Source organism: Syntrophales bacterium (assembly GCA_026417625.1).
In the GTDB taxonomy this organism is placed as follows: Bacteria; Desulfobacterota; Syntrophia; order Syntrophales; family UBA8958; genus JAOACW01.
Genome location: JAOACW010000008.1, coordinates 1 through 86,036 on the forward strand (window position 1 = coordinate 1; position 86,036 = coordinate 86,036).

Annotated in this window: 76 protein-coding genes, 1 tRNA gene, 1 pseudogene and 1 CRISPR repeat array; of the genes and pseudogenes, 49 read left to right on the plus strand and 29 right to left on the minus strand. The window is 42.6% G+C overall.

All coding sequences use genetic code 11. The features are described from left to right. The first annotated feature begins 10 nt into the window (after nt 1–10). A CRISPR array of direct repeats spans nt 11–516; the repeat unit is 36 nt; unit sequence GATGAAATGAGACCTGATCATTGAAGGGATTGCGAC. A 622-nt stretch (nt 517–1,138) separates the two neighbouring features. Both N2317_06375 and N2317_06380 read left to right on the plus strand, forming a co-directional pair. Further along, a complete protein-coding gene (locus tag N2317_06375; protein ID MCX7817117.1) occupies nt 1,139–2,371 on the plus strand; it encodes an ammonium transporter in 1,233 nt (410 codons plus the stop codon). 23 nt (nt 2,372–2,394) lie between these two features. Continuing rightward, complete coding sequence (locus N2317_06380) at nt 2,395–2,736, plus strand: P-II family nitrogen regulator (protein MCX7817118.1); 342 nt, start codon at nt 2,395–2,397, stop codon at nt 2,734–2,736. Nucleotides 2,737–2,800: 64 nt separating this feature from the next. Here N2317_06380 and N2317_06385 read toward each other — a convergent pair whose 3' ends face one another. From N2317_06385 to N2317_06400, 4 genes are all read right to left on the minus strand, one after another. Then, nucleotides 2,801–3,262 carry a YbhB/YbcL family Raf kinase inhibitor-like protein gene (locus N2317_06385; protein MCX7817119.1) on the minus strand — a complete coding sequence of 154 codons (462 nt, stop codon included), beginning with the start codon at nt 3,260–3,262 and terminating at the stop codon, nt 2,801–2,803. Between the two features lie 105 nt (nt 3,263–3,367). After that, nucleotides 3,368–3,769 carry a type IV toxin-antitoxin system AbiEi family antitoxin domain-containing protein gene (locus N2317_06390; protein ID MCX7817120.1) on the minus strand — a complete coding sequence of 134 codons (402 nt, stop codon included), beginning with the start codon at nt 3,767–3,769 and terminating at the stop codon, nt 3,368–3,370. 130 nt (nt 3,770–3,899) lie between these two features. Next, nucleotides 3,900–5,516: a CTP synthase gene (locus N2317_06395; GenBank protein ID MCX7817121.1), complete on the minus strand. Its 1,617-nt coding sequence runs from the start codon at nt 5,514–5,516 to the stop codon at nt 3,900–3,902. Between the two features lie 11 nt (nt 5,517–5,527). Then, nucleotides 5,528–9,253 (minus strand): SIS domain-containing protein, encoded by a 3,726-nt coding sequence (locus N2317_06400; GenBank protein ID MCX7817122.1) that lies wholly within the window; start codon nt 9,251–9,253, stop codon nt 5,528–5,530. Nucleotides 9,254–9,325: 72 nt separating this feature from the next. Here N2317_06400 and N2317_06405 point away from each other — a divergent pair, with 72 nt between their 5' ends. Together N2317_06405 and glmM are read left to right on the plus strand one after the other, a co-directional pair. Next, nucleotides 9,326–10,621, plus strand: a complete 1,296-nt coding sequence (locus N2317_06405; protein MCX7817123.1) for a UDP-N-acetylglucosamine pyrophosphorylase — start codon at nt 9,326–9,328, stop codon at nt 10,619–10,621. An 18-nt stretch (nt 10,622–10,639) separates the two neighbouring features. Beyond that, nucleotides 10,640–11,998 (plus strand): phosphoglucosamine mutase, encoded by a 1,359-nt coding sequence (glmM, locus tag N2317_06410; GenBank protein MCX7817124.1) that lies wholly within the window; start codon nt 10,640–10,642, stop codon nt 11,996–11,998. Between the two features lie 12 nt (nt 11,999–12,010). On the opposite strand, the gene N2317_06415 is transcribed toward glmM, so the two are convergent. The 3 genes from N2317_06415 to moaC are packed head-to-tail and all read right to left on the minus strand — an operon-like array spanning nt 12,011 to nt 13,283. Next, a complete protein-coding gene (locus N2317_06415; GenBank protein MCX7817125.1) occupies nt 12,011–12,274 on the minus strand; it encodes a hypothetical protein in 264 nt (87 codons plus the stop codon). A gap of 28 nt (nt 12,275–12,302) precedes the next feature. Beyond that, nucleotides 12,303–12,824, minus strand: a complete 522-nt coding sequence (locus N2317_06420; GenBank protein MCX7817126.1) for a hypothetical protein — start codon at nt 12,822–12,824, stop codon at nt 12,303–12,305. A 6-nt stretch (nt 12,825–12,830) separates the two neighbouring features. Then, complete coding sequence (moaC, locus tag N2317_06425) at nt 12,831–13,283, minus strand: cyclic pyranopterin monophosphate synthase MoaC (protein MCX7817127.1); 453 nt, start codon at nt 13,281–13,283, stop codon at nt 12,831–12,833. A gap of 139 nt (nt 13,284–13,422) precedes the next feature. On the opposite strand from moaC, the gene N2317_06430 reads away from it, so the two are divergent. The 3 genes from N2317_06430 (at nt 13,423) to N2317_06440 (ending at nt 16,998) form a co-directional block, all read left to right on the plus strand. Then, entirely contained in the window at nt 13,423–14,952 is a 1,530-nt protein-coding gene (locus N2317_06430) for a YifB family Mg chelatase-like AAA ATPase (GenBank protein ID MCX7817128.1), read from the plus strand. A gap of 39 nt (nt 14,953–14,991) precedes the next feature. Continuing rightward, on the plus strand, nt 14,992–16,068 hold the full coding sequence (locus tag N2317_06435) for a branched-chain amino acid aminotransferase (GenBank protein MCX7817129.1): 1,077 nt from the start codon (nt 14,992–14,994) through the stop codon (nt 16,066–16,068). Between the two features lie 303 nt (nt 16,069–16,371). Continuing rightward, nucleotides 16,372–16,998, plus strand: coding sequence for an outer membrane lipoprotein carrier protein LolA (locus N2317_06440; GenBank protein MCX7817130.1), 627 nt, complete (start codon nt 16,372–16,374; stop codon nt 16,996–16,998). A 5-nt stretch (nt 16,999–17,003) separates the two neighbouring features. Here the strand turns inward: N2317_06440 and N2317_06445 are convergent, their stop codons facing one another. The 3 genes from N2317_06445 to N2317_06455 are packed head-to-tail and all read right to left on the minus strand — an operon-like array spanning nt 17,004 to nt 19,260. Further along, complete coding sequence (locus tag N2317_06445) at nt 17,004–17,228, minus strand: DUF2905 domain-containing protein (GenBank protein ID MCX7817131.1); 225 nt, start codon at nt 17,226–17,228, stop codon at nt 17,004–17,006. Further along, entirely contained in the window at nt 17,228–18,151 is a 924-nt protein-coding gene (locus tag N2317_06450) for a radical SAM protein (GenBank protein MCX7817132.1), read from the minus strand. Before N2317_06450 ends, N2317_06445 begins: the two co-directional genes overlap by 1 nt. Before the next feature lie 17 nt (nt 18,152–18,168). After that, nucleotides 18,169–19,260: a hypothetical protein gene (locus tag N2317_06455; GenBank protein MCX7817133.1), complete on the minus strand. Its 1,092-nt coding sequence runs from the start codon at nt 19,258–19,260 to the stop codon at nt 18,169–18,171. Between the two features lie 138 nt (nt 19,261–19,398). On the opposite strand from N2317_06455, the gene N2317_06460 reads away from it, so the two are divergent. The 3 genes from N2317_06460 to N2317_06470 are packed head-to-tail and all read left to right on the plus strand — an operon-like array spanning nt 19,399 to nt 21,678. Further along, nucleotides 19,399–20,655 (plus strand): glutamate-5-semialdehyde dehydrogenase, encoded by a 1,257-nt coding sequence (locus tag N2317_06460; protein MCX7817134.1) that lies wholly within the window; start codon nt 19,399–19,401, stop codon nt 20,653–20,655. After that, a complete protein-coding gene (gene nadD / locus N2317_06465; protein MCX7817135.1) occupies nt 20,652–21,302 on the plus strand; it encodes a nicotinate-nucleotide adenylyltransferase in 651 nt (216 codons plus the stop codon). Before N2317_06460 ends, nadD begins: the two co-directional genes overlap by 4 nt. 10 nt (nt 21,303–21,312) lie before the next feature. Beyond that, nucleotides 21,313–21,678 (plus strand): DUF2845 domain-containing protein, encoded by a 366-nt coding sequence (locus N2317_06470; protein ID MCX7817136.1) that lies wholly within the window; start codon nt 21,313–21,315, stop codon nt 21,676–21,678. Nucleotide 21,679: 1 nt separating this feature from the next. On the opposite strand, the gene N2317_06475 is transcribed toward N2317_06470, so the two are convergent. After that, the gene (locus tag N2317_06475) at nt 21,680–23,278 is read right to left on the minus strand and encodes a SurA N-terminal domain-containing protein (protein ID MCX7817137.1); all 1,599 of its coding nucleotides are present in this window, start codon (nt 23,276–23,278) and stop codon (nt 21,680–21,682) included. A gap of 169 nt (nt 23,279–23,447) precedes the next feature. Between N2317_06475 and N2317_06480 the strand changes: the two genes are divergently transcribed. The 12 genes from N2317_06480 to atpC all read left to right on the plus strand — a co-directional run bounded on the left by N2317_06480 (nt 23,448) and on the right by atpC (nt 34,929). Beyond that, nucleotides 23,448–24,482: a rod shape-determining protein gene (locus N2317_06480; GenBank protein ID MCX7817138.1), complete on the plus strand. Its 1,035-nt coding sequence runs from the start codon at nt 23,448–23,450 to the stop codon at nt 24,480–24,482. Between the two features lie 80 nt (nt 24,483–24,562). Beyond that, nucleotides 24,563–25,381: a rod shape-determining protein MreC gene (mreC, locus tag N2317_06485; protein MCX7817139.1), complete on the plus strand. Its 819-nt coding sequence runs from the start codon at nt 24,563–24,565 to the stop codon at nt 25,379–25,381. Next, nucleotides 25,381–25,863 (plus strand): rod shape-determining protein MreD, encoded by a 483-nt coding sequence (mreD, locus tag N2317_06490; GenBank protein ID MCX7817140.1) that lies wholly within the window; start codon nt 25,381–25,383, stop codon nt 25,861–25,863. The genes mreC and mreD overlap by 1 nt, the downstream gene beginning before the upstream one ends. Before the next feature lie 3 nt (nt 25,864–25,866). Beyond that, a complete protein-coding gene (mrdA, locus tag N2317_06495; protein ID MCX7817141.1) occupies nt 25,867–27,714 on the plus strand; it encodes a penicillin-binding protein 2 in 1,848 nt (615 codons plus the stop codon). Beyond that, nucleotides 27,711–28,820 carry a rod shape-determining protein RodA gene (gene rodA / locus N2317_06500; GenBank protein ID MCX7817142.1) on the plus strand — a complete coding sequence of 370 codons (1,110 nt, stop codon included), beginning with the start codon at nt 27,711–27,713 and terminating at the stop codon, nt 28,818–28,820. Before mrdA ends, rodA begins: the two co-directional genes overlap by 4 nt. 224 nt (nt 28,821–29,044) lie before the next feature. Continuing rightward, nucleotides 29,045–29,470: an ATP synthase F0 subunit B gene (locus N2317_06505; protein ID MCX7817143.1), complete on the plus strand. Its 426-nt coding sequence runs from the start codon at nt 29,045–29,047 to the stop codon at nt 29,468–29,470. Beyond that, on the plus strand, nt 29,470–30,066 hold the full coding sequence (locus N2317_06510) for an ATP synthase F0 subunit B (GenBank protein ID MCX7817144.1): 597 nt from the start codon (nt 29,470–29,472) through the stop codon (nt 30,064–30,066). Before N2317_06505 ends, N2317_06510 begins: the two co-directional genes overlap by 1 nt. Continuing rightward, nucleotides 30,063–30,611, plus strand: coding sequence for an ATP synthase F1 subunit delta (gene atpH, locus N2317_06515; GenBank protein MCX7817145.1), 549 nt, complete (start codon nt 30,063–30,065; stop codon nt 30,609–30,611). The genes N2317_06510 and atpH overlap by 4 nt, the downstream gene beginning before the upstream one ends. Nucleotides 30,612–30,614: 3 nt before the next feature. Continuing rightward, on the plus strand, nt 30,615–32,126 hold the full coding sequence (atpA, locus tag N2317_06520; protein ID MCX7817146.1) for a F0F1 ATP synthase subunit alpha: 1,512 nt from the start codon (nt 30,615–30,617) through the stop codon (nt 32,124–32,126). A 47-nt stretch (nt 32,127–32,173) separates the two neighbouring features. Continuing rightward, on the plus strand, nt 32,174–33,055 hold the full coding sequence (atpG, locus tag N2317_06525) for an ATP synthase F1 subunit gamma (GenBank protein MCX7817147.1): 882 nt from the start codon (nt 32,174–32,176) through the stop codon (nt 33,053–33,055). A 33-nt stretch (nt 33,056–33,088) separates the two neighbouring features. Next, a complete protein-coding gene (gene atpD / locus N2317_06530) occupies nt 33,089–34,501 on the plus strand; it encodes a F0F1 ATP synthase subunit beta (GenBank protein ID MCX7817148.1) in 1,413 nt (470 codons plus the stop codon). Between the two features lie 20 nt (nt 34,502–34,521). Next, complete coding sequence (atpC, locus tag N2317_06535; protein MCX7817149.1) at nt 34,522–34,929, plus strand: ATP synthase F1 subunit epsilon; 408 nt, start codon at nt 34,522–34,524, stop codon at nt 34,927–34,929. A gap of 51 nt (nt 34,930–34,980) precedes the next feature. On the opposite strand, the gene greA is transcribed toward atpC, so the two are convergent. Further along, on the minus strand, nt 34,981–35,451 hold the full coding sequence (greA, locus tag N2317_06540; GenBank protein MCX7817150.1) for a transcription elongation factor GreA: 471 nt from the start codon (nt 35,449–35,451) through the stop codon (nt 34,981–34,983). Nucleotides 35,452–35,574: 123 nt separating this feature from the next. Between greA and moaA the strand changes: the two genes are divergently transcribed. After that, nucleotides 35,575–36,570, plus strand: coding sequence for a GTP 3',8-cyclase MoaA (gene moaA, locus N2317_06545; protein MCX7817151.1), 996 nt, complete (start codon nt 35,575–35,577; stop codon nt 36,568–36,570). Nucleotides 36,571–36,595: 25 nt separating this feature from the next. Beyond that, nucleotides 36,596–37,603, plus strand: coding sequence for an AmmeMemoRadiSam system radical SAM enzyme (gene amrS / locus N2317_06550; GenBank protein MCX7817152.1), 1,008 nt, complete (start codon nt 36,596–36,598; stop codon nt 37,601–37,603). A 15-nt stretch (nt 37,604–37,618) separates the two neighbouring features. On the opposite strand, the gene N2317_06555 is transcribed toward amrS, so the two are convergent. Next, nucleotides 37,619–37,897, minus strand: a complete 279-nt coding sequence (locus N2317_06555; protein MCX7817153.1) for a DUF2007 domain-containing protein — start codon at nt 37,895–37,897, stop codon at nt 37,619–37,621. Between the two features lie 105 nt (nt 37,898–38,002). Between N2317_06555 and smc the strand changes: the two genes are divergently transcribed. From smc to N2317_06575, 4 genes are all read left to right on the plus strand, one after another. Beyond that, nucleotides 38,003–41,557: a chromosome segregation protein SMC gene (gene smc, locus N2317_06560; protein ID MCX7817154.1), complete on the plus strand. Its 3,555-nt coding sequence runs from the start codon at nt 38,003–38,005 to the stop codon at nt 41,555–41,557. A 32-nt stretch (nt 41,558–41,589) separates the two neighbouring features. Continuing rightward, nucleotides 41,590–42,534, plus strand: a complete 945-nt coding sequence (ftsY, locus tag N2317_06565) for a signal recognition particle-docking protein FtsY (GenBank protein ID MCX7817155.1) — start codon at nt 41,590–41,592, stop codon at nt 42,532–42,534. A gap of 938 nt (nt 42,535–43,472) precedes the next feature. Further along, nucleotides 43,473–43,546: transfer RNA gene (locus N2317_06570), tRNA-Arg, on the plus strand. Between the two features lie 76 nt (nt 43,547–43,622). Continuing rightward, nucleotides 43,623–44,177, plus strand: a complete 555-nt coding sequence (locus N2317_06575; protein ID MCX7817156.1) for an isoprenylcysteine carboxylmethyltransferase family protein — start codon at nt 43,623–43,625, stop codon at nt 44,175–44,177. Between the two features lie 32 nt (nt 44,178–44,209). On the opposite strand, the gene N2317_06580 is transcribed toward N2317_06575, so the two are convergent. From N2317_06580 to N2317_06625, 10 genes are all read right to left on the minus strand, one after another. After that, nucleotides 44,210–44,941 (minus strand): DUF72 domain-containing protein, encoded by a 732-nt coding sequence (locus N2317_06580; protein ID MCX7817157.1) that lies wholly within the window; start codon nt 44,939–44,941, stop codon nt 44,210–44,212. A gap of 95 nt (nt 44,942–45,036) precedes the next feature. Next, nucleotides 45,037–46,218: a cysteine desulfurase gene (locus N2317_06585; protein ID MCX7817158.1), complete on the minus strand. Its 1,182-nt coding sequence runs from the start codon at nt 46,216–46,218 to the stop codon at nt 45,037–45,039. Next, the gene (locus tag N2317_06590; protein ID MCX7817159.1) at nt 46,215–47,207 is read right to left on the minus strand and encodes a (Fe-S)-binding protein; all 993 of its coding nucleotides are present in this window, start codon (nt 47,205–47,207) and stop codon (nt 46,215–46,217) included. Before N2317_06590 ends, N2317_06585 begins: the two co-directional genes overlap by 4 nt. A gap of 14 nt (nt 47,208–47,221) precedes the next feature. Further along, nucleotides 47,222–48,385, minus strand: coding sequence for an acyl-CoA dehydrogenase family protein (locus N2317_06595; GenBank protein ID MCX7817160.1), 1,164 nt, complete (start codon nt 48,383–48,385; stop codon nt 47,222–47,224). Between the two features lie 69 nt (nt 48,386–48,454). Next, nucleotides 48,455–49,789 (minus strand): 4-hydroxybutyrate CoA-transferase, encoded by a 1,335-nt coding sequence (locus N2317_06600; protein MCX7817161.1) that lies wholly within the window; start codon nt 49,787–49,789, stop codon nt 48,455–48,457. 44 nt (nt 49,790–49,833) lie between these two features. Continuing rightward, nucleotides 49,834–50,295, minus strand: a complete 462-nt coding sequence (locus N2317_06605) for a Zn-ribbon domain-containing OB-fold protein (GenBank protein MCX7817162.1) — start codon at nt 50,293–50,295, stop codon at nt 49,834–49,836. 19 nt (nt 50,296–50,314) lie between these two features. After that, the gene (locus tag N2317_06610; GenBank protein MCX7817163.1) at nt 50,315–51,481 is read right to left on the minus strand and encodes a thiolase family protein; all 1,167 of its coding nucleotides are present in this window, start codon (nt 51,479–51,481) and stop codon (nt 50,315–50,317) included. A gap of 12 nt (nt 51,482–51,493) precedes the next feature. After that, on the minus strand, nt 51,494–52,636 hold the full coding sequence (locus N2317_06615) for a thiolase family protein (protein MCX7817164.1): 1,143 nt from the start codon (nt 52,634–52,636) through the stop codon (nt 51,494–51,496). A gap of 13 nt (nt 52,637–52,649) precedes the next feature. Then, entirely contained in the window at nt 52,650–53,108 is a 459-nt protein-coding gene (locus N2317_06620; GenBank protein ID MCX7817165.1) for a MaoC/PaaZ C-terminal domain-containing protein, read from the minus strand. A gap of 12 nt (nt 53,109–53,120) precedes the next feature. Further along, nucleotides 53,121–54,281: an acyl-CoA dehydrogenase family protein gene (locus N2317_06625; protein ID MCX7817166.1), complete on the minus strand. Its 1,161-nt coding sequence runs from the start codon at nt 54,279–54,281 to the stop codon at nt 53,121–53,123. A 217-nt stretch (nt 54,282–54,498) separates the two neighbouring features. On the opposite strand from N2317_06625, the gene N2317_06630 reads away from it, so the two are divergent. The 3 genes from N2317_06630 (at nt 54,499) to N2317_06640 (ending at nt 60,600) form a co-directional block, all read left to right on the plus strand. After that, the gene (locus tag N2317_06630) at nt 54,499–57,639 is read left to right on the plus strand and encodes a sigma 54-interacting transcriptional regulator (protein MCX7817167.1); all 3,141 of its coding nucleotides are present in this window, start codon (nt 54,499–54,501) and stop codon (nt 57,637–57,639) included. A 201-nt stretch (nt 57,640–57,840) separates the two neighbouring features. Continuing rightward, entirely contained in the window at nt 57,841–59,103 is a 1,263-nt protein-coding gene (locus N2317_06635) for an acyl-CoA/acyl-ACP dehydrogenase (GenBank protein MCX7817168.1), read from the plus strand. Nucleotides 59,104–59,127: 24 nt separating this feature from the next. Beyond that, complete coding sequence (locus N2317_06640; protein MCX7817169.1) at nt 59,128–60,600, plus strand: 4-hydroxybutyryl-CoA dehydratase; 1,473 nt, start codon at nt 59,128–59,130, stop codon at nt 60,598–60,600. A 50-nt stretch (nt 60,601–60,650) separates the two neighbouring features. On the opposite strand, the gene N2317_06645 is transcribed toward N2317_06640, so the two are convergent. Continuing rightward, nucleotides 60,651–61,622, minus strand: a complete 972-nt coding sequence (locus N2317_06645; GenBank protein MCX7817170.1) for a zinc dependent phospholipase C family protein — start codon at nt 61,620–61,622, stop codon at nt 60,651–60,653. A 101-nt stretch (nt 61,623–61,723) separates the two neighbouring features. On the opposite strand from N2317_06645, the gene N2317_06650 reads away from it, so the two are divergent. From N2317_06650 to N2317_06675, 6 genes are all read left to right on the plus strand, one after another. After that, a complete protein-coding gene (locus N2317_06650) occupies nt 61,724–62,947 on the plus strand; it encodes an MFS transporter (protein MCX7817171.1) in 1,224 nt (407 codons plus the stop codon). 49 nt (nt 62,948–62,996) lie between these two features. Further along, entirely contained in the window at nt 62,997–63,530 is a 534-nt protein-coding gene (locus N2317_06655) for a DUF2889 domain-containing protein (protein ID MCX7817172.1), read from the plus strand. Nucleotides 63,531–63,540: 10 nt separating this feature from the next. Then, nucleotides 63,541–64,227 carry a (d)CMP kinase gene (gene cmk, locus N2317_06660; protein MCX7817173.1) on the plus strand — a complete coding sequence of 229 codons (687 nt, stop codon included), beginning with the start codon at nt 63,541–63,543 and terminating at the stop codon, nt 64,225–64,227. Nucleotides 64,228–64,343: 116 nt separating this feature from the next. Next, nucleotides 64,344–66,122, plus strand: coding sequence for a 30S ribosomal protein S1 (locus N2317_06665; GenBank protein ID MCX7817174.1), 1,779 nt, complete (start codon nt 64,344–64,346; stop codon nt 66,120–66,122). Between the two features lie 46 nt (nt 66,123–66,168). After that, entirely contained in the window at nt 66,169–67,029 is an 861-nt protein-coding gene (sppA, locus tag N2317_06670) for a signal peptide peptidase SppA (GenBank protein ID MCX7817175.1), read from the plus strand. Nucleotides 67,030–67,047: 18 nt separating this feature from the next. Beyond that, the gene (locus tag N2317_06675; protein ID MCX7817176.1) at nt 67,048–67,884 is read left to right on the plus strand and encodes an enoyl-CoA hydratase/isomerase family protein; all 837 of its coding nucleotides are present in this window, start codon (nt 67,048–67,050) and stop codon (nt 67,882–67,884) included. Here N2317_06675 and N2317_06680 read toward each other — a convergent pair. The 4 genes and pseudogenes from N2317_06680 to N2317_06695 all read right to left on the minus strand — a co-directional run bounded on the left by N2317_06680 (nt 67,839) and on the right by N2317_06695 (nt 71,079). Beyond that, nucleotides 67,839–67,985: pseudogene (locus tag N2317_06680) on the minus strand (hypothetical protein). The gene N2317_06675 and the pseudogene N2317_06680 sit on opposite strands and share 46 nt — an antisense overlap. 402 nt (nt 67,986–68,387) lie before the next feature. Continuing rightward, nucleotides 68,388–69,257: a helical backbone metal receptor gene (locus N2317_06685; GenBank protein MCX7817177.1), complete on the minus strand. Its 870-nt coding sequence runs from the start codon at nt 69,255–69,257 to the stop codon at nt 68,388–68,390. Then, nucleotides 69,247–70,299, minus strand: coding sequence for a mechanosensitive ion channel family protein (locus N2317_06690; protein ID MCX7817178.1), 1,053 nt, complete (start codon nt 70,297–70,299; stop codon nt 69,247–69,249). The genes N2317_06685 and N2317_06690 overlap by 11 nt, the downstream gene beginning before the upstream one ends. 102 nt (nt 70,300–70,401) lie before the next feature. Beyond that, on the minus strand, nt 70,402–71,079 hold the full coding sequence (locus N2317_06695; protein ID MCX7817179.1) for an adenylate kinase: 678 nt from the start codon (nt 71,077–71,079) through the stop codon (nt 70,402–70,404). Between the two features lie 222 nt (nt 71,080–71,301). Between N2317_06695 and N2317_06700 the strand changes: the two genes are divergently transcribed. From N2317_06700 to N2317_06730, 7 genes are read left to right on the plus strand one after another with little or no spacing between them, the layout of a single operon-like run. Further along, complete coding sequence (locus N2317_06700) at nt 71,302–71,709, plus strand: PTS fructose transporter subunit IIA (GenBank protein ID MCX7817180.1); 408 nt, start codon at nt 71,302–71,304, stop codon at nt 71,707–71,709. Nucleotides 71,710–71,718: 9 nt separating this feature from the next. Next, on the plus strand, nt 71,719–72,201 hold the full coding sequence (locus N2317_06705; GenBank protein ID MCX7817181.1) for a PTS sugar transporter subunit IIB: 483 nt from the start codon (nt 71,719–71,721) through the stop codon (nt 72,199–72,201). A gap of 13 nt (nt 72,202–72,214) precedes the next feature. Then, complete coding sequence (locus tag N2317_06710) at nt 72,215–72,916, plus strand: PTS sugar transporter subunit IIC (protein ID MCX7817182.1); 702 nt, start codon at nt 72,215–72,217, stop codon at nt 72,914–72,916. Further along, nucleotides 72,900–73,343, plus strand: coding sequence for a ribosomal protein S18-alanine N-acetyltransferase (gene rimI, locus N2317_06715; GenBank protein ID MCX7817183.1), 444 nt, complete (start codon nt 72,900–72,902; stop codon nt 73,341–73,343). The genes N2317_06710 and rimI overlap by 17 nt, the downstream gene beginning before the upstream one ends. After that, a complete protein-coding gene (locus N2317_06720; GenBank protein MCX7817184.1) occupies nt 73,337–74,146 on the plus strand; it encodes a dihydroorotate dehydrogenase electron transfer subunit in 810 nt (269 codons plus the stop codon). Before rimI ends, N2317_06720 begins: the two co-directional genes overlap by 7 nt. Nucleotide 74,147: 1 nt before the next feature. Continuing rightward, complete coding sequence (locus N2317_06725; protein MCX7817185.1) at nt 74,148–75,065, plus strand: dihydroorotate dehydrogenase; 918 nt, start codon at nt 74,148–74,150, stop codon at nt 75,063–75,065. A gap of 16 nt (nt 75,066–75,081) precedes the next feature. Beyond that, nucleotides 75,082–75,765, plus strand: coding sequence for an MBL fold metallo-hydrolase (locus N2317_06730; GenBank protein MCX7817186.1), 684 nt, complete (start codon nt 75,082–75,084; stop codon nt 75,763–75,765). On the opposite strand, the gene hrpA is transcribed toward N2317_06730, so the two are convergent. After that, nucleotides 75,754–79,557, minus strand: a complete 3,804-nt coding sequence (hrpA, locus tag N2317_06735) for an ATP-dependent RNA helicase HrpA (protein ID MCX7817187.1) — start codon at nt 79,555–79,557, stop codon at nt 75,754–75,756. The two genes, N2317_06730 and hrpA, sit on opposite strands and share 12 nt — an antisense overlap. A gap of 299 nt (nt 79,558–79,856) precedes the next feature. Between hrpA and N2317_06740 the strand changes: the two genes are divergently transcribed. The 5 genes from N2317_06740 to N2317_06760 form a co-directional block, all read left to right on the plus strand. Next, nucleotides 79,857–80,777, plus strand: coding sequence for a DUF1566 domain-containing protein (locus N2317_06740; GenBank protein ID MCX7817188.1), 921 nt, complete (start codon nt 79,857–79,859; stop codon nt 80,775–80,777). Nucleotides 80,778–81,282: 505 nt separating this feature from the next. Next, nucleotides 81,283–81,414 carry a hypothetical protein gene (locus N2317_06745; GenBank protein MCX7817189.1) on the plus strand — a complete coding sequence of 44 codons (132 nt, stop codon included), beginning with the start codon at nt 81,283–81,285 and terminating at the stop codon, nt 81,412–81,414. 1,220 nt (nt 81,415–82,634) lie between these two features. Next, nucleotides 82,635–85,049 (plus strand): phosphoadenosine phosphosulfate reductase family protein, encoded by a 2,415-nt coding sequence (locus tag N2317_06750; protein ID MCX7817190.1) that lies wholly within the window; start codon nt 82,635–82,637, stop codon nt 85,047–85,049. Nucleotides 85,050–85,100: 51 nt separating this feature from the next. Next, the gene (locus N2317_06755; GenBank protein ID MCX7817191.1) at nt 85,101–85,799 is read left to right on the plus strand and encodes a hypothetical protein; all 699 of its coding nucleotides are present in this window, start codon (nt 85,101–85,103) and stop codon (nt 85,797–85,799) included. Then, nucleotides 85,796–86,036 (plus strand): hypothetical protein (locus N2317_06760; GenBank protein ID MCX7817192.1); only part of this gene is annotated, 241 nt, incomplete at its 3' end. The genes N2317_06755 and N2317_06760, both read left to right, overlap by 4 nt.

The following is an 86,036-nucleotide window of genomic DNA, read 5'->3' on the forward strand; positions in this document are numbered from 1 at the left end:
ATTTCTGAAGGATGAAATGAGACCTGATCATTGAAGGGATTGCGACCCATGTTCATCCTGGCATATTACATGGGGAACCATCGCGATGAAATGAGACCTGATCATTGAAGGGATTGCGACTTTATCTTTGTGAATGAGATAATTGTACAGTTCTTTAGCTAAGAGTGATGAAATGAGACCTGATCATTGAAGGGATTGCGACCTCCCGCAACCCCTACCCAACAAGATGGGTGGGGTCTTAACACAGATGAAATGAGACCTGATCATTGAAGGGATTGCGACCTTAAGGGGAGGGCCGCCGGTATTTTCTCCGCCCCGGCGGCGGATGAAATGAGACCTGATCATTGAAGGGATTGCGACGTGGGGTCTTAACACAAGAGACCCTTTCTCCGTGCGCTCAATGGATGAAATGAGACCTGATCATTGAAGGGATTGCGACATGACGCTCCTCCCCTACTCTGATATAGTAGTGCTTTTTCCGATGAAATGAGACCTGATCATTGAAGGGATTGCGACTTAAAGCTTTTTGTCCTTTGTTCCACGGTGTTCTGGAGATGAAATCGAAAATTTGTCGTCATCGGTACCTCCGACGACGACAAAACGACCCTCCATCTGGATTTGCTTCTACACAAGGTTACCAAAAGGCGTATGCCAGAATTCGTGGAAGCAATACTTTGGTCTATTTGCCGGTAAGTACAGTATGTTTGCAACGGTAAGGTTAAACTATGACGGAACAATACAGGAATTACAGGACGTTCTGTTTCCAAACGGTCGGCGAGTACCGCAGAGAATCTTCATCCGGTTACGTGCCTGCAATTATAGGGTTGCTAAAATTCAAGGGCAAAAAGTAGGACAATTTTATGTGCGGTATTTATCTCCACTCATGAACAGGTTGTTAAGATTATACGTGAATCTGTGCTTCGCAATTTTGAAGCGGGTAGAATACCGATGAAAAATAACACTTTTGTTACTTTGATTTTTTTTCCGAACGAAAATGTTTATTATGTCACTTTTTATTATTGCCCGCCTTGTTTCGTTGATCTTCCAGTATTCATTGCGAATTTAGCTCCTTTTGTTCCCCTGGCATAATATTTGTTCTGGCATTTGAGCGCATAGCTCAAATTATGGAGGTGATACAATGAATTCAGGGGATACTGCTTGGTTACTCATTTCTACCGTATTAGTTTTTTCGATGACCCTTCCTGGACTTGCGTTTTTCTATGGGGGACTGGTAAGGCGAAAAAATGTGCTTTCCATTTTAATGCAGTGTTTCTCAATCGCTGCGCTTATTGCCCTTCAGTGGGTTTTATTCGGTTACTCCTTATCTTTCGGACCAGATGTAGGTTACGGTGTTATAGGGGGCCTGGAGTGGGTAGGCTTAAGGGGAGTTGGAGCAAATCCTTTTTCTGAATATGCCGGAACTGTTCCGCATGCCCTTTTCATGGTTTTTCAATGCATGTTTGCTATCATAACACCAGCTCTTATGATAGGGGCTTGCGCTGAAAGGGTTAAGTTTTCTTCTCTCATGGTGTTTATCCTTCTCTGGGCTACATTTGTTTATGATCCTCTCGCGCACTGGGTATGGGGTAATGGCGGGTGGATGAAAGTACTTGGAGGTCTTGACTTTGCTGGTGGCATTGTTGTGCACGCAAGTTCGGGTGTATCTGCTCTGGTCATTTGTTTGCTGTTAGGTAAGCGGTCAGGTTATCTTAAAGAGCCCTTTAGACCACACAACCTACCACATACAATTCTTGGTGGATGCTTGCTCTGGATAGGTTGGTTCGGTTTTAACGCGGGTTCTGCCCTTGCTGCAAATGAGCTGGCCACTCATGCTTTAATTACGACACTTATTGCTCCTTCTGCTGCGGGTCTGACCTGGGCATGTATTGAGTGGTATGTTAACGAAAAACCTACAATACTTGGTGCCGTATCTGGAGCCTTAGCTGGATTAGTTGCTATAACCCCCGCTTGTGGTTACGTAAATGTGATGAACGCAGTTTTTATCGGAGTTATAGCTGGTGCTGTATGTTATCTTTTTGTCGTCAAGGTTAAGAACATTTTGGGATACGATGATTCTCTAGATGCATTTGGTATTCACGGCATAGGGGGTATATGGGGCACGATTGCCACAGGACTTTTCGCCGAAAAAGCTGTAAACAGTGCAGGTGCAGATGGTTTGTTTTTCGGCGGCTCTCAGCTTGTACCTCAACTAATTATGGTTCTTGTAGCCCCCATATTTGCTGCGGTCGTTACGTATATACTTTACAAAGCCGTTGATCTCACTCTGGGCTTAAGAGTGAATGATAAAGATGAGACAATTGGTTTAGATTTAACACAACACGGTGAAGCTGCATATACGGTAATCGAGTAGAATTGCAGGAAGGAGACATAAAAATGAAATACATAATCGCTATAATTCAACCACATAAACTTACGGATGTTATGAACGCACTTGAAAAGGCCAACATTCCCCTAATAACAGTTTCAAATGTTATTGGGAGAGGTCGCCAAAAAGGGATAACAGAAACATACCGCGGTACAAGAGAAGCGGGGAGTCTTTTGAAAAAAGTCAAAATTGAAATCGCAGTTAACGACGAATTTGTTTTTCCTGCTGTTGAGGCGATTACATCGGCTGCGAAGACAGGTGAAATCGGGGATGGAAAAATCTTTATTTTCGATCTTCTTGAAGCAATAAGAATAAGGACAGGAGAAAGGGGTGCTGAAGCTATCGGCTAAGCTTCAACGTTTGATTTGAAAGGTCAGTGGAGGGCAAAGTTTGAAAGTTTCTGTTAAAAGATGGCTATTTTTTCCGGCTGTACCTGCCCATGAGAATCGCTTCAGACAAAACTTTGCCCTTCATCGATTGGAGAACGTCGTTCTTTGTTGCACCTGGACCTAAATCGAGCACTGCATCTAAAGCATAAATCTTGAAGAAGTATCTGTGTGTTCCACTTGGAGGACAGGGACCTCCATAACCGATTTTTGCCCAGCTATTAAGCCCGTGCTTTGCACCAGTGACAGGGAGCACATTCCTTGCGGGTATATTCTCCTCAAGCTTTCTCACATTTGCAGGAATGTTGTATACAACCCAATGGACCCACGTTCCCTTGGGGGCGTCGGGATCGTCACAAATTAAAACAAATGATTTTGTGTTCGCTGGGATATTTCCCCATTCAAGAGGTGGCGAGATGTTTTCTCCATCGCAGGTGTATTTTGGAGGAATGAGATCCCCGTGTTTAAATGCGGTACTTCTAAGGTACATTTTGTCTTCTTTACTTTCTCCAAACGCAACCCCATAAAAAACAAGTGCGAAAAAAAACATTAATATCAGATGTGCTGCTCTATTCATGGCAGATAACCAAATTGCTCAGGCGCCTATGTAGACCCCTCTTTTGAGCTTTTTAATCAAGCCTTTTTTCTCTGCTCTGTAGACGATAGTTCTTATCTGTCTCTCAGGAATCCCCGTTTTCTGGGAAATCTCCTTTGTAGTAATTCCTTCGGGCTGTTCTTTAATTGCTGCTACTACTGCTTCAGAACCCGGTTCTCTTCTCCTTGCTCGCTTTGATGTTCTTACCGGTGTTTTAAGAACGGCTGTTTTCTTTGTTTTCGTTATTTCTTGTTTGGTATGAACTTTTTCTACTTCTGGTGCGGAAGTGGTAATAAGGGATTGGATCTTATCAAAGTAGGTACGCACGAATTTTTCTGAACCTTCAATTTCAATTTCACGTGTTATTGGATTAAACTTTATCCTCGAGGGTAAATTTTTCATGATTTACTCCTTTCAATGGTGAAATTCATTTTCTTATAAATTATAGTAAGTTGTGAGTCAATACAATTTTGCTAAAAAATTGAAAAATTTTTATTTGATAAATGATTGGAAAAGTATACTGGCTTTTGTATCAAAGTTTCTTTTTTTTTCGGTTGTAATTCAGTGCCGCTTCGATGAATTTACGGAAAAGGGGATGGGGGTTTACAGGTCTTGATTTAAATTCCGGGTGAAACTGACAGCCGAGAAACCAAGGGTGATCCGGAAGTTCCACGATTTCTGCAAGTTTGTTGTCGGGGGAAGTACCTGTTATTTTCAACCCTTTGGATGTCAGAAGGTCTTTAAAAGCATTGTTGAATTCATATCGGTGACGGTGTCGTTCTGAGATCCTGTCTGTTTTATACGCATCTATTGCAAGTGAGGGTTTTGCAAGAACGCACGTGTATGCACCGAGACGCATGGTTGCACCTTTGTCCTTTATATTTCGCTGTTCTGGTAAGAGATCAATAACTGGATAAGGTGTTTTTTCATTGAATTCAGAACTGTTTGCCTCTTTCAGACCACAAACATTTCTGGCAAATTCGACGACCGCCATCTGCATACCGAGGCATATGCCGAAAAAGGGGATTTTTTTCTCACGAGCATAGCGTATAGCCTGAATCATACCTTCTATTCCTCTCTCGCCGAAACCACCAGGAACGAGAATACCATCAGCCCCATTCAGTTGATGGTCTAAATTCTCCTTTTCGATTTTTTCCGAATCAACGTATTTTAAATTTACCCTGCAGTCGTTGGCTATGCCTCCGTGGACAAGGGCTTCGTTTAGGCTTTTGTATGAATCCACAAGGTTAACATATTTTCCAACAACAGCAATCGAAACCTCCCTTGAAGGATTCATTATCTTACGCACAACCCTTCGCCAAGCCTCAAGATGAGGCCGTCCTGTCCAGATGTTCAGAAGATCAACAATTTTTTCATCCACACCCTCTGCATGGAAATTAAGAGGAACTTCATAAACGCAGTTGACATCTTTGGCTGTGAAAACACAGTCAAAATCCACGTTGCAAAATAACGCAATCTTTGCCTTTATCTCTTCAGGGAGGAGATTTTCAGCACGGCATAGAAGTATATCTGGTTGGATACCGATTTCCCGTAGTGCCTTTACACTGTGCTGGGTGGGTTTGGTTTTTACTTCACCTGCTGTTTTTATGTATGGCACCCATGTTAAATGGATGAATATTGCATTTTGCCTGCCGACTTCATTGCGAAACTGTCTCACAGCTTCAAGAAAAGGTAGACTCTCAATATCACCTACAGTGCCTCCAATCTCCACTATGGCTACATCGAAACCTTCAGCATTCTTCTTGATGAAATCTTTTATTTCATCCGTGATATGAGGGATGACCTGAACGGTTTTACCCAAATATTCTCCCCGCCGTTCTTTAGTTATAACGGAGTAGTAAACCTGCCCTGCTGTGAGATTATTCATGCGTCCCATTCTGGTAGATGTGAATCGCTCATAATGGCCCAGGTCGAGGTCGGTTTCCGCTCCATCATCTGTAACGTAGACTTCGCCGTGTTGGAAAGGATTCATCGTTCCAGGATCAACGTTTATGTAAGGGTCAAGCTTTTGATTGGTTACCCTTAGTCCACGGCACTCAAGGAGCGCTCCAATTGATGCTGCCGCAAGGCCTTTACCAAGAGATGAGAGGACTCCCCCTGTAATAAAAATGAATTTGGTGCGTTTCACGATGTTTACTCCTAATTTGTCTGTTTATTGTCCATTGTTTCCTTTATTCTGGTTGCAATTAGCTCTGCAGGTTCGCATAACAAGTCCTCCACACTTATCTGAGAGATGTAATTATCGCGCCAGTTTAAATTGTACTCGTTAATCGTGTTCTTTATATCGTTGAATTTGTAGCCCAGTACGGCAATCTTCTCATGTAGCGGAAGTTCTTCGTTGAATGTGACATGGACGAGCAACAGATGACTAACCTTGTTTGTGTCGCCCAACAAGGGTATGATCACGATGGGAAACCCATCTTGTTTACCTTTGCCAATGTATATGTGTTTTGTACTAACGATAGTCCTCTTTGTTCCCATTAGGTGAGGTGATGTTTCTGTACGGGATCTCAATTGCAGGGAGATCCCATCCCTTTTGCTAATTTTTATAGTAGAGGTTTCAGTAGGATTGCCCTCAATATCTAGATTATCTATGCTGTAGAGCGTATATCCCCGTATAAGTCTAATTGCGGGTTGCACTCTCTTTATGTCAAGTACATTTCTGGTTGTAAGACTGCGGTGCGTGAAAGAAAGTTGCTTAATCAGGTCAAAGATTATTCCCGAAGGTAGGTATTCTTTTCTACTTGTTCCCACTGTTACCGTTTTTGCCTGGTGACGTATTGCGTCTATGGGTCTTGTAAGCTCATCAATTATTTGCCCTAAACTTAGATCAAGGCGCTCAATGGGTGAGGTTTCTTCTGTACCAAAATCACTCCAGAATTCTTCCAGTGGGATTTTTCCCATTGCATATTTCAGAAGCAGAACCACATCGGTAAGTGTTTGGGAAGTGGCAAGAGTAAAGGCCCCATCAAGACGCCGTCTGTTGATTTCTCTATTGTAGTCCATTATGAACTGACGGAATTTCCTATCCATTATTTTTTCAAAGAACGAGGTGGGCCTTTTACCCTTATTTAAAAGGGATATTTCCAATTTATTCCTAAACTCTTTAAGGAAGGATGCCTCCTCGTCTATGCTTGAGGCTGCATAATAACCCCATAAATGCCCTGCCATCGTGTTCAATATGATAGATGTAGGAACAGATGCCTTTGGGATGGGTATTACGTAATCGGCGAATTCGTCAAAACGATCGTCTCCTTCATCTGCAAATACAACCACGTGTGATTTGTGGGCTTTAAAAATTGCCACATCTTTTGCAATATCTGAGAGTACCGTTTCAGGGGTTCCAGCAGCGCACACTAGGACAAGTGGTTCGGCAGACAGATCAATGTGCTTTTTGTTTTCGATTATGTCTGAGGAGATGGTTTTGTAGCATAACTCGCTTAGTTTTATTCTTATTTCATCTGCTGCGATTTTGTTTGGGCCACTACCTACAACTGCCCAGTATCTTTTCCTTTTTGCAAGCTTTGTGGCGGATTCTCTTATTAGATCTTTACGTTCAAAGAGTATCTCCATCAACATTGGCGCTCGTTCTAAGTTATTGATTTCTGTTACAATTGCATCGTCTGTCATGGTTCCCAACAACTGAGCAAAGTATAAACCTAAAAGGTGTCCAGCTGCTATCTGTGAATAGTACGCTTTGGTGGAGGCGACGGACATCTCAATATCTCTGCCATCACTTGTGTAGAACACACCGTGCGATTTGTGGGTTATGTCAGATTGTCTTCTATTTACAATCGCCACAACGGCAGCACCTCTCTGGAGTGAAAGTGCCACAGCTCTGTTGGTATCGGTGGTTGTTCCCGACTGTGTTATGGGGATGATGAGAGATACTTTCATCTCTTCATAATCCATAAAGCCACTTAATTCAGAGGCTACTTTTGCCTCAATTTTTAATCCTGACCCCTTTAGATATCTGTTCATTCCCTCTGCTACAGCCATACCGGCTACAGCTGCTGTCCCGTGACCTATTATGAAAATGTTTCTTATGTGTTTTTTGAGAAGTTTCTCTTCAATCCACTGGGGGAGTATATCTTCGCCAAAGTTAAAGTGAATTTTATTCCTTGTAAATCGGTACCTGCCCTTGAGAGTTTTACTTACAGATTTAGATGATTCGTGTATCTCTTTGAGGAAGTAGTGGGGATAACCACGCCTATCAATGTCTCTTGTTGTAATTTCAGCTTTTTCGATGTGTTTCTCCTCAAGTACAAAAGGAGTGCCGTCGTAGAAAAATGACTTTATAGATTTGATACCCCCTTCACCATCCTGTTCAAGGACGAATATCTGTCCCATTGGCTCTTCTTTGCCCGGTGGTGTAAGCTCGCCATTCAGCTTTATGTATTTCTGCGTTAATTCAACGATACCGTACAGTTCGGAGGCAAAAATGTAACCGTCCGGTGTGAGACCAACGTAAATCGCCTGACCACTCCCTCTAAGGGCAAGAAACGCTTTTCCTGGCTCTATATTACTGATCATGGCAATTGCATGGGATCCTTCAAAAGCAGATACGGCAGATCTAAAGGACTCTTCGAGGTCCAGTCCCTCTTGGAGGTATTTTTCAATAAGCAGGGGTATTATCTTTGTGTCTGTAGTTACACTGGGGTTGATCAATTCTTCGTCTTTTTCGAGGTCGCGTCTAAGCGCAGGGTAATTGTCTATATCACCGTTTAGAATTACTTCGATACTCCAACGACCATACCCATAGTGGGGATAATACTTCCAGCCATTTAGTTTATCAAAAGTGTAGTTATTTACGGGATGGCAGTTTTCCTCGGTTATGGCTCCCACGGAGGCCCACCTGGTATGGGCAAAAGATACTTCGTTTTCTGACTCAAAATTGGCGAACTCTTTCAGTATGTCGTCTCGGGATATTAAGGTTCTTAGTTCCTGAACGTTTTTCCCCAGTGATCCAACAACCGACCAAGTTTTGTAGACGAAGGATACTGAGATGGGGTGGTTGTTTGTTCTACCGTCCTCAAAATCTATTGAGAGGGAAATACTGTAATTTAGAAGATCACCGGGCCTGCTTCTGTTTATAAATTCTTCCCAGAGGCCTTTATCCTTTAGCCGGTTTATTATGGTTTCGAATTGAACCTTGTCTTTAAAGGAAAAACTTATTTCAACTCCCGCAGAATCACGGCCTCTTACCTCCAGTCTATCAAGACTATTGAGCAGTAGGTTCAATCGGTGGTACCTGTGAAATGCAACCGAAGAAATCTCATTTATGCTGTGTGCGCCTGCCAGTGATATTATTTTGTTTTTGTTATCCAGTACATCGTACTCCAGACCCCACGCAATATCCCTGAGTATTGAGAGTCGACTGTTTATTAACTCCATCTCTGATGTGGAACGCCCGCTTGCATAGTTATCTATATTTTTTTCCTCTGATGTTATGAACGTGTTCAAATCCTGTAGGCTGGTTTTCAGTTGTTTCTCCATCTCTTCATTGCGGATAATTGATTCAAAAGAGACATCTGATTTAATTGCTTGGTATGACTCTTCCAGCTCCCTTAAGATGTCATCACCGCCGAGATATTGGTCAACGGAAGTTGTACCGTTTAGTAAAATGTGGAATCCTTTGCATAAGGCTTTTTTAAAGGTCTCGCTGAATTTTTCGAGATGAACTTTACTGTTAGAGGTGAGGGGTCTTTTCACGTGCAAAATACCCACAATTCCGCAGGACAGCACTCCTGGCAAAAGTGGGAACAGTATGACAGCAGGGGGAACTACCCTGCCCGGGTCACAGCCTATGTAAATGGACCAGGATTTGATGAAACGGAAGACCTTTTCGATTTTTTTGTATATCATGTGGTTGGTTTTTAACTTATAGACGTTCGCTTTGTCAATAAAAGTGTAGGACCTTCATAGTGATGTGCAAGGTTGACATGGTCAGCTTTTGATGATACTGCCTTGGGCCATCCATGGTCTAGACAACACATAGGTGCCATGTCGAAGGAAGCCATTGAAATTTTGAAGAGAAAGGGAGTTACTTTTCTGCACCCTGATAGTGTGTACATTGGAGCGGAAGTGGTTCTCGAAAACTTTGCGGGTGAAGGGGTGGTTATTTTCCCCCACTGCCGGATCATGGGAGATAGAACGGTGATTGGGCCATTTGTTGAGTTGGGGAGGGAAGGCCCTGTTACCATAGAGAACTGTCGAGTTGGGAGGGGTGTGAAGCTTAGAGGTGGTTATTTTAGAGAGTCAGTCTTTCTCCCAGGAGTGGAAATAGGGGGTTGTGCTCAGGTTCGAGAGGGTTGTATCCTGGAAGAGCAAGCTCGGTGTGCCCACTCTGTGGGGTTAAAACAGACGATTCTTTTTCCCTTTGTAACACTGGGAAGTCTTATTAACTTCTGTGATTGTCTCATGGCGGGAGGGACAGATAGAGAAAATCACAGTGAAGTGGGAAGTTCTTACATTCACTTCAACTTCACACCGAGGGGAGATAAAGCCACGCCATCACTGATAGGTGATGTTCCCCGAGGTGTAATGTTAAGGGAAAAGCCCATTTTTTTGGGGGGGCAAGGAGGGATAGTTGGTCCGTTGAGGATTGAATATGGGGTAGTTGTGGCGGCGGGAACTATTTTAAGGAGGGACGTACTGGAACAGAACGTTAAAATCCTACCCGTTCGACAACCAACTTCCCAATTTGGGAAGACCTCCAGAGGGACATACTCATTGGAGAGAATATTTGCAAAAAATGTTAATTACATCGCCAATCTTTTCGCTTTGAAGTTCTGGTATCGTTATGTACGGGAGCCTTTTTTCTTAAAAAGTTCGTATGATAGAATTTTATTTAACGGCGCTCTGGAGACATTGGAAGGTGCCATAGAGGAGCGAAAGAAGAGGTTGAGGGATTTTCTATTTCTTGTGAGTAAACGCGAGGTTGGGTATTCAGAAAGTGTAGTTTCCCCTCTTGATTCAACTGATTTTAGTGCGTATGCGGATAAGATTGACAAAGTTTTTTCCGATTTTCACGAAAGCGAAGAGATGATCGTCTTGAAAGAGGAATTCCTCCATGTTTTCTCGGATCATCTAAACAAAGATAAGATGGATTACGTAACAACGATCAAGAGTATACCGTTTTCTGTGGCACAGTTGGGAACGCAATGGTTAAAAACTGTTGTGGATGGTTTGTGGCATCTAGCAAGCAAAGCGGTACCTGTACTCAACCTATAGCAGTAGGGAAGGTGATCTATGGGGAAGTTGTTTGGCACGGATGGCATAAGAGGAAGGGCTAATCAGTACCCTATGAACGGCGAAACGGTTTTTTCCATAGGGCAGGCTGTTACGTACTACCTTCGGCAAAAAAATCAAAAACCTAGATTGGTTTTGGGAAGAGATACGAGAATATCGGGTTATATGATCGAAAGTGCCTTGCAAGCGGGTATAACGTCTATGGGAGGTACTGCACTGCTTGTGGGGGTTATGCCAACACCTGGTGTAGCATTCATCACTAGGGCCGTTAAGGCTGATTGTGGAATTGTTATTTCGGCCTCCCATAATTCCTATGAGGATAATGGGATAAAGATATTCTCCGATAGAGGTTTTAAACTTTCCGATGATGAAGAAACCAAGCTCGAAAAGTTGATCCTCTTCGATGAAATGTCGACACATCTTCCTGGTCCCAGTGGTCTGGGTTGTTCTTTACCTCTTGCGGACGGTTATAAGTGTTATGTGGATTACCTGAGAAGTACGTTTCCAAGAGATCTCTCTTTGAAAGATGTGAAGATAGTAGTTGATGCGGGAAACGGGGCAACGTATAGGGTGGTGGAAGATGTTTTTCCATTTACTGGTGCCGATGTAGATATCATTCATAATACCCCTAACGGATTCAATATCAATGATCACTGTGGCACTCAGGATACGGAGAATCTAAAGAGACGAGTGTTAGAGAAAAGGGCAATGTTGGGTTTGGCATTTGACGGGGACGGGGACCGGTTGGTAGCTGTTGATGAGAATGGTGAGGAGATTAATGGAGATAAGTTGTTGTTCATCTTCGCCAAAGCGCTTAAGGAGGAGGACCGTCTCAAGAACAATATCGTTGTTAGTACTGTTATGAGTAATCTGGGGTTCAGGATGGCGTGCCGAAAATGCGGGATAGCCACATACGAAGCTCCAGTTGGGGATAAGTATGTGCTAGAGGCGATGCATCGTTTGGGATCAGTCCTGGGAGGAGAACAGGCAGGTCACATAATTTTTCTCGATCATAGTACCACTGGTGATGGAATTGTTGCGGCACTTCAGCTACTTGCCGTTATGGTGAAAAAAGGAAAGACCCTTTCTGAATTGGCAGAAGAGGTTATCATGTTTCCCCAAAAACTCATTAATGTGCCTGTGAGGGAAAAGAGGAAACTGGACGAAATGCCGTATTTAAAGGATGCAATAGCTGAGGCGGAATCCCAACTTGGCGATGAGGGAAGAATAATTGTCAGGTATTCTGGGACGGAAAACGTGTGTCGTGTAATGGTAGAGGCTTCCTCGCCGGAAGTCGCTGAACGAATTTGTAAGGATATTGCCTCTATAGTTGAACGCGAGATAGGTTTGAATCCTTAAAAGGAGGGGTTCTTAAAGGCCGTATTTATTCATCTTTTTCTGCAGTGTATTTCGGTTTATACCCAGGTAGCTTGCAGCTTTGCTTTTAATGGAGTTATTTCTCTCCAGAGCTATTTTTAGAAGACTTCTTTCCACCATTTCCATTATTTCTTCATACAGGTGACTTTTTTCTCCTGGTGGCACAGCAAGAACCGTGGTTATATCTGCTATTCTTTCATCAATGATGGCTTGGACCAACTCTCGGGGCGAGGTTGGTTCATCTTTTTTTTTATTCACGTTCACCTCCGAAAATAGGAAAAGTTTTTTACGAATTAATTTTAACCCAAATAATAGCTGCCAGGATAACAGCGGCTATCCAGGCGGCAACTAAATCGGACGTATTTCGAACAGGATTCTCTATCTGATCCCGGGCTTCTTTTTCAACCTCTATTTCTGGACTGGGCAGATGGCTTATGATACTTTGGATGAGATTTGGAAAGCGTTCATATGCGTTGGATATGATCTGTAAACCTCTCTTCGTCGTAAGGAGTATGTAGACTTTACTCCTGATTACGAGACATCCCACGTGGGTAATATCATCCCAGCTTAGCTTTTTTACGCGAAAATATTTTTTGATGGTTAGAGCTTCATCGGTAATGGTAATCTTTCGGATGAAAATTTCCCATAATACGAAGAGAAGAGGTATGAAAAACAGGGTGAGAACCCCTCTTTCCACTGTGGATCCTTTCCAGAAATAGACGAGACTAACAAGTACCCCCATAAGAATAACATCAAGTGTGAAGGGAATAACGAATGATTTTCTGATTTTGTAAGTTTGTTCAGCCATAGACTGTCAGCGGTGTATATTTCCGCTTTTACCTCCTTCTTTCCAGAGCAGGTGTATATTTTTTATGGTTATGTTTTTGTCAACAGATTTGCACATATCGTAGACAGTGAGAGCAGCCACACTAACTGCTGTTAAAGCTTCCATTTCTACACCGGTTCTTCCGTTACTACTCACCTTCGCCTCGATAGTTATCTCGCCTGTGCCGGGTGTTGTTTGAAGGGAAACATCCACACCTGTTATTTCAATGTTATGACAGAGGGGAATAATTTCCCCTGTTTTTTTGGCTGCCATAATCGCTGCTATGCGGGCCACATTGAAAACGTCACCTTTAGGAATTTTACCTTCCTCGATGTACTCTATGGTTTTTTGATCTAAGCATACCGTTGCCCTTGCACAAGCCACCCTACGTGAGATGGGTTTATCCGTGACATCTACCATGTTTACACTATGGGGATCCATGTTCCTTTACTTCCACCTTTCAGACGACATTAACACACACATTTTTATACCGTCAAGCGGCCTGTTTTTCCGTTGGGGTCTATATGAAAAAACTTGCCGCTTTTCTTATTTTTGGATAAAGTTCCAAGTATACGGAATTATGATAGTTAAAGTTATCAGCTGTGCAACCATTGGCATAAATGCGTACAGAGTGGATGTGGAGGTAGATACATCTACAGGTCTTCCCCATTTTTCTACCGTAGGATTGCCCGATGTTGCTGTTAAGGAGAGTAAGGATCGGATTAAGGCCGCTGTTAAGAATTCTGGTTATCCCTTCCCTCGGCATCACGTGACGGTTAATCTGGCTCCCGCTGATGTGCGTAAAGAAGGGACGTCGTTTGATCTTCCCATAGCCGTAGCTATACTCGCTACTCAGTCACTGATCGATGTTGCTCGTCTTTCTGATTATCTCATTTTAGGTGAACTTTCCCTTGATGGAGGTGTGAAAGGGGTCCGAGGGGTTATGTCGGCGGCTTTTTTGGGCAGATCTTTAGGATTAAGGGGAATAATTCTTCCCTTTGATAACGCATATGAAACATCTTTCGTTCAAGGTATCGACGTTTTTCCAGTCAGACACCTTTCTGATGTTGTGGAGTTCCTTGGGGGTCGAAAAGAAATAGAACCATTCAAGGGGAATATCGACGAGATTTTGAAGAGAAGATCCACGTACAGTGTAGATTTTCGAGATGTAGCAGGACAGGATCATGTTAAGAGGGCACTAGAAGTAGCGGCTGCAGGAGGGCATAACGTCCTGATGATTGGGCCACCAGGCAGTGGAAAAACAATGCTGGCAATGCGATTGCCCACAATTCTTCCTGAACTTTCTTTTGAAGAAGCTATTGAGACCACAAAAATTTATTCTGTGGCAGGTCTTTTGAGTAGAGACGAATGCATAATTACGAACCGGCCCTTCAGAAACCCACATCATACTATCTCCGATGCTGGTCTTGTTGGAGGAGGTCAGACACCAAAACCAGGCGAAATAAGCCTTGCTCATAACGGTGTTCTTTTCCTGGATGAGTTGCCGGAATTCCGGAGGAATGTCTTAGAATCACTGAGACAACCTATGGAAGAAGGTACTGTAACTATCTCCCGTTCGACCATCTCAATTACATTTCCCGCTCGTTTTATGCTTGTCGCGGCTATGAATCCCTGTGTCTGCGGACATTATGGAGATGCTGTTAGAGTGTGCCGTTGTACTGCGCAACAGATACGTCAGTATCAGGGCAGGATTTCCGGCCCATTGCTAGACCGCATTGATATTCATGTAACAGTTCCTGCTGTCAGACACCGGGATATCAGAGGTAGATATTCAGCGGAATCATCTGCAGCCATCAGAGAGCGTGTTGTAAGAGCACGAGATGTGCAGCGCAGACGATTCACATCTCGAGAGGGGGTGCTAAACGCTCGCATGACAGAAGCAGATATAAAAGAGTTTTGTCGACTTGATGAGGAATCAATGAGAATTTTGGAGATGGCAATGGAGAAACTTGGCTTAAGTGCTAGGGCATATGCGAAAGTGCTGAAAGTAGCTAGAACTATTGCAGATTTGGATGGGAGCTTTGAAATAAAAACACCGCATGTGGCTGAAGCAATTCAGTATCGTAGTCTTGATATGCGCATAGTTTAGTGTTAAGTCGAAAATGATAATAACTAAGGAGGGTGTAAATTGAAGGAGAAAATTCAGAAAATGTTGGTAGAAAAGGGCAAACCAAAACCCCAGGATGAGAGTCAGCTCGGTTTTGGTAAGATTTTCACTGACCACATGTTTACTATGTACTACACCCAAGAAAAAGGTTGGCACAATCCCACCATAGGTCCGTACAGAGAAATTGCACTGGATCCTGCGGCTATATGCCTTCATTATGGACAGCTGATATTCGAAGGACTTAAAGCTTATCGGGGCGGGAAGGGTGAGATATATCTGTTTCGCCCCTGGGAGAATATCAGGCGAATGAATAACTCCGCAATACGTCTCTGTATGCCCACTATTGATGAGGAGTTCTTTTTAGAAGCAATGAAAGAACTTGTAGTTACTGAGAGAGATTGGATTCCACGGGGTAGGGGTACATCTCTATACATCCGTCCCACAATGATTGCCACAGAAAAGGCACTGGGTGTACATGCTGCGAATGAATATCTATTTTTCATCATAGTGTGTCCAGTAGGGGCATATTATCCTGAGGGTTTTAATCCGACGAAGATATACGTAACTGAGGAATACGTGAGGGCTGCTCCAGGTGGGGTAGGTTTTTGCAAGGCAGCAGGTAATTACGCTGCAAGTCTTCTGGCAAGCACATTAGCTCAGAAAAAAGGATACACCCAAGTCCTTTGGTTAGATGCCGTTCACAGGCGTTACGTCGAAGAAGTGGGAACGAGCAACATCTTCTTTTTGATTAACGGTGAGCTAGTAACCCCACCACTTACGGGAACTATTTTACCCGGTGTAACCCGTGATTCTGTAATTAAAATTGCCAGACACTGGGGTATAAAAGTGGTTGAAAGAGCCATTTCGATAGACGAAGTAATAGAGGGGGCAGAGAAGGGAACATTAAGCGAAGTTTTCGCCACAGGAACTGCAGCAATTATTTCACCTGTGGGCTGTTTAAATTACGGTGGCCGTGAATATATCATTAACCAAGGGAAAACGGGGGAATTGACGGAGAAATTGTATAATGAAATCCTGCAGATTCAGTACGGTGAAAAGGAAGACCCCTTTGGATGGAGATTGAGGATCTTTGGATGATTTTTTAGGATTTGTCAATGATAACGCTATGTTATTTAGATTTTAACATATTTGTGGACAGACCTGTGGATAAACCTGTGGACGAATACTTTAAGTGTGCGAAGAACAGATAAAACCATCGATTTGCCTAACGAGTGAGCACCGGGAAGTTCCAATAATATCAATAACTTGAGGTATTTTTTTGTCAGATACGATACTTACAGAAGAGAGGGGTTTGGGATTTCGAAGGTATTGGAAATGAGAAATGAATCATCTAATTGTTCGATTTTTTTAGTTTTTTATTTTTTCGTTGGGTGTCTCTTCGTGTTTTGTTTGTTCCCATTGAATGCATCTGGTCAGTTATCACTCGAGGAGGTCGTTGACAAAGTTCAACGTAATTATGAGAAGATTATTGATTTAAAGGCTAATTTCCATCAGGAAACGTATGTTCCATATTTGAAGAGATCGGTGATTGAGGACGGGACGGTGTTCTTTAAGAAACCGGGAAAGATGAGATGGGATTACAAGCATCCTACATCAAAGACTCTATACTTAACTTCTGCTAAAGCGTGGTTGTATGTACCGAAGGAAAGAGCGGTATATGTACAGGATGTGAAAAGGTTGTTCGATACGCAGCTACCTCTGCGTCTGTTAAGCGGCAAAGCAAACTTGAAGGAGGATTTTATAGCCAGATTTGATCCCGCGGGTCCTATGGATAAAAATGGGAATTATCTGCTCCAACTAGATGAGCGCAGATCGGAGTGGGGTGTGAGAGGTATCGGAATAAAGATTGATGGTCAGGAATTCTATATTTTATCGTTGAGTTTTTCGGATGTTCAGGGAAATTCGACTGTTATCAGTTTTAAAGATCTCCGTATTAATGAAGGGATTTCAGATAGTGTTTTCGTTTTCCAACCACCTCGGGGTATTCAGGTGTATGATCACCCCTAGATGGGTTATTTTCGGCCCATAAGCCAGAAAAAGATGGTGAGAAGCACACTAACAAGTATACAAGTGGTTATAGGAAAATAGAAGGTAAAACGTTCACCTTTAAAGTAAATATCTCCTGGTAGACGACCAATCCACGGTAACTTACTCCCCAGTGCTACAATGATTCCAATCCCCGTTATTACAAGACCAATGATTATTAGTAGTCTTCCTAATCCAAAAAACTCATTCATTAAATCCCATCCCAGTTAAAGGGTTTTTCTCTATCAAAGTCGGGCATTATATGCTTATCGTTCAATTCTTGTATATATATCACTTCGAATCCCATGTCCAGAGCAGCCTCGATAATGATATCGTATTCCTCCTTCAAAATACGTCTGTTTAAAGGTGGCTGGTTTTTCACCTTTGGTGTGGGTGTGTATTGGGACATGAGGCTCAGCGGTACTTCCGTTGATATCTCACGGCTGATTATTCTCAGCACTTCAAGACTGTTTTCAATCTCCCCGGGAAGCACAAGGTGGCGTATGAGAAGGCCACGACGAGCAATACCATCCTTCGTTTCCAGTGTATTACCTACTTGATCTGCCATTTCTTTTATGGCAAGCAACGTTTTAGCAACGTAGTCAGGAGCCTTTGCGTAACGTAGCGCTATCTCATCATTTCCAAACTTGAAGTCGGGCATATATATATCCACAAGACCTTTTAGTAATTTTAGCGTTGATAGTTCCTCGTATCCACTGCTGTTATTGATGAAAGGCACGGTGAGTCCGTTTAGTCGTGCCTTCACCAAACCTGCCACTACAAATGGTATATGTGGTGTAGGGGTAACTGCCTCTATGTTGTGACATCCCTGGGCTTCCAGCGACAACATCAATTGGGCAAGGTCTTCAACGGTCATTTTTTCGCCCCGGATGGCATGACTGATCTGATAATTCTGACAAAAAATGCAGCGGAGGTTACACCCGGAAAAGAAGATTGTACCTGCTCCTTTTGAACCTGAAATAGGTGGTTCTTCTCCGAAATGAGGTAGGGCAGATGCCACCTGGAGAACATCTTCCACACCGCAGAAACCTCGCTCTCCTTTTGTTCTGTCAACCCCGCATTTACGGGGACAGAACTTACAATTTTTCAGGAGTTCGAAAAGATAGTTATCCATTCTGAGGATGTTCAGGTTTAATTTTTTTTGTATTTTAATAGCTTAACATGTTTTTTTAATCGGGGGCTCAATGTAACTTCTAAAAACAGGTCCCCGAGGTGACTGCACATATCTGCAGCCTTTTCCCAGTATTCTATCCGTTTTTCTGGATTGTCTATAAAGGTTAGAAAGTCGTCCCTATCCGGCACTTTTTTCATGGGAAGTCTGGCGATAAGTTCTGGACTGGGGTATACAAGTAGCAAGTTCTCCAGAGCTTCACCAGAGGGGAAACGGTTTTTGAGTGTTTTGTCAAGCCACGTTGGGATAATCCTCCCTTGATGTAAGAAGAGTAGGGTTATCTCGTGGTCGCCCGTTGAGTACTGTCTGGCTAGGTGGTAATCCGTAAGCCCACCGTCGCGATACATCCCCCGAGGTGCACCGAATATATCCTTAACGCCTCTCACAACCATGGGAATAGCACCGCTCGCAACCAGGGCATCTTTAAAATTGATTTCTGTAAGCGGAACAACAGTTCCTTGAAATTCTTTCTTAAATGTGAATTTTGGTGGAATCACACCCGTATAAAAAACTACAGGTTCAAAGAAAAATTTCATAAGTCTTTGGTTAATTGCGTTCAAAAGATAGCAGAGCAGGAATCCAAACCGTAAAGCTATATTACTTTCTAGAGAGAGGATACTTTTTGTTCTCGCTGTAATCACTGCGAGTCTGTAAAATTGATTGTTAATCGCGAAGGACAGGGCGTCATCGTCTAAAACGGTATTAATCAGCGAGTACATATTTCTCTGTACACTAGTTGGGTTGTCTTCATGTTCGTATTTGAAACTGATGTATTCTTTGAGTAGTAGTTGATATTTTTTTTCACATTCAGGTTGTATCCACGCACTGAATCTCCATGCACCAGCTGAGGCGCCAGCCAAAAGGAGGGGGTTCTTCTTTCCAAGTAACTTTTCTCTAATCAGCGAAAGGTCAAAACCTGCAGCTATTAACCATCGTGGACCTACGGCTGGACCTACGTAAACCCGGATACTGTCAAAGGTAAATCCTCCGTCCATTATGATAGCATATGCTTTCTCACCAGCCCTGATTCTAAGATCGTCCAAATGACTCAAAAGGTTGCGCCCCCCTTTTTGTTTTTTATAACACCCTTTATTCTTGACAGTTTCAATTTCCTCCTGTTAAGGTTAAAAAAATTGAATGTGAAAAATATCAAATTAGTTTTTTTGTCAACCGCAATGTAGGAGGATGGGATGGGATTGGATGTTCTAATTCGGGAGATGGCAACTAAGGCCAAAGAATCAGCTCGGGTGCTGGCTCAAACTTCCTCTGCCGTGAAAAACGATGTTCTTCTCAGAATTGCCGAGACCCTAGTTGAAAGAAAACTTTTTATTCTTGCAGAGAACGAAAAAGATGTGCAAAACGCAAGAAATTCAGGATTGAGCCCCGCGTTTATCGACAGGTTAACCCTGAAGGAAAGTACAATCGAAAATATGGCTCAAAGCGTGAGGGAAGTGGCTGCACTGCCTGACCCTGTGGGAAAGATAACTTCGATGTGGAGACGTCCAAACGGTCTACTTGTGGGAAGGATGAGGATACCTCTGGGTGTTATTGGTATCATTTACGAATCTCGCCCTAATGTTACTGTAGATGCCGCTGTTCTCTGTTTAAAGTCGGGTAATGCAGTTATACTGAGAGGTGGATCTGAAGCAATAAACTCTAATATGGCCCTCGGCCGTATAATTGAGGAAGTTCTCAGCGATTATCCTATACCAAATGCGGTTGTTCAGGTGGTTCCTGTTAAGGACCGGGAGGCTGTTAATTTGCTGTTGCAACAGGAGGAATTCATAGATCTTATCATACCTCGAGGCGGTGAGGAGTTGATAAGAACGGTAGTTCAGAACTCAAGAATTCCAGTAATAAAACATTATAAAGGGGTGTGCCATATTTTTGTTGATAAGAGCGCTGATTTGGAAATGGCCGTGCGTATTTGTCTCAATGCTAAAGTGCAGCGTCCGGGCGTATGTAATGCCATGGAGACGCTTCTTGTTCATGAAGCAATTGCAGAAGAATTTCTGCCTGTTATGGCTGCTCGTTTCAAAGAAGCGGGTGTGAAACTTAAGGGATGTGTGAAAACAAGAAATATCGTTGAGGGGGTGGAGGAAGCAACGGAAGAAGATTGGTACGCAGAGTATTTAGATCTGATCCTGGCGGTTAAGGTTGTGAGTGGGATAGACGAAGCAATCGAACACATTTCCCGCTATGGCTCTCTCCATACCGAATCCATCATCACTAGGGACTACGATAACGCTCAGCGATTTTTAAACGAGGTTAATTCTTCCACTGTGCTCGTAAACGCATCAACACGTTTTAGCGACGGGTTTGAACTTGGTCTGGGCGCAGAGATAGGAATAAGTACCACTAAGCTCCACGCTTTTGGTCCTATGGGCCTCGAGGAGTTAACAACTACAAAATTCATAGTTTATGGCAATGGACAGGTGAGAACATGAAATGGGGGTTACTCGGGGGAACGTTTGATCCCATCCATTATGGACATTTACGTTGTGCCGAAGAGGTGTTGGAGTTGTTCGGGCTGAACAGGGTGGTCTTCATTCCTGCGGCTCGTCCACCCCACAAATTAAGTGGTGAGATATCACCTTTCTATCATCGGGAACATATGGTCAAGATGGCTATTGAAGACAATCCCAACTTTACATTCTCAGATGTGGAAAAGGTTCGTGGTGGAATTTCCTATTCTTTTGAAACTGTAGAATACATCCTGAATAAGTATTTACCAAATTTAGAGTTGTTCTTTATCATAGGCCAAGATGCATTTCATGCCATACAGACGTGGAAAGAATGGCGAAGACTGCTCCTCATGTGCCATTTTGTTGTTATGACAAGGCCCGGTTATGAGAAGAAAGGGCTAGATAGTATTCTACCTTCTGATTTTGCTATGAATTTCAAATATGATCCCGAACGTGATGGATACAGGGGATCTACGGGCAACTTCATTTACTTCAGAGAGGTTACTTTTCTTGATATTTCTTCAGGAAAGATCCGTCGTCTTGTAAAAGAGGGAAGATCCATAAAATACCTTACACCTGAATCGGTCAGGCATTACATAATGCAGAATAAACTTTACATGGACGTGTGAAGGTAGATCAATGAATGTTAGGAAGATAATCATCTGTGTTGTTTGTGGTTTAATTATGTGCATCGATCAGCCAGTTTTGGCTTTTCGGTGTGGTAGTGGATTGGTAAACATCGGCGATTCTAAGTCAAAGGTAATTATAGAATGTGGCCCTCCAACATATAAGGAAAAGGTAGGAGTTACGGATAAAACGTATTACAGTGGTGATCCTGCTAAAAGACATGGTAAAACACGGAAGAGCAAGACTGTTGAGCAGTGGACGTACAATTGTGGTGAATCTGATTTTATATACCTTCTCACATTTGAGGGAGGAAAACTCGTCAAGGAAGAAACCGTGGGGCGTGGTAAAGGTAAATCTCAGTGTCTGGGAAGAAGATGAATTACAATTCCTTTAGTTCAGGGTGATACTTTATACGACCCTCCTTCTCGAGACGCTCTTTTGTATGTTGCAACCAGCTGCTGATCATTTCGTTTGATTTCACCATTTTGAGTATACTCTTAAGAATTTGTTTTTGCTCTTGGAAAGTTCTTTCATCTGCCGGTTTTCTGTCTTTAAGTTCCAAAACGATGTAGTCCCCACGTGATAATAATGGTTCCTCCGCGTAGGGTTTTTTGGGGCTGAGTGAACTGGCAACCCTGCTTAACTCTAAAGAATTGCCGAAGCTGGCAGGAGGGGCAGCGAGTATTATGAAGAAACCTGTTTCTTCTATGGAAAACCCTCTTGCTTTCCCGATTTGCACAAGTGACTTACCATTTTTCATTTCATTAATGATCTTCTCAGCTTCTTTTTGTGCTAGTTGTCTTGCTTCGCTATGGACAAACTTCTCTCTCACCTTTCCTTTTATTTCACTTAATGATGGTATGTAACCCGGCTTTCTAGCGACCATCTTCACAATGCAAAAACCATCCTTTATAGAAAGGACACCACTTATGTCGTCTTTCTGAAGTTTAGCTAGTATGTTCGATACGTTGTTGATCTCTCGGAGGGGCTTGGGTACGTCCTGTAAGGTGAAGGATGAAGTAGTTTCAACTCTGATACCTCGAGAACTAGCGTATGATTCAAAGTTTTCCTGCTGGTAAATAGTGTCGTGGGCCTTTTTTGCCTCAGCATAAGCCATCTTCATACCTTTGCTTATACGGATCTCTCTCTCAATGGCAATTCTTTCTGAAGGTGTGGGTTTGTCTTTATCCCGAGAGGATTTACCCTTTGTTCGCTTGAACGTTTCTAAGATTTCGTCTTCACTTACTTTTATTTTTTCGCCGTAGTCCCGGGCCATAAAGAGTAAGTACTTGACCTGGAATTGGTCGGGCACTCTGAACTCTGAGGCGTGCTCTTTAAGGAACTTTTCTAAATTTTCGTCTGATACATTTACGTAGTTTTTGAACTTTTCTGGTGAAATTCTGATGTACGTAAGATTTATCAGATCGTTCCGTGATCTAAAGAAGTTATATGCCTCTTCGTCAGTAATGAGTGCTGCTTCCTGAATCAGGTCTTTCAGTCTAGCCGCAGTTATTGATTTTTTCTGCAGGAGTTCAAAATCTTCGGGCGTCAAACCTTGATGACGTAACATCTGCTGATAAAGCTGTTGGCTGAAAACGCCATCTCTCTGAAAGATAGGGTAAGAAGTAATTAATTTGATAATTTCTTCGTCAGATATTCCCAAACCGAGTTTCTTCCCTCTATTTGCAAGTATTTCTTGGAAGATGAGTTGTTCGATAACTTGCTGTTTTAGGTTTAGCGACTTTAGCATCTCGTCATTTAACTGTCCACCAGTCTGTTGGCGATAGAGTTCGATGAGATCTCTATAGGCTTTTTGGTATTCTGTAAGAGTGATTGTTTTTCCCTCAATAGTCACCAAGATGTTGGCCCGATGTCTCCACGTTGTGGAACCGAAGTAGAAAATAAATACCACAATTATAGTTCCCAGTAGGATCTTCATGATCCAGTTACGGGCGTGTTTACGCATAAGTTCTAACATTTTAGGTTTCTCCTTTTAGGTAAGAGGATCAAGCTGACTCGTTCTATTACAGAAGATCAAAAATCTCAACGGAATTTTGCCCAAAAAGGCGTTGCTTAGGTACAGCAAATGAGCTATACCTAGATCCGCTTTTTACGGAGTATAAAACTAAAAAGGAGGAAAAAGGGTGATTTTCGACTTTATACTGGGTAAATTTTCAAACGATCTAGCCATCGATTTGGGTACAGCTAACACACTCGTCTACGTGAAGGGAAAAGGTATCGTTTTATGTGAACCTTCCGTGGTGGCAGTCCATATGGATGCAAGGGGAACTAAAAAGGTCCTCGCAGTGGGGTCAGAAGCTAAGAAGATGGTGGGGCGCACACCAGGAAACATAGTTGCAATTAGACCTATGAAAGATGGTGTGATTGCGGATTTCGATATCACGGAAGCCATGCTTCGCCACTTCATTCTCAGTGTGCACAACCGACGGACACTTGTAAGACCGAGAATTATTGTATCTGTTCCGTCGGGGACGACGCAGGTTGAGAGAAGGGCGGTGAGAGAAACTGTAGAGTCAGCGGGTGCTAGGGAAATATACCTTATAGAGGAGCCCATGGCTGCTGCTATTGGGGCGGGTTTGCCCATTACAGAACCCACAAGCTCTATGATAGTGGACATTGGTGGAGGGACCACTGAAGTTGCCGTCATTTCGCTATCTGGAATAGTATATTCTAAATCGCTGCGTGTTGCCGGTGACAAAATCGATGAAGAAATAGTTCAGTACATGAAAAGAAGATACAGCTTGCTTATAGGTGAGCGAACTGCAGAGAATATAAAGACTACTATTGGTTGTGCCTATCCAGATAAGGAATTGAGAACTATGGAGGTCAAGGGTAGGGATCTGATTTCTGGTATCCCGAAGACGGTGGAGGTTAATTCAGAAGAAATAAGAGAGGCTATTGCGGAGCCTTTGAGCTTGATAGTGGATGTAATCAAGGATGCTCTGGAGAATGCACCGCCAGAACTGGCTGGAGATATTGTAGACAGGGGTATCATGCTTACAGGTGGAGGAGCGCTTTTAAGAAATTTGGATGTGCTCATCCGTGAGGAAACTACTCTGCCTGTGATGATAGCTGATGACCCGCTTTCTGCCGTTGCCAAAGGTGCTGGTATGGCTCTCGATCAGTTGGATATCCTTAAAGAGGTGACTATTCAGGTTTAGTCTATCAAGTTAAATTAATCTTAATCTCTTTAGTACCCTGGAATGTCAGGTGGCAATAGCTTATTTGGATAGAGGTTGAGGTGGTGTTTTCTCGAAAACATCTTTCGTTTCTTGTGATTATTTTTTGCCTCGCAGTATCCGCAACTTTTCTGTCGGCAAGTTTACGTGACCCTCATCCGAGTTTTCTACGTCAGTTAATAGTTGAATTTTCTGCTCCAGTTGGGCGCATTATTCGTTTTCCCGTGGATTACTTGAAGAAGCTATGGGAACGTTACATCTTTCTCGTAGGGCGGGAAGAGGAAAGCCGCAATCTCAAAAAGAAAAACACAGAACTCTTATTTCAGATTCAGATGTACAAGGAAGGTTACTATGAGAGCTTGAGGCTCCGGCATCTTCTTGCCCTCAAGCAACGAATTAAACATCGAAGTATCGCATCCCAGGTGATTTTCAATTATAGGGGATCACCTGTAAGAAGTATTCTGATTGATCGAGGTTCTTCAGATGGGGTCAAAAGAGGTTTTCCTGTAATGAACCATGATGGTGTGGTGGGACGTGTAGTCGAAACGTCGTGGCATACATCTCGTGTACTTTTAATAACGGACAGCAGCAGTAAGATTGATGCTTTAATTGCTTCCAGTAGGATTCAGGGTATACTTCAAGGTTCGGGGGGAGATGTATGTTATTTAAAGTATGTATCCAGGGCGGATAAGGTCAATCCGGGGGATGAGATAATTACGGCAGGGATGAGCGAATTTTTCCCGAAAGGTCTACTTTTGGGGAAAGTCACGAGGGTTGAGGATCGAGGAGGAATGTTTCATTACATTGAAGTAATGCCTGCTGCCAGGTTCTCAAATATCGAAGAGGTTTTAGTTCTGATACCCGAAAGAGAAGGGGAGTAATGTATTATTTTACTTTGTTTGCAGTTGCGTATTTGTTTGTGGTGTTTCAATACGGTATTTTGAGCTATTTTACAGATGGTCGACTAGTGCCAGAAATATCCCTTGTTATTATAGTATTTCTAGGGTTTCATCTTGATACGATAAGGGGTTGCATATTGAGTGTAATAATTGGCTTTCTTGTGGATTGCCTCTTAGGAACTTTAACAGGGTTTAACATGTTCATTTATACATTTGTCTTCTTCCTTTCCAGATTAATTGCCCCCCATGTCTACGTAGAGAAGAGGGAGGCAATCATAGTGGTTACTTTGCTTTGTGCCTTTGGGAAAATGGTCTTAGAGGTCTTTCTCGGAAAATGGGTTTACAACCTGGAAATATCGGGGGAGCTAATTGGTCTTTATTTGGTACAACTTATTATTGTTAGTTATCTGGCGCCCCTTGTATTTGAACTTCTGAGATATTCCCAACAAAAACACAGGGCATAGATTATGCCACTGTTACTCAATGATAGGGACACAACTCATCTGAAGAAACATTATCGTTACATCTCTTTGGTTGTAGTTTCGATTTTTTTTGTTCTTTTTATGCGACTCTTTTATCTCCAGATTTTACGTGGTGACGAGTTTAAATTGCGCTCGGAGTATAATAGTATACGGGTAAGATATCTGAACGCTCCAAGGGGGATAATTAAGGATGCCGAGGACATTTCCGTTGCTGAAAATCAGCCTTCATTTGATCTTATTTACGTTTCAAAGAGTAAAGAAGAAATAAAAGATGTGCTGGAGAGGATAAAGGCGTTGTATTCACGTTATGGACTAACTCTGGAAGCCGATCGTGATTTTTCTGGGAAAACGAGGCCTTTTTCCCCGGTAATAATAGAAAGAAATCTAGATTGGCGGAAGATAGCGATTCTCGAAGCCCACGCGCTTGATATGCCAGGGTTCATTGTAGAGGTGAGTTCGATTCGCAAATATCTGGAAGGAAAGGCGATGGCCCATGTTGTCGGTTACACAGGCGAGATAAACCAAGAGGAGTTAACTCTTGGATCGATTGACGGATTGTTGCCGGGTGATCTTGTGGGCAGATCAGGAGTAGAACAATATCTTGATGGTTACCTTAGGGGAAAACCTGGTGTTGAGCAGGTGGAGGTTGACGTGTATGGAAGAGTGGTACGCACGTTGGGGAAAATTGATCCGGTTGCGGGTTGCAATGTAAGGCTTTTCATTTACGCTCGGCTCCAGCGTGTGGCGTATGAGGCTCTGAATGGTAGAGCAGGAGCAGTTGTAGCTCTTGATCCCCGAAATGGAGCAGTTCTAGCTTTGGTTAGTTCTCCCTCATTTGATCCGAATGCTTTTGCGGGGGGAATTACTAAAGATGAACTTCAGAAGATTCTCAAAGATCCGTTAAAGCCTTTTGAAAATCGTGCTGTTGCAGGGCTTTATCCACCGGGGTCAACGTTCAAGGTTATAGTTGCAGCTGCTGCCCTTGAAGAGGGAATAGTTACACCGATTTCACGGTTTTTTTGCAATGGGACGTTTGATATTGGAAGTTGGCTATACCACTGTTGGCAAAAAGGGGGTCACGGTTGGGTAAGTCTACATCGTGCTATTGTGGAATCATGTGACGTGTATTTCTATAATCTGGGTAGACTTTTAGGGATAGATAAAATTGCATACTACGCGAGGAGTTTTGGGTTGGGTTCGGTTACAGATGTTGATTTGCCCAGAGAGAAGGCAGGGCTTGTTCCGTCAGATGAATGGAAGAAGAAGAGATTCAAGGAACAGTGGCGTTTAGGAGATACCATTGCTGTTTCCGTAGGACAGGGATACAATCTTATAACTCCCCTACAACTTGCAGTTACCTATGCGGCTTTCGCAAATGGAGGGACTTTATGGAAGCCGCGTATTATAAGTGCTATTGAGACCCCTGATGGGCAGATATTAAAAAATTTTCCTCCGGAAATAAAGGGAACAGTTCCCATCTCCAAAAAAAATATGGAACTTATTGCAACAGCCTTAAGGGGCGTGGTTAATGAGGATGGAGGAACGGGAAGAGCGGCAAAAATAGTCGGCATTGAAGTAGCGGGAAAAACTGGAACAGCCCAGGTGGTGTCCATTGGCCGGAATGGCAATCCAAAGACGCATGCAGGCAACTTACAGGATCATGCCCTTTTTGTTGCTTATGCACCTTATGATAATCCAGAAATAGTTGTGGCTGTCATTGTCGAACACGGAGGAAGTGGGGGAGCTGTAGCTGCGCCTATAGCTAGGAAGGTAATTGAGACATATATGCAGATAAAAAAAGATAAGATTTCCGAAGGGAGATTGGAGAATTGAACTTGGTTCGACGTTTTTTCTCCCATTTTGATTTTGTCCTCTTTCTCTTAGTTATGACTATATGTTTGGTTGGAGTGCTTAACATCTACAGTGCGGGATTTAATATCTCTGATGTAAAAGGGTCCAATAATTATGTACGACAGCTCCAGTGGGTTCTTTTAGGTGTATTTGGCATGATTCTTACTTATTCGATTGATTATAGAACAATTAATTCTTGGGCGTATGGAATATATGGCTTTGCTATTTTTCTACTTATACTAACTTCACTTTTTGGTTATACCACTCACGGTGCTAAGAGGTGGATTTATTTTTCGGGGTTTACCTTTCAGCCTTCAGAACTTGTAAAACTAGCACTCGTTTTAGCTCTAGTAAGGTACTTTCATGATCATCCGACGGAAAATGTTTATTCATGGAGGGAACTTGTAATTCCTTTTTTGATGACGGCGGTGCCCTCATATATCATTCTTAAGCAGCCGGATCTCGGCTCTGCTCTTATGCTTATTATAATTTTCTTCAGCTTGGTAATTTTTGTAGGTGTTCGCGTGAAAGATTTTGTCTTAATCATGTTTCTTTTAATTTCCATTAGTCCTCTTTTCTGGTTTTTTCTAAAAGAGTACCAGAGAGGACGCATATTGGCTTTTTTGAATCCGGAAAGAGACCCACTGGGTACGGGTTACCATTTGATACAGTCGATGATAGCTGTGGGTTCAGGTGGTTTTTTTGGCAAAGGCTTTCTTAAGGGAACCCAGACTCAGCTTAAGTTTCTGCCAGAGCAACAGACAGACTTTATCTTTTCAGTATTCGCAGAGGAGTGGGGATTTTTAGGGAGTGTTTTATTACTTTTTCTCTTTTTGATTCTGATTCTATGGGGATTGAGAATTTCCATGCATTCCAGGGATTATTCAGGTAGTGTACTGGCATTCGGTGTTACTGTTCTCATCTTTTGGGGAATAGTGATAAACGTGAGTATGGTACTGGGTTTGCTGCCAGTTGTGGGGGTGCCGTTACCTTTTCTGAGTTATGGAGGGTCAGCGATGCTTGTTAATATGCTTGGTGTAGGGATCTTACTTAACGTAAGTGGTCACAGGTTTCGATTGCAACCATAAACTTCAAGGCAAAATTTACTTGACATTAACGTTCACTTATGTTTAGTAGTGCGCGCTTTTTAGGAGGGTGGAGGTGAGTTGGAGTTTTTTTCCAGTTTCCGCTAGTGGGTTGAAGATTTGTGATAGAGAACGTTTAGTATGTGGATATGTGAGTAATGTTAAAACGGGTGGGGTGGAATCTCCACTCGTTTTTTTTGAATAAACGTTTTTAAGAGGTTTTAGCTGTGGTTGATATAAATGCAAGCCTTTGGGTACAAATGGTTAATTTTGTACTCCTCATTTTTATCTTGAATTACTTGTTGTATAAACCTCTTCTGGGCATAATAGAGAAGCGCAAGAAACAGTTAGAAGATGCAGATGAGGAAGTTCGCCGATTGCAAGAAGCGGTGGAACAGAAGATGGCAGAATACGAACAGAAGCTTGCCCAAGCGAAGGCAGAGGCGCTAAACAGAAGGGCGGAGCTACTGAAAGAGGCTACAGAAAAGGCTAAGCTCATCATGGATGAGCAGCGTGCTAAAGTTCCAGTTATGATGGCCGAGTTCCAGAGTAAGCTTGCCCGGGAGATCGAGGAGGCAAGGAGGTTACTTACCGATAAGGTACGGATGATTTCTCAGGAAATAGTGCAGAAGTTACTTGGAAGGAGTGTTTGATGATGGGCATAAGACCCCATAACAACGTATGGGTTTGTTGTTTATCCCTTCTATTTCTATTGCTTCTTGTGGTTAGTGTTTACGCCGCAGGAGGTGAACATGGTGGTGATAAAAAGGCGGAGTGGATAGATTTTGGTTGGCGCCTTTTGAACTTTGCGGTTCTCGTAGGTTTTCTCTATTGGCTCTCGGCTAAGAAAATTAAGGAGTTCTTTGTAACACGGAAGGATGATATAAAGATAGCGCTCGATAGGGCTGAGAGTGCTAGGAAGGAAGCTGAGGAGAAATATAAAGAATATACGGTACGGTTGGCAAAGGCAACCGACGAAATCGCTGGTCTTGTGAAAATGATCGAGGAACAGGGATTAGCAGAAAAGGAAAAAATTATTGAAGATGCTAAGGTGGCCGCTTTGAAAATTGAAGAGGATACTAAAGCGAGAATGGAGCAGGAATTTAAAACTGCCACAATTGAGCTTCGTAAGGAGGCGGTTAAGCTCTCGGTGCAGATGGCGGAAGAAATATTGAGAAGGGAGATTACACAGAAGGACCATGAGGCATTGGTCCGAGAATATTTGGATAAGGTGGTGGTGAAGAATTGAATGGTGGAAATACAGTAGCAAAACGTTATGCAAAGGCATTTTTCGAGGTAGCTGAGGAGCAAGGCAGGATAGAGAAATTCTACGAAGAGTTGAGTGTTTTTCTTTCATTAATTCAAGAGAACAAAGATTTCAGGGAATTTCTGGCTAATCCAATATTCGACCAGCATGAAAAAAGGGTAGTAGTTGATACAGTCCTAGGCATGATGAGTGTGTCGGATGTAACCGCTAATTTTCTGAGGCTTCTTACGGATAAACGCCGTATAGTTTTGCTAAAGGAGATAGTTGACAGTTACCGTGATATGATGGACGAAGCCCTTGGTATTGTCCGTATTGGTGTTATGACCGCTTTTCCCCTAACGGATGAGCTGAGGGGAGAGTTGCAGTCTAAGCTAGAGATGCTGACCGGAAAGAGAGTAGTTATGACTGTAGTCGAAGACAGATCATTGCTGGGAGGAATTGTGGTTCGTATTGGTGATACCGTGTATGATAACAGCGTCAGAACCCAGCTTAACAATATAAGGAATCTTTTGTGGGAGGAAAGATAGAGAATGAATGGCATTAGAGCAGAAGAGATCAGTCAGATAATAGCCAAACAGATAAAGGAGTATGAGAAAAAACTTGATATAAGTGAAACGGGTACCGTGCTCTCTGTGGGAGATGGTATCGCCCGCGTATACGGTGTTCAGAATGCGATGGCTATGGAACTTCTGGAGTTTCCCGGCGGTATTTTAGGTATGGTGCTCAACCTAGAGAGAGATAACGTCGGTGTAGCAGTTTTGGGCGAGGTTACCCATATTAAAGAGGGGGATATAGTAAAGAGGACGGGTAAAATCGCGCAGGTTCCAGTGGGTGAGGCAGTTCTTGGGAGGATAATAGATGCGACTGGCGCTCCACTTGATGGTAAAGGACCTATTGAGGCGACAGAATTTCGCAGGATAGAGATGATCGCGCCGGGCGTTGTTCATCGCCAGCCAGTGAAAGAACCGATGTATACAGGTATCAAAGCAATTGATGCCATGACTCCCATTGGGCGAGGTCAAAGAGAGTTGATTATCGGTGATCGCCAGACTGGTAAGACTGCTATATGTATTGATGCTATCCTGAGGCAAAAAGATACGGGTGTCAAGTGCATATACGTTGCCATTGGCCAGAAAAAATCCACAGTTGCTCAAGTGGTGGAGACGTTGCGCCGATATGACGCGCTGAAGTACACTTGTGTAGTTGCAGCCTGTGCCAGTGACCCTGCAACTTTGCAGTATATTGCAGCGTATTCAGGATGTGCAATTGGTGAGTATTTCCGCGACCGGGGTCAACACGCCTTGATTATATACGATGATCTTTCTAAACAGGCGGTTGCTTATCGTCAGATTTCCCTATTGCTTAGAAGACCTCCTGGACGTGAGGCGTATCCGGGTGACATCTTTTATAACCACTCTCGTCTGCTTGAAAGGGCTGCCAAGCTCAGTGATGAAAAAGGTGGTGGATCTCTTACGGCTCTTCCAATAATAGAAACGCAAGCAGGTGACGTGTCAGCGTATATTCCTACAAACGTTATTTCGATCACGGACGGTCAGGTTTACCTAGAGCCCGGATTGTTTTATTCTGGTATACGACCCGCAATTAACGTTGGATTATCGGTGTCACGAGTGGGTGGTGCCGCTCAGGTAAAAGCGATGAAACAAGTGGCAGCCACACTGAAGCTTGATCTAGCTCAGTATCGCGAACTGGCGGCTTTTGCTCAGTTCGGTAGCGAATTAGATAAGGCTACGCAAGCCCAGCTCGAGAGGGGTGTGCGGTTGGTTGAGATTCTAAAACAACCACAGTTCCAGCCGATGTCACTTTCGGAGGAGGTTGTTGTCCTCTTTGCTGGAACAAGGGGCTTTTTGGATAAATATCCGGTTCACCGGATCAGGGATTACGAAAATCAGCTTCTCTCTTTTGTTAAAGGTAGATATCCTGAAATAATGAGGGAGATTGAGGAGAAGCAAGAAATAAGTCCCGAACTAGAAAAAAAGATGAGAGAAGTACTTTCAGAGTTTGATTCGGTGTTTGGGGCGTAATTAGCATGTTCTATGTACGAACTTATATGTGAAATAGGGGTGATAAAGTGGCCGCACTCAAAGATTTAAGAAGGAAGATTCAGGCTGTACAAAAAACCAAGCAGATTACCAGAGCCATGAACATGGTGGCGGCCTCTAAGTTGAGGAATGCACAGCAGAGATTGGAGAGTTTTCGCCCCTACGCTGGCAAATTTATGGAAGTGTTGAATAGTTTGGCTCTTCGTGTAGATACCAGGTCACATCCTCTTCTTGCTGTGCGTCCACCCAGGAGGATCTGGGTTGTCTGCATAACTGCAGATCGTGGATTATGTGGTGGCTTTAATTCCAATATAATTAGGGCTACGGAGAGGTTTGTTCAGGTCAAGACTGCAGAGGGTGCTGATGTGACGGTGATCCCCGTTGGACGAAAGGGGAGAGATTATTTCCGCAAAAAACAGAAGATAATTTACCCCCGGGCAGATGTCATGGGAAGGTTTGATATGAGTCTTGCTGTTTCAATTGCCCGTGACATTATACCCCCGTTCGTTCAGGAGGAGTATGATGAGTTATATGTGGTGTACAGCGAGTTCAGAAATACAATGGTTCAGCGACCTGCAGTGGTGAGGTTGTTACCACTACCTGCCATTGGTTCAGAAGAGGCGGTTGACCCCGATAAGCGGATAGAGTATATTTACGAGCCCTCGGATGAGCTACTTCTGGATCAGTTGCTCCCGATGTATGTTCGGGTTTTGCTATTCCGAGCATTGCTTGAAACTTCGGCGGGGGAAAATGCTGCCCGGATGGTAGCGATGGATAATGCAACAAGGAACTGCGATGAGCTTATCAATTCCTTGACGCTTAAGATGAATAAGGCAAGGCAAGCAGCAATTACCGCGGAGCTGATGGACATAGTTGGCGGTACAGAGGCTCTAGCAAAAAGTAGAACCTAACCTAAAAAGTACCTAGGGGTAAGGAGAATTGGTATGAATAAGAATATAGGAAAGGTAGTACAGGTCATAGGACCCGTTGTAGACGTTGAGTTCCCGGAAGGCCATCTTCCGAGTATCATGAACGCTATATTGATTACAAACCCTGCAATAAATGATGAGGAAGGTAACCTCGTTGTGGAAGTTGCTCAGCATCTAGGTGACAATGTTGTTAGATGCATAGCTATGGACATCACTGATGGTCTTGTAAGGGGAATGCCGGCGAAGGACACAGGGGCCCCTATAATGGTACCCGTTGGCAGGGAAATTTTGGGGCGGATACTGAACGTAGTGGGAAGGCCAGTTGATGAGCTTGGTCCAGTAGATGCAAAGCACTGGGCACCTATCCATCGTGAAGCTCCCAGTTTCCTTGAACAGGATACGTCTGTTACAGTTCTTGAAACGGGCATCAAGGTTATAGACCTGCTTGTGCCTTTCCCTCGCGGCGGAAAAATGGGCATGTTTGGTGGTGCTGGGGTTGGCAAGACAGTTGTTATGATGGAGATGATCCACAATATCGCTATGCATCATGGAGGTATTTCAGTATTTGCCGGTGTGGGTGAAAGAACAAGGGAAGGAAATGACCTGTATCTGGAAATGAAACAATCGGGTGTTATAAAACAGGCAGCACTGATATATGGTCAAATGACAGAACCTCCGGGAGCGCGTGCACGCGTTGCTTTGACAGCATTGGCGGCGGCGGAGTATTTCCGGGATGTGGAAGGGCAGGATGTGCTTCTATTCATCGATAATATTTTCCGTTTTACTCAGGCGGGATCTGAAGTTTCGGCTCTCTTGGGGCGAATGCCCTCTGCCGTTGGTTACCAGCCTACCTTGGCGACGGACTTAGGTGAACTTCAGGAGCGTATTACCTCAACGACAAAAGGCTCTATTACAGCAGTGCAGTGTGTTTACGTCCCCGCAGATGACTTAACGGACCCAGCGCCTGCTACAACTTTTGCTCATCTCGATGGAACGGTTGTTCTTTCGCGCCCAATCGCAGAGCTGGGTATCTATCCTGCGGTTGATCCTTTAGATTCAACTTCCCGTATTTTGGATCCCCGTGTTGTCGGTGAAGAGCACTACCAGGTTGCACGTCAAGTGCAGATGACCCTGCAGAAGTACAAGGATCTTCAGGATATCATTGCCATTCTTGGAATGGATGAGCTTTCCGAGGAGGACAAGTTGACGGTTAGCAGGGCTAGAAAGATCCAGCGATTCTTATCACAGCCATTCTTCGTGGCGTCTCAGTTTACGGGTGTGGAAGGAAAGTATGTGCCGGTAAGTGAGACTGTTAGGGGATTTAAGGAGATACTCGAAGGTAAACACGATCATCTGCCGGAACAGGCCTTTTATATGGTTGGTACAATCGATGAAGCTGTAGAAAAGGCAAAGAGGTTGATGGAGTAGTTTGACACAGGGAGGAAAGGATGGCCGATGATTTGTTATTAGAGCTCGTTACACCGGAGAAGCTTGCCTTTAGTGGGAAGGTGGAAGAGGTAACAATACCTGGATCTGAAGGAGAGTTCGGCGTACTGCGAGGTCACGCAGCCCTTTTGAGTGCCGTTCAGGTTGGTGAATTGAGCTTCGTACATGAGAATAAAAGATACTATTATGCCGTTACAACGGGATATGCAGAGGTACTGTCAGGTAAAGTGACAGTTCTAGTGGAATCTGCAGAAAGGTCTGATACAATCGACAAAGATGAGGTTCGTAAACTCAAAGCGGAACTTGAGGCACAGCTCCAGAAGGTCTCAAAGGAGGATCCAAAGTTTTTGAAAATATCTGAGGAATTGAAGATCGCGGAAACACGTCTCAAAGTTGCAGAAAAAGCATGATTGCTTGAAGTTTCACAGAGATATGGCCGGGTAACACTTTACCCGGTTTTTTTATATACAAATATCGAGAATTTGAATCGTTTTTTTACCGCCGGGTGTTTGCACCACAACCGTATCACCAACAGTTTTGCCTATAAGAGCTTTACCAATGGGCGAAGTAACAGATATTTTGTTCTGGCTAATATCGGATTCAAAGGGGCCTACTAGTTTGTACGAAAGGATTTCTCCTGTATTTACATCTTCAATGGAAACTGTGGTTCCGAAGACGACTTTATCGGTGCTCAGGTTGCTCGTGTCTACTACCTCTACAGAAGATAGGTTTGATTCCAACTCTTTTATTCTACTGTGTATGAACGCTTGACGTTCTTTGGCGGCAGTGTACTCGGCATTTTCAGATAGGTCGCCGTGCGCTCGCGCCGCTTCGATATCACGAATGTTTTCCTGCATGACTACAGTTTTAAGATATTCCAATTCTTTTTTTAATTTCTCATAACCTTCTTTTGTGATCGGGACTTTTCTCATGTGTAATCCCATTTTAATTTTTCTGCGGAAAGCTAATGAAGTTAAGACGTATTGTCAAGGGTAAAGTAACTTATAGCTTGTAGGACTCATTAATCTGTGTTAGCAAAAGAGTCGAATATCCTTATGAAGGACAGATCCGGCAGAAAGATAAACTACCTCAGGATTTCTGTTACCGATAGATGTAATTTGCGCTGTCTTTACTGTATGCCCGAGGGGGAACTATCCGTCATTCCCCAAAAGGATATCCTAAGCTATGAGGAAATGTTACGTGTTGTAAAAGTGGCGGTTAAGCTTGGTATACGTAAGGTTCGCGTAACGGGAGGAGAACCTCTGGTGAGGAAGAGGATAGACTACTTTTTAAAACAACTCTCCACGCTGGAGGGGCTTTTTGAGATTACAATGACCACCAACGGGACTCTACTAGGAGAATTTCTTGACTGTCTAAAGTGGTCTGGTGTGAGTCGAGTAAATGTGAGTCTCGACTCCCTGGATGGAGATAAATACCGTTTCATTACCGGTGGTGGAAATCTAAAAGATGTGTTGTTTGGGTTATACACAGCTGTGACACGGGGTTTGTTTCCACTTAAGGTTAATGTAGTGATGATTAGGGGATTCAATGATGATGAGATTCTTGATTTTGTTCGTTTTTCAAACGAAGTGCCTTGTGAGATTCGTTTCATTGAGCTCATGCCTGTCTGCGAGATAATGAATGGTTATCACGAGAAATTCATTTCCATTCAGGAAGTTATGAGCGTTATAAAAGAGCATTATAATCTAGAGCTCCTTCCTCCTACCCATGATGAGAGTAGTGGTCCTGCTCGAAGGTATAGAATAAAAAATCAGGAGGGCATCGTCGGTTTTATAGGTCCTATGAGTGATAATTTCTGTGAGAACTGCAACCGCATTAGACTTACGGCGGATGGGTATTTACGCCCTTGTCTCTTTTCAGATAGGGAGGTTGATGTCAAAAGGATGCTGCGGAGTAGTTCGGAGGATAAAGAAATAGCGGTAGCGATTGAGGAGGCGGTGAGAAAAAAGCCCCAAAGAGGGACACAATGCCATGCACAACACCAATTTTCCCTTCCGGTAGGACGACCTATGTGTGTCATAGGTGGGTAGTGAGGTGTTTCAGGAGGAATGTGTTATGCACGAAGCAATGTTGTACGAGAGAGGGGAAAATAAAGAGATTAGGTGTAATTTATGTGCCCATAGGTGTAGGATAAGTTTAGGACGACGCGGTGTGTGTGGGGTAAGGGAGAATGTGGATGGGACACTTTACTCACTCGTATACGGTAAGCTGATTGCAGAGAACGTTGATCCAATCGAGAAGAAACCACTCTTTCACATTTATCCAGGCTCACGTTCTTATTCCATTGCGACCGTGGGGTGCAATTTTCGTTGCCTCTTTTGTCAGAATGCTGACATTTCCCAGATGCCACGGGAAACCGGTGAAATTATGGGGAGAAAGGCAACACCTGAAGAGGTTGTGGAAAGGGCCATCCGTTCAGGATCTCGTACAGTTGCCTATACTTATACCGAGCCCACAGTATTTTTTGAATTCGCCTTTGATGTGGCTACATACGCCGCCAAAAGAGGTTTGAAAAACGTTTTCGTCACCAACGGCTATATGACTCATGAGGCACTGGAAACAATCGCTCCTGTTCTTCATGGTGCAAATGTGGATCTTAAGTCTTTTCAGGAGGAATTTTACATCAAACAGTGCGGAGCTAAATTATCACCCGTACTGGATTCTCTCAAAAAGATGAAAGAACTTGGCATCTGGGTGGAAGTGACTACTCTGATCATACCAGGTTTGAACGACAGTAAAGAAGAACTCAGAAAAATTGCGGAGTTTGTTCTGAGTCTTGGAAGGGAAACACCCTGGCATGTAAGCCGTTTCTATCCCCGTTACAAGGTGTTGGATAAGCATCCCACCCCTATAGAAACCGTGTATAAAGCCCTTAAAATAGGCAGGGATGTGGGGCTTAAGTACGTGTACAGCGGAAACATCCCCGGTGGCGAGGGAGAGGATACTTTCTGTGCTAACTGTGGCAAAACCCTCGTATCACGATATGGATACTTAATAAAAGGGTACTATGTGAAGGATGGTCGTTGTTCGTACTGTGGAGAAACACTGGACGGTATTTTTTAACGCCACCCTGAAGATTCATTCGGACGGAGTATCCCACGGAATTTCTCCCTCCTCAAAAGATTTGAGCAGAATATCTTTAGCGCGGGCTTCATCTGTCTCTGAGACAAAGATTTTAACTTCACCGAGGCCATCTATTGTTATACCATAAATGGGACCTGCAGCGTCGTATTTTAACCTTGTAGGAATTCCCTCTGATTCTAGTCTGCCAGTGATGATACTGGCTTCTAACATACCAGATGCTGTGTATATGTATACCCAACGCTGTTCATCCATATCATGGATCCTTACACTCATTTGACACTTCTGTGAAGATACAACATATTGTGTTTTTTGTTTTTTTAGGCCATATATGTTGTATTTCTTGTTTACGTGCAGGTTTTTTTCTGTTAATTTAGGGACATGAGATTAACGCGGATAGAGATATTCGGTTTCAAATCATTTAGGGACCGCGTTATTTTTGATTTTCCGGGGGGTATTACCGCAATAGTTGGTCCCAATGGAGCCGGAAAAAGTAATTTCGTTGACGCGCTGCGGTGGGTAATGGGTGAACAGAGAATAAGGTCCTTGCGGGGTAAAAGTATGCAGGATGTGCTTTTTGCTGGGACTGATCAAATGCAACCCTCGAATTTGGCCGAGGTATCCATCATTCTCAATCGCCGTCCCGATTTTTCTTTTCCTTCTCCTTATGAGAGCTGTGATGAAGTAATGATAACGAGACGTCTTTACCGGGATGGAGAAAGTGAATACGAAATAAATCGTGTGTCTTGTCGTTTGTCGGATGTTCGGGAATTTTTCATGGGAACCGGTGTTGGTTCTCGATCGTATGCGGTCATTGAGCAAAATAACATATTTGACCTGGTGGAGGCGCGGCCAGAGGATAGGCGGTATTTCATTGAAGAAGCTGCGGGCATATCCAAGTACAAGAGCCGCAGAGAAGAAGCAATGCGAAAAATGGAAGCAGCGAAGCAGAATCTTCTACGGGTGAATGACGTTCTTAAAGAAGTAAAAACGAATCTAAATTCCCTGAAGCGTCAAGCCAGAAGAGCAGAGCAATTTAGGTCTCTGAAAAATGCAGTCAGGGAGAATGAGATCCTTTTAGCGCGGTATGTAAACGGCGAATTGCTTGCCTCAAAAATGGAGCTGCTGAAGGAGTTGGAGGTTCTGACAGAGAAGGTTGAGGGGCTGGAGATTCAATTGAACCAGATTGAACTTATTAGGGAGGAAGGAAAAATAAAGTTGATAGATCTTGAAGGGCGTCGGGAACTTTTTGAAAAGGATCTCTTCAATTTTAAACATCAAATCGAGTTGAAGGAGAAGGAGATAGAATACTCAGAGAGCAAAATAGAGGAATTGATCAGGGACAGGGAAAGATGGGTCTCTGTCAGTTTGAAGGGAAAGGAGAGACTTGAAATAATTGAAAAAAACATTTTGGAATGGAACGAACGTATCGCCAATATCGAGATGGAACTTTCTATGAAGAGAAAAAACATTGAAAAGTTGGAGTATGAAGTTAGAAAGTGGCGTGAAGAGGAATGGAAGATTAGGAAGATGATCGATGAGAAGAAGAAACAGTACGTTGATATAGTAGCGGAAAGAGCGAGATTGAAGAATATGATTTTAATGTTTAACCGTACACTTGATGAAATGGAAAAGAGGCTAAATAGGGAGAAAGAAGAATTATCCAAACACGATCTTCAGTTGCAAGAGTTGAAAAAGAAGGAAAGTGCAATTCTAAAAGAATTGCAGGATTGGGAGAAGCGTGTTCTTGAGTTACAGAGCATGAAAGATGAAACATCTGAAAAAGAGAAAGATTTAAAAACAGTCACCGAAAAGCTTGATTTAATACTGGCTGAACTGAAAGATGAATTCGGTCATAAATCCACGCGGCTTAATTCTTTGAGGGAGTTTCATGATAGTTACGCATGGTGCAACGAAGCTACGCGTAATCTTCTAAAGATTAATAATCAGGAGTCCTCGTTGTGCTTTTTAGGATTGGTTGCAGATTTTATATCTGTACCACCTCCATATGAAAGGGCTGTGGAGGCTGTGTTAGGTGAAAAACTTGGATATGTTATTGTTAAAAACCCCGAGGATGGGGTTTCTGCTATTGAGTTATTGAAAAGACAGGCCTTAGGGAGAACTACATTTGTTCCTCTGGAGTTGAGGATTAGAAAAAGTGTAGATCAATCTTCTGAATGTCTGGAAGGTGTTGTGAAACTAATTAACTTCGTGGATGTTAGGGAAGAGTTTAGGCCTGTAGTGGAGTTTTTACTCGGCGATGTTATTTTGATACCTGATCTGAGGTCAGGTCTTAACCTTTGGAGGCAGAACGGTTTTCGTGGAACTTTTGTAACACCAGATGGGGACTTAATCACATCCAGTGGGCTTCTGAGTGGAGGTAGTGCTGGAGCAAATGAGCGGTATCCGCTTAAGGACAGAAGGGAAATGCGCGAACTGGAGTTATCTGTCCAAGATTTGAGGGCAACAATTGATAGTCTTACAGAAAAACGCCGATTGATCAAAGAAGAACAGGATAACTGCCATGTTACTTTAGCCAGGATTTCAGAGGAATTGCATGGGATTGAGATTAAGTGCAGCGGTCTTCGAAAGGATCTGGAAAAGGTTCATGAGGACCTTAGGAGAGCAGAGAGGGCACAGCTTGTTGGTAGGCTTAATGTGGAGCAGTTACTTCAGGATAAGATGGGATACGTTGATCAAAAGAAAAATGCTGAAGGTCATCTTGCTAAGATTCAAGAAGAAGTGGAATTCTTCGATGGCGAGCTAACTTCCATGGAATCACACTTGGATGAGATTGTGAGAACTATCCATGATAATGAGAGGAATTTGACTGAGGAAAAGGTTCAGTTAGTAAAAATTGAAGGAAACTTGAAAACGGCTATCAGAGAGAGGGAGTTACAGCTTAGAGACAAGAAGAAGATCCTTGAAAGTGTTTCCGAGGGTGAAAAGCAGATGATTTATCTGGATGAGAGGATATCGGAAATAAAAAGGAAAATAGCCGAAGACAAAAAGTTTATTGTAGAAACTCATGCTAGTTATTTAAATGCTGAGAAGAATCTGCAGTTACTTTTGGAGGAACTCAATGAACTCCGGGGGAAGCAAAATGATCTCGAGCAGGAGATCAAATCTATAAGGGCAAAGAGGGATGAAAAAACTGAAGAGTTGAGAAATGTGAAGGTAGAATTGGACCGAATTAAGAGTCAGTCCGATGCCCTGAGGCGGATGATAGGGGATAAGTACGGCGTAGACATTTCAAAGGATGATCGAATTGTTTCTCTTGAGTCAGAAGAAGTAGAAAGGATAGAGGCTAAATTGAGGAAGGACAGAGAAGAATTGGATAATTTTGGAGAAGTAAATCTCCTTGCCATAGATGAATACGAGCAGGTTAAATCGAGGTACGACTTTCTCACATCTCAGGTTTCTGATTTAAATAATTCTATCGCTACCTTGCAGAGGACAATTGCTCGGATCAATAGAGACTCCAGGGAAAGGTTTGCGGAAACATATAACGGTATCAATGGGTGTTTCCAAGAGGTGTTTTCCCGAATGTTTCCGGGAGGTAAGGCAGAATTGATACTTACGGATGAGAGTGATCTTCTTGAGACAGGTGTGGATATAAGTGTCCGCCTGCCCGGGAAAAAGGTTCAAAATATTTCGCTACTTTCCGGCGGTGAGAAATCAATGATCTCCATTGCGCTGATCATGGCTATTTTGATTTACAAACCGGCTCCTTTTCTTGTTCTCGACGAAGTAGATGCTGCACTCGACGATTCAAACATTGATACCTTCACTGTTTTACTTCAAGAAATAGCCGCGAGATCGCAGATAATATTAATTACACATAATAAGAGAACGATGGGTATAGCTGATCATATTTACGGCATTACAATGGAAAGGAAGGGTGTATCCACTGTTGTTTCAGTAAAAATGAAGTAAAAGAAAATTTTACAAGAAAAAGTGTAGATAAAATGTTGAGTGAAAAAAAAGGTTTCATTGATCGTTTGAAGCAGGGTCTTGAAAAGACCCGCAAATTACTTTTCACAGATATAAACGAAATCCTGTTCAGAAATAGGAAGATCGATCAGAGCCTCTACGATGAATTAGAGGAGATTCTGATTAAGGCTGATATCGGTCCTGCCTTAACTTTTGAACTCATAGATAGAGTGAAAGATCACGTAAGAAGGAAAGAAATAATCAGTGCAAATGAGCTTATACCGGTTTTAAAAGAAATAATGAGGGATATACTTATTAGGTGTGAAGAACCATTGGTTATCCCTGATAACGTTCTCTATACGATCATGGTAGTTGGGGTAAATGGAACGGGAAAGACAACAACGATAGCCAAACTTGCCCATGAGTTCAAACAGAAAGGGAAGTCTGTGATGCTTGTGGCTGCCGATACCTTTAGAGCCGCTGCGATCGAGCAGCTGGATATGTGGAGCAAAAGGGTAGGCGTAGCCATGATAAGTCAAAAAGTCAATGCCGATCCTGCGGCGGTGATTTATGATGGTTTGCAGGCGGCAAAGGCAAGAGGTATAAACATCGTAATAGTTGATACAGCGGGACGTCTTCATACAAAAGTTAATTTAATGGAGGAGCTCAAGAAAATAAGGCGTATCATGGCAAGGGAACTTCCCGGAGCACCCCATGAGGTATTACTCGTTATTGATGCAACAACCGGTCAAAATGGCATTGTACAGGCTCGAACGTTCAAAGAGGAGGCAGGTGTTACAGGTATTGCCCTTACGAAGCTTGATGGAACGGCGAAAGGAGGAGTTATTCTTCGCATTGCCAGTGAACTGCGAATACCGATTCGGTACATTGGTATAGGTGAGGGATTGGATGATCTCAGGCCTTTTAGTGCTCGCGAGTTTGTGGATGCCCTTTTTGAGGAGAAGGAAAGTGGAGAATGAATAAGATCATTGAGTGTGTGCCCAACGTGAGTGAAGGTCGGGATCCGACAAAAATTGCGAACATAGTTAAGGCGATAGAAAGTGTTAGAGGTGTTCGATTGTGTGATGTCCACTCTGATCCTGATCATAACCGATCTGTTTTTACATTTATGGGAGGGCAAGATGCTGTACTAGAAGCGGCACTAGCTTTGGGAGAAGTGGTAGTTGAATGTCTGGACATAAGCAAACACGAAGGTGTACATCCCCGTATCGGGGTCCTTGATGTGGTACCTTTTGTGCCCCTCGTTGGGGTGACTATGGAAGAAGCTGTTCGCACAGCGAGAAGCTTTGGAAAACTTTTCTCAGAGCATTTTCAGGTACCAGTTTATTATTATGAAGAAGCGGCAACTAGTGAGGAGAGAAGAAACTTGTCACGTATAAGAAAAGGTGGTCTGGAGGGTTTGCGCTCACGTATAAATGACCGAAGTTGGCTACCTGACGAAGGTCCGGCGTTATGTCATACAAAATGTGGGGTGACTGCCGTTGGGGCAAGGATTCCATTGGTGGCCTTTAACGTGAATCTTGACTCCAACGATCTCCAGTTGGCGAGAGTAATTGCGCGCGCAGTTAGGGAATCGGGAGGTGGTTTGCCTCACGTCAAAGCGCTGGGTTTATTTTTGCGTAGCCGAAGTATTGTTCAGGTTTCAATGAATCTTACAGACTACAGGGTAACTTCGATGAGGAAAGCCTTCGATGAAGTTAAAAGATTGGCTATGAATTCAGGTGTGGAGATTTTAGATTCTGAGCTTGTGGGACTTGCACCTGAGGCGGTACTTGATGAGGAAACAGCCTGTCATATACGCCTTATAGGGGGGTACGCAAAAAGTAGAACCATAGAGTTTCACGTGGAGCAAATTTTGTTGACACAGCGAAATGAGGCATGTTACTCATATTCCGGTGCCCCCGTAGCTCAGGAGGATAGAGCACCGGATTCCTAATCCGGGTGCCGCGCGTTCGAATCGCGCCGGGGGCATTAAGTTTTGTCTTAAGAACCTTTCAGATAGTAGCAAGTATACAGATATGGATTTTCGCTGTTTATGAGGATAATTGTGAATTTTATTTACCGTATAGTCACGGGTGAGAATCGGTTGCGCAAAATTTTAACCCCGATATTCGCGAGTTTCTTTCTTTTAGGGATTGTTCTTCTTATACTCATTGCATTTAAAACCGATGAATTTTTCCATATTTCGGGACCCTTACACTACCCCTGGAGTGTCGTTGTCTCTATTCCACTGCTATTTATAGGTGTGTTGTTGTGGGGATGGTCGGTTCTTCAGTTTTTTAAAGTCGGGGGAACCCCCGTACCTATTAATCCACCGGATGTGCTTGTTGATACCGGTCCGTATGCTTACACGAGAAACCCAATGCTCTCAGGTGTATATCTTATTCTCTTTGGTGTTGGTTTTATTACGGAATCACCATCACTTGTTTTTCTATATGCACCCCTCTTTGTGGTATTGAGCATCGTGCATTTTAAACTTATCGAAGAGCCTGAGTTGGAGAAACGCTTTGGTGAGGCGTATATTGAGTACAAGAGAAGAACTCCAATGATTATACCTGATGTAATCCTAAACTGGAGGGGAAAGAAAAAACTTAGATGTTAATAAATTTACTTCCAGCAGGCATCAACTAAAGTTTACCGCTTTTTTGCCAGAATTTCTTTCAATCTTGAGGCGTTCATTGGGGCATATCCGCCGAAGTCGTTATCGAAAAATACGTAAGTTTCTCTTTGCCATTCTAAAATCTTATTTGCCCAGATGTGCAACTCATCCTCGGTGTAGCTTGAAGCGTACAGTTTCTTAGATCCGTGGAGACGAATGTACACGAAACTTGCGGTAATCACCTCGGCATAGGGGTATCTACCCGCCGTATCAGATATACAGAAGGCGACACCGTATTTTTCCATGATTGAGAAGGCTCTCTCGTTTATCCAACTTTTGTTGCGCACCTCCAATGCACATGGATGCCTATATATCACAACGTTATCCAAAAAACGCAGTAGAGTATCCTCTTTGAACATGAGACTCGGGGGTAACTGAAAAAGAACAGGACCAAACTTTTCTCCAAGATTGCTAGCATCAGTGAAAAACTTCGCCAGTGGATCTTTCACCTCCTGGAGACGTTTGATGTGGGTGATGAATCTATTTGCCTTCACTGCCCAAACGAATCCCTCAGGTGTTTGGTTTCGCCAGTTTTCAAATGTGCTTGGTTTTGGTTGTCTATAGAATGTGGCGTTTATTTCAACTGTGGAGAAATGTTGACTGTAAAACGGGAGCCACTTCTTTTTGGGAAGCCCTGGTGGATAAAATACACCTTCCCAGTGGTTATAATTCCATCCAGAAGTGCCTATCTGTATCTTATGATTCATTTTTCAGCAGCAGATCTTTTTTAAGTATAACTCACCTTATGATTTTACCCTGCATGTAGCTGAAAAAAAGAATCTTCGTTGTTAGAAATCTCGCACTAGTAACAGCGGCGACTCCCCAGAGATTTCTCAAGTTCCTGAAGTGCGTACATTTTTTGTAACACCTTCGTTATGATTTCGACCGCCCGTTTTATTTGTCTTTCTGTATTACCCCATCCGAGACTGAATCTCACTGTACCTCTTGCTACTTCCGGAGGAACTCCAAGAGCAGCAATCACATGAGATATGTCTTTCTTTCCTGAGGTGCATGCAGAACCCGCAGATACGGCTACACCTTCTTTATCAAGAGATTTTGTAATCTCTTCGCCATCAAGCATAGGAAATGAAATACTCAGAATATGGGGCAAGCGATTCTCAGTATTACCGTGTATACGACAATCGGGGAATTTTTCAATAATGGATTTTTGAAGTAGATCACGTAAATACTGGAGATTTTCAGTTCTTTCTTGCATCTCCTTCTCTGCAATTTCACATGCCTTGCTATACCCCACAATTGCTGCGACATTTTCTGTCCCCGCCCGGATATTTCTTTCTTGGTGACCTCCTGTAATTATAGGGCTGATTTTTGTGCCCCGTCTGACAAAGAGGGCGCCTACACCCTTTGGTCCGTTTATTTTATGAGCTGAAAATGACATGAGATCTACGGGTAAAAGCCTGACGTCGAGAGGAATTTTCCCCACAGTCTGCACAGCATCTATATGAAACAGAACACCGTTTTCTTCTGCAATTTTCCCTATAATTTCAACGGGTTCGATCGTACCTATTTCATTGTTCGCATGCATTATGGTTATCAGAATGGTTTTATCAGTGATCGCCTCTCTAATAGCATCAATGTCCACTGTACCTGTGCTATCAACTGGTATGTACGTGACGCTTAATCCCTTTCGTTCGAGGTCTCTGCATGTGTTTAGCACCGATGGATGCTCAATAGCTGAGGTTATTATGTGTGTTCCTCTGTTTTGTTGACATTCTACCACACCACGAATAGCTAAATTGTTTGCTTCCGTACCGCTTCCAGTAAAGATAATCTCTTCCGCATCGGCGCCTATCAATCTGGCTACTTGATAACGAGATTCTTCAATTGCATTCTTCGTTACTTTTCCGAATGCATGCGTGCTTGATGGGTTTCCAAAGTGTTTTTTTATGAAGGGTACCATTGCTTCCCATACTTCTCTTCTTAGAGGAGTTGTAGCACAGTGGTCTAAATATATGGGTTTCATAGTTCGCCAATGGCTAGACGACAGATATCGGTAAGCATCAGAGGTATAAGATTTGCTGTTTTGCATTTGTCAGAGAGAGCATCCAGGCACATTGGACAGAGAAAAACCATGGCCTGCGCGCCGCTCGCGACCGCATCTCGGACATTATCATCTTGAAAGTAGGGGAATTTATCTCCTCTTTTGACGAGACCTTTAAGATCCTGTCCGCAGCACATGGAGTTTTCCCTGTCGTAGGTCCGATTTACCCGAAAAACTCCAATCAAGTGAAAAATTTCATCGAGGAGTGGTTCTTTCCAAGGGGTTAAACGGGAGGCACAGGGTCTCTGATATGCTACCTTTACGTTAAGGGGTTTGACATTTGACTTCAATTCCTGAAGTTTGTCCCTTAGGTATTCAAACAAGTGTACAGGCCTAAAAGGTAGTTCGATACCGTATTGGGGTGCAAGGTCAGTCATTAATGTATAGCAGTCGTCATGCATAAAAATGATTTCATCGCAGCCAAAAGATGCGTATTTTTCAACTAGGTGAGGTAATTTTTCTTGAACGATACTCTTATTGCCAAGGTGCACAAATAAAACATTACAGAAGAAGTGCCGTCCCCTTACCAATTCTAAACCTTCAAATAGTCTGCCTTCAGGGGGGTGGGGTAGATTGCCTGCAACTGTGCAGAGGGAGAGGATGCGACCTTTGACTTTAGGGGCTTGGAATGGTTCTTTAGGGGAAAAGCGTTCTTGAATTAAGGATAAAACGTTTGAATTTACGTAGTCACCTCTTTTCCCCAGATGTTCCAAGATGAGGTCGAAAGGTCGGGCTCCCTTAGTGCAAAATTCATTGCACGCAAAACAGGTGATGCATTTATTTAACCATGCTCCTTCCCCAAACTGGTATAGGTTCTTTAATGCTTTTCCTCCACTTACTTTATCGAAGTTCAAGTAAAGACAACTTTCGAGACATTCACCGCAGAAATCACATTTCCGCACGTCAAACATGATTCCTCTTTCCCTCAGGAGAAATCTTTGAGGCCAAGGATTTCCCTAGCGATTATGAGGATCTGGATTTCGTCTGTTCCCCCTCCGATTTGCTGGAGTTTTGCATCGCGCATCATGCGCTCCACTGGGAATTCCTTCATATAGCCGTAGCCACCCAGTATTTGGACTGCTTCGGTCGTTATCTTCATAGCAGCTCTCGCTGTGAAAAGCTTAGTGTAGGAAGCTATAAGGTTCATTTCACGGGACATGTGCATACCCATATCGGCCATCTTAGCGCCTTTATAGGTGATAAGATGTGAGAGCTCAATAAGCATCGCCATTTTTGCTAGTTTTGCTTGAATCAGTTGGAATGATGCAATTGGTTTTCCAAACTGGATCCTTTGTTTTGCATAATTAAGTGCACATTCATAAGCACCACGGGAAAGACCAAGGGACATGGCACCTAGACATACCCTTTCTGTATTGAGACCACTCATAAGAACTTGGGCTCCTCTGTTTTCCCCACCGAGAAGATTCTCAGCGGGAACTAGGCAATCCTCAAATATCAGCTCACCAGTCGGTGATCCTCGCCAGCCCATCTTCTCAAACTTTTTCCCCCTCTGGAAACCGGGGAAGTTTTTTTCGACAATGAAGGCTGATACTCCCTTGGGGCCCATTTCGGGAGCGGTTTTTGCATAAACAACGAAGATGTCACCCACAGGGCCATTGGATATAAAGATTTTACTACCGTTCAGTACATAAAAATCACCCCTGTGTTCCGCTTTAAGGCGCATGGACATTACGTCGGAACCAGCGGTGGGTTCCGTCATCGCCAACCCGCCGATCAATTCACCCTTGCAGAGAGATGGTAGGTACTTTTTTAGCTGAAATTCGTTTCCATTGCGTCTGATATTATCAACACATAGTAGAGCGTGAGTTCCCCAGGAGGCAGCAGTGGAAAGGCAAACGGCGGACAATTCTTCGCATATTATGCATAACTCTGTGTAACCAGCACCTCCGCCTCCGAACTCGGGTGGAACTGTGATACCCAAGAGTCCCATGTCTCGAAGCTTGTTAAAGCTCTCTATGGGAAAGCGTTCATCCCGGTCTATTTCATAAGCCAGAGGTGCGACCTCTTTTCGGGCAAATTGGCGTATCGTTTCCCTGAGCATCTTTTGTTCGTCTGTGAACTCAATCATATAAACCTCTTCCATAATTACTCCCCGGTTGCCCTAAAAGAAGAGCAACCGGGTTCTCCTCTTTTTCAATCAGAATACTTTTTTCTTAAGCAAACCCATCTCTCTAGCTGCTTTCTCCAGTTCTTCGCGGAAGTTGGGATGGGCGATGTTGATTAGTGCCTCAGCCCTTTCCGGTTCTGTTCTTCCATAGAGATCTGCTATGCCATACTCAGTGACCACTATACCCGCATAATGGCGGGGCACTGTAACGCGGGCACCGGGGCTCAATGTTGGAACAATGCGAGATCGTGTACCTTTCATTGCGGTGGAGGGAAGGAGGTTTATAGCTCTTCCACCAGGAGACAAGAAGGCACCAATGACGAAGTCGAGTTGTCCACCTGTTCCGCTTCTCATTCTGAAACCGTAAGATTCAGAGTTAATCTGACCGTAGAGATCTATCTCTACGGAGCCATTGATTGCCACCACGTTATGTTCCTGAGCTATTACACTTATGTTGTTTGCGTAGAACGTCTGTCGCCATTCGCACATAGGGTTATTGGCTAGAAAATCGTATAGTTCTTTGTCGCCGAGTGTGAAAGCGAGAACTATTTTGCCGGGATTTATTTTTTTGTATTTGCATGTAACAATGCCCTTTTCCACAAGTAGATGTGTTCCAGCAGGTGCCATTTCTGTGTGAATACCAAGATCTTTGAGATTTGAGTTCAGTAGCAACTTGCTTATCATTGCTGGAACTGCTCCAATACCCACCTGGAGGCAATCGCGATCTCTAATCAAGGAAACAACGTTTTCCGCCATTTTAACTTCTACATCTGAGGGTTGGGGAGTTGGTATTGCAGGAATTGGACTGGAATTTTCCACAAAAGCATCAAACATAGATACGTGGAAATTGGTTTCCCCGTATGTTCTTGGCATCTGATCGTTTACTTCAGCGATGATGTAATCTGCTTGCTGCATAAGGGTGTAGGTATAAAAGGTGTCAAGGCCGAGGTTTACATAACCATGTTCATCAGGGGGTGTGACCTGCGTGATGATTCCCATCCTTCTCGGGTAAAGTCGCTTCCTATGGGGCATTTTTATTGCTATATCCGAACTCTGGCATGGCCAGAAATTTGCCCATTCACTGTCGGCAAGTGCTTGCTGATGCGGCATGGGTGAGTAAAATGCTGGTACTAGCTTAAATGTATCTCGATATTCGGGTTGAAAGATCTTGTAAGGTCTTAAGACAAGGGCAAAGTTGTACTCTACATCTTCAAGTTCATCCTTCCGCGCTGCGATAGCGTCCATGATCAGGTTAGTGGGTTGACCAAGACAAAGTGGTGTCCAAAAGCGATCTCCAGATTTAATGAGTTTTGCTGCCTCTTCGGCACTCATCAATCTGCTTTTGTAGATTTCCTTCCAGCTCATAGGTACCTCCTTTTATTTATTTTCCCCCATAGACAGGCTTTTTTCTACACAGGCTTGAAATAAAGAATATCCATGATATGTCCTTTTCGGTCTTCGCTCCAAACTGCCTTTACCTTCATGCCGTTTTTCACAATTTTGGAGACATTCTCGAAGCTGCTGAGATCAAAGCCTCCAATGAGATGTAGGAAATTCACGTCTGTTCCATCTAGCCTTATAAGAGCACCAATGTAAGGTGGTTCTGTAGGCATACCGAAATAACGGTAATTCACATATGACCATGCTTCCACAGTTCCTTCCTGGTTTACTTCCACCCACTCATCTGTTTCCACAAAGCACCGAGGACAAAAGCTCCTCGCAGGGACTAAAACCCTTTTACATTTTTTGCACTTGGTGCCGTATATTTTTTTCTCTTTCAATCCTTCGAAGAATCTTGTCCATGTAGCTCCGTATGCGATTTCATAGGGCAGATGAACTTCGGTTTTTAAGGTTCTATATTCTTTGGACATCGCTTTACCTCCCCATTTTTTATATTTCCGATCCCAGGATCATAATGCCGTTAAACTGGTCCACCCCACCCATAGCGTGTGCGAGGGCCAGTCTTGCTCCAGGTATTTGATGTTCTCCTGCTCTGCCTGTCACCTGGAGGGCTGCCTCTGCGACACGTATGAGACCTGTTGCACCAATGGGATTGGTGCACAGAACCCCTCCTGACGGGCAAACAGGGAGCTCACCTTTTCGTGAGAATGTTCCTTTCAGAACTAAATCAGGTGCTGTACCAAAGTCACAAAAACCGAAGCATTCGTAGAATAACATTTCCTGGTATGTAAATGGATTGTATACTTCCGCAACATCGAGCTCCTTAAGTGGGTTTTTGATTCCCGCCTGGTCGTATGCCTGCTTGGCAGATTGGATAGCGCTTTGCCACATAACTTTGTCGCTATCGCCAAAAAACTGTTCATCACCTCTGTATCCAACACCCTTCACCCACGCTGCTTTTCGGCCCATTTTTTTTGCTACCCTCTCAGAAGCGAAAATGACTGCACAAGCGCCATCAGAGTTGGGACATACATCCAACAGTCGAATGGGGTACGTTATTATACGTGAGTTTTTCACATCATCCATTGTAACTTTTATCTTGATGTGTGCGTATGGATTGTCAAATGCGCTGTCATGGTGTGTTACGGAAATGTACGCGGCAGCATCTCGTATTTTTTCTTCTGGAAGGTTATAGCGAGCTGCCCACATCTGGGACTGCATGGAAAACACGCCTGGTGCTCCGGCTATGAAGTAGCGCTGGTAAAAAGGTTCTGCGACAGTAGTCATCGTGGCTTGACTATCCCCTTCTGACATCTTCTCGTGTCCCACGGCCAGCACGACATCTGCCATTCCCGATGCTACCCAGTAAAACGCCGTGTGGGCGATGGAAACCCCAGTGGAACCACAGGTTTCCGTTTTTAGAATGGGTTTACCCACAGCTTGCATGACCTCAGCGAAATAAAAATGGGTAAGGGCAATACCCTCCATCATTGAGGGCATTGTTCCGGATACTACACCGTCAATATCATTGGGGGAAAAGCCCGTATCTTCGAAAACCCTCACGATGGCTTCTCTAACGAGATCAGGATAGGAAACATCCAGTCTCCTTCCGTGATTTGTTTGACCTACGCCGACTATTGCAACTGCTCTTGCCATGATTTTCACCTCCTATCTTCCCAGGATAACCACACTGTGACATTGTCCGGCAAATCCGTGAGTTCCATGTACAAGGGCTGTTTTTATTTCTCTGTGAACTTGTCTTTCCCCTGCCTCACCGCGTATCTGGAGGAAAGCTTCACAGGCGCGCTGTAAACCCCTTGAAACGTATGGGTTGTTAGCGAGAACACCCCCTGAAGGATTGACGGGGAGTTTACCGTTTTTTTCAGTTATTCCTTTATCTATCAACTTTCCTCCCTCACCTGGTTCACAGAATCCAAGTTGTTCGCACCATAGAAGTTCTTGAAATGCGTACGGTTCACTTATTTCTGCAAGATCGATTTCATTTTTTGGATTTTTTATCCCCGCCATCTTGTAAGCTCGTTTAGCTGCATTTTTGAGTTCACCGTCAAGGAGATCACGATCCCCTATCATGTAAGCATCTATAGAGGTGCCGAAACCGCGAATCCAAACAGGTCGATCAGTAATTTTTTTTGCTGTTTTTTCAGAAGCGAGAACCGCGGCCACCATACCATCCGATTTTGGCGCACATTGGAGTTTGGTTAATGGATCCGCTACAATCTCAGAATTAAGAACATCATCTACCGAGAAGATGCCTTTTCTATGGGCATGAGGGTTGAAAATGGCGTTTTTTAGGTTTTTTACCGCAACCTTTGCGCACTGCTCTTTGGAAATTTTGTACTTTTTCATGTACAGTTTCATCTGGAAAGCGGCTGCGAGTGTTTCATTGAGACCCAGCGGTCTGAAATAAAAGGGATCTGAAAACATGAGTGTACATGTGTCATTGTCTGGGTTTTCAGAACCTTTGCATAGGCTGATCGTTAACACTGTGTCGTAGTGCCCAGACATAATCCTCATCGCGCCGTATATCAAGGCGAAGAGGGAATCCCCATCCTGACGTGAACCATTTTTCAAGAATGCCCCAGCTGGATCCCAGTGGTGAGCGTTAGCACAGGATATACCACTGTGAAACACATCCGATGCAGCAGTTATCACACTTCCCACCTGGTCTCTTGATAGACCTGCCTTGTCTAGAGCCTCTTTGGCGACTTTAAAGGTTAGATCATACAAACTATCTTTTGATTCAGTACCACTGCTTTGAGCAACGGACACAATTGCGACTTTTTTTGCCATATACTCACTCCTTTCAACCCGCGGGTTTTCTTCCCACGAGGATCTTAGTGTTAAAAAAGATAACCGTTTCACCTTTCTGGTTTTTTATAGCGTTTTGAGCTTCTATGATCCCTCTTTTAGAATCCTTTTCCGTTAGGGCAGAAATGGTCATCTCACAGTGTATAGTGTCCCCAATTTTTATGGGGGCTGTGAAACGGACAGTGTCCATACCGTAGAATGCGATGAAACTCTTCGGTACTGCTACGTAGGGTCCGAGTCGAAAGAGAAGGGCCATTCCTACCGTTAGACCCAGCATTCCATGAGCAATTCGCTCTCCAAACGGAGTTTTAGCCGCATATTCGACATTGGTGTGAAGTTCGTGCCAGTCTCCCGTGAAAGCTGAGAACAACACAATATCCGTTTCTGTAATGGTCCTGCCGGGAGAAACCAAAACCTCTCCTACTTTGTAGTCTTCAAAAAACTCCTTTTCCATTTTACACCCCCTCTACATTTTGAAGATTTCCCTAGCGATGATGAGCCTTCTCATTTCTGATGTTCCCGCACCTATGGTTCCTAGCTTTGCATCTCTCCAGTATCTCTGCACTGGAAACTCAAGACAATAGCCATAACCTCCATGAATTTGGACCGCCTCCTCACATACATAACATGCTGTTTCAGCAGATAAGAGAATAGCTGCCGCTGCTACTTTGTGCACTTCTGTTCCCTTTCCACCTCTCTGTGCAGCGTCGGCGAGCATTACAGCCTTGTAACATAGCAATTTTGCCGCCTCGATGCGTGTGTACATATCAGCGATTTTCTGCTGGATAAGCTGAAAAGAGGCAATGGGTTTGCCAAACTGCACTCTTTGGCGAGCATATTCCACTGAAGCTTCAAACGCCGCTTCGGCTAAACCCAAACTGTAGGCGGAGAAAAAAGCTCTTTCCACGTCAAGGCCACCCATCATTACTGCGATACCGTTATTTTCTATGCCAAGCACGTTTTCAACAGGAATTAAACAATCCTCCAAAATCAATTCTCCTGTTGCGGAACCACGGTTTCCCACCTTTTCTATCTTTCTGGAAACTGAAAATCCCGGAAAGGTGGTATCAAGGATAAAAGCGGTTATGCCTCTAGGCCCCAAGCTTTTATCAGTTTTAGCGTAGAGAACAATAGTTCTGGCAATTGGACCGTTTGTAATAAACGTCTTGGTTCCGTTGACAACGTAATAATCACCTTTTCGAACTGCAGTTGTTTGGATATTCACGGCGTCGGAACCTGCACCAGGTTCCGTAAGTCCTAAAGCACCGATGTGTTCTCCACTGCATAGAGGTGGTAGGTATTTCTTTTTCTGACTATCGTTGGCATTGGTGTTGATGTTATGGCAACAAAGATTGGCGTGTGCTCCCCAGGATAGTGCAACGGCTCCCGAAGCTTTTGCAAGTTCTTCACACGCTAGAAAAGCTGACATGAGGTCAGCCCCCGCTCCTCCGTATTCCTGGTCCACTGTAATGCCCATTATGCCCAAGTTGGCGAGTTTCTCCCAAAGCCCTTCTGGCCATTCATCCTTTCGGTCAATTTCCTCAGCTATGGGAGCAATTTCTTTGGCAGCAAAGTTTGCGATGGTTTGTTTAAATATACGGTGTTCCTCCGAAAGAGTAAAATCCATTGAGTGTCCCCCCTCCGATTTTGGATCGCTTTATTCAAGTGCAAGTATGGTGCCACCCTAGGATTAAGTACCGGTTATAAAAATACTTTTAATAAAAACAAAATTTTTTGGAATCTCGTGGGAGATTTAATTCAAGTGTTAATATTTCGACATCTAACTGTAGTTATATTTTTTGTTTTATGCTACATGAGTAGTAATACGTGAGGGGGGTGATAGTATGTCCAGACGTAACTTTGAGATAAATCAACTCTCCCTGACGGAAAGAGATTTACTCTTCTCACTAGCCGCTTTTCAGGATTTTTTCTCTCTTGATTGGTTTCTAGATGTAGAAGGGTTCCGTCCCTCCTGTATAGTTTCTGTAGTTAATTTTTTGAAGCAAAAAAAGTGGATTACCTCACTTGATAGTTCTTTTGGTTTTTATCGCTGGACTTGCAGTTTCCCGCGAGATGAAGTTTTATTACTTATCCCGGAAAACGAAAAGATGTTCTATCTTCGCAGGGCGGCTGATTTATTAAAAAGGCATTTGCCCTCTGAAAGAAAATACCTACCCTTATTGGCCGAATCACTTATAAAAGCTGGTCTTCGCGATGAAGACTTACCACTTCTTTTAGAGGCGGCGTTTTACGAGGAAGAGTGTCATCGTACATCACAAGCAGTGAGGATTTACGATACTCTGCTAACTTTCCTATTTTGTGAAGTGATTCCCGATGAGAGGATTAACTCTGAAGATTTCTTTAAAATAATGCTCACCGCTCTTGAACGACGCGTAATGCTCTCTCTTCTCTACCCGGACATAAAAAAGATGGGGCCATGGTTATTGAAGGCCCGAGAAGTGGCTGGTGATGTGGAGGATGTAAGATCCCTCGCAAGGTTGGAATTGTTAATAGGACAGTTCTATTGGATGAGTTTTCAGTATGAGCAGTCGGTGCAACACTTCGAATCAGCGTGGGGCATGATCGAAAAATTTGATGATATGTCTCTGAGGAAGCGGGGACTTCAACTGAGAAGTCTTTCGTTTCTGATAAGGGGTAACTTGTGTAAAGCTATTCAGGCCTATGAAGAATATCTTGGGGAGCTTGAAGAATACGGGAAAGACGATTTTTCTCTAATTACGGCCTTGCACCTTTGCCAGTGTTATACCCAGATAGGAATGCCACAGAGGGCCCTTGGCATTGCTGAGTCAATTCTGGATTTCGCAAAGAAGCAAAATAACTGGCCAATTGTTTGTTTTTCCCTAGCTACCGCTGGTGTTGTTCTCTTGGAAATGATGCATTTGAAAGAGAGTCGCGATTACTTCGAGAAGGCTTTGGAAATTTCCAGGAAAGAGAACATACCTATGGCTGAAATAATTGCAGGGATTGGGCTTGCAAATATAGAATGTTTGGAGGGCTACTTTGAAAGGGCGGCGGAGCACTTCAAGGTTCTTTTTAAGATCCGAAAGTCAAGCTGGTATCACACATTGAACGTTTTTCATATCTTTGAACCTGGTTTCATACTACATCGTCATGGCAAATCTCCGATGCCTCTCGAATCAGTTATAGGATACCTTTCAGGTTTGAAGGAACATCAGTTGAATCCAATTCTGCACAGCACAATAAGACGACTAAAAATAAAATACCTTGAGCCGGATTATCAGGCTAAGGATAAGATTAGAGAGCTGAGGGGTATTGAAAGCACCCTGGAAAAGGTTGGCGCGCATCTGGAACTGGCAAAAACGAGAATTGATCTTGCGCGCCTTTACCTTGAGGTCAAACAGTGGTCAGAAGCAGAAGAGGTCGCCCTTAAGGCCTGGGATTTTCTAAGAAGGGTAACTAAAGCCGCTTTTCCAAGTGATTTGAAAGGTCTTTTATCTTTGGATGAGGGGGATGACACTAGATTATACGATATAATCATCGAGATGGGGGAGGCTCTTACGACGCAGAAAAATACGGAACATCTGTTGACGAATATTGTCGCATCCATTTCAAGATTGACAGGTGCTGAAAGGGCAGCGATATTTATAATGGACAAACGGTCATCGGAGTATCGCATCGTAGCGTCCCGAAATCTTACAAGAGAATATTTCGATTCTCGAGAGTTTAAAATGGTCAAAGCCTCTATGAGCGAGGTGACGATTAAAAAGGACAGTCGTGTCATACAGACTGAAAACTTCGGAGATAAGACTAATGGAAGAAGAAAAATAATCCTCACACCTCTTCTTCTAGGAAAACAGGTCATAGGAATTCTTTATCAGGATAGTCGCTACTTTTCGCTAGATCTTACACCTGACGGCCTCCGTCTCCTTTCTGCTTTAGGTGCTCAGATAGCTGTTTCCATCGATAGAGCGAAGGCGTACGATGAGATTGTGGAACTTAACGAAAAACTCATGGCTCAGAACATTTACTATCAGGAGGAGAAAGAGGAATTCCGACCTTTTGGTGATATTGTCTATTCTAGCAAAGCGATGAGAGATCTCATTAACATGATACATAAAGTAGCGCCAACGAAATCCACCGTTCTTATTACTGGCGAAACTGGTGTTGGGAAAGAGCTGATTGCAAGAGCAATCCACAGAGAGAGTGCTCGACGAAATGGACCTTTTATCAGGGTTAACTGTGCTGCTCTACCAGAAACGCTAATTGACAGTGAACTTTTTGGTCACGAAAAGGGGGCTTTCACTGGGGCCACACGTTTAAAACCTGGTCGTTTTGAACTAGCAAATCAGGGAACTATATTTCTCGATGAAGTTTCGGAGCTGCCCCTTTCGACCCAGAGCAGGCTGCTTCGCGTCCTTCAGGAAGGTGAGTTTCAACGTGTAGGTGGGACCAAAATGCTTTATTCAGATTTTCGCCTTCTTGCTGCTACTAATAAAGATCTGGAGAAGGAAGTTCACGCGGGACGATTCCGATCAGATTTGTATTTTCGGCTGAATGTTTTCCCCATCAGAGTGCCACCTTTGAGGGAACGTAAGGAGGATATTATCCCGCTTGCCCAGCATTTCCTCAGGCGCTTCTCCCAACAATACAATAAACCGTGTCCTTCAATTCCTCGCGGAGAAATGGAAAAGCTTATGAACTATTCTTGGCCTGGAAATGTTCGTGAATTGGCCAACGTAATAGAAAGAGCTGTTATTCTCGGTGATTTCGATATTCGGTTACCCACCATTTCTAATCATTCAAAGTATTTTGAAATAGAGGGACCATTTCTCACATTGAAAGAGATGGAGCGGAAACATATCATTGAGGCTCTGCAGATAACAGGGGGGAGGCTTGGGGGTAAAAAAGGAGCAGCAGCGCTTCTGGGCGTAAAGAGAACTACCCTCATCCACAGAATGAAAAAATTGGGGATCAATGTAAATAGAAACCTTATAATTGAATAAGAGATAAAAACTCGGCCATTAATTCATTCATCTTTGTGTCGAAATAATAACAGTTGTTCAAAAAAGAACTTTTCTTGCCAATTCATCATTTTAGTTGAACACGTTGTGTGGTAATCAAAAGTCGGATCTGAGGGAAGGAATGGATGGCATTTTTTTTGAAACACAGGATTGGAAAGTTTTTTATAGAAAGGGGGATCTTGGATGTTACTCGACGTGTTGTTAACAGAGGAAGAGAAGGTTTTGAAGCAGGAAGTGAGGGAGTTTGTGAAAGGGGTATCGCCTGAATTAACTAAAAAACTTGATAAAGATGAGATTCAGTATCCCAGAGACTATGTGAAGAGACTTGGGGAGTTAAATCTACTCGGTCTCCGATTTCCGAAGGAATACGGGGGAAGGGGATTACCCTGGACTGCTGAAATTGCTGCTCTGGAAGAAATCGGTGTTCTTGGGACGGCGCTGGGTTGTGCTTTCGCTATGCCCTCGATTGTAGGCGAGGCGCTTTGCGTTTTTGGTACGGAGGAACAGAAGGAGAAGTTCCTTAAACCCATGTTGAGAGGCGAACTTGTGTCTGCTGAAGCGCTTACTGAACCTAGAGGGGGCTCTGATTTCTTTGGAGCCACGACGAGGGCTGAATTGAAGAATGGGATTTTTACCGTCAGAGGTCAGAAGAGATTTGTCGTGGGAGCTTCCAGCGCGGATTTCTTTCTTGTGTACGTTAACACGAACCCAGCGGGTAAACCTCACGAGAGAATAAGTTTGCTTATCATAGAACGAGATCGGCCGGGTGTGGAGGTTAAATATCTTTACGGGCTCATGGGGACAAGGGGTGGAGGAACTGGAAGACTCGTGTTTAGAGATGTTCAAGTTCCAGAATCAAATCTTGTCGGAAAGCTTAACGAAGGGGCCCACATATTCAACACCATGATGGTACCAGAAAGGTTAACATCCGCCGGTGCATCTCTGGGTATGGGGAGAGCGGCACTGGAAGTTGCGGTCCGTTACAGTGATCGTCGCAAGGCTTTTGGTCAGAAGATTAGGACATTTCAGGGTGTAAGCTTCAAAGTCGCTGAGGCGATTACCCAACTGGATGCTGCGAGGGCCTTGACTTATGCGGCTGGTAAGGCAGCGGATCTGAAACTACCTACGACTCGCCGCCTTGTAAGTGAAGCTAAGAAGTTTGCCACTGATGCGGCGTGGAATGTAATCAATCTCTCGATGCAAATAGTGGGGGGTATAGGTTATACAAATGTATTTCCCATAGAGAAAATGGTTCGTGATGCAAGACTCATCCAGATCTGGACGGGTACTAATGAGATCATGAATCTTCTCATTCAGCATGAGTTCTACAGAGAAATGCTTACCGATCCCAACCCCGGCCGCAACATAGAGATTGATGCTCATGAAGGTCACATGAAGGATGAGATTGTCTACGAAGACGAGGAGATGTGGACAAAAGGATGGTAAACAATTGCACTTGCGTTGAAGGGGGTGAAGGAACCCATGATAATGGATGGGAAGGATTATATTTCTAGTCTGGAGAAAATGGAGACGGTAGTCTATATAGGAGGAGAGCGCGTGCGGGAATACTGGAAGCATCCTGCTATTCAGCCTGCAGTTAATGCACTCGCTGCAACGTACGATCTTGCAAGCAACTCCACTCTGAATGAGGAGATTCACGAATTGATTGTCACCGAAAGTCCGTTGACAGGCGACAAAATAAATCGTTTCCTCCACATCATCCAATCACAAGAGGATCTCCTAGCTCGGATGAAACTACAACGAGCTCTGATGAGGTTCACCGGGGGATGTTTTGGTGGCAGGTGTGTTGCTGGGGCAGTTATAAACGCCCTTTGGTCCGTAACCTATGAGGTTGACAGAGCAAACGGTGGAAAAACAGAGTACCATAAGCGGTTTTCCGCATATGTTAAGATGTGCCAGGAGAAGGATCTCGCCGTTTCGGGCAATATAACCGATGCGAAGGGTGATAGATCGAAACCACCGCATAAACAGGCAGACAGCGATCTCTTTGTTAGAATTGTGGAGAAGAGAAAGGATGGTATTGTTGTAAATGGCGCTAAACTTCAGCAATCGGGAGCACCTATTGCCCATGAGAGGCTTGTGGTTCCCACAACTGCGTTAGGTCCTGATGATGAAGTGTATGCAGTGGCTTTTGCTGTTCCGGGGGATGCAGAGGGGGTGATCCACGTTAATGACACTGCATGTGTAAATTCTAAGTTTATGTCCATGGAGCCCGAGGATATAGGAAATGTAAAATACGGTATACATCAGAGTGCTCACGTTATTTTTGATCACGTTTTTGTACCATGGGAGAGAGTTTTTCTATGCGGTGAGTGGAAAGCTACGAGAGCTCTAGTACATAGGTTCTCTGACTTCCAGAGGTTTGCGTCCTCTGCTTGTCGCTGTGGTTATATAGACCTCTGTATAGGTGCAGGTCTTGCTATGGCTGATTACAACGGTGTGGCGGATAAAACACACATAGTGGATAAGCTTATAGACATGAGCATAGATGCGGAAACCCTCCAAGGATTGGTGGCAGGAGCAGCGGCTTTGGCCTATAAAACTACATCTGGTGTTATGGTACCAGAGACGCTCACTGTAAATGCAGCTAAATTGTATATGAACGAGGCAATTTTGAAAACCGCTCAGAGACTTGCCGATATCGGTGGGGGGATCCTAGTCACAAGGCCCAGCATTAAGGACCTTCAAATCCCGAAAATAGGTGATCTTTTGAAGAAGTACCACCAAGCGAGAAGATGGGAAGATACGGATAAAAGAATCAAGATGGCACGCCTTTGTGAAACCCTAGCCGGTCTTGGATCACCCACACCGATCCTATCGGTTATTGCAGCTGGTCCTCCGGCAACACAGAGACTTAATTTTCGCCTGTTTACGCCTTTTGAAAGGGATAGAAAAGCAGCAGAACGTTTGGCGGGGATTTAATTGATGTTGCAGAAGGGGAGAGGCATACGCGAAAAACATGACCTCTCCCTTTATTTGTGCGAAAATATAGACTCTTTCGCCGAATAAATGACTCTGTAATCCTTCTGATCCAACAGATCGAAGTTGAGGGATGGTCCCCTCTCGGTTAGGTTTTCTTCGTTTCCTGTGACAACAATGGTATCTATCTTCTCTATAAGTGTAATGCTCCTTTGTATTGATAGGTCGAAGAGATCCCTGAGGGCTGCTTTATTTTCTTTACCAGTCACTGGGTTTCGAAATTCGAGTTGGCCTTCAATCCTGGGCATGAATCTATAAAGCTGAGGGCTGTAGAAAAGACCGGCGATTTCTCTAATTTTACGGGGTAGAAGAGGGGAGATGGCAAAGAGTATGCGGGCGATTTTTTCTCTTCGGGATAACTGAACCATTGTATGGAAATTCCTTAGAGCTTCGATTGTAACGTTTGGCAAAGAGCGAAATGATGAATCCATAGTTGCTGATAATCGGGCGAGCAGGTAAATGAGCGGAAACTCTAATCCGTTTAGGATTGCTTTTATGTTGAAATTTTCAGGTTGATATGTCCCTTTTAAGAAATACATGTCAATAAGCGTTTCGAGCAATCTATGCCTCTGGATGGCTTTGCTCCTGACAGAAGGGTCGTTATCTTCGCAGTCTCCGGTCATATAGTATACCATGGGATGGAATACTGCATCGGCATGAATATGAGTTGCCACACCTGCAATGAAGGAGAGTATCTGATTCTTGTAGGGGCTATCTTTGGCTACTTTTATTAAATGTCTGACGAATTCGTAGGTGTCTTCCCCGTTTACACCGTGTAGTATATGAGCAAGGTCTTTGTATGGGAGATAGGCTTTTTTTGATCCGAGAAAGAAAAAGACATCCAAAAATACGGCGCCCAATTTTAATGCGTTTGGGTTGTGAAGAACGGCATCTCCCATTTTTGTTCCCCCGAGGAGATCTGCCGTTTCTAAGCATATTAGCCAGTGAGTTATTTCTTTTGGCATAGCGACTTAATTAGGGAATTAACCCGTTACTTATCATTTTTTTGTGGTAATAGCGATGCTTTTTAATTAATTATAATGAAACTTAGTTGTTGAATAACCAGATGGATGAAAAACTTAGCAAAAGAACATTAATAAGTTGGTGCTTATATGATTTTGCCAATTCCAGCTATGCTGCTGTAATTTTAGCGGTTGTATTTCAGGTTTATTACATCGAAAACATAGTGGGAAATGCGAACGGATCAGGAGATCTATGGTGGGGAAGGGCCATTTCAACAAGTATGTTCATCATATCCCTCATTTCTCCTTTTTTGGGAGGTATAGCTGATTTTGCTGGGTGGCGGAAACAGTTTCTTATCCTTTTTACTCTAATTTGTGCAGGGTCTGTTGTCGGTTTTTCTTTTTTAACGCCTGGGGCTGTTCTTTTAGGATTCGTTCTTATTGTGCTTGCAAACATAGGTATGGAGGGAGGGGTAGTTTTTTACAACTCTTTTCTTCCTCGAATCGCTTCCACTGAGTTCCAGGGAAGGATTTCTGGTTGGGGATTTGCCGTAGGTTATGCAGGTTCAATTGTATCTTTGCTTCTCGCTCTGCCACTGGCGAAAGCGGGATACTTCAATGTCGTCTGGCTAATGGTAGCTGCGTTTTTTGTTTTATTCTCAATACCTTCTTTTCTTTTTTTGCCCCAGGACACAAGGACTCAATTTTCACCCTTGTATGCAGGTAGGTTGGGAGTAATTAAAACGTATACTACTCTTTCTGAAATGTGGAAGTCGAGAGATATAAGGAGATTTTTTCTTGCCTATCTTTTGTATGAGGATGGTGTAAATACCGTAATTGTATTCTCAGCAAGTTTTGCTTCTGCAACGTTTAGTTTCACACACCAAGAGTTGATTGTTCTTTTCTTGCTAATTCAGGTAACAGCACTGATAGGTGCACTTGCTCTCTCACGACCTACGGATGAGTGGGGACCTAAAAAAGTTGTAATTCTTTCGCTTATTTTGTGGTCTAGTGTTTCCTCGTTAGCTTACTTTGTTTATGACAAAGCCCATTTCTGGATACTTGCGGTAGTTGCAGGAATGGGGCTTGGGTCCGTTCAGTCAGCCACGCGTGCGCTTTTTGCTCGATTTGTACCGGAAGGTAAAGAAGCTGAGTACTTTGGCGTTTATTCACTTGTGGGTAAGACATCGGCAATAATAGGACCTCTTTTGTTTGGATATTTATCTGCAACATTTGGAAGTCAGCGGCCAGCAATCCTTTCGGTAACTCTATTTTTTCTCTTGGGATTGATAATTTTGTTCCCGCTGAAGACAGTGGAAAAACGTTAAAAGATGAGCAAAGTTGGGATAATTCAACATTAACGGGGAGGTTCTGCTAATGGACAGAGAATTGATATTTAGAAGAAGTATCACCATTGACACGTACGAAATAGGAGAAAACGTAATTGCCGTTGAAGGTGAACTTACGGATGAACGTTTTTATCCTTCTTTAGTCTACTCCACAGGCGTTAGAAAGGATAAGGGCATAATGCATAATATGTTAGTAAAAATGAACATTTTATTGCCCAATCTGAAAATTTTATCGGTGAGTGCTGAGATGCCCGCGACACCCTTGGAGGGATGTTCGGAGATAAAGGATTCGATTAAAAAAATGGAGAATATGGAGATTAAATCAGGATTTACGTCTTGGGTAAGAGAGAATTTTGGAAGAGAAAAGGGATGCCTCCACCTATCAAATTTGATTCTTGCAATGGCCTCTGCAGCGGTTCAGGGTATGTGGTCCTATTACGCGCGAATAAGAGAGGGGGGTGAAGTTAAAAGACCTGTGGGAGTTAGAACCCTTGCGGTGGATAGCTGCTGGATGTGGCGCAAAGACGGTCCTCTTGCGAAGAGGTTTCTGGAAAAGGTGTAGAGAATAATCTATGGGAAGGAAGAAAATAGTAATAACCATTGACGGACCGGCGGGAGTAGGGAAGAGCACAGTCGGCAGAATCGTTGCAAAAAATTTGTCTTATATCTACTTGGAAACAGGGGCAATCTATAGGGCTTTGGCTCTTAAGGTTCTTGAATCAGGCATTCCATGGAACGATGAGTGTTTGTTGAAAAAAATGGTGGAAGGCACAGATATAAGTGTGAAAGTAGTTAACAATGAGAGCAGGGTTTTTCTGGATGGGCGAGATGTCACAGATGTTTTGAGAACTGAAGAAATCGCTCGTTTAGCCTCAGATGTATCCACTCTTTCAGTAGTCCGGAGATTTTTACTGGGCATACAGCGTAACGTTTCTTCTTCGGGGGGCGTAGTTGCAGAAGGTCGGGATATGGGAACGGTCGTTTTCCCAGATGCGGAGCTGAAAATTTATCTCGATGCAGATTTCAAAGAGCGGGTTAAGCGCCGCTACCTTGAACTTTTGGGGCGCGGTCAGGATGTTGATTATGTGAAGTTGCACGATGAAATGGGGAGGAGAGACCGCCAAGACAGGGAAAGGGTTCTTGCACCCCTTTTGCCCCACCCGGATGCACATATAATAGATACTACCCGCATGAGCGTTGATGAGGTGGTGTCTGTTATTATGAATTTGGTAAATGGCTATTTTGCAAAAGGGGAGTGAAATTGTTATAGTTGATAGAAAAATCAGGTTAATGTGACGTCAATATGCTTGATATTTTGTAGACCCTATGATAGCAGTCCAAAATGAGTTAATAATGACCAGGGGGTAAGGGTTTGATGGTAAGTGGTGGACCTAATAAAAACAGTTTAACACAGCATGAGGAAAACATAGAAGGGAGGGAAGATATAAAGGACAGTTCAAAAGGCGAGTCTCAAATTTCAAATAGTGAGACGAGGGGATTTAAAGAGTTGTATGAAAAGTCTTTACAGAGCGTTCATATGGGAGAAATTGTGGTTGGTCGGGTTGTGCAAATCACACCAGATGTAGTCATGGTCGATGTGGGATGGAAGACAGAGGGTTATATCCCGATTCGTGAGGTTAAAGATGGTAAAGGCAATATAACTGTTTCTGAAGGAGATCAGATTGAAGTTCTTGTGGACCGTAGGGACAGTGAAGGTAATCTTGTTCTATCCAGGGAAAAGGTTGTTCGTTTAAGAATTTGGGATGAAGTCAAAAAAGCATACGAGGAGAAGTTAGAGATCAGAGGGAGGATCACTGGTAAGATAAAGGGGGGGTTTTCAGTAGATATAGGTGTTCCAGCATTTTTACCAGGATCCCAGCTTGATATCAGGCCTGTGAAAGATCTTGACCGATATATAGGTCAAACCCTTACCTTTCATGTTCTTAAATACGACCGTAAAAGGAAAAATGTGGTTCTTTCAAGGAAAGAAGTTTTGGAAAAAGAAATTGAGAAAAAGAGGAAAGCCACTCTGGAGAGTTTAGAAGTGGGTAAGATTGTGGAAGGTGTGGTGAAAAATGTGACCGACTATGGTGTATTTATTGATCTGGGGGGTGTAGATGGTCTTTTACATGTGACCGACATTTCATGGGGCCGAGTGAATAGGCCGGCGGATGTTTTCAATAAAGGGGATAAGGTGGTTGTGAAGGTGCTTTCGCTTGATAGGGAAAAGGAACGTGTTTCCCTTGGACTGAAACAACTCACTGAGGATCCGTGGAGCAATGTGCAGGAAAAGTATCCTGTGGGTAGTGTAGTGGATGGTAAAGTTGTGAACATAATGGATTACGGAGCATTTGTAGAACTGGAACCTGGGGTTGAAGGTCTGGTACACATTTCAGAAATGTTTTGGAGCAAAGACATACGCCATCCTTCCAAGATATTGAAGATTGGTGAAAATGTAAAAGTGAAGGTTCTTGAAGTGAACAGAGAAGGAAAACGTATTTCTCTGGGGTTAAAACAAACGATGCCGAATCCGTGGGCAATTTTGAAGGAGAAGTATCCAGAAGGCTCTATAATAAAAGGGGTGGTCAGGAATGTTACGAACTTTGGTGTATTTGTAGGTGTTGAAGAAGGTATCGATGGTCTGATTCACATATCTGATATCTCCTGGAAACCTAAAATAAAACATCCCGGGGAAATGTTCAAAAAAGGTCAAGTTGTGGAAGCAATGGTTCTTGGAGTTGATGTTGAGAACGAGAAATTTTCCTTGGGAATTAAACAGATGCAGAAGAATCCTTGGGAAGAATTTGCTGAGAAGTATCCCCCTGGCTCGGTGATCTCGGGGAAAATTACAAGCATAACTGATTTTGGCGTGTTCGTCGAAATTGAAGAGGGGATAGAAGGGTTGATTCATATCTCTGAACTTAGTCCACGACGTGTCAAATCAGCCGCTGATATATATTCTGTGGGCGATACCGTAGCAGCAGTTGTGAAATCCATAGATCTTCAAAACAGGAAGATTCGTTTGAGCATAAAGGATTATGAGCTAACAGTAGAGGGGTCGCTTGTAAAGCAGTACCTGAACAACAAAGAACACGTCGGGCAAAACCTGGGGAAGGTTTTATCAGAGGTAAAGATAGTAGATACCAAGCGTTAATATGAAAGCATTAAGAAGACATCCTTTTCTGTTCGGAGTTTTGCTAATGATTACTGTTATCGTGTTTTTTTCTGCTCTGATATTCTTAATAACCTTTTTTTCAAGAAAGAGTGTCGATCTTTATGGAAGCGAGAAAGTGGGCATTATAACGGTGGAGGGCATTCTTTTTGATGCGAAAGATGCGATACGTCAGATAAAGGAATTTGAGGAGGAGGATAAGATTAAGGCGATTGTTATTCGAGTGGAGTCACCTGGTGGTAGCGTAGTAGCCTCTGAGGAGATCTACAGTGCTATCAAATCATTGCGGGAAAAGAAAAAAGTGGTCGCATCTTTAGGTGGTATAGCTGCTTCGGGTGGTTATCTTGTGGCGTGCGCCGCTGACAAAATTGTGGCGAATCCGGGGACAATAACGGGTAGTATCTCAGCGCTCATGCATTTTGCGAATGTAGAGTCATTGATGCAAAAAATTGGATTACGTTCGATTGTAATCAAGAGTGGTAAATTCAAGGATATAGGCTCTCCTGTACGAGAAATGACCACTGAAGAGCGGGCATTATTGCAGGGACTTGTAGATGATATTTACGAGCATCTCCTAGAAGTGATTTCTAAGGAGAGGAAGATAAAAAAGGAAGAGTTGCGAAAAATAGCTGATGGTAGGGTTTTTACGGGAAGACAGGCTAAAACCTTAGGGTTGGTAGATGAACTTGGTGACCAGAGTTTTGCGGTTAAGCTTGCAGCCTCTATGGCAGGATTGAAAGGAGAGCCCCAAGTTGTGTATCCCTCAAAGCGAAAAGCTTCTTTTAAAGAACTACTTATAGATAGCTTGCTCTCGCCGATTTTGCAACAATTGCATAAACAGGAATCGAGTTTCAGTGGAGTATACTACCTTTATGTTTCACCTTATTGATATAATAATTGTTTAGGTATGAGCTACAACAGTATTCTACTTGAAATAAAAAAAGGATATGCCATTGTAACCCTCAATCGCCCTCAAGAAATGAATGCCCTAAACTGGGAAATGAGGAGAGAGCTCGACCATGTATTCGACAGATTAGCGGAAGCGAAGGATGTGAGATCGATAATTATAACTGGGGGGGACTATGTGTTTTCGGCTGGGATGGATTTGAAAGAGATGTCAACCTTACCTGATGAAGAGATCCCGGCTTTTTTCGCCTCTATAGTTCGTTATCTTGACAAGATCTATAATTGCCCAAAACCAGTAATCGCTGCTGTAGGAGGTATAGCTCTAGGAGGGGGGTTTAATATCGCGACTGTCTGTGATTTCATCGTGGCGTCTGAGAGTGCAATTTTCGGTCATCCCGAGCTCAAGTTAGGGCTGAACCCACTTTTCAGCCCCTTAAGAAATAGAGTCGGTTTGACAAAGGCAAAAGAGCTGATCATGCTTGGGGAACCTATAGGGGCTATGGAGGCTTTACGTATTGGGCTTGTTAATGTAGTTGCACCGCCTGAGAGGTTTATGCAGGAAGCCATAAATATGGCGGAACAACTGGCACAATATTCCCCCTCTGTTATAGAGGCAGTTAAGAAAATTGCTAACGTGACATCCTTTATGGATGATAGGAAAGCTCTAGAACTGGAATTTGATGTGATGGTCCATCTCTACTCAAGCACTGAAAGAAAGATACTTATGAGTGAATTTATGACCCGGGAATATCTCGAACGGATGCGAAAAAAAATGGGGTTTAAGAAACCCCATCAGACGTCCCAGTCACTATCGGAAGATACAAAGTCCTTCAGTTGATCTCTTCTCTTTTTGTGTTGCAGTTTTTTTATAGCCTTGGCTTCAATCTGCCTTATACGTTCTCGCGTCACACCCATCATTTCCCCTACTTCTTCGAGGGTAAAAGGTCCGAAATGACAGGCGACCCAAGTACAATTATAGTACTTTTCGTTCTTTATGAACCACTCGCAGGTGTTTTCTGGACATACTTCAGTTATTAATGATCCCTTCTTTTTACAACGGTATTTTCCACTCACTTTTTCGGTCACTGATTTTGACCTCATTTTTAGAAATTGGCTGCCATAAAATATTAACCATGTCCTTTTTTGTCAACCCCAGTATGGGATCGATTGAATAGCATCACCTGTCAGAATTGGTTTATTTGGCAAAGTGATCTTCAGTTTGTGGTAATGAAGCTTCATTGAACGTACGGTTGGGAAATCAAAAGCGGATATCTTATACAGAAAACTCAAAGGAAACTTGATCTCTTCGGGTTATACAACGGTGTAAATTTTGATGATCTTTTAGAAAACAGTTTTACTCTTTGCTATGGCTGCATTCATCTCTTCAAGGCCTATAGTTATTCTTGGCCCGAGGCGAAAAATTGTATCTCGTATTATGTAAACCTTTCCCATTTGAACCGCAGGTAATTTTTTTAAGCGGGAGAGCAAATTTTGTATATCCTCTTCCATTCCTTTGCTCTGACCGACAAATATTATCTGTGGCTGGCGGTTCATAACCTCTTCGAGAGAAAGTTTCGGGTAAAATTGAGTTGTATTTGCAGCGATATTTTCAAGACCCAACATATCCATAGCTTCTCCAATAAGAGTGTTCGGGCCTGCAACAATAAGAGGATCCGGTTGCACGACAAACATTGCAAGAATTTTGTCCTTTAAACGCTTCCCTTGGAATTTGTTTAATTTTCTCTGCAATTCATCCGCCCTCTCATTTGCCACTTTAGGAACTTCTAGATACTTCCCAAGAGCTCTAATTGCTTCGGGTAGTTCTTTTATTTTCCTAGCCCTGAATACGTAGGTTCTGATTCCTAATTGGTGCAGTTTAATGGCAATGTGCAAAGGGTTACCATCATCGGTCATTATAACGAGATCAGGTTTCGCAGCGACGATTGCTTCTATAGACGGATTGGAAAAGCCCCCTACCTTTGGTTTTTTCAGCGCTTCCTGTGGATAATCGCAGAATGTTGTAACTGCAACTACCCTTTCCCCCAATCCCAGAGAAAAGAGAATTTCTGTGATGTTAGGAGCCAGAGATACGATTCTTTTTGGAGGTGCAGCATTGGCTTCAGTATAGGTTAGAAAAAAAAACACATTGCAAAAGGAGACTAGTAAAAAAATCACTGGATAAGGGGTAGTCCGATGTTTATTACTGTTCACTTTTGTCCACTGAGCTGTGGAGGTACACATTGCGGATGGGAAATGGTATTGTGATACCTTCCTGGGCGTATCTTTTTTGAAGACGCTTTATGAGTTCGTGTTTTATTGAGAATTGATCAGCGTACGTTCTGGCCTTCAGTATAACTGAAAAAACGATACTCGATTCTCCAAAGGTATGATACCTTATGAATGGTGTGTGATTTTCTACCCCACCAGGCACTTCTCGCATGACCTTTTCAGCTTCTTCTATGGTTACTCTTTCTACTTTTTCTAGGTCGCTATCATAACTTACACCCACGTTTACAATCACATTAGTTTCTTCCTCTGGTCGGTTGAAATTTATAAGTACCGTTTTGGCGAGTTCAGCATTCGGTACTATTATCATGTAATTCTGCATTGCTCTTATTGTGCAGTAACGCCAAGTTATGTCCTGAACAAAACCTTCCAGACCCGGTGTTAAACGAACAAAATCGCCTGGTTTTATCTGTCGGGACATTATAATGTGAATACCAGCAAAGAGGTTGGCAAGCGTATCCTGTAAAGCGAGAGCGACGGCCAATCCTCCAATGCCCAGTGCTGTAAGAAGAGGTGCAATTGAAATACCCAATAAATTGAGCAGTGTGAGCAATCCAATAAGGAAGACAACTGTACCAATAATGTGACTGAAAATGGATACGGAGAAAAAATCCTTGCCTAGTTTTTCGCCGTAGCTATCAACGAAGCGAATTGACATTTTTGTGAGCACCACAGTGACGAGCAATATCAGTGAAGCCATTAGAATTTTTGGAATTAGATTAGCGTAGGGTGTTCCTTTTGCGTAATGAATGGCTGTAAAATAGATGCCGAGAATTGTAAAAAAAATGAAGGTACTGCCTTTCAAACTAATAAGAATTATCTCATTAAGACGAGGGGTGGTTTTGTCGGTGATTTTTTCCAGTTTCAAGAGAATGAATTTTTCCAGAATAAAACCAATAATAATACCCCCGCCCGTATACAAAAATGGGAGGATTGACTTAATTCGAATGTAATCTTCAATAGACATTAATTTTTCTACCTTAACAGTGAAGAAGGTAATTCACTTAAGTAATATTTTACCCTCGGGTCTACACTGAGTTTGTGCTCAGGCAGATCCGAGGGTAATTTTCTATTCGTTTAGTTTTCTCAGCAACTCTTCAGTAACTTCGTTTACAGATGGCCTTCCATCTACCTCTATTACTTTAACCCTCTCCTTTAAGTAATTTATCGCAGCCAATGTGCCACTTTTTGTATCGTAGTAAATATCGTGTCTTTTATCTATCGCTTCTTCGTCCTGGTCATCTGCGCGTGTGGTTAACGTTTCACATCCGCATACACGGCACACCATTTTCCCCTCTTTTAACGCCGGTTTTATTGCCTCTATGTGTATATTATTGGGATGGTTGTTGTCCACAGCGCAAAGTCTACGTCCCATAATTCGCTGTTTGGCTATTTCTCGTGGTAGAACGATCTCGATTACATAGTCAAGCTTCATATTTTCGTTGTTGAGGGCCTTCCAAAGCGCTTCGGCTTGGGCAAGATTCCTGGGGAACCCATCGAGAAGCCAACCATTTTTGCAATCAGGTTGTTTGAGCCTTTCGAGTATCATGGGGATGGTGATCTCATCAGGGACCAATTCACCTTTTTCAATGTAACTTTTAGCTTTTTTGCCGAGTTCTGTTTCGTTTTTGATATTCTCCCTAAAGATAACACCGGTTTCTATGTGGGGTACGCCAAACTTTTTCTGAATAACTGCGCCCTGTGTGCCTTTTCCACTACCATTAGGTCCGAAGATAAGAATGTTCATATCCCTACTCCTTTCGGTGATATTAATTTGGGTGTACTACTATTCAAAGCGCGCTACATATAATTAATCTTGTGCATTTTCGCAACCTTTAAAGTACAGAGGGGCAATAACTTATAAAGCTTGACAAGGATTTGTTAATCTTTTAGCGTGGGATACCAAAATATTTGCAGAAAGTTTCTCTAAAACAACAAATACTTCGCATAACGGAGGTCTTGCTCGGATATGATCGGCATTCTAATAACCACTCATGGAAATCTCGGTGGTGAACTGATCAAAGCGGTGGAGATGATAAAGGGTCCTGTAAAGGGTATAATGCATATATCAGTGGATCAAACGACCAGTCTGGATGAGATAAAGAAAGAAATAAGTTGGGCTATCAAAAAACTCGACGTAGGTCAGGGTGTGGTAATCCTTACAGATCTCTTCGGAGGTACTCCTTCAAATATATCACTGACGTTTCTTAAAGAAGGAAGAGTTGAAGTCATAACTGGGGTAAATCTTCCCATGCTGTTGAAGATAACCGAGGTTAGGGACAAGCTTCCTCTGAAGGAATTCGCCCGCACTATTAAAGAATATGGGATAAAAAACATCCATGTTGCAAGTGACATACTGAGTAAAAAGATTTCGTGATAATTTGCGATGAATATAGTTTTGGTACGTGTTGATAGTAGACTTGTGCACGGTCAGATAATCGAGGCATGGGTACCTTTTTTGGAGGCAAAATGTATTATTGTTGTGAATGATGAGGTTGCGGGTGATTTATTCAGAGAAACGCTTATCAGGATGGCGGTACCTCGTGGAGTTGATGTTGTAGTTCACAGTGTTGAAGAGTTTGCTAGGTCAGGATATGAACACCAGAGAGGCGAAAGAAAAACGATCATTCTGTTTGCTTGCCTATCTGATGTTGTCAGGGCATTCAAAATGGGATTCAGGTTTCCACGCATAAATATAGGCAACGTCTACACGGAAAGTTGTGTTTGCCAATTATCTTCGTGCGTACAGTTGAGCGAAGAAGATGTTAGAAATCTGCAGTTTCTTGTTGAGAATGGGGTGGATATCGAATTGAGGCGAGTGCCAAAAGATAAACCCAAATTTATTAAAGAATTCCCTGTATCAAAGTGAAAGTTGCGATCCAATGCTTTGGAAGACAGTAGTGGCAACTATTACGGGAGGTATATTGTGCCTTGATAGGGTAGCTCTCCATTTAATGATTTCAAGGCCTATTGTAGTTGCTCCTACAGTCGGTTTGTTTCTCGGGGATATTAAGACGGGTCTGTATATTGGTGCTGTAGTTGAACTAATGTGGATGGATCGACAACCCATCGGAAATTACATTCCTCCCAACGATTCCTTGACGGCTGTGGTAATGACCGCCGCTTCCATAATAGTAGCAGGTGAGGTAGGCTATAGCTCAAAACAATTGATAGCTCTCACAGTTCTTCTCCTGTTACCTTTGGGGTTTTTCTCTCAGAAGATGGACATGATTCTTGTGAGAATTAACGATAAAGTGTTTGACAGTATTTTAGATGAAATTCAGGAAAAAGGGGATACTAAGAGACTGGAACGAGAGCATTGGAAAAGTTTGATGAGGTACTGGATCTCCTATCAGGCATTTATATTAGCAGGGACAGTACTAGGGACAGGATTGGTTTTTTTTATTTACAACTCATCAGGCAAGAACCTATGGAAAGTACTTGAAATCATGTACTTTATGTTGCCTGTTTTTGGTTTTTCTGTTGCTTTGCGGGCAGTTGACTCATCCAACAAAATGATCTTCTATTCTTTAGTTTTTTTGCTGGTTATAGTGCTTTTTGTGGTATATGGTGCGCATTTTTGAGATGGTATCGGATGATGTTCCATATGTACAGCGTATTGAAGAATGTTCTTTTGGTGTGGCCCAAGATATATCAATGTGGTTAAGAGAACTCAGCTTGCCTTTCTCAAGAAATTATGTGGCGAAGAATGATGAAGGACAGATTCTAGGTTTCATATCTTTTTGGGTTTTAAAAGTGGAAACACAGCTCATTCAAATAGCTGTTGATGAAGGATCAAAGCGAAGGGGTATTGGGAGTGTTTTGCTTCAGAAGATGTTGGACGTTTCAGCTGAACTGGGAATTAAAGAGGTTTCTTTAGAGGTTAGCGAGAAAAATAGGGCTGCATATAAGCTGTATCGCAAGTTTGGTTTTCAAGTGGTGGGGAAAAGAAAAGCATATTACAGTCGTATTGATGGTGATGCCCTTATAATGAGAAAGGTAATATGTTAGTAAGTGCCGAAGTGGTATCTAACATTCCAATTGCACCTCTGCATTACCACCTTACTCTTTCCCTAGAAGAAAGGATAAAAGATCCTCACCCGGGCCAATTTGCAATGATAAAAGTTACTGGTGGATATGATCCTTTACTCATGAGACCTTTGAGTATTTACGACTATATGAGAGGCCCGGAGAAGGATCTCTTAGAATTTGTTTATCAGGTTCGGGGGAAAGGTACCCGTTTTCTATCGGAGCTCGATAAGGGTAGAAAAGTGCGTTTGATGGTTCCCCTTGGGAAAGGCTTTACAATTCATAACGAAGCTCAGCGTGTAGTTCTCATAGCAGGCGGTTTGGGGATCGTACCGATTTCTTTTTTAGCGAAAAGTTGGTACTCTAGGAAAGAAAAAGAATTGGAAATAATTTGCTACTTTGGTGTAAAGTCTGCCACCTCAGTTATAGGTCTTGAAAAATTGAGGAATGCCTGCGATAAAGTTAGGATATTTACAGAAGACGGATCGTTGGGGAAAAAGGGTCTTGTTATAGATGGTATAAGGGAGGATATAGGCAAGCTCGCAAATTTAGGCACTTTTTTTTACGCGTGTGGTCCTAAGGATATGCTTATTGCCCTCGCTCATGTAGTATTGCCAAAAGGTATCCCATGTGAAATATCCCTAGAAGAAAGGATGGCCTGTGGTGTTGGCGCGTGTCTGGGGTGTGTTGTTCCGATCAGGACTCAGGTTTCGTACACTTACAAATCGGTGTGTAGAGAAGGACCTGTTTTCCCTCTTCATGAGGTGGTACTAGTGAGAGATTAATATGGAACCAGATTTAAAAGTGACATTGGGACCGTTAGTTCTGAAAAATCCAGTTATGACTGCTTCGGGGACTTTTGGCTACGGGAGAGAATATTTTGATTATGTGGATCCCAGCGAGCTTGGAGCAGTAGTTGTTAAAGGTCTCTCATTGAATCCTCGACTTGGTAACCCACCGCCGAGGATTATGGAGACTGCAGGGGGTATGCTCAATGCTGTGGGTTTACAAAACATAGGTGTTAAAACTTTTATTGAAGAAGAGTTACCCTGGTTAGTAGACAAGGGGGTAACGGTAATAGCCAACATATACGGGGAAACAATAGATGAGTATTGCGAGGTTTGTGAATTGTTGTGCAGGGCAGGGGGGATATGCGCTATCGAAGTAAATATTTCCTGCCCAAATGTACAGGAAGGTGGGATTCTGTTTGGACAGGATTCGAAGATGGCAGCTCAAGTTACGAGAGAGGTAAAAAAGGTATCGAGTTTACCCGTCATTGTAAAATTAACACCCAATGTCACAGATATCACGGAAATAGCCTTAGCTTGTGAAGAGGCAGGGGCAGATGCAGTATCGTTGATAAACACATTTAGGGCTATGAGTATAGACGTTTGCACTCGAAAACCCCATTTAGGCAACGTAGTAGGTGGTCTTTCAGGGCCTGCGATAAAACCAATTGCTCTGCGTATGGTGTGGGAAACGGTAAGAAAGGTGAAAATTCCAGTTATCGGTGTTGGGGGGATATCGACTGTGCAGGATGCCCTTGAGTTTCTCATAGCGGGTGCAAAGGCAATTCAGGTCGGTACAGCCAATTTCTTTAATCCTCGTGCCACAGTAGAAATTATTCACGGATTGAAATTTTTCTTGAAGCAGGAAGGTTTTTCATCAATTGGAGATATTATTGGAACATTTGAAGAAGGATAGCGGGGGGTACTGAACGATGGGAAACTATGAAATAATTGCCGAAGGTATTTACTGTGTTGGTGGTCCGGGTATTTCCCGAACAGATGACGCAACTGTATTTATTATAGATTTTTCAGGCGAACTGGTTATGATTGACGCCGGTGCAGGAGGTAGCACAAGATTGCTGATAGGAAACATTGAAAAGGCTGGTTTCAACCCTAACTCAATAACTCATCTTTTCCTTACCCACTGTCATATTGATCACATTGGTTCAGCTCCGGCATTCCGAAAGCGTTTTGGATGCCGTTTGGTTATGCACGAGGAGGATGCGTCAGCGCTGGAGTCTGGAGATCCTGTACGGACCGCCGCAAACTGGTACGATACGACGTTTCCACCTACGACAATCGATATAAAGTTGAGGGGTGAACATGAAATCTTTACATTCGGTGGGGAAGAACTTCACTGTCTCCACACCCCGGGACATACCCCTGGTTCCATATCCATCTACATTGATAGGGGAGGACAGAGGATTCTCTTTGGTCAAGATATCCACGGACCTTTCCTGGCAAGTTTTGGGTCAGACCTGGAAAAGTGGCGCGCTTCTATGGAAAAGCTCATCGCTCTGAAAGCGGATATTCTCTGTGAGGGACATTTTGGTATCTTTCAACCAGCTGATAGGGTAGAACAGTACATAAGGAAACACTTGAAGTTAAATCGCTGATTTTTTTAGAGAATTTATTTCTTCGAGTTTTTCCTCCAAGCGTTTTCGTGATATGGGAAATGCTGTTTTAAGTTCCTGAGCGAAGAGGGAAATTTTGTATTCCTCTATCATCCAGCGGAATTCCTCCACAGCTCCGGCTAGCGCAGTGTTTTGTGATACTTCTGAACTTTTTTTTAATTCGGTATAACGCTCTTCAAAGTATTGAATTTCTTTCTCTTTTAATAGAGCCTTTCTTAGATCCCTGATTCCCCTTTCAGCTTTTATAGCGAGTGCCCTCATATAACGGCTCAGATCGGAAAATCGGTCATCGGGGTAAATCTCAATGAAATTTGGAGGCATAAGTTTTTTTAATTCTTGCCGCACAGAAGCTGTAAAACTAAGGGCAGCGGGATTTTTTGTCTCCCGGGCTTCGATCTGCTTTATCGTTTTTTCCGTATCATGATATGTGTCTAGTAACAGTTCTGCTGCTTTTACTATTTCTTGCCCTCTCTGTAAGATCAAAGGCCTCACTCTTTCTCCATGCTCATCAAATTCCTTTTTGCTTCTTATATTTTTTGCAAAAAGATCATTCATGACCCTGTTGTAAATGGACTGTTCAATTGCTCTGTTTCCTCCCAGGCTTAGGGAAAGGTTTTTAAGTTTTGGTGATATAGAGATGCTTCTTCTTAAATGTTTGGTGTGTTTAGCGTAAAATTTTTCGTACAGACATCTTACTCCCCGTAAGTGGTTGGATAGGGCATTATCCATGTCTCTGAAGATTCGCAAATTGACTTTTCCATCTTTGCATTCCAGCGCTGGATAGGCGTAGCCAATCTCTACGTTATTCTTTAGAAGGGGAACACGTTCCGGTAGGTCACCAAAATCCCAGGTGGATAAATCTTCTTTCTCCCACCTTGATTTTTCTTTTTCAAAGGCGGCCTGTACCATGTCTTCTACTACTGTTTCTTTTAAAAGGGAGAGATCGCGGGAACAGGCATGTGTGACATTGTCGTTTCCGACAACTTCAATTCTTAGTCTGAGAAAATCGGGCAGTTTTTCGTTTAACCATGCTTCCGCTGGTATATGAATTCCGTAATTTGCCTGAAGGAAAGAACTCAGGGCGTTTACTAGTGGTTCTTCTGATTGCAGTATAGATTTCAGTGCAAGCGTGCAAATTTCTGAAATAGAAGGCAGTTTTCTTCGGTACTCCCGAGGGAGTTGTTTTAAAAGCATCGTTATTTTTTGTTCAAGAAGTCCAGGAACTGCTCTTTCTAATGTCGATTCTTTAATTTTTGCAAGGAGTTCCAAAGGAACCTTAAGGGTTACACCGTCTTCAGGTGATCCTGGGGCAAAACGGTATTCAATGGGTAATGAATGGCCATTTAAGGATAATTCATCGGGGAAACTTTGAACCACGCTCTCGTTAAATGCTTCATTTATTATGTCATTTTCTTTCAGGAAGAGGAATGAGTCTCCTCCTCTTTCTTTGATGATTTTCTTCAGACTCCTGACGTCTGAAACCCCCACAAGGTTGTTCTTATAGAATTGGAAGATCGTTTCTTCGTCGAGAATGTTCCATCGACGGAGCTTGTTTTCTATTTTTTTTATTTTCTCCACAATCTGGAGATTATGTGAGAGAAAACGGAAATGGGTTTTGATTTCACCCGTCATAAGCCCTTCTCGAATGAAGATGTCTGTAGCCTCATCGGGATTGACATGTTTGTAAGACACCGTTCTACGGGGAACAATGACAAGTCCCCACAGAGAAACTTTCACATCCACAACAACCTCTCCTCGGTGGGAATCAAATCGGGGGGAGGAGTATGAAAGTGTACAGAGGTGTTTTCCCATCTCTTCTATCCATGAAGGTTCTACTTTGGCAACCAATCGGGCGAATAGACGGTTGGTCTGCACCAACTCTGCAGCTACGATCCACTTTCCGCCTCGTTTGTACAAACCGGAGCCAGGATGAATGAGAATCTTTTTTCCTTTTGTTCCTTTGTACAAGTTACCCTCTTCCTGCTCGGCAACGTGGGATAGATAGCCGGAAAGTATAGCTTTATGAACCGCTTCGTAGATATCTTCCTGCTTCGGTAATGGTTTGAGTTTATCAAAAAGGGCTTCTGCATGTTCGTCGAGTATGCGGTTGATCTGTTCGTATACATCTCGCCACTCTCGCATCCTTCTGAAGGAGAGGTAATTTTCTTTACAGAACTTCCGCAGCTGATTCTGTGTTTGTAGGCGGTCCCATGTGTTGTGAAATTCATTCCAAATTTTGAGAAGAGTCATGAAATCGGATCTACTGTCGCTGTAAAGCGCGTGTTTCTCATCTGCTTTTTTCTCAAGTCCCAATGGGCGTTCTCTGGGATCAATAATCGTTAAACCTGATACTATGACCTGAATCTCCCTTCTACACCCGCGTCTTATTCCCTCAAGAAGGATTCTTGAAAGGTGGGGATCCAATGGGAGTTTTGCCATGATGTTGCCAAGTTCTGTAAGTTTCCACGAGCCATCTTTATCTCTATGTATGGCTCCTAGTTCCTGAAGTTGCTCAAACGCATCGGTTATATTTTTCTTTTGCGGGGGATCTATGAAAGGAAATTCCTCTATATTTCCGAGTTTGAGGTATAGCATCCTCAAGACGACCCCTGATAAATTGGATCTGAGAATCTCAGGCGTTGTGAAACGAGGACGCTCCAGATAATCTGTTTCGGAGTATAAACGAATACACACACCGTTCATAACACGTCCACACCGACCCATGCGTTGGTCGGCACTCGACCTGGATATAGGTCTTATGGGTAGACTTGTTGTTTTCGAACGAGGATTGTATTGGGATATGCGGGCAAAACCTGTGTCTATCACAAATCTTATATTAGGTATAGTAATGGATGTTTCGGCTACGTTTGTGGATACAATAACTTTCCGACCCGTAACAGGATGGAATACCCGTTTCTGATCTGACCATGGAAGTCTCGAATATAAAGGCAAAACTACTGTTTTTGTTCTAACAATGGAGAGCAGACGTTCGCATGTCTCCCTGATATCCTGTTCTGTTGGCATGAAGACAAGGATATCTCCGTATGGTTCATTTTCTTCAAGTTCCCGAACAGCCTCCAGTGTCGCATCGATGTATGTGAATTCACCTTCTTCCTCTCTAATTGGGTCAATGGGTCTATATTCGACTGATACTGGATATAGGCGTCCCGAAACTTCGATAATGGGTGGATTTTCGAATGCTTTAACAAACTTTTCGGTCTCTAATGTGGCGGATGTGATAATAACTTTGAGATCTTCTCTCTTTTTTATAAGATTTCTAAGAATACCAAGAATGAAATCTATGTTCACGCTTCTCTCATGGGCCTCATCCACTATGATGGTATCGTACATTCGAAGCTCAGGATCACTTTGGATTTCCATGAGGAGTATCCCATCTGTCATAACCCGAACGAGGGGATTTGCTGCTTTGACTTCCTCAAAACGTATCTTGTAGGAAACTGACTGACCGATACTTTCTCTTAATTCTTCGGCTATACGGTGGGCGATGGATACCGCTGCAACCCGACGAGGCTGAGTGCATCCGATCATACCTGACACACCTCGCCCAGCTTCGATGCACATTTTTGGTATCTGTGTGCTTTTGCCCGAACCAGTCTCTCCGGTAACTATGATCACTTGATTATTCCTGATGGCGTCAACGATCTCCTCTTTTTTGGCGGTTATAGGCAGTTCGGGGGGATAGTGAATATTTGGTTGGAAAACCCCCTTCTGGCGACCCGAGATGTTTTTGTCACTTATTTTAAAGTATCCCATTTGTTTCACCACGTATTTATATACAGATGTTATTGGTCACTGAGCAACAAAAATTAGAAGAAAGAGAGTATACCCATCTAAACAGTACTTAGTAAGAAAGAACAAAACTCAAAAGAGTGACTAATGTTGTTCCTTCGACGATTATTGATTGATATCAATGGCGATTGTGTTTTTCACATCTTTTAGTTAATTAGTACGAAACTTGACAGTCTCTGAGAGTGAGTGGTATATCGATTTTCCAATTAAAAATTGATAAACTAAAAGTGAATCAAGAAATAAAATTTCTATGGATGTGTGAAATGATGAAGGGAAAGATACTCAATCAATTGAATTCTGTTAAAAAATTTTGGATTTTTTTTATTGTTTTCAGTCTATTCTTTTTAACGAGTTCTGAGACAAAGGCAAGTTCAGAAATAATAAGCGATTTCTTGAAAGAGAACAATTATGAGTTGATTTCTTTAAAGGTTCTCAAAACGGGAGACATTGTGCAGAGTATCAAAAAATCCTTATTGGGTGAATACTATACAGAATATTACCGTCCTGTCTTAATTAAGATCAGTGCGAGGTGTAAACCAACTGGAAAGTATTACGATGCGATTATCGAAACAAGACAGTATAGAGACAAATGGGGAGAGTGGAAATTTGATAATTATGTAATATTAGACATCGAGAGATCTTTTCCAAAAACAGTTTGTGAAACGGAAGAAGATATTAAAAAAAGGTTGAGAAAAGAAAAAGAAGAACAAGCAAAACTTGAAATAGAGGCTATGTTGAAAGATAGGTTCGTCAGGTTGGATTTGTATGATAAAGAAGTATCAGATGCTGAAAAAGGTATACTCAAAGACAGGATGCCAGTTCTCGATAAGAAAACAAATTTAATATGGTATCATACAGGTCCTAAGTTAGAAATAAAAAGAGAAAACGCATCGGCATCAGCTGTGGAGTATTGTCGAAAATTAAAAGTTGGTAAATATCAAAATTGGCGGTTGCCAACGGAAACCGAGTTTCTTGAGTTGTGGAACTTCAAAGACAGATATAAAGGCGTGTATAATTATTTTTCAATAGGATCTCTTGATTTTAATGTTTGGGTCACTAAAACCAAAGATACGAAACACACTGTAGGAGGGGAAGGGGCCAATTGTACTACAACTTCAAATTTGAAAAAGTTTAATCACTTATGCAATGTTCTATGTGTGCATGATGGAGATTACATCAAGTAAAGTAGTATAATAACTCTCCAAAGTGTAGAAATGAGCCGTTATTATGGACCTCTCGACCCTTGAAATCTGGCTATGGGATGCGGCCTGTGCCATTCGCTGGCCGGTGGACGTGCCGAAGTTTAAGGAATAGATCCTCCAGCTGGTTTTTCTCAAGCACCTCTCAGACATCTTAGACGAAGAGCTTCTCCGCCTTGCTGAAACATTCGGTGACGCGGAAACGGGCGCGGCAACTCGTGGAGGAAGAGCGTGCCTAAGCTACAAGCGCGCTACACCAGTCACTGATTCAGCTTCTGCTTTACCAACGGAGGAAGTGACATGATTTCGACCCACAAAGCGATGTGGATGTGTTTGTGGAATTTGAGCTTGACGCTGTGTTCGGTTTCTGACGCTCGCCCGGATAGCGCGCGAGCTCTCGGATCTCTTGGGGCGAGCAGTGTATTTGGTGCCCCGCAGCGGACTCAAACCCGCCTTTGGGAAGCCGTGCTGAAGGAAGAGCAGGTGATCTATGCGGCCTGAGCGTCTGTACTTGAACGACATCATCGAGGCTGCCGACGTCATCGCCCGCTTTCTACGCGGCGTGGGTGAGGTTGAGTTTATTTTCTATGCTTGGGCAGAAGATTTTGTGAAGGAGGTTTAAATTCACTTTATTTGTTCTACCCCAAGGCAACTTGATCTAAATACTTGACGATTGTTTTAACTGGCGAAGGAATAAAATCTTTACCGCAATTACACAGGGATCACTTTAGAATAAAATGCAGGAGAAAATGATGGATTTTCTGTTTGATTTCCACTTGTTCAGGAAGGGATTTCCGACGACGCATACTATTCATCTCAAGTTTACGGAGATCGCTGCATCATCATCGTAGCGAATAACCACATCTGAATCTACGGGAATGTCTCCTTGAGGAGCTCCACCGGTCTCCCTGACAGTGATGCTTACCATGTCACCATTACATGCAATTTTAGATAAAACACCCTCCTCAAAGAAATAATCCAACCCAAAATGGAGTTTGTTTCAAGATAGTTAGATAAATGATGTCATGTAGAGTATTAGGGCTTGTGTTCTTGTAGGAAAATTGTGTGCTAAAGTCTCCATGTATAAAGAATACGTTGTTGCCACCAATGATTTTCTCGCTGAACGAAGAAAGTATTAGAGGCAAGAACTGAAGGAAGGATAAGGGAAAGTTACAGGTAGATGAAGGTTTATATGAATGGAAAGCCTGTTAAACTCTTACCCAGTATTAAAGCATGCCCTTATCAACTCCGGTTTTAATAATTGAAACAAGAAGAAAAGTTTTTGATTGATGGGGCAATGGGATGAAGCTTGATAGAGCTCTTTCGGAAGGGGTTGAGATTTTTGTTTAAAATGCAACATAAAGAACGATGTTTTTGTTTTATTTTAGCTAACAGCTGGATGATCGATACAGCAGCAATAAAAGATTTAAATAAACTTAACCTTATCATACTGATAGCTAAACAACTTCAATAATTTCACAACTAATTCTTCTCGAAACATGGCAGTATGGCTACCGTACTCTCTACATTAAGTGACATACGGTTCTCACCAAGATCTGTTATAATTTTAAGAAAGCTTCATGTGAATTGAAAGAGGTGGAGGCATTTGACCTAGAGGAGGCGCTCTATAGAGAGGGATTTATCCATATGAGCCTGTGAATTGGCGGACGCTGATGATCTTGAAACATATGAATTAAGAAGAATATGCATGTTTTCATGCAATAGCGGATGATATTCTGTAAAGGGGATACTTTTTACGTTGATTTTTATAATTCGGAATATTAAAATTTTATCAATCAACTAAAAATTCATAGGACTTTTTTCAGAAGGAGGGGCGATCTTTTGTTTAGAGTTTGTTGGGATAAGGAGATAAACGGGGTTTTGCTCAATAGTTCATGGGATGAATCATTGAATTTGTCACCCCGACCTGTGTACAGAGAGGAGCTTGATATCTTAGGATTTGACAAATATTGGAAGTATCCTGAAGACATTGAGGAACCTCTCCTTTGGGCATTAGGGAGGAGGTATTATTATAAAGGTATTTTGGTGGCTGAAGCGAAGGGAGGTAGTCTTTTTGAAGCACCAGAAATTGTAATTACCGAAGATGGTAAAGGTATAACCCTTAAACCAATAGACATGAATGAAGTGATAGAGAGAAACAAAGAAGCTTTATTTATAATAGAAAACGAGGCAATGGACTTTGTCTATGACACATACAAAAAATATAAAAATAAAGTAGATTTTATTGCCGTTGCCTTCAGCGGTGGAAAAGATTCGCAAGTTGTCCTTGACATTGTAAGCAGGGTGTTACCTCCCGATGAATATATAGTTGTCTTTTCAGATACCACAATGGAGCTACCCTATACTTATGAAACAGTGGAAAGAACCAAAAAAGAGTATCAAGAGAGATATCCTAACCTAAAATTCTATACTATTAAACCACCAAAGCCTGCTATTGAATTTTGGGAAGACTTTGGTCCTCCCAGTAGAATCCACAGGTGGTGCTGCACAGTAATGAAAACAGCACCATTTGTGAACTTTTTCCGGGAGCTCAACCACGAAAGAGGAAATTCAAAAAACCCAAAGATATTAGTCTTTGACGGCGTAAGGGCAGAAGAGAGCCATGCAAGGAGTGGGTATAGCAGGGTAGGTTTAAATACTAAATATATACTACAAATTAATGCCGAACCAATACAAAATTGGAAATTGGTTGATATTTTTCTATATTTATATTTCCGAAAGATTAATATTAATCCTTTCTACAAAATAGGCGCAGAAAGAATTGGCTGTTCAGTTTGTCCGTTTACTTCACCTAAGTCAGAATTTCTTATTTACAGATTTTTTCCAGATAAAGTAAAGAGTTATATCGAAATCATTAAAAAAATGGTTAATGTCAAACTAAGAAAAAATGACTCAGAAATTATTGATACATATATAGGTGAAGGTCAATGGAAGAAAAGGGCTGGTGGAAGAGATTTAGTATTAGAAGAGCTTATTAGGTATGATTATTTTAATAATGAAAAGACAATAGTAAAAATAAAAAAATTAGATAAAGATAAGTTTGATGAATTCCTCAATATTGTCAGTTATTACAAAACAAACAATAATTTATATGAGATTAAAAATAAGAATGATTTTGGCAACTTAAAAATTGAGTTTAATCAAAATGAAGTCTCCATAGAGATCAATAGCAGCTCATATGAGTTAACAGGAATTATAAAAAAAATAATTAATAAAGCAGTCTACTGTGTTGGCTGTAAAAATTGTGAAATACTATGTAAAAATGGAGCAATAAGGTTTGAACCAAAAATTACTATTTCTACAGAAAAATGTGTGCACTGTTTAGAATGTCTGAATATTGAAAAAGGCTGTCAAGTAGCTAAATCATTAAATATAACGGAGAGTGCAGAGGAGAAAAGTGATCGAGGTGTTATCATGAAAAAAATAACTCATAACAAATATCAAACTTTTGGATTAAGAGAGGAATGGTTAAATAATTTTATTTATGATACTGAAAATTTTATTTCTGATATACAACTTGCATATAATACAATCAAGAAAAAAACCGAAAAAGGATTCAATGGGAAAACTAAATTAGGAGTATATCAAATTGTCTCTATGTCGGTGTGGTTAATGGAGGCAGAATTTTTAAATGATAAAAAAGAGTTATCTGAGAATTTTACTTTTTTCAAAAATATTTGGCTTAAAAACAAAAGAACTATGTGGGATATTATTTTAACTAATCTTTATTTTAATTCTTCAATTATGAAATGGTATTTAGATAATTTTCAATGGAAAACTGAAATATCGAAAGATGAAATTAAAAAAAGATTAATCGATGATGACCCATTATCAAGCGCAAGAACAATATCAAATGATTTAAATGCTTTATTTCAAACTATGACGCAAACTCCTATAGGAAATGAGATAGGTCTTTGTAAAATTATAGATGATAAAAGAAAGATTATAAAGAAAGAAGGTACATCTGATGTGAGTTTAATAGGCATTTGTTACAATTTATATAAAACTTCAATGGTCTTAAAAACAAATAAATTTAGGATATTCCAATTTTACGACCCAAATTTTTTTGGAGGGCCCTACAAAGTTTATGGAATTGGCAGAACAGAATTAATAGATAAATTAATCTCTATTCAATCAAAAAGTTCGGACATACTGCATACAGAAATAACCGCTGACTTAGATAATATAACACTCAATTTTTCAGGTTTGGAAGAAATAGAAAAATTAATAAGCTGAATAATGCTAAGACATGTTCTTTTTTATAGCTTTGGCCTCAAAATGGAATGGATGGAAAATTGTCTTATAAATTTTGAAGAGAGATTTAGGGGATTAGGCCCTAAACAAAAGTTGGCATTGTATTATTATTTATTAAAAACAGAATTAATTTATAGAAAAGAGCAAACAGAGTTCTATAAATTTGTAAAAAGACTTTTTGAAAATAAAAAAAATTATTGGGGTTATTTATGGACAAATCTTTTTTTTAACACTGAATTATTTAAATGGTGGGGTAATGTTAAAAAAGGCACATACTCAAGAAAACAGTTATTAGAGGCTTTAATAAATTTCTCTGGCTCAAATAATAAATCTGTTATAAGTGGGTTGAATTCAATCCTCAGCACCCTTGAATACACCCCTATTGGCAGTGAATTGAAAATCGGTATTGTGACAAGGGAAAAGAATAAAAGGTATGTCAAAAAAGAGGGAGGATATCCTTTTGATCCATATGTTGTGTTATATGCCCTTTATAAATATGCTCATAGAAAACAAATATTTAGAATTGACATAGGGGGTATCGAAAACGAAATCTATAGTCCGCAAAAAGTACTTGTCATTGAGAGTAGATATGTAAAAAAGGTTTTATTAGAAATAGATGAGCCAGAGCTTTTGCAGACGAACGCAGAAGAAGATAGGTTAATTGCCATATTAAACCAGACATTGCATCCTTATGAAGTAATAAAAAGATACATTCAAAAGGAGCGGCTATGAAATACTCTGATTTTATCCATTTAGATTATAACTTTTTGCCCGTCTTTGATTTAGCCCAGGAACAGTTAAACTATTGGAAGAGGTTTATACCTGTAAAAAATTTTTATAGATTGATGAACGAATTTCTAAATGCCTTAGAGTCTTCAGATTTTACAAAGGTAAAATCGTTTTTGATCCATGGTGCCTATGGCGTTGGTAAAAGTCATGCCTCATCGGTGGTTAAGCACCTTCTATGTG

Excerpts from the sequence above, each read along its gene's own strand:
- N2317_06615 (MCX7817164.1), bottom strand. The coding sequence starts at position 52,636 with ATGGCAAAAAAAGTCGCAATTGTGTCCGTTGCTCAAAGCAGTGGTACT.
- N2317_06755 (MCX7817191.1), top strand. The coding sequence starts at position 85,101 with ATGGAAAATTGTCTTATAAATTTTGAAGAGAGATTTAGGGGATTAGGC.
- N2317_06555 (MCX7817153.1), bottom strand. The coding sequence starts at position 37,897 with ATGAGTGTAAGGATCCATGATATGGATGAACAGCGTTGGGTATACATA.
- glmM (MCX7817124.1), top strand. The coding sequence starts at position 10,640 with ATGGGGAAGTTGTTTGGCACGGATGGCATAAGAGGAAGGGCTAATCAG.
- smc (MCX7817154.1), top strand. The coding sequence starts at position 38,003 with ATGAGATTAACGCGGATAGAGATATTCGGTTTCAAATCATTTAGGGAC.
- nadD (MCX7817135.1), top strand. The coding sequence starts at position 20,652 with ATGAAATGGGGGTTACTCGGGGGAACGTTTGATCCCATCCATTATGGA.
- N2317_06420 (MCX7817126.1), bottom strand. The coding sequence starts at position 12,824 with ATGGCTGAACAAACTTACAAAATCAGAAAATCATTCGTTATTCCCTTC.
- N2317_06375 (MCX7817117.1), top strand. The coding sequence starts at position 1,139 with ATGAATTCAGGGGATACTGCTTGGTTACTCATTTCTACCGTATTAGTT.
- mreD (MCX7817140.1), top strand. The coding sequence starts at position 25,381 with ATGTATTATTTTACTTTGTTTGCAGTTGCGTATTTGTTTGTGGTGTTT.
- N2317_06665 (MCX7817174.1), top strand. The coding sequence starts at position 64,344 with ATGGTAAGTGGTGGACCTAATAAAAACAGTTTAACACAGCATGAGGAA.
- atpA (MCX7817146.1), top strand. The coding sequence starts at position 30,615 with ATGAATGGCATTAGAGCAGAAGAGATCAGTCAGATAATAGCCAAACAG.
- N2317_06475 (MCX7817137.1), bottom strand. The coding sequence starts at position 23,278 with ATGTTAGAACTTATGCGTAAACACGCCCGTAACTGGATCATGAAGATC.
- N2317_06740 (MCX7817188.1), top strand. The coding sequence starts at position 79,857 with ATGATGAAGGGAAAGATACTCAATCAATTGAATTCTGTTAAAAAATTT.
- N2317_06450 (MCX7817132.1), bottom strand. The coding sequence starts at position 18,151 with ATGGATAACTATCTTTTCGAACTCCTGAAAAATTGTAAGTTCTGTCCC.
- N2317_06695 (MCX7817179.1), bottom strand. The coding sequence starts at position 71,079 with ATGAACATTCTTATCTTCGGACCTAATGGTAGTGGAAAAGGCACACAG.
- N2317_06385 (MCX7817119.1), bottom strand. The coding sequence starts at position 3,262 with ATGTACCTTAGAAGTACCGCATTTAAACACGGGGATCTCATTCCTCCA.
- N2317_06630 (MCX7817167.1), top strand. The coding sequence starts at position 54,499 with ATGTCCAGACGTAACTTTGAGATAAATCAACTCTCCCTGACGGAAAGA.
- N2317_06400 (MCX7817122.1), bottom strand. The coding sequence starts at position 9,253 with ATGATATACAAAAAAATCGAAAAGGTCTTCCGTTTCATCAAATCCTGG.
- ftsY (MCX7817155.1), top strand. The coding sequence starts at position 41,590 with ATGTTGAGTGAAAAAAAAGGTTTCATTGATCGTTTGAAGCAGGGTCTT.
- N2317_06580 (MCX7817157.1), bottom strand. The coding sequence starts at position 44,941 with ATGAATCATAAGATACAGATAGGCACTTCTGGATGGAATTATAACCAC.
- N2317_06690 (MCX7817178.1), bottom strand. The coding sequence starts at position 70,299 with ATGTCTATTGAAGATTACATTCGAATTAAGTCAATCCTCCCATTTTTG.
- atpC (MCX7817149.1), top strand. The coding sequence starts at position 34,522 with ATGGCCGATGATTTGTTATTAGAGCTCGTTACACCGGAGAAGCTTGCC.
- N2317_06585 (MCX7817158.1), bottom strand. The coding sequence starts at position 46,218 with ATGAAACCCATATATTTAGACCACTGTGCTACAACTCCTCTAAGAAGA.
- N2317_06710 (MCX7817182.1), top strand. The coding sequence starts at position 72,215 with ATGCTTTGGAAGACAGTAGTGGCAACTATTACGGGAGGTATATTGTGC.
- mrdA (MCX7817141.1), top strand. The coding sequence starts at position 25,867 with ATGCCACTGTTACTCAATGATAGGGACACAACTCATCTGAAGAAACAT.
- N2317_06390 (MCX7817120.1), bottom strand. The coding sequence starts at position 3,769 with ATGAAAAATTTACCCTCGAGGATAAAGTTTAATCCAATAACACGTGAA.
- N2317_06625 (MCX7817166.1), bottom strand. The coding sequence starts at position 54,281 with ATGGATTTTACTCTTTCGGAGGAACACCGTATATTTAAACAAACCATC.
- N2317_06590 (MCX7817159.1), bottom strand. The coding sequence starts at position 47,207 with ATGTTTGACGTGCGGAAATGTGATTTCTGCGGTGAATGTCTCGAAAGT.
- N2317_06620 (MCX7817165.1), bottom strand. The coding sequence starts at position 53,108 with ATGGAAAAGGAGTTTTTTGAAGACTACAAAGTAGGAGAGGTTTTGGTT.
- N2317_06470 (MCX7817136.1), top strand. The coding sequence starts at position 21,313 with ATGAATGTTAGGAAGATAATCATCTGTGTTGTTTGTGGTTTAATTATG.
- N2317_06650 (MCX7817171.1), top strand. The coding sequence starts at position 61,724 with ATGGATGAAAAACTTAGCAAAAGAACATTAATAAGTTGGTGCTTATAT.
- N2317_06445 (MCX7817131.1), bottom strand. The coding sequence starts at position 17,228 with ATGAATGAGTTTTTTGGATTAGGAAGACTACTAATAATCATTGGTCTT.
- amrS (MCX7817152.1), top strand. The coding sequence starts at position 36,596 with ATGCACGAAGCAATGTTGTACGAGAGAGGGGAAAATAAAGAGATTAGG.
- hrpA (MCX7817187.1), bottom strand. The coding sequence starts at position 79,557 with ATGGGATACTTTAAAATAAGTGACAAAAACATCTCGGGTCGCCAGAAG.
- N2317_06720 (MCX7817184.1), top strand. The coding sequence starts at position 73,337 with ATGTTAGTAAGTGCCGAAGTGGTATCTAACATTCCAATTGCACCTCTG.
- N2317_06380 (MCX7817118.1), top strand. The coding sequence starts at position 2,395 with ATGAAATACATAATCGCTATAATTCAACCACATAAACTTACGGATGTT.
- N2317_06595 (MCX7817160.1), bottom strand. The coding sequence starts at position 48,385 with ATGATTGAGTTCACAGACGAACAAAAGATGCTCAGGGAAACGATACGC.
- moaA (MCX7817151.1), top strand. The coding sequence starts at position 35,575 with ATGAAGGACAGATCCGGCAGAAAGATAAACTACCTCAGGATTTCTGTT.
- N2317_06730 (MCX7817186.1), top strand. The coding sequence starts at position 75,082 with ATGGGAAACTATGAAATAATTGCCGAAGGTATTTACTGTGTTGGTGGT.
- N2317_06460 (MCX7817134.1), top strand. The coding sequence starts at position 19,399 with ATGGGATTGGATGTTCTAATTCGGGAGATGGCAACTAAGGCCAAAGAA.
- N2317_06655 (MCX7817172.1), top strand. The coding sequence starts at position 62,997 with ATGGACAGAGAATTGATATTTAGAAGAAGTATCACCATTGACACGTAC.
- moaC (MCX7817127.1), bottom strand. The coding sequence starts at position 13,283 with ATGGATCCCCATAGTGTAAACATGGTAGATGTCACGGATAAACCCATC.
- N2317_06430 (MCX7817128.1), top strand. The coding sequence starts at position 13,423 with ATGATAGTTAAAGTTATCAGCTGTGCAACCATTGGCATAAATGCGTAC.
- N2317_06645 (MCX7817170.1), bottom strand. The coding sequence starts at position 61,622 with ATGCCAAAAGAAATAACTCACTGGCTAATATGCTTAGAAACGGCAGAT.
- rimI (MCX7817183.1), top strand. The coding sequence starts at position 72,900 with ATGGTGCGCATTTTTGAGATGGTATCGGATGATGTTCCATATGTACAG.
- atpD (MCX7817148.1), top strand. The coding sequence starts at position 33,089 with ATGAATAAGAATATAGGAAAGGTAGTACAGGTCATAGGACCCGTTGTA.
- N2317_06510 (MCX7817144.1), top strand. The coding sequence starts at position 29,470 with ATGATGGGCATAAGACCCCATAACAACGTATGGGTTTGTTGTTTATCC.
- N2317_06725 (MCX7817185.1), top strand. The coding sequence starts at position 74,148 with ATGGAACCAGATTTAAAAGTGACATTGGGACCGTTAGTTCTGAAAAAT.
- N2317_06700 (MCX7817180.1), top strand. The coding sequence starts at position 71,302 with ATGATCGGCATTCTAATAACCACTCATGGAAATCTCGGTGGTGAACTG.
- N2317_06605 (MCX7817162.1), bottom strand. The coding sequence starts at position 50,295 with ATGTCCAAAGAATATAGAACCTTAAAAACCGAAGTTCATCTGCCCTAT.
- cmk (MCX7817173.1), top strand. The coding sequence starts at position 63,541 with ATGGGAAGGAAGAAAATAGTAATAACCATTGACGGACCGGCGGGAGTA.
- N2317_06600 (MCX7817161.1), bottom strand. The coding sequence starts at position 49,789 with ATGAGCTGGAAGGAAATCTACAAAAGCAGATTGATGAGTGCCGAAGAG.
- N2317_06745 (MCX7817189.1), top strand. The coding sequence starts at position 81,283 with ATGCGGCCTGAGCGTCTGTACTTGAACGACATCATCGAGGCTGCCGAC.
- N2317_06610 (MCX7817163.1), bottom strand. The coding sequence starts at position 51,481 with ATGGCAAGAGCAGTTGCAATAGTCGGCGTAGGTCAAACAAATCACGGA.
- N2317_06675 (MCX7817176.1), top strand. The coding sequence starts at position 67,048 with ATGAGCTACAACAGTATTCTACTTGAAATAAAAAAAGGATATGCCATT.
- sppA (MCX7817175.1), top strand. The coding sequence starts at position 66,169 with ATGATTACTGTTATCGTGTTTTTTTCTGCTCTGATATTCTTAATAACC.
- N2317_06705 (MCX7817181.1), top strand. The coding sequence starts at position 71,719 with ATGAATATAGTTTTGGTACGTGTTGATAGTAGACTTGTGCACGGTCAG.
- greA (MCX7817150.1), bottom strand. The coding sequence starts at position 35,451 with ATGAGAAAAGTCCCGATCACAAAAGAAGGTTATGAGAAATTAAAAAAA.
- N2317_06635 (MCX7817168.1), top strand. The coding sequence starts at position 57,841 with ATGTTACTCGACGTGTTGTTAACAGAGGAAGAGAAGGTTTTGAAGCAG.